This window comes from Novosphingobium tardum (assembly GCF_042652045.1).
Lineage (GTDB): Bacteria > Pseudomonadota > Alphaproteobacteria > Sphingomonadales > Sphingomonadaceae > Novosphingobium > Novosphingobium tardum.
Genome location: NZ_JBHSDR010000004.1, coordinates 1 through 115,343, shown reverse-complemented (window position 1 = coordinate 115,343; position 115,343 = coordinate 1). Strand labels below are relative to the sequence as shown.

General features: G+C 64.6%; 91 protein-coding genes (1 of these 91 running past the window's edge). 51 read left to right on the top strand and 40 right to left on the bottom strand.

Annotated elements, in window-relative coordinates; all coding sequences use genetic code 11:
• From atpD to ACFO0A_RS06795, 4 genes are all read right to left on the bottom strand, one after another.
• Window positions 1–821: the 5' portion of a F0F1 ATP synthase subunit beta gene (atpD, locus tag ACFO0A_RS06810; protein WP_379538257.1), read on the bottom strand. The gene continues 649 nt to the left of window position 1, outside the view; the window shows 821 of its 1,470 coding nt (coding positions 1–821); the start codon lies at window positions 819–821; its stop codon lies off the left edge, out of view.
• Window positions 822–852: 31 nt separating this feature from the next.
• Window positions 853–1,734, bottom strand: coding sequence for a F0F1 ATP synthase subunit gamma (locus ACFO0A_RS06805; RefSeq protein WP_379538256.1), 882 nt, complete (start codon window positions 1,732–1,734; stop codon window positions 853–855).
• Between the two features lie 71 nt (window positions 1,735–1,805).
• The gene (atpA, locus tag ACFO0A_RS06800; RefSeq protein WP_379538255.1) at window positions 1,806–3,335 is read right to left on the bottom strand and encodes a F0F1 ATP synthase subunit alpha; all 1,530 of its coding nucleotides are present in this window, start codon (window positions 3,333–3,335) and stop codon (window positions 1,806–1,808) included.
• A gap of 2 nt (window positions 3,336–3,337) precedes the next feature.
• A complete protein-coding gene (locus tag ACFO0A_RS06795) occupies window positions 3,338–3,910 on the bottom strand; it encodes a F0F1 ATP synthase subunit delta (RefSeq protein WP_379538254.1) in 573 nt (190 codons plus the stop codon).
• Window positions 3,911–4,131: 221 nt separating this feature from the next.
• Between ACFO0A_RS06795 and ACFO0A_RS06790 the strand changes: the two genes are divergently transcribed.
• A complete protein-coding gene (locus tag ACFO0A_RS06790) occupies window positions 4,132–4,809 on the top strand; it encodes a dienelactone hydrolase family protein (protein WP_379538253.1) in 678 nt (225 codons plus the stop codon).
• Here the strand turns inward: ACFO0A_RS06790 and ACFO0A_RS06785 are convergent, their stop codons facing one another.
• Entirely contained in the window at window positions 4,810–6,354 is a 1,545-nt protein-coding gene (locus ACFO0A_RS06785) for a S1C family serine protease (RefSeq protein WP_379538252.1), read from the bottom strand.
• A gap of 124 nt (window positions 6,355–6,478) precedes the next feature.
• Between ACFO0A_RS06785 and ACFO0A_RS06780 the strand changes: the two genes are divergently transcribed.
• Both ACFO0A_RS06780 and ACFO0A_RS06775 read left to right on the top strand, forming a co-directional pair.
• Window positions 6,479–7,504 carry a bifunctional transcriptional activator/DNA repair enzyme AdaA gene (locus ACFO0A_RS06780; protein ID WP_379538251.1) on the top strand — a complete coding sequence of 342 codons (1,026 nt, stop codon included), beginning with the start codon at window positions 6,479–6,481 and terminating at the stop codon, window positions 7,502–7,504.
• The gene (locus ACFO0A_RS06775; protein WP_379538250.1) at window positions 7,504–8,259 is read left to right on the top strand and encodes an isocitrate lyase/PEP mutase family protein; all 756 of its coding nucleotides are present in this window, start codon (window positions 7,504–7,506) and stop codon (window positions 8,257–8,259) included. Before ACFO0A_RS06780 ends, ACFO0A_RS06775 begins: the two co-directional genes overlap by 1 nt.
• 21 nt (window positions 8,260–8,280) lie before the next feature.
• On the opposite strand, the gene ACFO0A_RS06770 is transcribed toward ACFO0A_RS06775, so the two are convergent.
• Entirely contained in the window at window positions 8,281–10,446 is a 2,166-nt protein-coding gene (locus ACFO0A_RS06770; protein WP_379538249.1) for a primosomal protein N', read from the bottom strand.
• A gap of 146 nt (window positions 10,447–10,592) precedes the next feature.
• On the opposite strand from ACFO0A_RS06770, the gene fsa reads away from it, so the two are divergent.
• The 17 genes from fsa to ACFO0A_RS06685 all read left to right on the top strand — a co-directional run bounded on the left by fsa (window position 10,593) and on the right by ACFO0A_RS06685 (window position 48,751).
• Window positions 10,593–11,246, top strand: coding sequence for a fructose-6-phosphate aldolase (gene fsa, locus ACFO0A_RS06765; protein ID WP_379538248.1), 654 nt, complete (start codon window positions 10,593–10,595; stop codon window positions 11,244–11,246).
• Window positions 11,247–11,253: 7 nt separating this feature from the next.
• Window positions 11,254–13,074: a cobaltochelatase subunit CobT gene (cobT, locus tag ACFO0A_RS06760; RefSeq protein ID WP_379538247.1), complete on the top strand. Its 1,821-nt coding sequence runs from the start codon at window positions 11,254–11,256 to the stop codon at window positions 13,072–13,074.
• A complete protein-coding gene (locus ACFO0A_RS06755) occupies window positions 13,071–13,742 on the top strand; it encodes a nitroreductase (RefSeq protein WP_379538246.1) in 672 nt (223 codons plus the stop codon). The genes cobT and ACFO0A_RS06755 overlap by 4 nt, the downstream gene beginning before the upstream one ends.
• 159 nt (window positions 13,743–13,901) lie before the next feature.
• The gene (locus ACFO0A_RS06750) at window positions 13,902–17,123 is read left to right on the top strand and encodes a CHAT domain-containing protein (protein WP_379538245.1); all 3,222 of its coding nucleotides are present in this window, start codon (window positions 13,902–13,904) and stop codon (window positions 17,121–17,123) included.
• Window positions 17,120–19,162, top strand: a complete 2,043-nt coding sequence (locus tag ACFO0A_RS06745) for a CHASE2 domain-containing protein (protein ID WP_379538244.1) — start codon at window positions 17,120–17,122, stop codon at window positions 19,160–19,162. Before ACFO0A_RS06750 ends, ACFO0A_RS06745 begins: the two co-directional genes overlap by 4 nt.
• Window positions 19,149–19,940 (top strand): hypothetical protein, encoded by a 792-nt coding sequence (locus ACFO0A_RS06740; protein WP_379538243.1) that lies wholly within the window; start codon window positions 19,149–19,151, stop codon window positions 19,938–19,940. The genes ACFO0A_RS06745 and ACFO0A_RS06740 overlap by 14 nt, the downstream gene beginning before the upstream one ends.
• A gap of 23 nt (window positions 19,941–19,963) precedes the next feature.
• Window positions 19,964–20,731, top strand: a complete 768-nt coding sequence (locus tag ACFO0A_RS06735) for a hypothetical protein (protein ID WP_379538242.1) — start codon at window positions 19,964–19,966, stop codon at window positions 20,729–20,731.
• Between the two features lie 28 nt (window positions 20,732–20,759).
• Window positions 20,760–22,595: a ShlB/FhaC/HecB family hemolysin secretion/activation protein gene (locus tag ACFO0A_RS06730; protein ID WP_379538241.1), complete on the top strand. Its 1,836-nt coding sequence runs from the start codon at window positions 20,760–20,762 to the stop codon at window positions 22,593–22,595.
• A gap of 43 nt (window positions 22,596–22,638) precedes the next feature.
• On the top strand, window positions 22,639–32,598 hold the full coding sequence (locus ACFO0A_RS06725; RefSeq protein WP_379538240.1) for a hypothetical protein: 9,960 nt from the start codon (window positions 22,639–22,641) through the stop codon (window positions 32,596–32,598).
• Between the two features lie 56 nt (window positions 32,599–32,654).
• Window positions 32,655–34,100 carry a cysteine--tRNA ligase gene (gene cysS / locus ACFO0A_RS06720; RefSeq protein WP_379538239.1) on the top strand — a complete coding sequence of 482 codons (1,446 nt, stop codon included), beginning with the start codon at window positions 32,655–32,657 and terminating at the stop codon, window positions 34,098–34,100.
• Window positions 34,100–35,044: a D-2-hydroxyacid dehydrogenase gene (locus ACFO0A_RS06715; protein ID WP_379538238.1), complete on the top strand. Its 945-nt coding sequence runs from the start codon at window positions 34,100–34,102 to the stop codon at window positions 35,042–35,044. Before cysS ends, ACFO0A_RS06715 begins: the two co-directional genes overlap by 1 nt.
• 182 nt (window positions 35,045–35,226) lie before the next feature.
• Window positions 35,227–36,891, top strand: a complete 1,665-nt coding sequence (locus ACFO0A_RS06710) for an acetolactate synthase large subunit (protein WP_379538237.1) — start codon at window positions 35,227–35,229, stop codon at window positions 36,889–36,891.
• Window positions 36,892–36,986: 95 nt separating this feature from the next.
• Window positions 36,987–38,429, top strand: a complete 1,443-nt coding sequence (locus tag ACFO0A_RS06705; RefSeq protein ID WP_379538236.1) for an aldehyde dehydrogenase family protein — start codon at window positions 36,987–36,989, stop codon at window positions 38,427–38,429.
• 174 nt (window positions 38,430–38,603) lie between these two features.
• Window positions 38,604–40,040 (top strand): multiheme c-type cytochrome, encoded by a 1,437-nt coding sequence (locus tag ACFO0A_RS06700; RefSeq protein ID WP_379538235.1) that lies wholly within the window; start codon window positions 38,604–38,606, stop codon window positions 40,038–40,040.
• Window position 40,041: 1 nt separating this feature from the next.
• On the top strand, window positions 40,042–42,039 hold the full coding sequence (locus ACFO0A_RS06695) for a heme-binding protein (RefSeq protein ID WP_379538234.1): 1,998 nt from the start codon (window positions 40,042–40,044) through the stop codon (window positions 42,037–42,039).
• 308 nt (window positions 42,040–42,347) lie between these two features.
• Window positions 42,348–44,183 (top strand): hypothetical protein, encoded by a 1,836-nt coding sequence (locus ACFO0A_RS06690; protein ID WP_379538467.1) that lies wholly within the window; start codon window positions 42,348–42,350, stop codon window positions 44,181–44,183.
• Window positions 44,183–48,751 (top strand): LVIVD repeat-containing protein, encoded by a 4,569-nt coding sequence (locus ACFO0A_RS06685; RefSeq protein WP_379538233.1) that lies wholly within the window; start codon window positions 44,183–44,185, stop codon window positions 48,749–48,751. The genes ACFO0A_RS06690 and ACFO0A_RS06685 overlap by 1 nt, the downstream gene beginning before the upstream one ends.
• A 3-nt stretch (window positions 48,752–48,754) precedes the next feature.
• Here the strand turns inward: ACFO0A_RS06685 and ACFO0A_RS06680 are convergent, their stop codons facing one another.
• Entirely contained in the window at window positions 48,755–49,015 is a 261-nt protein-coding gene (locus ACFO0A_RS06680; RefSeq protein ID WP_379538232.1) for a hypothetical protein, read from the bottom strand.
• Window positions 49,016–49,106: 91 nt separating this feature from the next.
• On the bottom strand, window positions 49,107–49,295 hold the full coding sequence (locus ACFO0A_RS06675) for a hypothetical protein (protein ID WP_379538231.1): 189 nt from the start codon (window positions 49,293–49,295) through the stop codon (window positions 49,107–49,109).
• Window positions 49,296–49,413: 118 nt separating this feature from the next.
• On the opposite strand from ACFO0A_RS06675, the gene ACFO0A_RS06670 reads away from it, so the two are divergent.
• Window positions 49,414–50,064, top strand: coding sequence for a S24 family peptidase (locus tag ACFO0A_RS06670; RefSeq protein ID WP_379538230.1), 651 nt, complete (start codon window positions 49,414–49,416; stop codon window positions 50,062–50,064).
• A 108-nt stretch (window positions 50,065–50,172) separates the two neighbouring features.
• The gene (locus ACFO0A_RS06665) at window positions 50,173–50,814 is read left to right on the top strand and encodes an MBL fold metallo-hydrolase (protein WP_379538466.1); all 642 of its coding nucleotides are present in this window, start codon (window positions 50,173–50,175) and stop codon (window positions 50,812–50,814) included.
• An 18-nt stretch (window positions 50,815–50,832) separates the two neighbouring features.
• Here ACFO0A_RS06665 and ACFO0A_RS06660 read toward each other — a convergent pair whose 3' ends face one another.
• Window positions 50,833–51,225, bottom strand: a complete 393-nt coding sequence (locus ACFO0A_RS06660) for an MAPEG family protein (protein WP_379538229.1) — start codon at window positions 51,223–51,225, stop codon at window positions 50,833–50,835.
• A gap of 248 nt (window positions 51,226–51,473) precedes the next feature.
• On the opposite strand from ACFO0A_RS06660, the gene rpmF reads away from it, so the two are divergent.
• From rpmF to ACFO0A_RS06635, 5 genes are all read left to right on the top strand, one after another.
• On the top strand, window positions 51,474–51,653 hold the full coding sequence (rpmF, locus tag ACFO0A_RS06655) for a 50S ribosomal protein L32 (protein WP_124807977.1): 180 nt from the start codon (window positions 51,474–51,476) through the stop codon (window positions 51,651–51,653).
• A gap of 24 nt (window positions 51,654–51,677) precedes the next feature.
• Complete coding sequence (plsX, locus tag ACFO0A_RS06650; protein WP_379538228.1) at window positions 51,678–52,757, top strand: phosphate acyltransferase PlsX; 1,080 nt, start codon at window positions 51,678–51,680, stop codon at window positions 52,755–52,757.
• Entirely contained in the window at window positions 52,754–53,725 is a 972-nt protein-coding gene (locus tag ACFO0A_RS06645; RefSeq protein WP_379538227.1) for a beta-ketoacyl-ACP synthase III, read from the top strand. The genes plsX and ACFO0A_RS06645 overlap by 4 nt, the downstream gene beginning before the upstream one ends.
• A 143-nt stretch (window positions 53,726–53,868) precedes the next feature.
• Window positions 53,869–54,165: an integration host factor subunit alpha gene (locus ACFO0A_RS06640; RefSeq protein ID WP_379538465.1), complete on the top strand. Its 297-nt coding sequence runs from the start codon at window positions 53,869–53,871 to the stop codon at window positions 54,163–54,165.
• Complete coding sequence (locus ACFO0A_RS06635; protein ID WP_379538226.1) at window positions 54,162–54,602, top strand: MerR family transcriptional regulator; 441 nt, start codon at window positions 54,162–54,164, stop codon at window positions 54,600–54,602. Before ACFO0A_RS06640 ends, ACFO0A_RS06635 begins: the two co-directional genes overlap by 4 nt.
• Window positions 54,603–54,636: 34 nt before the next feature.
• Here the strand turns inward: ACFO0A_RS06635 and accC are convergent, their stop codons facing one another.
• The 5 genes from accC to ACFO0A_RS06610 form a co-directional block, all read right to left on the bottom strand.
• Window positions 54,637–55,998 (bottom strand): acetyl-CoA carboxylase biotin carboxylase subunit, encoded by a 1,362-nt coding sequence (gene accC / locus ACFO0A_RS06630; RefSeq protein ID WP_379538225.1) that lies wholly within the window; start codon window positions 55,996–55,998, stop codon window positions 54,637–54,639.
• 10 nt (window positions 55,999–56,008) lie between these two features.
• A complete protein-coding gene (gene accB, locus ACFO0A_RS06625; protein WP_379538464.1) occupies window positions 56,009–56,470 on the bottom strand; it encodes an acetyl-CoA carboxylase biotin carboxyl carrier protein in 462 nt (153 codons plus the stop codon).
• 136 nt (window positions 56,471–56,606) lie between these two features.
• Window positions 56,607–57,047, bottom strand: a complete 441-nt coding sequence (gene aroQ / locus ACFO0A_RS06620; protein ID WP_379538224.1) for a type II 3-dehydroquinate dehydratase — start codon at window positions 57,045–57,047, stop codon at window positions 56,607–56,609.
• Between the two features lie 125 nt (window positions 57,048–57,172).
• On the bottom strand, window positions 57,173–57,457 hold the full coding sequence (locus ACFO0A_RS06615) for a hypothetical protein (RefSeq protein ID WP_379538223.1): 285 nt from the start codon (window positions 57,455–57,457) through the stop codon (window positions 57,173–57,175).
• A 92-nt stretch (window positions 57,458–57,549) separates the two neighbouring features.
• On the bottom strand, window positions 57,550–57,963 hold the full coding sequence (locus tag ACFO0A_RS06610; RefSeq protein ID WP_379538222.1) for a holin family protein: 414 nt from the start codon (window positions 57,961–57,963) through the stop codon (window positions 57,550–57,552).
• Between the two features lie 170 nt (window positions 57,964–58,133).
• Between ACFO0A_RS06610 and ACFO0A_RS06605 the strand changes: the two genes are divergently transcribed.
• Both ACFO0A_RS06605 and ACFO0A_RS06600 read left to right on the top strand, forming a co-directional pair.
• The gene (locus tag ACFO0A_RS06605) at window positions 58,134–59,441 is read left to right on the top strand and encodes an MFS transporter (protein WP_379538221.1); all 1,308 of its coding nucleotides are present in this window, start codon (window positions 58,134–58,136) and stop codon (window positions 59,439–59,441) included.
• A 252-nt stretch (window positions 59,442–59,693) separates the two neighbouring features.
• Window positions 59,694–60,920, top strand: a complete 1,227-nt coding sequence (locus ACFO0A_RS06600; protein ID WP_379538220.1) for a tyrosine-type recombinase/integrase — start codon at window positions 59,694–59,696, stop codon at window positions 60,918–60,920.
• A 328-nt stretch (window positions 60,921–61,248) separates the two neighbouring features.
• On the opposite strand, the gene ACFO0A_RS06595 is transcribed toward ACFO0A_RS06600, so the two are convergent.
• The 3 genes from ACFO0A_RS06595 to cysD all read right to left on the bottom strand — a co-directional run bounded on the left by ACFO0A_RS06595 (window position 61,249) and on the right by cysD (window position 64,999).
• Window positions 61,249–61,983 carry a 3'(2'),5'-bisphosphate nucleotidase CysQ gene (locus ACFO0A_RS06595; protein ID WP_379538219.1) on the bottom strand — a complete coding sequence of 245 codons (735 nt, stop codon included), beginning with the start codon at window positions 61,981–61,983 and terminating at the stop codon, window positions 61,249–61,251.
• Window positions 61,984–62,052: 69 nt separating this feature from the next.
• The gene (gene cysN / locus ACFO0A_RS06590) at window positions 62,053–63,972 is read right to left on the bottom strand and encodes a sulfate adenylyltransferase subunit CysN (RefSeq protein WP_379538218.1); all 1,920 of its coding nucleotides are present in this window, start codon (window positions 63,970–63,972) and stop codon (window positions 62,053–62,055) included.
• Window positions 63,973–64,069: 97 nt separating this feature from the next.
• Complete coding sequence (gene cysD / locus ACFO0A_RS06585; RefSeq protein WP_379538217.1) at window positions 64,070–64,999, bottom strand: sulfate adenylyltransferase subunit CysD; 930 nt, start codon at window positions 64,997–64,999, stop codon at window positions 64,070–64,072.
• A gap of 87 nt (window positions 65,000–65,086) precedes the next feature.
• Between cysD and ACFO0A_RS06580 the strand changes: the two genes are divergently transcribed.
• The gene (locus ACFO0A_RS06580; protein ID WP_379538216.1) at window positions 65,087–66,079 is read left to right on the top strand and encodes a helix-turn-helix transcriptional regulator; all 993 of its coding nucleotides are present in this window, start codon (window positions 65,087–65,089) and stop codon (window positions 66,077–66,079) included.
• Window positions 66,080–66,294: 215 nt separating this feature from the next.
• Here the strand turns inward: ACFO0A_RS06580 and ACFO0A_RS06575 are convergent, their stop codons facing one another.
• Together ACFO0A_RS06575 and ACFO0A_RS06570 are read right to left on the bottom strand one after the other, a co-directional pair.
• A complete protein-coding gene (locus ACFO0A_RS06575; RefSeq protein WP_379538215.1) occupies window positions 66,295–67,920 on the bottom strand; it encodes a GMC family oxidoreductase in 1,626 nt (541 codons plus the stop codon).
• 170 nt (window positions 67,921–68,090) lie between these two features.
• On the bottom strand, window positions 68,091–69,143 hold the full coding sequence (locus tag ACFO0A_RS06570) for an SDR family NAD(P)-dependent oxidoreductase (RefSeq protein WP_379538214.1): 1,053 nt from the start codon (window positions 69,141–69,143) through the stop codon (window positions 68,091–68,093).
• 819 nt (window positions 69,144–69,962) lie between these two features.
• Between ACFO0A_RS06570 and ACFO0A_RS06565 the strand changes: the two genes are divergently transcribed.
• The 3 genes from ACFO0A_RS06565 to ACFO0A_RS06555 all read left to right on the top strand — a co-directional run bounded on the left by ACFO0A_RS06565 (window position 69,963) and on the right by ACFO0A_RS06555 (window position 71,786).
• Window positions 69,963–70,166, top strand: coding sequence for a hypothetical protein (locus tag ACFO0A_RS06565; RefSeq protein ID WP_379538213.1), 204 nt, complete (start codon window positions 69,963–69,965; stop codon window positions 70,164–70,166).
• Entirely contained in the window at window positions 70,163–70,582 is a 420-nt protein-coding gene (locus ACFO0A_RS06560) for a carboxymuconolactone decarboxylase family protein (protein WP_379538212.1), read from the top strand. The genes ACFO0A_RS06565 and ACFO0A_RS06560 overlap by 4 nt, the downstream gene beginning before the upstream one ends.
• 400 nt (window positions 70,583–70,982) lie before the next feature.
• Window positions 70,983–71,786, top strand: a complete 804-nt coding sequence (locus ACFO0A_RS06555; protein WP_379538211.1) for an enoyl-CoA hydratase/isomerase family protein — start codon at window positions 70,983–70,985, stop codon at window positions 71,784–71,786.
• 27 nt (window positions 71,787–71,813) lie between these two features.
• Here ACFO0A_RS06555 and ACFO0A_RS06550 read toward each other — a convergent pair whose 3' ends face one another.
• From ACFO0A_RS06550 to ACFO0A_RS06535, 4 genes are all read right to left on the bottom strand, one after another.
• The gene (locus ACFO0A_RS06550) at window positions 71,814–72,017 is read right to left on the bottom strand and encodes a hypothetical protein (RefSeq protein ID WP_379538210.1); all 204 of its coding nucleotides are present in this window, start codon (window positions 72,015–72,017) and stop codon (window positions 71,814–71,816) included.
• 52 nt (window positions 72,018–72,069) lie between these two features.
• Window positions 72,070–73,236: an oxidoreductase gene (locus ACFO0A_RS06545; RefSeq protein ID WP_379538463.1), complete on the bottom strand. Its 1,167-nt coding sequence runs from the start codon at window positions 73,234–73,236 to the stop codon at window positions 72,070–72,072.
• A gap of 434 nt (window positions 73,237–73,670) precedes the next feature.
• Entirely contained in the window at window positions 73,671–74,639 is a 969-nt protein-coding gene (locus tag ACFO0A_RS06540) for an NAD(P)H-dependent flavin oxidoreductase (RefSeq protein WP_379538209.1), read from the bottom strand.
• A 42-nt stretch (window positions 74,640–74,681) separates the two neighbouring features.
• The gene (locus ACFO0A_RS06535) at window positions 74,682–75,581 is read right to left on the bottom strand and encodes a crotonase/enoyl-CoA hydratase family protein (protein ID WP_379538208.1); all 900 of its coding nucleotides are present in this window, start codon (window positions 75,579–75,581) and stop codon (window positions 74,682–74,684) included.
• A 137-nt stretch (window positions 75,582–75,718) separates the two neighbouring features.
• Here ACFO0A_RS06535 and ACFO0A_RS06530 point away from each other — a divergent pair, with 137 nt between their 5' ends.
• From ACFO0A_RS06530 to ACFO0A_RS06520, 3 genes are all read left to right on the top strand, one after another.
• A complete protein-coding gene (locus tag ACFO0A_RS06530; RefSeq protein ID WP_379538207.1) occupies window positions 75,719–76,540 on the top strand; it encodes an SDR family NAD(P)-dependent oxidoreductase in 822 nt (273 codons plus the stop codon).
• Between the two features lie 10 nt (window positions 76,541–76,550).
• Complete coding sequence (locus ACFO0A_RS06525) at window positions 76,551–77,723, top strand: DUF1214 domain-containing protein (RefSeq protein WP_379538206.1); 1,173 nt, start codon at window positions 76,551–76,553, stop codon at window positions 77,721–77,723.
• A gap of 113 nt (window positions 77,724–77,836) precedes the next feature.
• Window positions 77,837–79,054 (top strand): amidohydrolase family protein, encoded by a 1,218-nt coding sequence (locus ACFO0A_RS06520; protein WP_379538205.1) that lies wholly within the window; start codon window positions 77,837–77,839, stop codon window positions 79,052–79,054.
• On the opposite strand, the gene ACFO0A_RS06515 is transcribed toward ACFO0A_RS06520, so the two are convergent.
• Window positions 79,041–79,211 (bottom strand): hypothetical protein, encoded by a 171-nt coding sequence (locus ACFO0A_RS06515; protein WP_379538204.1) that lies wholly within the window; start codon window positions 79,209–79,211, stop codon window positions 79,041–79,043. The genes ACFO0A_RS06520 and ACFO0A_RS06515 overlap by 14 nt on opposite strands.
• Before the next feature lie 48 nt (window positions 79,212–79,259).
• On the opposite strand from ACFO0A_RS06515, the gene ACFO0A_RS06510 reads away from it, so the two are divergent.
• The 4 genes from ACFO0A_RS06510 to ACFO0A_RS06495 all read left to right on the top strand — a co-directional run bounded on the left by ACFO0A_RS06510 (window position 79,260) and on the right by ACFO0A_RS06495 (window position 84,082).
• The gene (locus tag ACFO0A_RS06510) at window positions 79,260–80,552 is read left to right on the top strand and encodes a DUF1214 domain-containing protein (protein WP_379538203.1); all 1,293 of its coding nucleotides are present in this window, start codon (window positions 79,260–79,262) and stop codon (window positions 80,550–80,552) included.
• Complete coding sequence (locus tag ACFO0A_RS06505) at window positions 80,501–81,730, top strand: sulfotransferase (protein ID WP_379538202.1); 1,230 nt, start codon at window positions 80,501–80,503, stop codon at window positions 81,728–81,730. The genes ACFO0A_RS06510 and ACFO0A_RS06505 overlap by 52 nt, the downstream gene beginning before the upstream one ends.
• Window positions 81,731–81,765: 35 nt before the next feature.
• Complete coding sequence (locus ACFO0A_RS06500) at window positions 81,766–82,524, top strand: SDR family NAD(P)-dependent oxidoreductase (RefSeq protein WP_379538201.1); 759 nt, start codon at window positions 81,766–81,768, stop codon at window positions 82,522–82,524.
• Between the two features lie 130 nt (window positions 82,525–82,654).
• Window positions 82,655–84,082, top strand: coding sequence for an aromatic ring-hydroxylating oxygenase subunit alpha (locus ACFO0A_RS06495; RefSeq protein ID WP_379538200.1), 1,428 nt, complete (start codon window positions 82,655–82,657; stop codon window positions 84,080–84,082).
• 105 nt (window positions 84,083–84,187) lie between these two features.
• Here ACFO0A_RS06495 and ACFO0A_RS06490 read toward each other — a convergent pair whose 3' ends face one another.
• A complete protein-coding gene (locus ACFO0A_RS06490) occupies window positions 84,188–84,982 on the bottom strand; it encodes an enoyl-CoA hydratase/isomerase family protein (protein WP_379538199.1) in 795 nt (264 codons plus the stop codon).
• A 197-nt stretch (window positions 84,983–85,179) separates the two neighbouring features.
• On the opposite strand from ACFO0A_RS06490, the gene ACFO0A_RS06485 reads away from it, so the two are divergent.
• Complete coding sequence (locus ACFO0A_RS06485) at window positions 85,180–86,754, top strand: AMP-binding protein (protein ID WP_379538198.1); 1,575 nt, start codon at window positions 85,180–85,182, stop codon at window positions 86,752–86,754.
• 87 nt (window positions 86,755–86,841) lie between these two features.
• Here the strand turns inward: ACFO0A_RS06485 and ACFO0A_RS06480 are convergent, their stop codons facing one another.
• From ACFO0A_RS06480 to ACFO0A_RS06470, 3 genes are all read right to left on the bottom strand, one after another.
• Complete coding sequence (locus ACFO0A_RS06480; protein ID WP_379538197.1) at window positions 86,842–88,341, bottom strand: AMP-binding protein; 1,500 nt, start codon at window positions 88,339–88,341, stop codon at window positions 86,842–86,844.
• A 90-nt stretch (window positions 88,342–88,431) separates the two neighbouring features.
• Complete coding sequence (locus ACFO0A_RS06475) at window positions 88,432–89,241, bottom strand: SDR family NAD(P)-dependent oxidoreductase (RefSeq protein WP_379538196.1); 810 nt, start codon at window positions 89,239–89,241, stop codon at window positions 88,432–88,434.
• A gap of 275 nt (window positions 89,242–89,516) precedes the next feature.
• A complete protein-coding gene (locus ACFO0A_RS06470; protein ID WP_379538195.1) occupies window positions 89,517–90,320 on the bottom strand; it encodes an IclR family transcriptional regulator in 804 nt (267 codons plus the stop codon).
• Between the two features lie 79 nt (window positions 90,321–90,399).
• Between ACFO0A_RS06470 and ACFO0A_RS06465 the strand changes: the two genes are divergently transcribed.
• Complete coding sequence (locus ACFO0A_RS06465) at window positions 90,400–91,545, top strand: amidohydrolase family protein (RefSeq protein ID WP_379538194.1); 1,146 nt, start codon at window positions 90,400–90,402, stop codon at window positions 91,543–91,545.
• Between the two features lie 203 nt (window positions 91,546–91,748).
• On the opposite strand, the gene ACFO0A_RS06460 is transcribed toward ACFO0A_RS06465, so the two are convergent.
• Genes ACFO0A_RS06460 through ACFO0A_RS06445 form a run of 4 tightly spaced genes read right to left on the bottom strand, consistent with a single transcriptional unit; the run spans window position 91,749 to window position 95,666 of the window.
• Window positions 91,749–92,858: an acyl-CoA dehydrogenase family protein gene (locus tag ACFO0A_RS06460; protein ID WP_379538193.1), complete on the bottom strand. Its 1,110-nt coding sequence runs from the start codon at window positions 92,856–92,858 to the stop codon at window positions 91,749–91,751.
• 10 nt (window positions 92,859–92,868) lie between these two features.
• Entirely contained in the window at window positions 92,869–94,071 is a 1,203-nt protein-coding gene (locus ACFO0A_RS06455) for an acyl-CoA dehydrogenase family protein (RefSeq protein WP_379538192.1), read from the bottom strand.
• 45 nt (window positions 94,072–94,116) lie between these two features.
• Window positions 94,117–95,268 (bottom strand): acetyl-CoA acetyltransferase, encoded by a 1,152-nt coding sequence (locus ACFO0A_RS06450; RefSeq protein WP_379538191.1) that lies wholly within the window; start codon window positions 95,266–95,268, stop codon window positions 94,117–94,119.
• Window positions 95,265–95,666, bottom strand: coding sequence for a Zn-ribbon domain-containing OB-fold protein (locus tag ACFO0A_RS06445; RefSeq protein ID WP_379538190.1), 402 nt, complete (start codon window positions 95,664–95,666; stop codon window positions 95,265–95,267). Before ACFO0A_RS06445 ends, ACFO0A_RS06450 begins: the two co-directional genes overlap by 4 nt.
• A 164-nt stretch (window positions 95,667–95,830) precedes the next feature.
• Here ACFO0A_RS06445 and ACFO0A_RS06440 point away from each other — a divergent pair, with 164 nt between their 5' ends.
• Window positions 95,831–96,640 (top strand): SDR family NAD(P)-dependent oxidoreductase, encoded by an 810-nt coding sequence (locus tag ACFO0A_RS06440; RefSeq protein ID WP_379538189.1) that lies wholly within the window; start codon window positions 95,831–95,833, stop codon window positions 96,638–96,640.
• Between the two features lie 62 nt (window positions 96,641–96,702).
• On the opposite strand, the gene ACFO0A_RS06435 is transcribed toward ACFO0A_RS06440, so the two are convergent.
• Together ACFO0A_RS06435 and ACFO0A_RS06430 are read right to left on the bottom strand one after the other, a co-directional pair.
• Window positions 96,703–97,710 carry an alcohol dehydrogenase catalytic domain-containing protein gene (locus ACFO0A_RS06435; RefSeq protein WP_379538188.1) on the bottom strand — a complete coding sequence of 336 codons (1,008 nt, stop codon included), beginning with the start codon at window positions 97,708–97,710 and terminating at the stop codon, window positions 96,703–96,705.
• A 96-nt stretch (window positions 97,711–97,806) separates the two neighbouring features.
• A complete protein-coding gene (locus tag ACFO0A_RS06430) occupies window positions 97,807–98,817 on the bottom strand; it encodes a metal-dependent hydrolase (protein ID WP_379538187.1) in 1,011 nt (336 codons plus the stop codon).
• A gap of 25 nt (window positions 98,818–98,842) precedes the next feature.
• On the opposite strand from ACFO0A_RS06430, the gene ACFO0A_RS06425 reads away from it, so the two are divergent.
• Together ACFO0A_RS06425 and ACFO0A_RS06420 are read left to right on the top strand one after the other, a co-directional pair.
• The gene (locus ACFO0A_RS06425; protein ID WP_379538186.1) at window positions 98,843–99,949 is read left to right on the top strand and encodes an epoxide hydrolase family protein; all 1,107 of its coding nucleotides are present in this window, start codon (window positions 98,843–98,845) and stop codon (window positions 99,947–99,949) included.
• Window positions 99,950–99,969: 20 nt separating this feature from the next.
• The gene (locus tag ACFO0A_RS06420) at window positions 99,970–100,785 is read left to right on the top strand and encodes a GntR family transcriptional regulator (protein WP_379538462.1); all 816 of its coding nucleotides are present in this window, start codon (window positions 99,970–99,972) and stop codon (window positions 100,783–100,785) included.
• A 20-nt stretch (window positions 100,786–100,805) separates the two neighbouring features.
• Here the strand turns inward: ACFO0A_RS06420 and ACFO0A_RS06415 are convergent, their stop codons facing one another.
• Window positions 100,806–101,624 (bottom strand): crotonase/enoyl-CoA hydratase family protein, encoded by an 819-nt coding sequence (locus tag ACFO0A_RS06415; RefSeq protein WP_379538185.1) that lies wholly within the window; start codon window positions 101,622–101,624, stop codon window positions 100,806–100,808.
• A 177-nt stretch (window positions 101,625–101,801) separates the two neighbouring features.
• Between ACFO0A_RS06415 and ACFO0A_RS06410 the strand changes: the two genes are divergently transcribed.
• From ACFO0A_RS06410 to ACFO0A_RS06395, 4 genes are read left to right on the top strand one after another with little or no spacing between them, the layout of a single operon-like run.
• Window positions 101,802–102,599 carry an IclR family transcriptional regulator gene (locus ACFO0A_RS06410; protein ID WP_379538184.1) on the top strand — a complete coding sequence of 266 codons (798 nt, stop codon included), beginning with the start codon at window positions 101,802–101,804 and terminating at the stop codon, window positions 102,597–102,599.
• 37 nt (window positions 102,600–102,636) lie between these two features.
• Window positions 102,637–103,422, top strand: coding sequence for an enoyl-CoA hydratase (locus ACFO0A_RS06405; RefSeq protein ID WP_379538183.1), 786 nt, complete (start codon window positions 102,637–102,639; stop codon window positions 103,420–103,422).
• Between the two features lie 13 nt (window positions 103,423–103,435).
• Entirely contained in the window at window positions 103,436–104,593 is a 1,158-nt protein-coding gene (locus ACFO0A_RS06400) for an acyl-CoA dehydrogenase family protein (protein ID WP_379538182.1), read from the top strand.
• 5 nt (window positions 104,594–104,598) lie between these two features.
• Entirely contained in the window at window positions 104,599–105,696 is a 1,098-nt protein-coding gene (locus tag ACFO0A_RS06395; RefSeq protein ID WP_379538181.1) for an acyl-CoA dehydrogenase family protein, read from the top strand.
• A gap of 35 nt (window positions 105,697–105,731) precedes the next feature.
• Here the strand turns inward: ACFO0A_RS06395 and ACFO0A_RS06390 are convergent, their stop codons facing one another.
• From ACFO0A_RS06390 to ACFO0A_RS06370, 5 genes are all read right to left on the bottom strand, one after another.
• Entirely contained in the window at window positions 105,732–106,517 is a 786-nt protein-coding gene (locus tag ACFO0A_RS06390; protein ID WP_379538180.1) for an enoyl-CoA hydratase/isomerase family protein, read from the bottom strand.
• Between the two features lie 34 nt (window positions 106,518–106,551).
• Window positions 106,552–107,448, bottom strand: coding sequence for an NmrA family NAD(P)-binding protein (locus tag ACFO0A_RS06385; protein ID WP_379538179.1), 897 nt, complete (start codon window positions 107,446–107,448; stop codon window positions 106,552–106,554).
• A 44-nt stretch (window positions 107,449–107,492) separates the two neighbouring features.
• Window positions 107,493–108,407: an SDR family NAD(P)-dependent oxidoreductase gene (locus ACFO0A_RS06380; RefSeq protein WP_379538461.1), complete on the bottom strand. Its 915-nt coding sequence runs from the start codon at window positions 108,405–108,407 to the stop codon at window positions 107,493–107,495.
• Between the two features lie 128 nt (window positions 108,408–108,535).
• Window positions 108,536–110,191 (bottom strand): AMP-binding protein, encoded by a 1,656-nt coding sequence (locus tag ACFO0A_RS06375; protein ID WP_379538178.1) that lies wholly within the window; start codon window positions 110,189–110,191, stop codon window positions 108,536–108,538.
• Complete coding sequence (locus ACFO0A_RS06370; protein WP_379538177.1) at window positions 110,188–112,272, bottom strand: 3-hydroxyacyl-CoA dehydrogenase NAD-binding domain-containing protein; 2,085 nt, start codon at window positions 112,270–112,272, stop codon at window positions 110,188–110,190. The genes ACFO0A_RS06375 and ACFO0A_RS06370 overlap by 4 nt, the downstream gene beginning before the upstream one ends.
• A 204-nt stretch (window positions 112,273–112,476) precedes the next feature.
• On the opposite strand from ACFO0A_RS06370, the gene ACFO0A_RS06365 reads away from it, so the two are divergent.
• Entirely contained in the window at window positions 112,477–113,703 is a 1,227-nt protein-coding gene (locus tag ACFO0A_RS06365) for a CaiB/BaiF CoA transferase family protein (RefSeq protein ID WP_379538176.1), read from the top strand.
• A 192-nt stretch (window positions 113,704–113,895) separates the two neighbouring features.
• The gene (locus ACFO0A_RS06360) at window positions 113,896–115,086 is read left to right on the top strand and encodes a cytochrome P450 (protein ID WP_379538175.1); all 1,191 of its coding nucleotides are present in this window, start codon (window positions 113,896–113,898) and stop codon (window positions 115,084–115,086) included.
• The last annotated feature ends 257 nt before the right edge of the window (window positions 115,087–115,343 follow it).

The following is a 115,343-nucleotide window of genomic DNA, read 5'->3' as shown; positions in this document are numbered from 1 at the left end:
GTGAAGCGGAAGATGTTGTCGACGAAGAACAGCACGTCCTGGCCCTCCTCGTCGCGGAAGTATTCAGCCATCGTCAGGCCCGAAAGGGCGACGCGGGCACGCGCGCCCGGGGGCTCGTTCATCTGGCCGAACACCAGAGCCACCTTCGAACCGTCGGGGGTCGGGTTGCCGTCGGCGTCCTTGGCGATGACGCCGGCGTCGAGGAATTCGTGATAAAGGTCGTTACCTTCGCGGGTACGCTCACCAACGCCCGCGAAGACCGACACGCCGCCATGACCCTTGGCGATGTTGTTGATCAGTTCCTGAATCAGCACGGTCTTGCCGACGCCGGCACCGCCGAACAGGCCGATCTTGCCGCCGCGCGCATAGGGCGCGAGCAGGTCGATGACCTTGATGCCGGTGACGAGGATCGCCGCTTCGGTCGACTGGTCGACGAATTCGGGAGCCGGGGCATGGATCGGCGCGCTCTTCTGCGCATTGACCGGGCCGCGCTCGTCGATCGGCTCGCCGATCACGTTGAGGATGCGGCCAAGCGTCATCGGGCCGACCGGCACGGAAATCTGCGCGCCGGTGTCGCGAACATTCTGGCCGCGGGTCAGGCCGTCGGTCGAATCCATCGCGATCGTGCGAACGGTGTTCTCGCCGAGATGCTGGGCGACCTCGAGAACGAGGCGGTTGCCATTGTTCTCGGTTTCGAGCGCGTTCAGGATCGCCGGCAGCTCGCCCTCGAAGGCCACGTCGACGACGGCGCCGATGACTTGGCTGATCCGGCCCGAACCGGTGTTGTGAGTGGTGCTGTCGAGCACGGGTGCGGTGGCCATTTTGGTTTCCTTGCCTAGAATTCTTGCGATCTCAGAGCGCTTCCGCGCCCGCGATGATCTCGATGAGTTCGGTTGTGATCGCGGCCTGGCGGCTGCGGTTGTACTGAATGGTTAGCTTGCTGATCAATTCGCCGGCGTTGCGCGTGGCGTTGTCCATCGCGGTCATCGACGCACCCTGTTCCGACGCCATGTTCTCGAGCAGCGCGCCGAAGATCTGCGTGCGCAGGTAGCGTGGCAGAAGGGCGGCGAGGATTTCTTCCTCGTCGGGCTCGTATTCGACGACGGCGCCGCCGGTGGCCACTTCCGGCGCATTCTTGGGCGGGGGCACGGGAATGATCTGCTGTTCGGTGGGATCCTGCACCAGGGCGCTGCGGAACCTGGAATAGAACAGGTGAGCGACGTCGAACTTGCCCGCCTCGTACATTGCGACGAGTTCGTCGGCGATCTTCTCGGCTTCGGCATATCCGGCTTCGCGGACCGTCGTGGTGTCGAAGCTGGCGCTGACGCCGTTAGGGTACGCGCGCCGGATCGGGGCGCGGCCCTTGCGACCGACGAGGTAGAAGAGGACGGTCTTGCCCTCCTTCTGTAGTTCCGCCGCCCGTGCCAGCGCGGCGCGCACGATGTTGGAGTTGAACGCGCCGGCCAGGCCCTTGTCGCTGTTGGCGACGACGAGCAGGTGCGTCTGGTCCTTGCCGGTCCCGGCAAGGAGCTTGGGCGAGCTGTCGCTGACGACGATGCGGCTGCCGAGGCTGCCCATCACTTCGGCAAGCCGGCTGGCATAAGGGCGCGCGGCTTCCGCCGCGGCCTGCGCCTTGCGCAGCTTCGCGGCGGCGACCATCTGCTTGGCCTTAGTGATCTTCTGGGTCGACTTGACCGAGTTGATCCGCCCTTTGAGTTCCTTGAGGCTTGCCATTCCCTACTTCCGTGCTTCCCGGCCAAGGCCGGGATCCGCCGGCCCCGGAGCGAACCGGGGCTGGCGAAAGATTACGCGAACTGCTGGCCGAACGTGTCGAGCGCGGCCTTGAGCTTGGACTTGGGCTCGTCGCCCAACGCCTTACTGTCGCGGACCGCGGTCAGGATATCGGCGTGCTCGGAACGCATCCAACTGAGCATCTCGGCCTCGTATTCGGTCACCCGGTTGGTCGGGATCGCGTCGAGATAGCCGTTGGTGCCGGCGAAGATCGAAACCGTCTGCTCTTCGAACGGCAACGGCGAGAACTGCGGCTGCTTCAGCAGCTCGGTCAGCCGCGCACCGCGGTTGAGCAGCTTCTGCGTCGACGCGTCGAGATCCGAGCCGAACTGCGCGAAGGCCGCCATTTCGCGGTACTGCGCCAGCTCCAGCTTGATCGAGCCCGAGACCGATTTCATCGCCTTGGTCTGCGCGGCAGAACCGACGCGGCTGACCGAGAGGCCGACGTTGATCGCCGGGCGGACGCCCTGGTAGAACAGGCCGGTCTCGAGGAAGATCTGCCCGTCGGTGATCGAGATCACGTTGGTCGGAATGTAGGCCGAAACGTCGCCCGCCTGGGTTTCGATGATCGGCAGCGCGGTCAGCGAGCCGCCGCCATTGGCATCCGACATCTTGGCCGCGCGCTCGAGCAGGCGGCTGTGCAGGTAGAACACGTCGCCGGGATAGGCTTCGCGGCCCGGCGGGCGGCGCAGAAGCAGCGACATCTGGCGATAGGCAACGGCCTGCTTGGAAAGATCGTCATAAACGATCAGCGCGTGCATACCGTTGTCGCGGAAGTATTCGCCCATCGTCACGCCGGTGTAGGGCGCGAGATACTGAAGCGGGGCCGGCTCGGAAGCAGTGGCGGCCACAACGATGGAATATTCCATCGCGCCATTTTCCTCGAGCTGCCGGACGATTTGCGCGACGGTCGAGCGCTTCTGCCCGATCGCGACATAGATGCAGTAGAGCTTCTTCGACTCGTCGTCGCCGGCGTTCGCCTGCTTCTGGTTGATGAAGGTGTCGATCGCGACGGCGGTCTTGCCGGTCTGGCGGTCGCCAATGATGAGTTCGCGCTGGCCGCGGCCGACGGGGACGAGCGCGTCGATCGCCTTGAGGCCGGTCTGCACCGGTTCGGAGACCGACTGCCGCGGGATGATGCCGGGCGCCTTCACTTCGACGCGCTGACGCGATTCGGCGACGATCGGGCCCTTGCCGTCGATCGGGTTGCCGAGGCCGTCGACCACGCGGCCCAGCAGACCCTTGCCGACGGGAACGTCGACGATCGTGCCGGTGCGCTTGACCTGGTCGCCTTCCTTGATCTCGGCGTCCGAGCCGAAGATCACTACGCCGACGTTGTCGGATTCGAGGTTGAGCGCCATGCCCTTAACCCCGTTCGAGAACTCGACCATCTCGCCTGCCTGGACCTGGTCCAGGCCGTGGATGCGGGCGATACCGTCACCAACCGAGAGCACCGAGCCGACTTCCGAGACCTGAGCCTCGGTGCCAAAGCTGGCGATCTGGTCCTTGATGACCTTCGAAATTTCAGCGGCGCGGATTTTCATTTTCAGCCTTTCATCGCGTTCGCGAGAGAATTGAGTCTGGTGCGGATCGAGCTGTCGATCTGGCGGCTGCCGATCTGGACGACCAGTCCACCGAGGAGCTCGGGATCGACGCTCGCATCGATCTTTACGTCGCGGCCCTCGCGCTCCTTGAGCTTGGCGGCAAGCGCATCGATCTGACCGGCGTCGAGCGGATGGGCGCTGGTGACCTGGGCGGTAAGCTCGCCGCGTGCGGCGGCGGCGATCGTGGCGAAGGCGCGGATCATGTCAGGCAGCGAACCGAGCCGGCGGTTGGCAGCCAGGACGCCGAGGAAGTTGCGCGCCAGCGGGCCGGCACCGAGCAGCTGCGCCACTCCGTCCATCGCCCCGGCGGCGGCTTCGCGGCCGATTTCGGGATTGCGGATCAACGACGCGAGATCGTCCGATTCGCGCACCGCTTCACCCAGATTCTTGAGGTCGCTTTCGACCGTGTCGACCTGCCCGCGATCACGGGCAAGGTCGTAGAGGGCAGAAGCGTAGCGCCCTGCCAAGCTGGCCGTAATGCCGCCGGAATTCTCCACGCGCTGCAAGTCCTTCATCCGCGGATGGTCGAGGGCAGAATGCGGCGCACAAGAAATGGCGCTGCGGCCCGTCGTCGGGGGCGCGCCTAGCAAGCATCGTGCTGCATTGCAAGATCGTGGTGCGCCACGTTGCAGCCCCTTCCGCAAAGGTGCGGAAAGGAGTCTTGACCCGCCGCCCGTCTACCTGTCGAAAGGCGGAAAGGCATGCGGCTTCGTTCGCAGCATCAGGGAGTACTGCGATGGGCGAAATGATTCGGATGACGATGTCCGACGGAGCCGAGATCGGGGTTTATCATGCCGAACCCGATGGCAAGCGCCGCGGTGGCGTCGTCCTGCTGCAGGAGATTTTCGGGGTCACTGAACACATTCGCGAACTGGCGGACGAATATGCGGGGGAGGGCTACGAGGTCCTTTCGCCCGCGCTTTTCGACCGCGAGCACCCCGGGTTCGAATCAGGGTATTCGGGCGAGGATTTTGCCCGGGCGGTCCAGCTTGCGCGCGAGATCCACCCCTTTCAGCTCAGCGTGGACGATACGTTAAGTTGCATCGAAGCCCTCAAGAACGAAGGGCCGGTGTTCGTCGTCGGCTATTGCTACGGCGGCTCGATCGCCTGGCGAGTGGCGCAAATCAGCCCCGACATTGCCGCTGCATCAAGTTATTACGGCAGCCTGGTACCGACCCAATTCAAGGACGAGGCGCCGATCCGGCCGGTGATCGCCCATTTCGGCCGCTTCGATGCCGGGATCCCGATGGAAGGGGTCGAAGCCCTTATTGAGAAGGGCCATCCGATGGCGCAGGTCTATGTCTATGAGGCCGGGCACGGCTTCAATTCGGACCGGCGCAAGGACTACCACCCGGCCAGCGCCGAGCTGGCACTCGAACGCACGCTTGCCCTCTTCAAGGCCTGCGGGGGCTGATCAGCGGTCCGTGCCGGGCGCGGGCTGGCAATGATAGACCAGCCGCTCGTTCGGCGACGGCGGCAACAGGGCGCGGATCGCGGATTGGTTCGCGCCGAAGGCGCGAGCGGCGCTCTCGCCCACGCCGCACTTGGGCGGAGTGAACCCACTTCGCGCGGCCCGCGCCTTGGTCATCGCGTCGAGCGCCATGAGATAGCGTTCGACACGGTAGGTGCGGGTCTTGGGATCATAGGCGTTGAGCGAGATCGTCGCCTCGTCGTTCGGGACGAGGATCCGCGACCAGCCGTCGTTCGCAAGGCCATATTGAGTCCTCCCGTTGACGCAGCCATCCGCCGACCAGTCCAGCGCGACGTCGGCCACGTCCGAGACGGTCGCCCGGCTACGCTCGGGATCGAATATGCAGGTAAGCGCGCCAGCTCCCGGCGTCGGCTGCTCCACTCCGCCCGTGGCCGTTGGCGATGGAGCGGCGAGCGCTTCGGCCGCGCGCTCGTCGATGGAGGCCAGCGACGGGCGGCTCAGCCAAGCCAATCCAGCCCCGATCAGCAGTCCCGCTGCCACGGCGCCCGCGATGGTCGCGCTCCGACGATCCTCGCGTTGATGGTACAGCGCCGCAGTGCCGCCCGCCGCCAGCGCGAACATGGCTAGCAGCAGCGCGAGGGCCAACCCGTTGTCCCGCTCGTCCAGCACCGCGAACTCGGCCTCGCGTGTCGCCCTGCTGCGGTTCAACGCAAGTCGGTCGGCCTGCTGGCGAGCGATCGCGTCGGCCTGAAGTCGATCCGCCTGCTGGCGTTTGGTTTCGGCGGCATCGAGTTCGGCAATGCTGCGGCAGGGCATCCCGCTGACGCGCGGCTGCACACCGGCTTGGCGCAGGAACGTCGCCACTTCGCGCATGGAGACAGCGAAATAAAACTCGGAATCGGCGCCTTCGGACAATGTTCCGAAGCTGTTGACCCCGATCACGCGCCCGCAACTGTCGAGCAGAGGACCACCGCTGTTTCCGCTTCCGACCGGTGCGGTGTGAAGCAGCGTGTCGAATTCGCGCGAGGAGCGGCCCGCGGACATGTAGCCGCGTGTCTTCACGGCGGCCTGCGGCGCGACGATCTCCGCCAAACTCAGGCCCTGAGCCTGGTCCACGTTGCCGGGATAGCCCACCGCATAGACTTCGGCGCCGTCGGCCACTGCACCCTGAAACAAGGTGAGTGCTGGTATCGCGCCCTTGTCGGTGAGCTTGAGCAGGGCGAGGTCGTTGCGCGGCGAATAGGCAACGACCTTCGCCATATAGCCCGAGCTCCCTTCGCTCGGCACCACGCCCACGATCATCGTGTCGTCCTGCTGGAGCGGTGCAACGACATGAGCGTTGGTAACCACGAGATCCGGCGCAACCGCGAAGCCCGAACCATGACCCACGTATTGGACCGAGCCGCCGTCGTTCGACACCAGTACGACCCGCACGACGCCGCGCCCGGCTGCCGCGATATCCGACGGTTCCGCACGCGCGGGCCCGGCCAGGAGGAGAAGGATCAGCAGAAACGCGGCGCGAAGCATGGCCGGGGATGCTAGCGTCAACATCGGCCGGCGCAATCCGGCGAGACCACCGGTTCCCCGCTTAATTCGCTTTGACCGCAAGAATCGGGATGCGACTGCTTCGTGGTGGGCGTAACTCTGCGGCATGGAAAAGATCGACCCCGAATTCGCCTTCGCCGCATTCGACCGGCGCGACCGCAGCCTCGACGGCAAGTTCGTCGGAGCGGTCAAGACGACCGGCATCTATTGCAAGCCAAGCTGCCCGGCGCGCAGGCCCAGGCGCGAGAACGTGGAATTCTTCGCAAGTGGCGAACAGGCACGCGCCGCCGGTTATCGCGCCTGCTTGCGCTGCCGCCCGGACCAGGTTGGCCGCGACCGCACGGCGGTGGAACAGGCAGTGGCGCTGCTCGGAGGGGCAGATCCGCCGCGCCTTGACGATCTGGCCCGCGCGGTCGGCTATGCGCCGCATCATTTCCAGCGGCTGTTCAAGCGCGAGACCGGCCTCAGCCCGGCGCAATTCGCGCGCGAGCGGCGCATGGCCCGGGCGCGCGCCGCGCTCGAGGAAGGAGGCAACGTGACCGAAGCAATCTACGATGCAGGCTATGCGGCGCCGAGCCGCTTCTACGCGGACAGCTCAAAGGAACTGGCGATGGCTCCGACAGCATGGCGGAATGGCGGGGAAGGAGTGACGATTCATTGGGACGTCGCGCGGACCAGCCTTGGCCCGATGCTGCTCGCGGCGACAGCCAAGGGCATCTGCCGCCTGGCCTTCAACGAAGACGAGGATGAACTTCGCCGCCGTTTCCCGCGCGCCGAGCTGGTCCGTGGGGGCAAAGCCTTCGCCCCGCTGTTGGCAGCCGCGGTGGCCGCCTGCGACGATCCGGGCAATATGCCCGACCTGCCGCTCGACGTCGACGGCACGGCGTTCCAGCAGGCGGTGTGGCGCGAGTTGCGCCGAATCCCCCCGGGCGAGACGCGCAGCTATGCCGAGATTGCGGCGGCAGTAGGCAAACCCAATGCGGTGCGCGCCGCAGGGTCCGCGAACGGTGCCAACAACGTGGCCGTACTCATCCCCTGCCATCGGGTGATCCGTTCCGATGGCAATCTCGGCGGCTATGCCTATGGTCTGGAGATCAAACGCCAGCTTCTTGAGCGCGAGGGAGCCGCCTGATGAACAAGGTCGAAGAGTTCGCCGCCCTGCACGTTCCGGGCAAGCCGTTGCTTCTGGTGAACATCTGGGATGCAGGCAGCGCGAAGGTGGTCGCGGCTGCCGGCGCGCGCGCAATCGCCACCGGCAGTTACGGTGTAGCGGAAGCGCAGGGCCTGAAGGACGGCGAGGACTTCCCGCTGGACGCGGTGCTGTCTAACCTTGAGCGGATTTTGGCGGTGACCGACCTGCCGGTCACGATCGACCTCGAATCGGGCTACGGCGCGGATCCAGCCGCTGTCGGCCGGTCGGTAGGCATGGCGTTCGAAGCGGGCGCGGCGGGGATCAACATGGAAGACCGGCTGCCCGGTCGAAACGAACTGCTGCCTGTCGCCGAGCAAGCAGCCCGGCTGTCGGCAGCGGCCGGCACGGGCATCTTCGTCAATGCGCGCTGCGACGTCTTTCGCGGCCAGGATGTCGCCACCGCGCGCGACGCACTTGTGGCAGCGGTGCTGGAGCGGGCCCGAGCGTACGCGGATGCCGGGGCGCGGAGCTTGTTCGTGCCGTTCATGGCCGATCGCGCGGCGATTTCGGCGATCTGCGAGGGTTCGCCCCTGCCGGTCAACATCCTGCGCTCGAAGTCCGGGCCGACCCACCGTGAACTCGCCGAACTCGGCGTCGCCCGGATCAGTCATGGGCACCAGCCGTGGGCTGCGGCGATGGCCTATCTGGCAACCCAGGCCCGCAAGGTCTTCGCCGGGGAAGAACCGGACTACTGAACCGCGCCGCCGGCAGGTCCTTCAGACAAAGCTGTAGGGATCGATGTCGACCGCGACCCGGACGCCATTGGGAAAGCGCAAGGGTCCAAGCCATTCGCGGATGACCCGCTGCACCTCGGCGGAACGCCGGGCATTGATCAAAAGGCGGTAGCGAAACCGTCCGCGCAAAAGCGACAACGGGGCCGGCGCTGGTCCAAGGATCGCGACGTCGGGCAGATTGGGCGCCGCTCCGCCGATCGCGCGCGCTGCGTCGCGCGCCTCCGCCTCGTCCTCGCTCGACACGATGATCGCCGCCCACCGGCCGAAAGGCGGCGCGCCTGCTTCGCGCCGGGCCTCGGTTTCGGCGTCATAGAACGCATCGCGGTCTCCCGCGGCCAAGGCGGCGATCACCGGCGCTTCGGGATGGCGCGTCTGGATCAGAACTTCTCCCGGCTTGGTCCCGCGGCCGGCTCGGCCGGCGACCTGTGCAATCTGCTGGAAGCATCGCTCTCCTGCGCGCAAATCGCCGCCCTCGAGGCCGAGGTCGGCATCCACCACGCCGACAAGCGTCAGGTCGGGGAAGTGATAGCCCTTGGTGACCAGTTGCGTGCCGACGATAACGTCGATTGCGCCCGCTTCGGCCTCGGCGACGAACTGCGCCGCCTTTTCCGGGCTGGTAAGAGTGTCGGAGGTGACGACGGCAACGCGCGCGGTCGGCATGATTTCGGCAACCTCGTCGGCTATCCGTTCAACGCCCGGACCGCAGGCGACAAGGCAGTCCGGCTCGCCGCATTCCGGGCACTGCGCGGGCGGCGGAGTTTCATGTCCGCAGTGATGGCAGGCGAGGCGGGCGGAAAGACGGTGCTCGACCAGCCAGGCCGAGCAATTTGGACACTGGAAGCGGTAGCCGCAGTGGCGGCACAAGGTCAGCGGCGCATACCCGCGCCGGTTCAGGAACAGCAGCGATTGCTCTCCCTTTTCGAGGCGGTCCTTGAGCTTTTCGACGAGGGGCGGCGCCAACCACCGCCCTCGCTCGGGCGGGTCCTTCGTCAAGTCCAGCGTTTCGATGGCAGGAAGCTGGGCTCCGCCGAACCGCGCCGGTAGATCGAGCTTTTCGTAAACTCCCGCCTCGGCCATCTGCAGGCTCTCGATCGCGGGGGTCGCGCTGGCGAGGATCGCGGGCACGCCTTCGAACCGGGCGCGCATCACCGCGACGTCGCGCGCGTTATAGCGGACGCCGTCGTCCTGCTTGAACGAGACTTCGTGCGCTTCGTCGACGACGATCAGGCCTAGGCGGGCAAACGGCAGGAATAGCGCCGAACGCGCTCCGACGACGACTTGGGCCTCGCCGCGCCCGATCGCGCGCCATGCGCGGCGGCGCTCGGTCGACTTGAGCGATGAATGCCAGACCACCGGCGGCGCACCGAACCGGGCCGAAAAGCGCGCGAGGAAATTCTCGGTGAGGGCAATCTCGGGCAACAGGACGAGAACCTGCAGATCGGCTTCCAGCGCCGCTGCGATCGCTTCGAAATAGACCTCGGTCTTGCCCGATCCCGTCACGCCGTCGAGCAGGAACGGGTGAAAGCGGGAATCTTTCACACAGGCGACGAACCGCGCCGCGACTTGCGCTTGATGCTCGGTCAGCAGCGGCTGAAAATGATCGGCGTGTGCGCGCGGGTAGGGGCGGTCGATGTCGACGACGACAGGCTCGAGCATTCCCGCATTGACCATGCCGCGCAGCACGCCTTCTGAAACCCCGGCGATCTCGCCCAGCTCGCGGATAGTCGCCTGCTCGCCTTCCAGCAGATCGAGCGCCGCAGCCCGCTGCGGGGTCATACGCTCGGGAACCTGTCCGGTAAGGCGGTACTCCGTCAGTGTTCCGCCCCCGCGCAACGCCGCGCCGCTCGACAGAGCCATGCGGGCGACGGATGCGAGCGAGGCGCAGTAATAGTCCGCGGTCCACTCGATCAGCCGGCGCAGCGGAGCGGCCAGCGGCCGCACCGGCAGCACTTCCAGCAGCGGGCGGAGGCGGGCGTCGGGCACTTCGGCTGCGGGGAGACGATCCGCCTCCCACACGATCCCGACGATTTGCCGCGGTCCGAGGGGTGCAACGACCACGCTTCCCGGCTCGACATCCATCCCGGCGGGCACGCGATAGTCGAGCGGGCCGAGCGCGGCATTGAAGACGAGAAGGCGAACGCGGTTCATCGAAGAGGCCTATATGGGGGCTGCGCCGGAAACGCGACAGGGGCGGCGGCGGCAACCGATCCACTGCCAAAATCGGAGACTGACAGCGCCGGGAGCGCTCCCTATAGCAACTGGGAATCGCTTCCCGAACGAAAGCCACCGGGCCCATGAAATTCTTCGTCGATACCGCCGACACCGCCGAAATCCGCGATCTTGCCGAGAGCGGCCTGCTCGACGGCGTGACGACCAACCCGTCGCTGATCGCCAAGTCCGGGCGCGATTTCATCGAAGTGACGAAAGAGATTTGCGGACTGGTTTCCGGCCCGGTCAGCGCGGAAGTCGTCGCGCTCGATCACGAAGGGATGATGCGCGAGGCGGAAATCCTGCGGATGATCGCCGACAACGTGTGCATCAAGGTGCCGCTGACGGTTGATGGCCTGAAGACCTGCCGCAAGCTCACGCTTGATGGTACGATGGTGAACGTCACGCTGTGCTTCTCCGCCAACCAGGCGCTGCTTGCCGCCAAGGCGGGGGCGACTTTCATCTCGCCCTTCGTCGGTCGCCACGACGACAACGGCTTCGACGGCATGGCCCTGATCAGCGACATCCGCCTGATCTACGACAACTACGACTTCGCGACCGAGATACTCGTCGCCAGTGTGCGCCATCCGATCCACGTCCTGGAAAGCGCAAAGATCGGCGCTGATGTAATGACAGCTCCGCCTGCGGTCATCCGCCAGCTGTTCAAACACGCGCTGACCGACAAGGGGATCGAAGGGTTCCTGGCCGACTGGGCGAAGACCGGGCAGGCAATCGGCTGACGCTTGCATGGCTGACGATTCACCTCTCGACCGGTTCAAGTCCGTCCTTGCCGGAACGGCACGCGCCGTCGCGCACGAGCCCGAGGTCGAGGTGGCATGGACCGCCGACGCGCCGACCCAGTCGGGCCACAACTTCCGTGTGCCCATGCCGGGGCGCGGCTTGCCGGCGAGTCAGGTGGCCGAAGCCCGCGGGTTTGCCGACAGCTTCGCCCTGAGGCTACGGCACCACGACGCCGCGCTTCACGCTCGCTCCGCGCCGTCCGAGGCGCTGGCGAGGGCCTGCTTCGACGCGGTCGAAACCGTTCGGTACGAGGCGCTCGGCTCTGAGAAATACGCAGGGATGCGCGGTAATCTCGATGCGGCGCTGGCGATGCGGGTGATGAGCGACCCGATCGCGCGGGCGGCACGAGCCGACGAAGTTCCGCTGCAAGCGGCGCTGGCATTGCTCCTGCGCGAGGCGCTGACCGGTGAGCCGGTCCCGGATGTGGCCAGGGCAGGCACTGCGATGGTCCGCGGCTGGATCGAGGAGCGCGCCGGAGCCGACTTCGAGGAGCTGGCGCGAAACATCGAAAACCAGGCCGCGTTCCAGTCGACTGCGCTCGACATGCTCCAGCATCTCGAGCTGACCCGCAATCCCGACGACCTGCCTCCACCTGAGGACGAGGAGGACGAGGGCAAGGACGAGGATGACGACGGCGACGAGTCCGCCGAATCCGACGCCAAGGACCAGCCGTCGGAAGCCGCGGGCGAGAACGCGGAAGGCGACGACGAGGGCGAGGGCGAGGTCGAGCAGGAGGATAGCGAGGACGCCAGCGACGCTGACATGGCGGACGAGGGCGAGGAAGGGATGCTGCCCACGCGCCCAAACCGGCCCTGGACGGATCTCCCCGAAAGATTCGACTACAAGGCCTACACCACTGCCTACGACGAGGTCGTAGCTGCTCGCGATTTGTGTGACGAAGACGAACTGGGCCGGTTGCGAGCCTACCTCGACGCGCAGCTCAAGGGGCTTCAGGGAATCGTCACCCGACTGGCGAACCGCCTCCAGCGACGCCTGATGGCGCAGCAGAACCGCAGTTGGGACTTCGATCAGGAAGAAGGGATCCTCGATGCCGCCCGGCTGGCGCGCGTCGTCGTGACGCCCGGTCATTCACTGTCCTACAAGATCGAACGCGACGTCGAGTTCAAGGACACCGTCGTGACGCTGCTGATCGACAATTCGGGATCGATGCGGGGCCGCCCGATCTCGATCGCCGCGATCAGCGCCGACATCATGGCCCGCACCCTGGAGCGGTGCGGCGTGAAGACCGAAATCCTCGGCTTCACAACCCGCGCCTGGAAGGGCGGCCAAAGCCGCGAGTCCTGGCTTTCCGGAGGCAAGCCCGCGCAGCCGGGTCGGCTCAACGACCTGCGTCACATCATCTACAAGAAGGCGGACGAGCCGTGGCGGCACGCTCGCCGCAACCTCGGCCTGATGATGCGCGAAGGTCTCCTCAAGGAAAACATTGACGGCGAGGCGCTGCTTTGGGCCCATTCGCGCCTGCTTGCCCGCCCTGAGGACCGGCGCATCCTGATGGTCATCTCGGATGGCGCGCCGGTCGACGATTCGACGCTGTCGGTCAACAACGCGGGCTATCTCGAACAGCATTTGCGCAAGGTGATCGACTGGATCGAGCGGCAATCGCCCGTCCAACTCGTCGCGATCGGCATCGGCCATGACGTCACCCGCTATTACAGGCGCGCAGTCACGATCATGGACGTCGAACAACTGGGCGGCACCATGGTCGAGCAGCTCGCCGGGCTTTTCGAGGAAGAACAAACGCGATGAACGTTTCGGAAGCAGTTGCGACCAGGCGCTCCATACGCCGTTTCGTCGACCGGCCAGTCGACCCCGAGATATTGAAGCGCATTCTCCGCAAGGCACAGCGTGCGCCGTCGGGCGGCAATACCCAGCCGTGGCACGCCGAACTCCTCACCGGCGAACCGCTCCAGCAACTGTTCGCTGCCGTTGCCGAAGTGATCCCCCAGGGGCGCAAGGGCCATGCGCCCGAATACCACGTCTATCCGCCGGAGCTGTCGGGCGCCTACGAGCAGCGCCGGTTCGGCGTGGGCGAGGCGATGTACGCCGCGCTCGACATCGCCCGCGAAAACAAGACCGGCCGCCTGGCCCAATTCACCGACAATTTCCGTGCCTTCGGGGCGCCGGTGCTGATGCTGGTGCACACCCCCCGCTACATGGGTCCGCCGCAGTGGTCGGATATCGGAATGTGGATGCAGACGGTGATGCTGCTTCTGCGCGAAGAAGGACTGGATAGCTGCGCGCAGGAAGCGTGGGCGGTCTATTCACCGCAGGTCCGGGCGATTGCCGGCATTCCCGACGACCATATCTTCTTCTCGGGCATGGCGATCGGCTTCCGCGACCCCGATGCCGTGGTGAACAGCTTCGACGTGGCACGCGCTGATCTGGACGAAGTCGCGACATTCCACGGATTCTGAAGGTTAACGGGCCAAGCGAATAAAAAAAGCGTAAACCTGACACTTGGCCGCCGCTCTTCATGGGAGTAGGCTGCACCGGACTAGGAAGTTCTCGGGCCGCATTACGGATTAGTACGATGGCGGGACACGGCATGTGTTCCCGTCATGAGGGGACCGTTTATGCGAATCGCTTTTGACCGTCATGCGGCACGGCTGGCTGCGCGTCGGCTTGTCCGCGCGGGAATTGTTCGTTCAGGACTTTCTGGCCTTGCCGCCGCGCTTGCACTGGCAATCGCGCCGGACGCCGCGGCGCAGGAACTCCCGCTCTCGATTCGCGACAGCTTTCCCCTGGGGTCGGGCGGAAATGCGCTATGCCAGGTGCAAAGCAGGGTCACCGACGCCGCCATCGTCAGTCCTCTGGATCGGGCGTGGGCGGTCGTTTGCCGCGATTCGGCGCTGCCGGTTGGCTACGTGTTCGCGCTCCGCGGGGCGAATGGCCCTGCCGCGCTCAGCCAGCTCGACAGCCGGCTCGCCTCGCGCCGGGGCGACAAGGCGGATTGCGGAGGCGCTCGCAAGGTCGAGGCGTCGCTGATCCAAGGCGGCGAGGAACTGGCCTGCGAGTGGCGCGATCCTCAGCTTGGTTATTCGGTTGCGCACGTAACCCGCGGCAAGACCGTATGGTTCGTCGAAGGCTTTACCGCCTACAAGTCGGCGCTCGCGCTCGCGGTTCGCTCGCTCATGGCGGACAAGCTGCTGCCGGGCGAGATCATGGTGGCGACGACCTCGCTGGGCGACAGCGAGGCTTATGCGCGCATTCAGGCGCTCACGCTCGATCCGCAGACCGCGCTTGCGGAAGGGTATCATCGCAACAATTCCGGCGACTATGCCGATGCCGCCGCTTATTTCGAAACTTTGGAGCAGCGCCAGGCGGGCAAGGACGACCAGCCGATCGACCGTGGCGAATTTCTGATCAACGCAGCGCTACAGCGCTCCAACCTGTCCCAGTTTTCCGAGGCCGACCGCCTTTTCGCCGAAGCCGCCGCATTGCCCGCCGGAAACGCGGTGATCGAACGGCTGCGTCGCAACTACGAAGCGATTCACCTGCTGAACCAAGGCCGGTACCGCGAGGCTGTTGCTCGCCTGGCTCAGCCTTTGCGTGTCCAGAGCGCATTGGGATCCGACATTCTGCGCGAACGGCTCGAGGTAACGCCCCAGCTTGCGCGACGGGTCAACGCCAGCGATGCCGCAGGCAGCGCGCTCGGCCTGACCGACGACCTCAAGCTCAGCCCCGAAGAACGCGCGCTGATCCTCGACGCCCAGGCAGAGGCATTGAAGGGCAGTGCGCAGCGGCTAATGGGCGATCCGGTGTCTGCCCGGGCGAGCCTGCTCGACGCACTCAGTCGCGCCGTCGCGGTGCGTAATGGCCGGGTCGTCTCGATTGTCCGGTTGCGCGCACAGATCCTGACCGACGTCGCCACGATCGACGAGGCGGCGGGCGACTTCGCGGCCGCCGAACAGGAACTGCGTTCGGCGGCCCAGATCGTGGCCGTCCGCTATCCCGAGACGCGCAGCCTGGCCGCGATCCAGGCGCGGCTGGGGGCGTTCCTCGTCCGGCGCGGGCGCACCGATGAAGCCTTGGCGATCTATCGCGAGGTCATCGCTCGTTCGTTCGACCGCCGCGATGCCCTTTCCGGGCTAAGCAACCAGATGAACCCCTACTTCGACCTGCTGGTCGGTCGGATGGCCACCGATCCCAAGGCATCTGCGGAATTCTTCGCCGCCTCGCAAATCCTGGTCCGTCCAGGCGTCGCCGAAACGCAAGCGGTCCTTTCCCGCGAGCTTTCGGGGGGGAGCGACGATGCCTCGCGCCTTTTCCGCCAGTCTGTCAGCCTGACCCGCTCGATCGAACGCTCGCGGATGCAGTATGCCGCGATTTCGGGACTGGCTGATGCGGCTGCCCGCGCCGACGAGCTTGCCGCCCTCGACGGCCAGATCAAGACGCTCGAAGCGCAGCAGCAGGCAACGATTGTGGGCTTGAGCGCCTTCCCGCGGTATCGTGCCGTTGCCCAACATGGCCTGACCGAAGCCGAACTGCAGCAGGGCCTCAGGGCGAACGAGGCCTATGCGAAGGTCGCCGTGCTTGGCCAGTCCGTCTACGTCTATACCGCGACGCCGACGCACGCGACGGGCTACAGGGCCAACCTCAGCGCGAACGAGATGGAGCGGCTGGTCATGCAGCTTCGCGACAGCATCTCGCGCTACGATGGCGAGCAATACGTGACGGAGCCATTCAAGGTAGGTTTGGCCCGCCAGCTTTATGTCGCGCTGCTCGGACCCGCCAATGCCGATCTTCTCGCGGCGCACCACATCGTCTTCGAGCCCGACGGGGCGATGCTGAAGCTTCCGATCAACCTTCTGGTTGTCAACGACGACTCGGTCGCGCGCTACGATGCCGCCAACAAGAAGCCCAATGCGGACGCGTTCGACGATACGATGGTCGACTGGCTGGGGAAGGACCGGATCGTTTCGACCGCGGTCTCGGCCCGTTCGTTCATCGACGCGCGCAACCTGCCGCCGTCGAGCGCGAAGGAAGCATACCTTGGCCTCGGCAAGAACGCGACGATCAACGGCAGCGGCGGCAGTCTGGGCGTCCGCTCGGTCCGGGGTGACCAGAACCTCGGTTGCGACTGGCCGCTCGCGGCGTGGAACAACCCCATTTCTGACGCCGAGTTGATCGAGGCTCGCAGTCTTGTCGGCCCGCAGGGGAGCGACCTGATGGTCGGTCGCGCCTTTAGCGACACCGCGATCAAGGCGCGCACCGACCTCGACCAGTTCAGGATCCTCCATTTCGCGACGCATGGCCTGGTTACGCCACCCAGTCCCGACTGCCCGACGCGGCCCGCGCTGCTCACCTCGTTCGGCAGCGAGAAATCGGATGGCCTGCTCACCTTCAGCGAGATCTTCGACCTGCATCTCGATGCCGACATGGTCATCCTTTCGGCCTGCGACACGGCGGGTGAAGCGGATGTAGTGACGACGCGCGCGGCGGGCATCGCCAGCGGCGGCGGCAGTGCGCTCGACGGGCTGGTGCGCTCGTTCATCGGAGCCGGGGGGCGGGCGGTGCTTGCCAGCCACTGGCCTGCGCCTGACGATTTCGATGCGACCGGCAGGCTGATTACCGGGCTGTTCTCGGCGGGGCCCGGGGTCGCGACCGGCGATGCCCTGCTCGCCGCGCAGCAGCAGCTCATGCGCGATCCGCAGACTTCGCACCCGTATTACTGGGCCGGTTTCGCAGTTATCGGCGATGGCGCACGGCCGCTGCTGCGCCCGTCGGCGCCGATGACGACGGCCGCAATGAGCAAGTCTGTTCACGCTACCCTCGCGAGCGCCGCGCACCAATGATCGAACGTCGCCGAACACCCCGAAAGCAGTCGGTAGAGCTCGAGCGCGTCGCGCGCCGCGGGCTGTCGCAGCTTGGGTGGGAACGCGTTGCGATCGCGGTGCTGCTTGTGTTCATCTCGCTCGTCATCGCACGCGCGAGTTGGCAGCTCCCGCTGCTGCGCGACGCCGAAAACGCGCTTTACGACGTGCGCGCGGCAAACTTTGCTCCGGGCGTCGACACCGACAAGCGTGTCGTTCTTGTCGTCTATACCGCCGACACCAATCGCGCGACGGGCCAGATCTCGCCCGTCGATCGCACGATCCTCGCCCGCGCATTGCAGCAGATCGACACGATGGGCTCGCGCGGGGTTGGGATCGATATCCTGTTCGATTCACCGCAGGACGACGATCCGCTGCTGCAGTCTTCGCTACACGCGATGAAGACGCCGACGTTCCTTGCCTTCGCCGATGCGCGAACCAACAAGAGCGCGATAACCTACGAGCAGGAGCGCGACTTGCGCGCCTATATCGCTGCTGCGCGCAGCAAGACCGTGCAGCCCGCCAGCATCCTTCTCGAAACCGATTCGGACGGCGTCGCCCGGCGCTGGCCGCACCAGTATCAGGGATTGCCGACCCTGCTTTCGGTGGCGCTGACGCAAAATACCGCAGATGCGGACCGCAGGTTTGCGACCTTCACCGGCCCGATCCGTTACCGGGTCCCGCTTTCGTCCGACCGACCGGTGTTCGATAAAATCCCGATCGACCTTCTTGCCGACCCGGCCACCGCGCCCTTGGTCGCCGACACGATCCGTGGTCGCTATGTCCTGATCGGCGGCGACTTCTCCGATTTCGACCAGTTCGACACGCCGTTTACCCGCACCGGGGATCCGGTGACCGGCGCGACGCGCACGATCGGTGTCGAGATTCATGCGAGCATGCTCGCACAACTGCTCGATCACGCGATCCCCCGCACGTTTCCAGGCTGGGCCAAGTGGGCGGCCGCCGCGGTCGTGGTCGCATGCGGCGCGGGCACGGCCCTGATCATGAGTAACGGCGCCGTGGTCGGGCTGGCCGTGCTGTTGCAGTTCACCGTGTTCCTGTCGCTGCCGTTCCTGCTGGAGCGGTGGGGCGTCGACACGCTGGGCCTTGCTTCGATGGGCTGGATCGTCGGTTGGCTGCTCGCCTTCACCGCGACGAGCGGCGCAATGCGCGTAATCGGCGCCAAGCAGCGTGAATTCGCGCAAGGCGCGCTCGGCAAATACCTGCCGCGTTCGGTGGCGTCGGAAATCCTTCGCAACCCGGACCGCCTCTCGCTCCATGGGGAGAAGCGCGAGATTTTCTGCGTTTTCTCCGATCTCGAAGGCTTCACGAAGCTCAGCCACGCGATCGCGCCTGAGATGGTGGCGCAGCTTCTGAATTCCTACCTCGACCGGTTGAGTGCGATCGTGCTCGAACATGGGGGCACGCTCGACAAGTTTGTTGGCGATGCGGTGGTCGCCTTCTGGGGCGCACCGATTTCCTATCCCGATGACGGCACCCGAGCGATCCGCGCGGCTTGGGCGATGCACGAGGCGGGCGAGGAATTTCGCCGGTCGGCGCCCGAAGGCGTGCCGCCGATCGGCAAGACCAGGGTCGGCGTCCACTTCGGCCCGGCGATCGTAGGCAATTTCGGCGGAGAAGGGCGCATTCAATACACCGCGCTCGGCGATGCGATGAACACTGCTTCCCGCCTCGAGGCCGCCAACAAGGCGCTCGACACGAGCGTGCTGGTCAGCCGCGAAGCTATGGAGCGTTCGGGGCTGGACTGGTTCCGGCCGATGGGACGCGTGACCTTGCGAGGGCGTTCGACGCCGGTCGACGTTTTCGAGACCGTACCGTCCACCGAGCCCGTCGGGCGCGCGGCGGTGGCAGAGCTGGTCCTCGCCCACGACGCAGGCGACATCACCCTTGTGAAGCGTCTCACAGACAAATTGGCAGCGATGGGACAGGACCCGGCCCTGGGCAACCTGCTCGAACGACTGCAGCAAACGCATAAAGGAGAAAGCTATGTTCTGGGCTGACACGAGGCCGACGCATCGGCCGGCCGCCCGCACGCTGATCGCCGCCATCGCCGGCGTCGCCGCGCTTGCGGGGGCTGATCTGGCACAGGCGCAGGCGGTGGTCGTCCGCTCTACCGGTCCGTCCGCCGCGCAGTATCCCCAGGGCCGCAAGTTGCCGGCCAGCGCCAAGGTTACGCTGAAGGCAGGCGACCGGCTGACGGTCATCGACAAGGCCGGCTCGCGGGTACTCGCGGGGCCGGGCAACTTCGTCATGGACAGCACGGTGTCCCGCGACCAGCAGGGGGCCAGCCGGGTCGCCGGCTTGATGACCGGCACTGCCGCTCCTCGCACCCGTACCGGGGCTGTGCGCGGAGCTCCCAGCGCGGCGCGCGCCGCCGCTGCGCCGACCGCGCCCGACAGCATCTGGTACGTCGACGTCAGCAAGGGCGGAACCTATTGCGTCTCGAATCCGACCTCGTTGGTGCTGTGGCGCCCGAACCGGGCAGAGGATGCGTCGGCCAAGCTGACCGGGGCGAGCGGCAAGCCCGTTCCCGTGACATGGAAGAGGGGCAGCCCGCTGCGCCAATGGCCGACTGCGGAACTGCCGTTGACCGATGGCGGGGTCTACACATTCGCCGATCCGGTCGGTCCGACGGTCAAGATAGTGACCAAGTTCGTCTCGAATGTGCCGGCCGACGAGCTGGGGATCGCCGGGCTGTTGGCCGACAAGGGCTGCCACGCCCAGCTCGATGTGCTGGCCAACGCGCTGAGCGGCGGCGCGCCTGGCGGCATGCGGTGATCCATCGCCCGGCCCTTGGCATTATGGCATCGGTCCTAGCGACCGCCGGCGCCGCGCTGCCGCAGGTGGCAGCGGCGCAGGCGGTCGTGGTCCGCGCCACCGGGCCTTCGGCTGCCGCCTACCCGGTGGGGCGGAAACTTGCCGCCGGGGCGACGGTTAAGCTTGAAAAGGACGACGCGGTAACCGTGCTCGATCAGGCGGGCACGCGGATCATGAAAGGCAAGGGCAGCTTCACGATCGACAGCCGCGTGATGCGCGACCGAAGCACGATGATGTTGCTTTCGCGTTCGCTCAACAATCCGCAGACGGTGCGCGCGGGCGCGGTGCGGGGGCTTCCGATGGGAGACAGCGGCGAACCTGCCGCGCCGACTGTCTGGCTGGCCGACATCGACCGGGGCGGCAAGGTCTGCGTGCCCCAGGGGAGCGATCTCTACCTTTGGCGCACCAACAGCGACGCGCGACGCTTCACCTGGTTCAGCGAGGCCGACGGCGGCGGGATGGTGAGGCTGCAGTGGCCGCGTCGCACCGCGGGGATCGCCTGGCCGGCAGCAGTGGTACCACCGATCTCGGGCCGCAGCTATCGCAGCACCGACGATGCCGTGCCCGGGACGGAGCCGGGCAAGGGCGTGGAATTCGAAGTGGTGACGTTGGCGCCGGATTCGGTGCCGGAAGATCCCGACGCGCTGGCCAGCCTGCTTATTGAGCGAGGCTGCCTCGCGCAGGTCGATCTGCTGGCGTCAAATCTCGAACGGCGCGCCGCAGCGACCGCGATCGAAGGGCCTGCGCACTAGTTCGCAACGAGGGGAAGACGGGGTGAAAATGGGGCAAGCACGCGAAGCCAGGAAAAACGGCCGCCGGGTATTGGCGGGCCTGGCGGGAACGCCGGCGCTGCTGCTGTTCTCCGTTCCGGCCCTGGCCCAGGCCACGCCCCCTCCGACACCGCCGCCCGGTACTGTCACCGCCCCCACACGCGAAGAGATCGAGCGCGGCGTGATCGAAGGTGCCCTGCGCGAAAATCGCAATCCGGTCGAGATCGCGGGCGATGAAGTTCAACGTGCGCCTTGCCCGCTCGCCAGCCCTGACTTCGCCGGGATCAAGCTAACGCTTCGGTCGGTGACATTCGCCGGCGCCGACCAGGTTCCGGGCGTCGACCTGTCGGGGAGCTACCGCGAATTCGTTGGCCGCGAGATGCCCGTCGCGGTGATCTGCGAAATCCGCGATCGCGCTGCAACGACGCTTCGCCAGGCGGGCTATCTCGCCGCGGTACAGGTTCCTCCCCAGACCATCGAGAGCGGGGACGTGAAGCTCGACCTTCTTCTCGCGCGAATGACCAAGGTGCAGATCAAGGGCGACGCAGGCGCATCGGAAGGGCTGCTGCTCCGCTACGTCGAGAAGCTGAAGCAGGACCCGGTATTCAATACCAACCGGGCCGAGCGTTACCTGCTGCTGGCGCGGGACATTCCCGGTCTCGATGTGCGGCTGGCGCTTCGCCCTGTCGATGGCGCGCCGGGCGAGGTGGTCGGCGAAGTCACGGTTCAACGCACGCCGTTCTATGCCGATTTCACCGTCCAGAACCTCGGTAGCAAGGCCATCGGGCGGTGGAGCGGACTGGCGCGCGCTCAAGCTACCGGGCTGACCGGGCTGGGTGACGCAACCACCGTCAGCGTCTTTTCGACCTCCGATTTCGATGAACAGATCGTCCTCCAGGCCGGCCACGAGATGCGTGTGGGCAGCGAGGGCCTGACCCTGCGCGGCGATTTTACTTACGGCTGGACCCGGCCTTCACTGACCAGCGGACCGCCGATCGAATCCCGCACGCTGGTGGCCAGCGGCGAGGCGGCCTACCCTTTCGTGCGCGCGCAGACCCGCAATGTCACCGGCGCGGTCGGCTTCGACCTGATCGACCAGAACGTCGACTTTGGCGGGATAGCGCTCAACCAGGATCACTTGCGGGTCGCGTTCGCCCGGCTGGACATGAACGGTATCAGCCCGCAGAGCCTTTCCGGGCGCGACGGATTCACGCCGCTCGAACCTCACTGGTCCTGGCTCATGAGCGTCGAGGCGCGGCAGGGCATCGACGTGTTCGGCGCAACGCGCGATTGCAGCGGCGCGCCCGCAGGCTGTTTCGCCACGGGCGAGCCGACGCCCAGCAGGATCGAAGGCGATCCGACCGCCTTCGTGCTGCGCGCCGCCGGCCAGTTCGATTATCGCCCTGTCCGGTCGGTCACGCTCTCGCTGGCTCCGCGCATCCAGTATTCGCCAGATGCGCTGCTTTCGTACGAGGAATTTTCGGGCGGCAACTACACCATCGGACGCGGTTACGATCCGGGCTCGATTCTTGGCGACACCGGCGTCGGTTTCCGCAGCGAGGTCCGCGTCGGTTCGCTCTTGCCGAAGACTGCCGGAGGCACCGCGCTTCAGCCCTACGCATTTTTCGATGCTGCCTGGGTCTGGAACAAGGACAGCGCGTTCGACGGCCTCGATCCCCAGAAGCTCTATTCGGCCGGCGCCGGGGTGCGTGCCAGCATCCGCGATTCCGCGCGGCTGGATGCGCTGGTCGCTGTGCCGCTGCGCGACACCCTTACCCAGAACGTCAAGGGCGACGTCCGCTTGCTCCTGAATCTTACACTCCAGCTCGCTCCGTGGCGCTGGTAAGCGATTGTGTTGACTGTAGTTTGTACGATGGAAGGCATTTGACATGACGGGCATCGACAGCACTCGGCCCAACTCAGCACCAGCCACCCGCACACCGGCGCGGTTGCTGGCGGGAGTATCGCTTTCCGCGGCTGCGCTCTCCCTGGCGCTTGGCCCGCAACCGGCGCAGGCGCAGGCCGTCAATGGCACGCCGACGGTGGTTTTCGGCGCGGATGCGCCGACCCGCAGCGCCGCGCAGGATTCGTTCAATGTCACCGCCAACGACGCGCTGATCGACTGGGACGTCACCGACCCGTCGGTATTCCTCAATGCCAACACGTCGCTCAATTTCGCGCGCGATGGCGGCGCCTATTCGGTTCTCAACCGGGTCGTCTCGTCGCCTTCGTTGACCAGCACCCTGGCGATCAATGGCGCGGTAAACGCCAGCGGCGGGAAGATATTCTTCTATAACCCCGGCGGCTGGGTGGTCGGTGGAGGCGCCGTCTTCGACGTCGGTTCGCTCCTCCTCACCGCAAGCCCAGTACTCATCGACGACAAAGCTGCGGACGGACAGAAGTTCACCAACGCTGCCGGCACGATTAGCCTGGGTCAGGCGACCGTTCCGGGAGCATCGATCACCGTCAACCAGGGCGCGTTGCTTTCCACTCTGGCACAGGACAGCTACATCGCGCTCGTCGCGCCGCGCGTGGTTCAGGGCGGCACGGTCAGCAGCGGTGGCTCGGTCGCCTATGTCGGGGCCGAAGCCGCCGACCTGACGATGAACAACGGCCTGTTCGACATCAATGTCACGGTGGGCACCACCGATCAGAACGGCGTCGTCCACACCGGCACGACCACCAGTTCGGTGGCCGACACCGCTCCTCACGGTCAGTATCTCGTCGCGGTTCCCAAGAACGATGCGCTGACGATGCTGGTATCCGGCAATCTCGGATACAACGCGGCATCGAGTGCCGGCCTCGTCGACGGGCGGATCGTGCTGTCGTCCGGGCATTCGGTCGTCGGCGGGCAGCCGGATGCGACGACACCGGTGCCGGGCGGAAACATTGCGATCAGCAATGCCGTGTTCAACGGAGACACGCGCGCAGTCGCGAGTGATTCCATCGCCCTTACGGTCAAGGATCCCTCCCAGTCGGTCACTACGGTTGGCAATCTCTCGCTCGAGGCGGGCAACGCCGTCGGGATATCAGTGGACGGCACCGAATCTTCGCTCACCGTAACCGGCAATCTCGGCGTCACGGCCACGAACGGGCCGAAGGGCGGAAAGATCGACGCGACGATCTCCAACGGGGGCAATCTCTTCGTCGGCGGAACCTTCGACGCGCACGCAGATGGTTTCGGCCGGCTCGCGCTGGATCCCGAAACCCAGAATCTCGATCCCGCGGTGCTTGGCGAAGATGCCAGCGGCGGATCGGTGGCGGTGACCATCGACAAGGCCACCGCCAACATTGGCGGGAACGTCTCGATGAGCGCGGATGCGCGCGGCGGGATCGGCGGGCTCGGCGCGGGCGCAGCTGATGCGGGCTCGGTCAGCCTGGTATCGCGCGGCGATGGACCGACCCTGTCGTTCTCGCCGACGGCCACGTTGTCGCTCAGCGCGAACGCCGACAGGGCCAACTACCAGGGACAGCAGTTCTATTTCCCAGACAATGGCGCCGCCAGCCAGGCTGGATCGGTAACGCTCGACATTTCGGGCGGAGCGTCGTTCGGGTCCGCCCAGCTCTCAGCCTTTTCCGCTGCCTCGTTCGGCAATGACGTTAATCCACACAATGCCGACGCGGGTATCATCGATGCCGCATTCCGCAACGGCACCTACAACATTGGCGTCATCTCGAGCTCGACGGCTGCCTATGCCGAAAACGGCGGTGCGGCAAAGGGCGGTACCCAGTCCCTTACGGTCGACAACGCGACCCTCACGCTCGCAAACTACCTCGATTCCAGTAGCTATTTGCAAGGTTCGAGCGACGGCACCGGCCTGATCTCGGTCAGCAGCATCAATGGCGGACTGCTGGATTCGCCCTCGATCTACCTGAGTTCCTACGCGAACTCGCCGGGAAGCGGCGTCTCGAAGCCTTCGGGCATCGCAATCACGGCCGATGGCGGAGCGATCAGCACGGGGTATCTTTCGGCCTATTCCTCTGGCCGCGGCAGCTTCGACGCTCCCGATGCCAAGGGCGGCGCGATCGACGTCAACATCAGCAACGGCGGGTCGCTGTTCGGCGGCAGCATTTATCTCCAATCGACTGGCTTCGGCTCTTTCGGCCAGGATGGTGGCGTCGGCACTGGCGGCGACATCACCGTCAACATCGGCGACGGCAGTTTCACCACCGGCGGTTATCTCTCGATCGGCGCCGAAGGCTATGCCGGAAGTCCGAGTGCGCCAGGCGGCCTCAACGGACTTGGCCAGGGCGGCAAGATCACCATCTCGCTGACCGACCCGGCAGCCAAGTTCGCGTCCGATTACGTCAGCATCTACGCGCCCGGCTATGGCGGCTCCGGTGGCGGGGAAGTGGCCGTCGAGGCGCTGACGACCCTGCCGGGCGCAGGGGGAGACGGCACCGGCGGCACCGTCTCGTTCAACGCGAATGCAGGAACCGTCACCGCGTCGCAGATGTATCTCTCTGCGCTCGGCCAGGGCGGCGACGGCTTCAACACTTCCGACAACCTCGCCTCGGGTGTCGGCGGCAAGGGCGGAACCGGCACCGGCGGAACCGTGACCTTCACCCAGAGCGGTGGCAGCGCTTCGATCGCAACGCTCGATTTGCAGAGCGACGGCTATGGCGGCGCGGGCGCGGACAGCTTTGGCCCGGACGATGCGCCGGCCGGCGACGGTGGCGACGGGAAGGGCGGCACCGCCAGCGTATCGCTGACCGGCGGAACGCTCGCGGCGAATACGGTCAACGTGATCGCAAACGGCAATTACGGCTCATATTTCGGCTATAGCGGAAACGGTGGGCGGGTGTTTACAGGCCCGCCGACGCAAGCAGGGCAGGGCGGCAACGGAGAGGGCGGAACGGCCTCGCTGACGATCGACGGCGGCATTCTTGCCGACCTCGTCGATACGGCTGATTCGAGCGGCTTTAACACCGCGCTTTCCGTGGTGGTTGATGCCGATGCCTATGGCGGTAACGGCGGAGATACCTACGGCTCCGTCGATGGACCTGTCCTGGGTCGCGGCAATGGCGGATCTGCCAAGGGCGGAAGCGCCACCTTCGCCCTGATCTCCGGATCGGCCGACGCGAGCAATATTTCGGTCAGCGCCGATGGGTACGGGGGCCTTGGCGGTATCGACGCGAACGAACTCGGCGCGAGCGCGAGTACGGCCGGCAACGGCGGCGCGGGTGCGGGGGGGGCCGCCCAGCTTACCATCGGCACCGACTTCGCCGCGATGACGACCGATGGTTCCAGCCGTTCGATCAGCGTGAGCGCCGAAGGTTCAGGCGCTTCGGGTGCCGATGGACTGATCGGCGGTCTGGGCGGCGATGCCAGCGGAGGAAGCGCGGCAATCGACGTCACGGGCGGCAAGGTCGCGCTCAACGACGTGTTCCTTTCCGTTTATGCGGGAGCGGGCCGCGGCGGGGCCAGCGGAGCGGACAACACAGGCGCAGTAGGCGGATCGGCCAATGCCGGCACCGCTTCAGTGTCCGTCGCTAACGGAGCGGTGCTGACGCTGACCGGAAGCCAGATCAACGCCGGTGCGACCGGCGGCAGCGGCGGCCGCGGCGGAAGCGGCGATGGCGTTGCCGACATTTCGGGCAAGGGCGGAAGCGGTGGCAGCGCGACCGGCGGCACCGCCATCATTGGCGCGCAATCCGGTGGCACGCTCACCCTCGTTCCCGGCGAGGGATCGTTGCAGCTCAGCGTCGATGGAATCGGCGGTTCGGGCGGCGATGGCGGCAGCAGCGTGCTGTTCGGCGGCACTACCTTCGGCGATGGAGGCGACGGCGCCGCCGGGACAGGCGGTGCGATCACTTTCGCAGCGGACGGCGGCACGATCAACGCGGGCTCCGCCTCGTTCAGCGCGGTGGGTTATGGCGGCTACGGCGGCGCCCGGCCTTCGTTCGACACCAGCGCGACCGACGCTTCCAACGGCGGCAGTGGCGGTGCGGGGACTGGCGGTGCGATCACGCTCGGCAGTTCGCTGGCCGGCGGTGCGCTCAACTTTAATCGGCTCTCGGCAGATGCGAGCGGCTACGGCGGGATCGGCGCGGGCGGCAGCGGGTTCGATGCGACAACCCTGACCGGCGCGTCAGGCGGAGCGGGCGGCACGGGGACGGGCGGACGCGTCACCTTGTCGAGCGCCAGCGGCGCCAGCACGATCGTCAACAACGATCTCACCTTGCTGATGATCGCTTATGGTTATGGTGGCGGCGCTGGTGCCGGGGCGACAGGCGGGGTCGACATCGAGACCGGGGCCGGCGGCGCTGGAGGCACTGGCGGAGCCGGCGGGTCCGGCTTTGGCGGCGACATCTCGATCACCGCGCCGGGCGGGCTGGTGCGCACAAACAACGCGTCGCTCTATGGCAATGGATATGCCGCGGGTGGCGGCCTGGGCGGCAGCGGCGGCGTGGGCCAGACTACCGGGGCAGCGGGCACCAGCGGCACGGCCGGATCGGCGCAGGGCGGAAACGTGCTGATCAGCGCCAGCCCGGCAGCCGGCTTCCAGGGCGGTCTCGATCTTGGCGAAGTCTCGATCGACGTCACCAGCGCGGTCAGCGACCAGAGCATCTTCACGCGCGGGCCCGCGGGCTCGGTGACGATCAGCGACACGGTGGACGAAAACAACGGCGGGGTGAAATTCGTCTCGCTTCTCGTCGATGCGACCGATCCGGGGACCGGCGTGCCGCTGGTCTCGATCTCGAGCATCGACCAGCCGATTCGCATCGCCAACGACGCCAACGTGCAGAGCGGCGGCGACATTCTGGTGACCGCAACGGGCACCGGCGGCCTCGCGGTTGGCGGGATGCTGGCCTTGACCGCCGATCGCGACATCGCAATCCGCAGCATCGCCGGCGGCCTGGTGTCCGCCAGCGACATCTTCCTGTCGAGCGGACGGGCAACTTCCGTATCCAGCGAGAATTGCTCCGATCCGCTGTGCCTGACCGTCGCGGCTACCGGGGCGTTGTCGGTCAATGCCGGAACGAGCTTCGATCTTGTTGGCCCCGCGCAGATCAGGGGCGTCGGCAGCATCGATGTGCGTGGCGAAACGGAGATCACCGGCGGCGCTGGCAGCGGCTACATTTCCGACGGCGACATCGTGCTGACATCGGGCGGGGACGTTACCGTTCGCAACGCTTCGGGCCGATTCCTCGACTTCGAGGCGGGACAGCATTTCGTCTTCGTCCCGCAGACCGAATCCTTCTCGGTCGTTTTCGACGGTGGGACCCTGACCCTTGGAGAGGCGGCCGGTGGTGGCACCATCGCCGCGAGCGACGGACTTCTCGGCCTTGCCGGGAACGACATCGTTGTGACCCCCGGTGCTTCGCTGTCGACAGGCTTCGGCCTGCAACTGACTGCGGGTGACGATATCCTCATCGGCCCGGCCGCAGCGCTCGCCGCGAACCTTTTGGCGGGGGCGCTGCCGCAGGCGCTTTCGCTCGATGCCGGCGGACTGGTCACGCAGACCCCGCCAGCAATCGGTGACATCGCCAGCCTGATAGTGGGCAACCGCGCAAGGATCGATGGCGGTTCCGGCCCGGTCCAGATCGTCGCGAACGCGATTGATGCGCGCGGCGCCACATTCGCCGGGGGCGATTTCCTGGCCGACGTTCGCAACGCGCCCGCGCCCGGCGCGACGCAAGGCGACGACGGCGGGCAGCTTTCGGCCGCATGTCTTGAAGGCGATATCTGCATCGGTTCGGCCCTGTTCAGCGGGTCCGTCCAGATCGGGCAGGGCAAGAGCGTGCCGGTCCACTTCACCGGCCTGGGCAACATCACGGGCACCAGCATCGCCATCACCGCACGTGACGGCCTTATCTATGGCCTGGCGGCCACGCCGGTCAGCCTTTCCGCAACGGGGCCGGTCACGCTCGTGTCGCAGGCGGGCGATGTCTCGCTCGTCGGCAATGCGCTGGTGAGCGGCGGCACCGTCGACATCTCAGCAGCGGGATCCGTCGTCGGCAACGGTAGGATTGTGTCCTCCGGCGATGTCGGAATCAGCGTCGGTGCGAACATCACGGCGGACTCCATCACCGCGGGCCGCCAGTTGACCTCATTCGGCCAGACCGGCGGCATCCTCGAACCCGTGTTCGCCGTGCCGGGCAACTTCACGGTGAACTCGCTGCGCCTCGGCGCCGATGGCGTAATCGCTGGGGGCGGCGACATAGTGGTCGGCTTTGCCGATTTCGCCGGCAGCAACCTCGACTTCACGGCACAGGGCCTCGTTTCGCTCGGCTCGACCGGCTCGATCGGAAACCTGGCGCTGACCGGCGACCGGGCGAGCTTCGGTACGATCGGAGCCTCCGGCAACATCCAGATCAAGGCCACGAACGCGATTGCCGGCACCTCGGCCACCGCGGGGGGATCGCTTCTGTTCACCGGCGCCACGATCGACGCCGCGTCGCTCCAGTCGGGCACCGGTATGACGCTGGCCAGCGGCGGCGCGACGACGCTCGGGTCTGCGACTGCCGGAACCACGCTTTCCATCAATGCCGGGTCGATCATTGCCGGGTCGCTGCGGTCGGGCGCCAATATGACGTTGTCCAGCGCGGGCGCGGTTGCGCTCGGGTCGGCCACATCGGGTGCTGGGCTTGCCATCCAGGCCGGCCCACTGAGCTTCGCGTCGCTGACTTCGACTGGCAATACCTCGGTGAACGCGACAAGCGTTGCGGGTGGAGACGTTGCTGCGGGCGGCAGTGTTCAGGTGACTGCCGCCAATGCACTTGTGCTCGGCACGGTCACGAGCGGCGCTGCTCTCGGCCTCCAGGGCGCCAGCATCGCGGCCGGTGCGCTGCATTCGACCGGTCCGGCCACTATACTCAGCCCGGGCGCGGTGTCGCTCACGACGGTCGACGCGGGTACGAACCTTACGGTCGGGGCCGGCGCACTTCGCTTCGACAGGTTGGGATCGGGCCAAGCGACCGCAATCGACGCCGCGAGCGTCGCGGGCGGCGATATCGCCGCAGGCTCATCGCTTCGCGTCACCTCGCCAGGTGGAATCACGCTTGGCACGGCGACAGCCGGAACTACGCTAGCTCTCGACGGGGCGACGATCGCTGCCACTTCCTTGCGTTCGGGCGGCGCCATGTCGCTGACAAGCAGTGGTGCCACTTCCCTGGGCACGGCCAATTCCGGCGCCGGTTTGACGATCACATCGGGCGCGCTCGACTTCACCTCGCTGACCTCGACCGGCAATACGCAGATCACCTCGGCAAGCGTTGCGGGGGGCGATATCGCAGCCGGGGGCAACCTTCAGGTAACCGCGACCAACGCCCTGCAACTGGGCGCCGCGACTGCCGGAGGAACACTCGCGCTGCAGGGCACGACCATCGCGGCTTCTGCGTTGCGCTCGACGGGGGCAATGTCGCTCACGAGCGGCGGATCGACAACGCTGGGCACGGCCAATTCGGGCGCCGACCTGACGATCGCGTCCGGCCCCTTCAGCTTCGCCTCGCTGACCTCGACGGGCAACACGAAGGTGGATTCGTCCAGCGTGTCGGGCGGCGACATCGCGGCCGGAGGCAACGTCCAGGTCACCGCGACGAACGGCCTCCAGGTCGGCGCGGCAACTGCCGGCGGCGCACTGTCGCTGCAGGGCGCAACAATCACGGCCGGCCCGCTGCGATCGGCGGGCGCCACCGCGCTATCCAGCACCGGCGCTGCCGCTCTCGGCATGGTCGATGCGGGGACCGGCCTGACAATCACGTCGGGCGACCTTTCGTTTACCCGGCTCGCCTCGGGTCAGGAGGCGACGATCGATGCGGCGAACGTAGCTGGCGGTGACGTTGCCGCCGGGACCTCGCTTCGCATCACGACCCCGGGCACTCTGAGCCTGGGGACGGCGACCGCAGGCACGACGCTCGCGCTCGACGGAGCGTCAATAGCAGCGACCACGCTACAATCGGGCGGAGCGATGACCCTCGCCAGCAGTGGCGCGACCACGCTGGGCAGCGCTACATCGGGAGCGGGGCTGACGGTGAATGCCGGTTCGCTTGGCTTTGCCGCCCTTCGCGGCGCGGGCGACGTCGCGATCACCGCCGGATCGGTCAGCGGCGGCGACGTCACCTCGACCGGCGGCTCGGTTAACCTCGCTTCCACCGGACCCGCTACCGTGGGAACGGTGAGCGCGGCAAATGACGTTACCGCACGCGCCACGACCCTCGCGTTCGGCGCGATCAACGCCGGCCTTTCGACCGTGATCGACGTCACTACGCTGAACGGAACGGCGATAACGACCGGTCAGGACCTGACCATCCGCAGCTTCAATAGCCTGTCGTTCGGCAGCCTTGCCGCAGGACGCAACCTGTCGCTCAATGCGTCGTCCGGGGCGATCACGATCTCTACCGATCTCGACGCAGGCGGGTTGATCTCGCTTATCGCCGACGCGATCCTGGTGAAGGCTAGCGGGCCGTTGAACGTCAACACTGCGATTGCGGACAACGGGGATATCGGCATCGTCACCGACGGCGCCCTGCAAGTCGGGCTCGCCCAGGCGATAGGCGATATCAGCCTTCGCTCGACCGCGGGATCCTTGACCTTGGGAACCGCACGCGCCGGATATTCGCCGGCCACGCCCGCAGCGATCAATGAGGGCGGGACCAGCCAGGGCACGCCCGGGCCGGGCGATATCACGCTGGCCGCCGCGACGTCCGCGACGCTGCTCGATACCGTCGATGCGAAGGGGCGGCTCGACCTGACCGCCGCCACGATCGATCAGCGAGGCCTCGCGGTCGGCAAGGTCATCGCGTACGGCTCGGGCGACATTGCGCTCGGTGCCAACGCCCTCCTGGGACAGAGCAGCTACACTTCCGCGATCACGCTCTCGAACACCGGCACCGCCGGCGCGGTGCTCGGCACGACCTCGAGCACGGCGGCGGGCTATCGGCTCGATAGCGCCGAGTTTGGGCGCATCCATTCGGGCGGCGACTTTACCGTCAACGGCGGATCCTCGCTCACCGTGGGCACTCTCGGCGCGGTCGCCAGCGGGGGCACTACCGACGGTGCGATCGGGGCGACCGGCACGCTGGCACTGCGCACCACGGGCAGCGCGAATATCGGCGGAGCGCTGTCGCTGGCGAACGCGGGCGGCAATACGCTCGTCGTGTCGGCCGGCAGCGACATCGTGATCGATGGGGCGACGGGCTCCATCGCGCTTGCCGAAGGCTCCGGCCATGGCGGGACACTCCAGCTTGGCGCCGCCCGGGTGATTGCGGCCAGCTCGGCGGCGCTCCCGTCGATCGGATCGCTCACCGGAAGCGCGCTCGACGCGCGTCTCGCCACGGTCGATACCGGGCTGGCGGGCCGGACCCTGCTCGATGCTGGCAACATGGCCGTGACGATCAGCGGCGGCTTCTACGTGCAGAACACGGGGGGCATGACCTTCGATACCCGGCGTGGCTTTGCCGCAGATGCGCTGTCGATCAAGACGGGCTCGACCCCGGCAGACATCGTGATCAACGGCACCATCGCGGGGCAGGGCGGACTCACTGCCCTGCGTGCCACGAGCATCACGGGGACCTATACCGACTTCTCGACCATCAACGGTTGCCGGATCGCGGCCAATTCCTGCGGAACCATCACTTTCGATCCGCTGCGCGAGTTGCTTGACGAGGAAATCTTCACGGACGGAGCGTTGGGCGAGATCGGGGTGAACCTGCTTCTTGGCCGGCTCATCACGATCAACCGCGTTGCGCCCCCAGGCTTCGAAACGGTAATCGACGAGCCGGTGACAGGGGCGGGCAACGAAGATCTGCTCAGCGGGTCTGGCAGCAGCGACGACAACTGTCCGGCTGACGATCGCACCAAGTGCGACAAGCCGCCCAGCGATGGTGCCAAACCGGGTTCATAAGGAACGGTCGACGAGCGCTTGACCGGGGCGGAGGCGGCAGGCCAAGAGCGGGCGGCATGTCCGTTCCGCCTTCCCCGCTTCCCGCGCCGCTGCGCCTGTTCAACAGCCTCACGCGCGAGGCCGAGAAGTTCTCTCCCGTCCACGCGGGAGAGGCGCGGGTCTATTCATGCGGACCGACGGTCTACAACTTCCCTCACATCGGAAACATGCGCGCCTACGTCTTCGCCGACGTGCTCGGCCGGACGCTGAGCGCGAAGGGCTACAAGCTCACCCACGTGATCAACATCACCGATGTCGGCCATCTGACTGACGACGCCGATGCGGGTGAGGACAAGCTGGAGAAGAGTGCGCGCGAGCGGGCCCAGTCGATCTGGGAAATCGCACGTTTCTACACCGAAGCCTATTGGGCCGACGTGAAGGCGCTAAACATTCGCCAGCCCGCGCACTGGTCGATCGCGACCGACTATGTTCCGGCGATGATCGAGTTCGCGCGCTCGATCGCACAGGAGCACTGCTACGAACTGCCCGGCGGCCTCTATTTCGATACGTCGACCGTTCCCGAATACGGCCGGCTGGCGCGCAGCGCGACCGATGAGGGCGAGGGCCGCATCGACGCCGTGGAAGGCAAGCGACACGCGGCGGACTTCGCGATCTGGCGCAAGACGCCGGCGGGGGAGAGCCGCCAGATGGAATGGGATTCGCCCTGGGGCCGCGGCGCGCCAGGGTGGCACCTGGAATGCTCGGTGATGGCGCATGCGCTGCTCGGCTTCCCGTTCGATATCCACACCGGCGGCATTGATCATCGTGAGATCCACCATCCCAACGAGATCGCGCAGAATCAGGCGTTCTGTCATTCCGACGCAAGCGGCGCGAAGATCTGGATGCACAACAATTTCCTGGTCGAGCGATCGGGAAAAATGTCGAAATCGAGCGGCGAGTTTCTTCGCCTGCCGCTTCTGGTTGCGAAGGGCTACCATCCTTTAGCGTACCGGCTCATGTGCCTGCAGGCGCACTATCGCAGCGAACTGGAGTTCTCGTGGGATGGCCTCGGTGCCGCGCTCGTGCGCCTCAAGCGGCTGGTGATGGCGGTCGAACCGCTTCACGGCGAAGGCCCGGCCCAGGTGCAGGATCCCAGGCTTGCCGGCCTGCTGCACCAGTTTGATGTTGCAATCAGCGACGATCTTAACACGCCGATGGCGCTGACCGTGCTCGACGAAGTCGTTGCGCTCAAGAAGGTCGACGGTGCGCAGAAGGCCGCGGCAATCGGCATAATGGACGCCGTCCTGGGTTTCGGCCTGAGCGACATGAAGCGGACCGATCTTCGCATCCGCCCCTCCGATGCTCGGATCGAGCCGGAGGCTGTCACGGCCGCTCTGGACGAGCGGATCGCGGCACGCGCGGCGAAGGACTTTGCCCGGTCGGACGCGATACGGGACGAACTCGCGGCGGCGGGAGTCGCCGTGATGGATGGTGACCCGCTGGGATGGGACTGGAAGCTCTGATGAACAAGACCGTTGCCGTACTGTCAGCCATGTCCCGCTCGCTGCTCGAGCCGCGCCTGCCTGAATGGGTTTCGCCGAGGTGGTTCACCTCGACCGAGGAGCTGTTCGAGCATGCGCCGGACGCCGAGATCGGCTGGTTCGACCTCTACAAGACGCAAGACATGGCCCAGGCCATGAAGCTGGCGACGGGCCTGAAGTGGCTGAATTCGGTTTATGCCGGGCTCGACGGCTTTCCCCTGGACCTGTTGCGCGAGCGGGGAACCGTAGTCACGAACGGCGCGGGTATCAACGCCATCACCATCGCCGAATATGTCGTGATGGGGATGCTGACGATCGCGAAGGGCTACCGCGAGGTCGTCCATGCGCAGGACCGGCACGAATGGCTTATGGATTCGCCCGGCAAGGTCGAACTGGCCGGGAGCCGTGCGCTCCTTCTCGGCTACGGTGCGATCGGCCAGCGGGTCGAGCAGCACTTGCGCGGGTTCGATGTCGAGGTGACGGCGGTGCGCCGCACGCCCGGGCCGCAAACGCTCGGCCCGAACGAGTGGCGTGCCCGGCTGGGTGAGTTCGACTGGGTGATCCTTGCAGTCCCTGCAACCGCAGATACCGAGAGAATGATCGGCGCCGAGGAACTGGCCGCGATGAAGACCACCGCCGCGATCGTGAACGTGGCCCGTGGCACGGTGATCGACCAGGAGGCGCTCGTCGCCGCGTTGACCGAGAAGCGCATCGGCGCTGCGTTCCTCGATGTCACCACGCCCGAACCGCTGCCCGCCGATCACGCGCTCTGGTCGCTGCCAAACGCGCACATCACCATGCACCTTTCGGGCCGCGCCCAGGATCGGATGTTCCAGCGCGCAGTCGATCGTTTCGTCAAGAATCTCGCCCGTTTTCAGGCCGGCGAGACCTTGCAGCCTAAGGTCGATCTGACGGCTGGCTACTGACCCGATCGCCCCGCGCCACAGTGGGGGTGACTCGGCCAGCGCCATTTGTTACCCACCTCCATCGGGCGGTTAGGCGGGGCCATCAACGACACGTCGCCGGCAGGGTCGCGCACATATTCAAGCAGGACAATTGCGCCTTTGGCCGCGCAACAAAGTCCGGCGACGATCAGGGGGCGTGAAACATGGCTGATTCCGGTGCGGGCAAAAAGGCATCCGATCTCTTTATCGAATGCCTCGAGGAAGAAGGTTGCGAATACATCTTCGGCGTGCCGGGCGAAGAGAACCTGGACTTCCTGGATTCGCTGTCCCGCTCCAAGAAGATCAAGCTGATCCTCACGCGCCATGAGCAGGGCGCCGGCTTCATGGCGGCGACATACGGACGGCACACCGGCAAGACCGGGGTGTGCCTCGCAACACTAGGGCCGGGCGCCACCAACTTCGTGACCGCCGCGGCCTACGCCCAGCTTGGCGGGATGCCGATGCTGATGATCACTGGCCAGAAGCCGATCAAGAAATCGAAGCAGGGCCGTTTCCAGATCCTCGACGTGGTCGCGATGATGGGTCCGATCACCAAATACGCGCACCAGATGGCGTCGTCCGACAACATCCCGAGCCGTGTGCGGGAGGCGTTCCGCCTGGCCGAGGAAGAAAAGCCCGGCGCCACGCACATCGAGCTGCCCGAGGATATCGCCGACGAGCATACCGATGCGCGGCCCCTGAAGCGCAGCATCTCGCGCCGCCCCAGCGCCGACCCCAAGGCGGTGAGGATGGCGGTGCAGGCGCTTGAAAAGGCAAAGAAGCCGATCCTCGTCATCGGTGCCGGCGCCAACCGCACGATGACCGGGCGGATGCTGCTCCAGTTCGTCGAGAAGACCGGGATTCCGTTTCTCACCACCCAGCTCGGCAAGGGCGTGGTCGATGAACGGCATCCCAAGTTCCTCGGCTGCGCGGCGCTCTCGGCCGGGGACTTCGTTCATCGCGCGGTGCAGGATTCGGACTGCATCGTGAACATCGGCCACGACGTTATCGAGAAGCCGCCGTTCTTCATGGCGCCCGACGGGCCGACAGTGATCCACCTTTCGACCCGCAGCGCAGAGGTCGATCCGGTCTATTTCCCGCATATCGAGGTGATCGGCGATATCGCCAACGCGATCTGGCAGATGAAGGAAGATATCGTTCCGTCAGGCTCGTGGAACTTCGACAAGATGATCGGCTACCGCAAGGCGGAGGTCGAGCATACTGCCGGTCTCGCGAAGGATGAGCGTTTCCCGATCTTTCCGCCGCACCTCGTCCAGGAGGTGCGTGCTGTAATGCCGGATGACGGGATCATCTGCCTCGACAACGGGGTCTACAAGATCTGGTTCGCCCGGGGTTATACCGCATACAGGCCGAACACCGTGCTGCTCGACAACGCCTTGGCGACGATGGGCGCGGGGCTGCCCTCCGCGATGATGAGCTCGATGGTCTATCCCGATCGCAAGGTCATGGCGATCTGCGGCGATGGCGGCTTCATGATGAACAGCCAGGAGATGGAGACGGCGGTCCGGCTGAAGCTCAACATCACGGTCCTTATCCTGCGTGACGACAGCTACGGCATGATCCGCTGGAAGCAGGCCAATATGGGGTTCGACGACTTCGGCCTGACTTACGGCAACCCGGATTTCGTGAAGTACGCGGAAAGCTACGGCGCGATCGGCCACCGCGTGGAGAGCGCGGCGCATCTCAAGGAACTGCTCCAGCATTGCCTCGACACGCCCGGCGTCCACCTGATCGATTGCCCGGTCGATTATTCCGAGAACGACCAGATCCTGAACAAGGATATCAAGGACTTGTCGAAGGCGCTGTGAATATGCGAGCCCCGGCTCCGGCCGGGGCAAAGGGCGGCAGGCAGAGCATGAGCATGCGGAAGCCCCCGGTTCCGGCTTGCGCCGGAAATCAGGAGATGACGATGGTGAAGCTCAAGGACGTTTACCCGCTCTACCTCAACAACAAGGCGGCGCAGCCGAACACCGACCTCATGGTCACCGACAAGTTCACGGGCGAGGTGGCATTCCGCACCGCCCTCGCCACGCCCGACGTGATCGACGAGGCGATTGCCGGCGCGGTTCGCGCGGCCGAGCCGATGGCGAAGCTCGCAAGCTACGAGAAGCAGGGCGTCCTAGACCACTGCGTGACGCGCTTTCGCGAGCGCTTCGACGAACTGGCCTATGCGCTGTGCGTCGAGGCCGGCAAGCCCATCAAGGACAGCGAGGGCGAGGTTACCCGCCTGATCGACACCTTCCGGATCGCCGCGGAAGAAGCCACGCGCAACTACGGCGAAGTCCAGCCGCTGGATATTTCAGAGCGCGCAAAGGGCTACATGGGAATGTGGAAGCGCGTGCCGATCGGCCCGTGCAGCTTCATCAGCCCGTTCAACTTTCCCCTGAACCTCGCCGCGCACAAGATCGCCCCGGCAATTGCGATGGGCTGCCCCTTCGTGATGAAGCCTGCCAGTCTTACTCCGCTCGGGGCAATCATCATGGGCGAGGTACTGGCCGAATGCGACGTGCTGCCCGAGGGTGCGTTTTCGATCCTTCCGGCCAGCCGTGACGGCGCTGACCTTTTCACTACGGACGAGCGGCTGAAACTGCTGTCGTTCACCGGCTCACCGGCCGTGGGCTGGGAGCTGAAGGCAAAGGCGGGCAAGAAGAAGGTCGTTCTCGAACTCGGCGGCAACGCGGCGGTGATCGTCGACAAGGACGCGGACCTCGATCATGCGCTCGAGCGGATCGTGTTCGGCGGGTACTACCAGTCCGGGCAAAGCTGCATTCACGTGCAGCGAGTGATCATCCATGCCGCCGTGTACGACCGCTTTCGCGACATGCTGGGAGCAAGGGTCAAGACTCTCGTCTCGGGAGACCCCAAGCAGCGCGACACGTTCATCGGCCCAATGATCTCGGAAAAGGAGGCCTCGCGCCTCAAGGGCTGGGTCGATGCCGCCGTTGCCGGCGGCGCGACATTGCTGGCGGGCGGCGGCTGCCGTGGCAACATGCTCGACGCGACACTGCTCGAAAACGTTTCGCGCGAAAGCGATCTTTATCGCGAGGAAGCGTTCGGTCCGGCGGTCATCCTCTCGAAGTTCACTGACTGGCACGAGGCGCTGGACGAGGTGAACGACAGCAAGTTCGGCCTCCAGGCGGGCATCTTTACGCGCGATCTACACCAGGTGCTGGATGCCTGGGACGGCCTCGACGTGGGCGGCGTGGTGGTCAACGACGTGTCGTCGTACCGCGTCGACAACATGCCTTACGGCGGGGTCAAGGATTCGGGGTTGGGCCGCGAAGGGGTGCGCTTTGCGATGGAAGACATGAGCGAGATCAGGAACCTGGTTATCCGGCGGATTTGAAGCGGCGGGCATTGGTGCGTTCAGGTAACGATCCGATGCGAAATCGGTCGAGCCGAATTCGCCACTTGAACAGGCGCTCAAGGTCCGCTTTAACGTGCCGCAGGGTCGCATCGCTGGAACGACCGTAAAGGTTCGGCCAGGCTCAATTGTCATAGCCGGCAGGAACGAGGGGCGATGCTGGGGACTATCGACTTTTCAGTGCAGCTGCGTGCACTTCGACGCCTGGTCGGCTCCCTGCCACGTGCCGGACTGCTGGCTCTTGCCGCGTGCATCGCCATGGCCGGCGCCGCGATTGCCGCCGCGCTCCTCATCGCGCCAGCGCCGCTCAGTGCCCAGCAGGGCGGTGCCTCGCCGGAAATCCGCCGTACGCACATGGGGGTCGCCAGCTGCGCGGGGTCGACTTGCCACGGGCATTCGGTCGCGGATGGCACGCCCGTCCGTCAAGACGAAGTTCTGCGCTGGCAGGAAGAATCATCGCCCACCGGCGCGCATAGCCGTGCCTATCGCGTGATCCGCGAGCAGCGTGGCCAATCCATCATCCGCCGCATGGGGCTCGACGATGCGGGCGTGCGGCGCGAATGTCTCGGCTGTCACGTCGCGCCCGGCGCGGCGAAGCTCGCCGATGGCGTGGACTGCGAAGGTTGTCACGGGACGTCCGGCGGATGGCTGTCGACGCACTATACTGTCGGCGCCAGTCATGCGCGCAACGTCTCGCAGGGGATGACCGATCTCGTGAATCCCCGGGTCCGCGCGAACGTGTGCCTCGACTGCCATCTCAGCGGCGACGGGCAGGGCCAGTTCATCGCGCACCGGATCATGGCCGCCGGCCACCCGCGCGTTTCGTTCGAACTCGACCTGTTCTCGGCCCTTCAGGCGCACCACAACGAAGACGCGGACTATGTTCAGCGCAAGGGTGGCAAGACCAACTCGATGCGCATGTGGTCGGTCGGCCAGGCGGAGGCGGTCAAGCGCAGCCTGACCCTGTTCATGCAGCCCGCGCTCGCAAACGAGGGACTGTTTCCCGAATTCACCTTCTACGATTGCCACAGCTGCCATCGCCGCATCTACGACAGCGACCAGGCCCAGGTTTCGGCGTTGCCCAACCCCGGTCGTCCGATCCCGGCGGGGATGCCGCCCTACAACGACGAGAACATGATCATGCTGCTGGCCGCGGCAAAGGTCGCAGCGCCCGATCTCGCGGCGCAGTTCGACGCGCGGAGCAAGGCGTTCCATGCGGCGATGACGCGGGGCCGGTCCGAAACCGTTCAGGCCGCGGGCGCGCTTCGCCAGTCGGCCGATGCGCTGTCCGACCGCTTCGCCGGCACGACTTTCAGCCGGGCGCAGACTTTTGCGATGATGGAAACCATCGCGAGCGAGGCAATCTCGGCGCGCCTCACCGATTACGAAGGAGCGGTGCAGTCGGTGATGGCCGTGGACACCCTGCTCAACGGGATGGTCAACCAGGGGATGGTCTCGACCGCCGCGGCCGCCGGCCTGCGTGCGCAGATCAACCAGGCCTATGCCGCGGTGCGCGAACCGAACGGGTTCCAGCCGGTCGCCTTCCGCCGCGCTCTCGGAGGCGCAGTCAGCAGCATCCGGAGCCTGCGTTGAGATGAATGCCAAGGTTGCCTTTCGCCAATCCACTGCGTTTGTCGCAGCGCTCTCGCTAGCCCTGGCCGGCTGCGGAGGCGGGGGCGGATCGGGCAATTCGGTAGGCTCTCCCGCGCCGACGCCGACGCCGAGCGCGAGCCCCACCGGCGGCCTGTTCGTCGCTCCCGCGCAGGAAGCGCTCAGCGTCGCCGATGTTCAGAAGGTGATCGCGCAAGCAGTGGGCGAAGCCCAGGCACGCAACCTGCCGTCGATCATCGCGGTGGTCGATCGCGTGGGCAACGTGCTGGCGGTGTTCAGGATGAACGGCGCCAAGGCAACGATGCTGACGAGCAGCTACATCTCGAAGACCGGTACGTTCAACAATCCGCCGATCGATGCGCAGGGGCTGGAAGTCCAGGCGACGATGGGCGCCATTTCCAAGGCGATTACCGGCGCCTACCTGTCGAGCGGGGGCAACGCGTTCTCGAGCCGCACGGCGAGCCAGATCGTGCAGCAGCATTTTCCACCGGCGCCGATCACGCCCGGCCTCGAATCGGGTCCACTGTTCGGCGTGCAGTTCAGCCAGCTTCCCTGTTCCGACCTTTCGGCACGGTATCTGAGCGGCGGAGGCGCCGCGGCGTTGATCGGTCCGAAGCGCGCGCCCCTCGGGCTCGCGGCGGATCCGGGCGGTTTCCCGCTTTACAAGAACGGCGTGATCGTCGGCGGAGTGGGCGTGATGGGTGACGGCGACTACGCCTTCGACCCCAACATCCTCGATACCGACAACGATGCCGAGGAGTTCATTGCGCTCGCCGGCATCCAGGGCTTCGCCCCGCCCGAAGAGATACTGGCCGACAGGATCACGGTAGACGGGACGTCGTTGCGCTTTTCCGACGCTCGGATTGGCGGTCTTTCCGCGTTGAAGAGCGATTTCGCGGCCGCAAACGGCACGGCCGGCACCCTGATCCCGGTCAATGGCTATACTGCGGGCGCCATCTTGGCGGGCACGCCCTATGGGACCGAGGCATCGGGTATCCGGGCTTCGACGCCGGCGGAATTCAGCAACCGCGATGCCTTCATCCTAACCGACGGGGCAGGGCACAATCGTTTCCCCATCCGCGGCGGCACCGATGGCGGCGCGATCGCCGCGGCGCCCCTGAGTGCGACCGAAGTACGCGCGGTGCTGGAAGAGGCCTTCACTATCATGAGCCGGGCGCGCGCGCAGATCCGTCGCCCGCTCGACAGCCGGGCGCAGGTTTCGATCAGCGTCGTCGACACCTACGGCGCTCCGCTTGGACTCGTTCGCGGGCCTGACGCGCCCATCTTCGGAACGGACGTCTCGTTGCAGAAGGCCCGTACGGCTGCCTTCTTTTCGGGCAAGGCGGCGGCACAGCAACTCACCGACGACCCTGACGGCGAGGTGGCGGAATTTGTCCAGCGGGTTCGCACCTTCCTTGGCGATCCGAATGCGCTGACCGGCACCAAGGCGTTTGCCGACCGGTCGGGCGGAAACCTCTCGCGCCCGTATTTCCCCGATGGCGAGGTAGGACGCCCCAACGGCCCGCTTTCGCGCCCGATCGACGATTTCAATCCTTTCGCAACCGGGCTCCAGATTGCCCTGGTGAAGTCCAACCTGCTCCAGCACGCGCTGTTCGTGCAGGGGGTGGGCTTCGGCGATACCGCGGCGCAGTGCACCAATGTGCCGGCGACGCCGACCGGGCAAAAGCGGCTTGCCAATGGCATCCAGATCTTCCCCGGATCGGTCCCAATCTACCGCGGCGATGTGCTGGTGGGCGCAATCGGCGTTTCGGGCGACGGCATCGACCAAGACGACATGATCAGCTTCCTGGGCACGAACAATGGCGGCGCTCGCGTCGGCAGCATCGGTAATGCGCCCAAGGCGATCCGTGCCGACACCATCGTCGTGAACGTCGGCGACGGCGTGCGCCTGCGCTACGTGAACTGCCCGTTCGCCCCATTTCTCGACACGTCGACTCAGAACGCCTGCGAGGGACTGTGATCGACCCGATGGCCACCATCCTTGTCCCGTTGCTCGGCCTGGCCGGCCACGCGGGCGATGGCGCGGCCAGTCAGCCGCAGGTCGAATCCTTGCTGGGTCGTGCGGGCGCTTCGGGCGAGCTGGCGAACATGCAGCCCGGCCGCGGCCAGGACCTCCCCGCCGTGCTTTTCGCGTCGGTCACGCACAACCAGGGCAACGCGCTGGTCGCGCCTTTTCTGGGCCTGATCGCGGCGCAGGCCGCTGGCGATGCACAAACGGCGGCCGATCCGGCGCCGGCCGATGCGTCGCCGGTCAATACTCGTGCCGACATGCCGGCGACCCCGGCGGTTGTTGCCGATGACGTGCTGATCGAAGGCCGGCGCCGTCCCGGCTTCCAGAAGGACCTGCCCGACCGGATCGAGCAGATGAACACCGGCGCGGTTCGGCCGCCGCCACCCGAGGCATTTTACGAAAAGTACGAGGGCGAGGGCCAGATCGGTCCGCTCGGCCTCGATGTGGGCGTTCCCGATCGCTGGCGCATCATGTCTTCGCTCTGCCCGCAGGGCGGCGACCGCTCGCTTTACAAGCTTTATCCCAAGCTTTCGAACGTCTGCCATTCCACGCTGGACCCATTCCATCACAACGTTCTCAAGGGGGACCAGCCGCTTTCGAAGAGCCAGCGCCCCGGGTTCCTGAAGGGCGACGACTGGTTCTTCATCGTCAACGCGATCTCCGACACGGTGGTCGAGCCGCGCAGCTTCCCCATCCCCGTTGGTAACCAGACGACCGAGCTGCCCAACGAGATCGACACCTTCGGTCGTTCGCACAGCCTCGTGCTTGCGCAGACCTTCATCACGGGGGTTTCGCTGCTGAAGGGGATGACCGCCTACAAGCCACCCGAGGTCGAGTACCGGCTGACCCTGGCGACGCAGGTCAATTATGTGAACGTGCCCGAGCGGCGCGTGCTCAACGTCAAGCCGTCGAAGGAAAGCCAGCGCTACGATAGCTTCGTCGGCGTGCAAGAAGCGTTCGTCGACTATCACCTCGGCATGTTCGACAACGGCCGGTTCGACTTCTTCAGCCTTCGCGCTGGAATTCAGCCGATCCAGGCCGACTTCCGTGGGTTCCTGTTTCAGGACGAGCAACTCGGCATCCGGCTCTTCGGCAATCGCGACAACAACCGCTGGCAGTTCAACCTCGCCGCATTCTGGCGACTGGAAAAGGACACCAATTCGGGCCTCAATTCGGTGGTCGACACGCCGCGGCGCGATTGGGTGTTCATGGCCAACGCCTATCGCCAGGACTTCCCACTCGTCGGGCTGACGAGCCAGCTTTCGGTCACCTACAACATGAACCGCGAGGCCAATCGGGTTCAGGTGGATGACAACGGCTTTCCCGTGCGACCCGCTCTGCTGGGCAACCTGCGCGGGCGCGAATACGACGTCGTTTATGTCGGCTACGCCGCGGACGGGCGGGCGGGCCGTATCAATCTGACCGGTCAGCTTTATGGCGCGTTCGGCGAAGACCGGAACAGCTTCTTCACCAGCGAAGCGGCAAAGATCCGCGCCTATTTCGCGGCGGCAGAGGCAAGTTACGACGTCGACTGGCTGCGCTTTCGCCTGTCGGGACTTTACGCCAGCGGCGACAAGGACCCTTACGACCATACCGAGGGTGGTTTCGACGCCATCTTCGAAAACCCGATCTTTGCCGGCGCCGATACCAGCTACTGGATCCGTCAAGTTATTCCGTTCGCGGGTGGCGGGCGCGCCGTGGGCCTGAATGGCCGCAACGGCATCCTCAATTCGCTGCGCAGCTCGAAGGAGCAGGGCCAGTCGAACTTCAACAATCCGGGGACGATCCTGGTCGGAGCAGGTGCCGATGCCGACCTGACCCCGACGTTTCGGCTTTCGGGCAATCTCAACCACTTGTGGTTCGACAATACGAAGACACTTCAGGTTCTGCGCAACGAGGGCTCGATCCCCCGGTCGATCGGTTGGGACGCATCGCTCGCCGCGATCTGGCGGCCGCGCGCGTCGCAGAACATGGTCGGCCGGCTGTCGGCGGCGGTCTTCCAGCCGAGCAGCGGCTTTGACGACCTGTTCGACCAGGCGGGCAGGGACAAGCGGTTCTACTCGATCCTCGCCAACGTGATCCTGGCTTTCTGATGCACGCTGAAATCAACACTCCGCGCTCCGACATTCGGCCTCTCGCGCTGCTTTGGCTGCTGATTGCGGCGATCGCGCTACTGCTGCCGGCCACGGTCTATGCCTCTGGCAAGGAAACGCCACAGAAGGTGGCCTTCGAGCGCGCTCCCTCTGCGCCGCGCGGCCAGCCTGGCGAGACGGCGGACGAGCAATGGGCTTTCGTCGATGCAAAGAACGTCGGCTGCGTAAGCTGCCATACCGCGTCCGATCACAAGACTATGCACGCCAGCACCGCGGTCGTGTTGGGCTGCACCGACTGCCACGGCGGCAACGGCAAGGTGATGGCCGACAGCCGCTGGCCGCGCGACGGGCTGGAATACATGGGTGCGCTCAAGGAAGCGCACGTTCTGCCGAAGTATCCCATCGCGTGGGGCTGGCCCTCGTCTGCCAATCCCAAGCGCTCGTACGCACTTCTATCGCGTGAGAGCCCCGAATTCGTTCGCTTCGTCAATCCTTCCGACTACCGCGTGGCACGCGAGGCATGCGGCGCGTGCCACATGTCGATCATCGAGGCGTCGGAACGCTCGCTGATGTCCACCGGCGCGATGTTGTGGGGCGGTGCGGCGTACAACAACGGAATCGTGCCGTTCAAAAACTACATGTTCGGCGAAAGCTTCACCCGCGAGGGCGAGCCTGCGTTGATCAAGTCCGCCTCGACCCAGCTCGGGCCCGATGGAAAGCCGATGTTCGGCACCGTGACGTCGGCCGAAAAGGCGCGCGGCGCGCTGCCGATCATGTACCCGCTGCCCTATTGGCACACGATCCCGCCGGGCGACGTGTTCCGGGTGTTCGAGGACGGTGGGCGGAACATAACCCCCCAGTTCCCCGAGATTGGCCTGCCGAACATCGGCGGTATCATCCAGCGCCTGGAAGAACCGGGCCGACCCGATCTCAAGCAGTCGAACCGCGGCATGGCGACCGGCCTTCGCGTCGCGATTCCTGTTCTGAATATCCACAAGACGCGCCTCAACGATCCGTTCCTGTGGCAAATGGGCACGAACGACCAGCCGGGCGATTACCGTTCTTCGGGCTGCGCGAGTTGCCACGTGATCTACGCCAACGATCGCGAGCCACGCCATTCGCTCAACTATGCTCGTTGCGGTCGTGACGGGCAGACGATCACGGCCGACCCGACGATCAATTCGCTGCGCGAAGGCCAGCATCGGACCGGCAAGTATGGCGATTACGACGCCTCGCTCCACGGCCACGAGAGCCTGCTGCGCGGCACCGTCCTCGGTACGAAGCATGGTGGAAGCGAGCACGGCGGCGAGAATCCCTCAGGCAGTTACCGGGGCGGCGACGCGACGGACGCCACCACGCTGGCCGACCAGGAAGCCGATTGCCGCAAGGCCTTGGCCGGACCGGAGACGCTCAGCTTCTTCTCGTCCGCCGAGGGTCCCGCGCCGCACGGAACCGCTCCAGAACATGCGATGAGCGCCGCGGACGCCCACGCGACCGCTGGCCTCGATGCTGCGGGCCACGCGGCCGAAGGGCCCGTGCCACTTCAGCAGCGCGAGCGCGGGCATCCGCTGGTCCACGCCTTCACCCGCGCCATCCCGACGGCGCAGTGCATGAATTGCCACATGCACCAGCCCAACATCTTCCTGAACAGCTTCCTCGGCTACACGATGTGGGACTACGAATCCGATGCCCCCGCGATGTGGCCCGGGCCGGAAAACCGAGCGCCCAAGCCGCCCGGAATGTCGGACGAGGAATATCAGAAGGTTTTCAAGCAGCAGTTCCACCCCGGCATCGCCGAGGCGCGCGAGGCGCTTGACCGCAATCCCGAGGCGGCAGGCACTCACGGACTGTGGCGCGACACCGAGTTCCTGCGCAACGTCTACGACCTCAACCCCGAGAACAAGGATACCCAGTTCGCCGACTACCACGGTCATGGCTGGAACTTCCGGGCGATCTTGAAGCGGGACCGCAGGGGCAACCTGCTCGACAAGGACGGCGACATGTCGACTTACGGTACCGACACCGCTCACATCGTCTCGCCCGACGATCCGGAGAAGTGGCGCAAGGCTGGGGAGGGCAAGTTCGTCGAGGCTGGGGTCAACCCGGGTAAGTCGGTTCACATGATGGATATCCATGCCGAGCTCGGCATGCAGTGCGCCGACTGTCATTTCGCCCAGGACAGCCACGGCAACGGCCTGATCTATGGCGAGGTCGCGAACGCGGTCGAGATCGGGTGCAAGGACTGCCATGGCACGCCTGACGCCTATCCCACATTGATGACGTCGAACCTGGCCGCTCCGCCCGAGGGCACGAACCTGTCGCTGCTCCGCAACCCTGACGGCAACCGCCGCTTCGAATGGTTCCAGGAGCCCAAGACGGGACGCCGCGTGCTGGTCCAGCGATCGATCATCGACCCCGACAAGTCCTGGCGCGTCAGCCTCGTGAAGGATGCCGTCGACGCCCGATTCGAAGGGATGGTCGACGACCTGGGCAAGCCGATCTTCAATCCCAAGGCGGCACGGGCCAAGCTCATGGCCAAGTCGGCCGCGGCGGACGGCACGTTCAAGTTCGGCACCGGCATCCCGAAGGCGGAACGGGCGCACAAGGACGACGACATGGCGTGCTTCACATGCCACCTGTCGTGGACGACAAGCTGCGCGGGCTGCCACCTTCCGATCGAGGCCAACTGGAAGTCTGCCACGCACGCGTACGAGGAAGACTACACCCGCAACTACGCGAGCTATAACCCACAGGTCGCGCGCGACGACATGTTCCAGCTCGGCAAGCACATGACGACCAAGGTCAGCGGCTCCGACCCGGGCAAGGCGATCACCGCGCCGATCCGGTCCACCTCTGCGCTCATTCTGTCATCGACCAACATCAACCGCGAGCGGATCTACGTTCAGCAGCCGCCGATCTCGGCGATCGGCTATTCCAGTCAGGCGTTCGCGCCGCACTTCCCGCACACGGTGCGGCTGAAGGAAACCAAGCAGTGCACCGACTGCCACCTTTCGGCTGCGGACGATAACAACGCGATCATGGCGCAGCTGCTGCTGCTCGGCACGAACTACGTCAACTTCGTTGGCATGAATGCGTTCTTCGGCCTGCAGGGCGGGTTCGAGGCGGTTCGCGTGACCGAGTGGGACGAGCCGCAGGCGGTGATCGGCAGCTATCTGCATCGCTACGCCTATCCCGATTTCTATCGGCAGCACGTCGAGAACAACAAGCGCGAGCTCAAGAACTGGACTCGCGGCAAGATCTTCGGCGCCAAGCTTTCGGGCGAGACGACCGGTCGCGAGACGTTCCTCAACACCGTGCAGGGCACCAAGGACGCGGTCCGCTGCCTGCAGATGCGGGGCGAATACATGTTCGTCGCCGAAGGGAAGGGCGGCTTCCGCGCCTATGATATCGCCAGCGTGGGCAACAAGGGCTTCTCCGAACGAATCATAAGCGCGCCGTTCTCCAAGCTCGGCCAGGACACGCATATCGACACGCCGGACGCGACCTGCATGGCGCTGCCGACCAACCAGGCGATCGCGCCGACCCGCAACACGACCGAGCTGCGCGAGGCGAACCAGGAACAGCCGTTCTCGCCGATCTACCACTATGCCTTTGTTACGGACGCAAAGGACGGCCTGATTGCGGTCAATGTCGACACCCTTGCCGACGGCGAATTCCGCAATAACTTCTTCCACCGGGCGCTCACCTTCAATCCCGATGGCGTACTGAACGGCGCACGGCACATCACGATCGCCGGCGACTTTGCCTACATCGTCACTCCCAGTTCGCTCGTCACGGTGCATCTGACAAAGCCGTGGAGTCCGTCGAATCCATGCGAGGTAAGCGAGGAAAAAGGCGGTGAGACCTGCCTCGAACCCCAAGTCACGTCGGTCGTGCCGCTCGATGACCCGCGCGCGACGGCGGTCCAGTTCCGCTATCTGTGGGCGACGACGGCGCATGGCCTCGAACTGCTCGACATAACCGAGCTGGCGCAGCCGCGCCCGGTCCCGCAGGCCACGGTTGCGCTGGCGGATGCGCGCCGGGTCTATCTTTCGCGCACGTTCGCCTATGTCGCAGCCAAGCAGCAGGGTCTTGTCATCGTCGACATCACGCGACCGCAGACGCCTTCGATCTACCAGGCCTATACGGCGGACGGCGCGCTCAACGATGCCGAGGACGTCGTCGTCGGGTCGACCAATGCAAGCCTGTTCGCCTATGTCGCCGACGGGCGAAACGGCATGAAGGTAATCCAGCTCACCTCACCCTCGAGCCAGCCGAACTTCTACGGGTTCTCGCCCGATCCGAAGCCCGAGCTGATTTCCTGGGCACATACCCCGACTCCGGCGATCGCCTTGTCCAAGGGGCTCGACCGCGACCGGGGCGTCGACGAAACGGGTGGGCAGATCGCGGTGTTCGGTCGCCTCGGCTCGCGGCCGTTCAACCGGACCGAAATGGAGCAGCTGTTCCTCAACGAACGCCGCGTGCCCTACAAGGTCACCAATGCAGTCGACATGGCGATGTGGGTCGGTGCCAAGGCTCCGCCGCTGCTGGCGAAATCCCGCCGCTGACGCTCAGCTTTCCTCGAGCAGCAGGATTTCGATCCCCACGCGGAGGGTAGGCACCGGCAGCAGCGTGCTTTCGGCTTCGATAACGGCTGCATCCGCTACAAGGTGACCGGGAATCGCGAACTCTTGTTCGCTGAGCCGAGCGATCAGCAAATCGCCCGCCGCAACCGCCTCGATCCCGGCGAACTGCAGGACCATGGAATGACGCGCTCCCGAAAAGGTGACGCTCGCCCACGGCGTTTCGCAATGGCTTTCGAAAACTGCCATGCCCGCGCTCAGGCTATCGATCTGGGCTCGCAGCCGTCCGCCGGGCCCGCGCATCGAGGGGGCGGCGAGGGCAGGGCGAGGAAGGACAGGATCAAGCAGCACCGCGCGAATCTCCAAACGTGTTCATGAAATGTTCCAGACGTGCCGTCATTGCACTACGGGGCTCGCGGCCATTGCGAAGGTCGCCGACGATCCGGGGATCTCTCACCGCCAGCCGGCCGAACTTTGTTTCCGGCAGGCCCGTAGCGGCGAGGAACTTCTCGATTCGGCGGATCAGCATTCGGCGCGCTCCCTGGGTATTCTGCCGCCCTGAATGACGACGATTCGAATAGGAATAATCCTTCTTCCTCGGTGAAATCCTACTTGTCTAGGAAAAATCCTTCAGCTAGGAAGATGCCGTGGAATCGACCGATCCTCGCGCACGTCTGCTGGCCCTCGTTGCCGAACAGGGCGTCACCTTGTCGGGAATGTCCGCCCTGCTAGGGCGCAATACCACTTATCTTCAGCAGTTTGTTCGCAAGGGATCGCCCCGCAAGCTGGAAGAGAACGACCGTCGTACGCTGGCGCAGTTCTTCGGCGTGGACGAGGCCGAGCTAGGCGGTAGCGACGATTCGAGGGGTCAATTCGCGGGTCAGCGGCGGGCCAGCGCCGATTGGGTCGACATTCCGCGCCTTCCGCTGGGAGCCTCGGCCGGCCCCGGTTCCCTTGCGGCTGACGCGTTGCCGATCGGCCATCTCCGCTTTTCCAGCCGTTGGCTCAAGCGCCACGGTCTCGATCCCGCGCAGCTCAGCGTGATCGAGGTGGAGGGCGATTCCATGGACCCCACCTTGCGCGATGGAGACGAGATCCTTGTCGATCGTGCGCCGCGCACATTGCACAGCGGCGTCCATGTCATCCGCCTCGACGACGTGTTGCTGGTCAAGAGGGTGGAGCGCGCCGGCGAACAGGTGCGCCTCATCAGCGATAATCGCGCTTACCCCGACGCCGAGCGGTCATTGCATGATGTTGAAATCGTCGGTCGCGTGGTCTGGAAGGGCGGGCGGCTCTAACGCCGATTGGGCGGCCGAAAGGCTGGCCACCAGCCTCCGGCGCTTGCAATTGGATCGGCTCCAGACCACATCGAATCGATGGATCAAGCCGATAAAGACGCGCCGCCGATGCGGGTGGCGATCATCCCCGTGACGCCCTTTCAGCAGAACTGCACGCTGGTGTGGTGCACCAAAACCATGCGCGCGGCGCTGATCGATCCGGGCGGCGACCTCGACAAGCTGAAGCTGGCCGTCGAAAGGGCCGGGGTGACGCTGGAGAAGATTCTCGTCACGCACGGGCATCTCGACCATTGCGGCCAGGCCGGGGTTCTTGCCAAGGAACTGGGCCTTCCGATCGAAGGTCCTCAGGAAGCGGATCGCTTCTGGATCTCGAAGCTGGACAACGACAGCCGCAATTTCGGGATGCCGGGCCAGTCGTTCGAGCCCGACCGCTGGCTCAACGACGGCGAAAAGGTCACGATCGGCAAGCTGTCACTCGACGTCATTCATTGCCCCGGCCACACGCCGGGCCACGTCGTCTTCTTCCACCAGCCTTCGCGCTTCGCGATCGTTGGCGATGTCCTTTTCGCCGGGTCGATCGGCCGCACCGATTTCCCGATGGGCAACCACCAGGACCTGATCGACGCGATCACCAAGAAGCTGTGGCCGCTGGGCGAGGACGTGACCTTCGTCCCCGGCCATGGTCCGACCAGCACCTTCGGCCGTGAACGCAAGACCAACCAGTTCGTCAGCGACTACGCGCTGGCCTGAACCGGTTGGTCTGCCCGGTCACATGACCTGGGCGACGATCAGTACCGCCACGATGGCAAGGCCAAGCTGGGTAAGCATGGTGATCAGCGTGCCGGCCGAACGTCCCCAGCCCATGCTTCCGCCGTCCATCCCGATGCCGTGCGCAACCCGGCCGAGAACGAACAGCGCGGCCACCGGAAGCAACCAGACGCCTCCCTTGCCCGCCAGTTCGATGCCGGCGACCATCAGCAGCACCAGCGGGACGTTTTCCGCGAAGTTGAGCTGGGCGCGCATCCGCCGGCCCAGCAGTTCGTGACCGCCGTCGCCGACGCTGATCTTTTCCGACGTCCTCAGGCGCCCGATCCGGATGCTCAGCCATATGTTGATGACGATGGCGGCCGCGAGCGCGGTCAGCGTGGTTGGCAGCAGCATTATTGATTCCCCCATTAGCGCATCCGACCGTTCGCCGGATCGCGGATGGCAAGCTCGATAGCCGGGCGCGGCTTGCAAAGCACGGCAAAATGCGTATAGGCGCGCCTTCGCTCGCGGTGCCTTTTTCCCGAACACTCGCAATCCAGCGCGCCGTATATCGGATCGCGCGGGGCTTGTGCCGGTTCGGGGTTGGGCCTATCGCGCCATGATCACTGCTTTTACGCCAGACTTCAGGAACAGGTGCCGCAATGGCTGTCCCCAAGAGAAAAACCTCGCCGTCCCGCCGGGGCATGCGCCGCAGCCATGATGCGCTCAAGGCCGAAGCGTTCCATGAATGCTCCAACTGTGGCGAGCTGAAGCGTCCGCACATGCTGTGCAACGCCTGCGGCCACTACAACGGCCGCGAAGTCATCGCCGTCGGGCTTTAAGCCCGTCACCTTCAGGAGCACCCGATGACCTTGCCGCGGATCGCCGTCGACGCGATGGGCGGTGACGAGGGTGTGCAGGTGATGATCGACGGCGCCGCGCTTGCGCGCCGGCGCCACGATCGCTTCAACTTCCTGCTGGTCGGCGATCAGCCGCGGATCGAAGCGGCGCTCGTCGCGCATCCGAATCTTCGCGCCGCGTCGGAAATCCTCCATGCCGAGGACGTCGTCTCCGGCGAGGAAAAGCCGACGCAGGCATTGCGCCGCGCCAAGACCACTTCGATGGGCCTTGCGATCGAGGCGGTGAAGCGCGGCGATGCCGGGGCCGCCGTCAGCGCGGGCAACACTGGCGCGCTGATGGCGATGGCCAAGATGGCGCTGCGCACGATGCCCGGGATCGACAGGCCGGCGCTGGCCGCGCTGCTCCCCACGCTGGGCGACAACGATCTCGTCATGCTCGATCTTGGCGCCAACACGGATTGCGATGCCCGCAACCTGGTCCAGTTCGCGATCATGGGCGCGGCTTATTCGCGCATCGTGACCGGGCTCGAGAGCCCCCGCGTGCGCCTGCTCAACATCGGGACCGAAGAAATGAAGGGGACCGGTGCGCTGCGCGAGGCGGCGGCCGAGCTCAAGGCGGCGGATAAGAGCCTGGCCCTGTCCTTCGACGGGTTCACCGAGGCCGACAAGATCAGCCGCGGCGACGTTGATGTGGTGGTGACCGACGGCTTTTCAGGCAACATTGCACTCAAGGCTGTAGAGGGCGCGGCGAGGTTCGTCGCCGATCTGCTGAAGCGCAGTTTCGCCAGCTCACTGCGCTCGAAGGTCGGTTTCCTCATCTCGCGCCCCGCCACCGAGCTGCTGAAGCACCATCTCGATCCGAACAATCACAACGGCGCGGTCTTCCTTGGCCTCAATGGCGTCGTCGTAAAAAGCCACGGCAGCGCCAATGCCGCCGGGGTGGCCAATGCGGTGGCGGTGACCGCTCGCCTGCTGGAGGAAAACCTGACCGAACGGATTACAGCCGACCTTGCCAAGGTGGGTGCCGAAGTCATTCGCAAGCCGGCCCGGGCGCGCGCCGCCGCTGCAGCCGAAGCCGGCCAATGACCCTGCGCTCGGTAATCAAGGGCAGCGGATCCGCGCTGCCGGCACGGGCCGTTTCCAACGCCGAACTGGCGCAGACGGTCGACACGAGCGAGGAATGGATCGTCGAGCGGACCGGGATCCGCAACCGGTACATCGCCGGTGAGGGGGAAACCACCTCGACCCTTGCCACCGACGCGGCGCGCAAGGCGCTGGAAGCGGCGGGGATCGGTCCGGGCGCAGTCGAACTGATCATTCTCGCCACCGCGACTCCGGACCAGACCTTTCCCGCCAGCGCCACCCAGGTGCAGCATGCCCTGGGCTGCCACGGCGGAATCGCGTTTGATGTAGCAGCGGTGTGTTCAGGCTTTCTCTATGCCCTGTCGGTCGCGGACTCGATGCTGCGCACTGGAATGGCGCGCAACGCAGTCGTGATAGGGGCAGAAACCTTCAGCCGGATCCTTGACTGGGAAGACCGCACCACATGCGTCCTGTTCGGAGACGGCGCCGGCGCGATCGTGCTCGAGGCGCAGGACGTGACCGAGGCGGACGGTCCCGGGATCATTGCCACCCGGCTCCATGCCGATGGCCAGCACAACGAGCTGCTGTTTGTGGACGGCGGTCCTTCAACGACCGGCACGGTGGGCAAGTTGCGCATGAAGGGCCGCGAGGTTTTCCGGCACGCCGTGGTGAACCTGGCAGAAGTATTGGGCGAAGTGCTTGATTCGGCAGGAATGACTGCAGCCGATATCGATTGGGTCGTTCCGCATCAGGCCAATGCGAGGATCCTCGACGCCACGGCGCGCAAGCTTTCCCTGCCGCCGGAGAAAGTGATCGTGACGGTAGATCAACACGCCAACACCTCGGCCGCATCGGTTCCGCTCGCTTATGACGTCGCCGTTCGGGACGGCCGGATCAAGCCCGGCGACCTCGTGATGTTCGAAGCGATGGGCGGCGGATTCACCTGGGGCGCCTGCCTCGCCCGGGTCTAGCCCGGGGCACGAGGACAAACTTGCCGACGGCAGAATTTGGTTTCGAATGAAATTCCCATTTTGCGCCAACGCATTGCATTGCGCTGACGGGATTTTCGGTTATGTTCCGACTCGGTCGGGTCGATGAAGGGGGAGACGAGGACATGCGTTCCGTCGGTACACTGACACGTGCTGATCTGGCCGAAGCCATCAACCGCCGCGTAGGACTTTCGCGCGCCGACGCGCTCGGAATGGTCGAAGGCGTTTTGCGCCATATGTGCCAGGCGCTCTCCGATGGCGAGAATGTGAAGATTTCCGGATTCGGAACTTTCCTCTTGCGCGACAAGGCGGAACGCATCGGGCGCAATCCCAAGACCGGCGTCGAAGTTCCCATCACGCCCCGCCGTGTCATGACCTTCCGTGCAAGCCAGATGCTCAAGGATCGCATCGGAGCTTCATGACCACTCAGGTGCCCCTGGACTTTGCTGACGGCAAGGATCCGCAAGCCTTCCGCACAATCGGCGAAGTGGCTCAGGCGTTCGGGCTGCGCCAGCATGTCCTGCGATACTGGGAAGAACAGTTTCCCATGCTGCGCCCGCTGAAGCGGGCCGGGGGACGTCGCTACTACCGGCCTGAGGACGTCCACCTCGTCGCGGAAATCAGCCGGCTGCTCTATAAGGAAGGCTTCACGATCCGCGGCGCGAGGCAGGCGCTCGGCGGCAAGAAGCCAAGTGCTGCGACCGCTGGCGATGGCGCCGCGCCTGCCGTGCCTGTGGCATCGGCCGCGTCCCCCGAGCCCGCGCCCGCGAGCGACAAGGCACCGGATTCCGCCGCCGTATCGCTGGCCAAGCTGCGCGACCTTCGCGACGGACTGGCCCAAGCCCTCGGCGAGGGCTGACGAGCGATGCAACAAGTGCGGCCGATGTGCGCCCTTAAGCCGAGGGTTCGGCCCCGCCAGCCGCGAGCCACTCCTCCAGCCATTTGATCGAGTAGTTCCCGTCAAGGATGTCCGGCTGCGTCAGAAGCTTCTGGTGCAGCGGGATCGAGGTCTTCACTCCCGCAATCACCATTTCTTCGAGAGCGCGACGCAGGCGCATGATGCAGCCCTCGCGGGTCCGGCCGTAGACGATCAGCTTCGCGATCATTGAATCGTAGTAGGGCGGGATGCGGTAGCCTGCGTAAAGCCCGCTATCGACGCGAACGTGCATGCCGCCGGCCGCGTGGTAGTTGGTTACGAGTCCAGGCGAGGGGACAAACGTGAAGGGGTCCTCCGCGTTGATCCGGCACTCGATCGCGTGGCCCTTGAACTCGACGTCTTCCTGCGCGACCGAAAGCGGCTTGCCGTCGGCGATGCGGATTTGCTCGCGAACGAGATCGACGCCGGTGATCGCTTCGGTCACCGGGTGCTCGACCTGAAGACGAGTGTTCATCTCGATGAAGTAGAACTCGCCGCCTTCCCAGAGGAACTCGATGGTCCCGGCGCCGCGATAGCCCATGTCGGCCATCGCCTTGGCGCAGATGCCGCCCATGCGCGCGCGCTCGTCGGCCGAGATGACGGGTGAGGGCGCCTCTTCGAGAACCTTCTGGTGGCGGCGCTGCAATGAGCAGTCGCGCTCACCCAGATGGATCGCATTGCCGTTGCCGTCGCCGAATATCTGGAACTCGATGTGGCGCGGGTTGCCGAGGTACTTTTCGAGATAGACGGTCGCATCGCCGAATGCCGCCTTCGCTTCCGAGCCGGCCTGCTGCATCAGCGTTTCGAGATCGTCCGGGCTTTCACAGACCTTCATCCCGCGCCCGCCGCCGCCGGACGCGGCCTTGATGATGACGGGGTAGCCGATCTCTTCGGCGATCCGCGCTGCTTCAGCGACATCGCTGATCGCGCCGTCCGATCCGGGAACGAGCGGAAGGCCCAGCGCGCCGGCGGTGCGCTTGGCCTGCACCTTGTCGCCCATCGTGCGGATATGCTCGGGCTTGGGACCGATCCAGGTGATGCCGTGCGCCTCGACGATCTCGGCAAACTGGGCGTTCTCGGAAAGGAAGCCGTATCCCGGGTGGATCGCGTCGGCCTGTGCGATTTCGGCCGCAGAGATGATCGCCGCTACGTTGAGATAGCTGTCGCGCGCAGAGGGCGGGCCGATGCAGACGGCATGATCCGCGAGGCGGACATGCATCGCATCGGAATCGGCAGTCGAATGGACTGCCACCGTCTTGATGCCCATTTCATGCGCGGCGCGGTGAATGCGAAGCGCGATCTCGCCGCGGTTGGCGATCAGCAGGCGGGTTATCGGCATCGTGAAAGGCTCAGGCGATGACGACCAGCGGCTGGTCGTATTCGACCGGCTGGGCGTTTTCGACGAGGATCGCCTTGACCGTTCCCGAGGCGGGCGCGGAAATGGCGTTCATGACCTTCATTGCCTCGACAATGAGAAGCGTGTCGCCTTCCTTCACTGTCTGGCCGACGCTGACGAACGGGGGGCTGCCCGGCTCGGCGGAAAGATAGACGGTGCCGACCATCGGCGACTTGATTGCATTGGCGTCAACCGCGGGAGCGGCCTCGGCCGCCGGGGCGGGAGCGGGTGCCGCAGCGGGCGCCGGTGCGGCGGCCGCGGGAGCCGCGGCCAGGAACTGGGCCGCAGCGGGGGCTGCGGAGACGGCGCGCGAAACGCGGATCTTGCGATCCCCGTCCTCGACCTCGATCTCGGTCAGGCCGGTCTCGCCCAGAAGTTCGGCCAGTTCGCGCACGAGTGCGCTGTCGATGGCCATGGCGCCGCCGTTGGCGGAGCCGGTAGTCTTGTCGTCATTGCGGGACTGCTTGTCGTCGCCCATTGGTTCCTCGCGAAACTATCGCCACAGGCGGTCGCTATGGGCGGGGCGGTGCGGGCTGGCAAGGGCTCGCGGGTTATTTCCCCGCCAATCCTGCGGCGGCCTGAAGCGCGACGAGATAGCTGTCTGCGCCGAAGCCGGCGACAGTGCCCTTCGCGGCCATGCCGACGTAACTATGGTGGCGGAATGCCTCGCGCGCGGCGGGGTTGGACAAATGAACCTCGATCACCGGAACCGCGATCGCCTTGATCGCATCGTGAATCGCGACGCTGGTGTGGCTGAAGGCGCCGGCATTCAGCAGCACGGCAACAGCCCCGGTCGCCTGAGCTTCGTGGAGCCAATCCACCAGGTGTCCTTCATGATTCGACTGACGCATGTCGATCTCAAGGCCCAGCTCGCGGCCACGGTCCTCAAGCCGGCCGGCGATGTCGTCCAGCGTGTCATGGCCGTAAATCTCGGGCTCGCGCGAACCGAGCAGGTTAAGGTTGGGGCCGTTGAGGACAAAGATGCGTGACATCGGCGCGGACCTTCATGGCAAGTCGCTGGAACCCAGCCTGATAGCGCGCCACGCGGTCCACGCAAGCAATGGCGGGCTGCGAGCCGGTTCGTCGTGCGCCGGTCGCGGCGGCGCCAGCAAACGGCTTACGTTTCGACCTGCTCGGGCGTGGTCGCCTCGTCATCGGTCGGCTCATCGGGCGCCACCTCGTCGTCGGGCGCCGGTTCTTCCTCGACAACCATCGGCGCGCTGCCGCTGTTGGCGACCTTGGCGGCCCGTTCAGCTGCGGCCTGCGCCTTTTCGGCCCGCATCGCCGCGTTGTTGGCCTCGGCCACCTTGCTCTGCAATTCAGCGTCCGCCGAGCGCGATCCGCAGCCCGCTAGGGCCAGGCTTCCGGCAATCAGCGCAAGCAGCGGGCGCCGCATGGACATTGTCGATCGGGTCACGTGAAAGTTCCTTGTTTCGCGCACTGGACTAACAGCAAACACTTACCGAAAACTAACCATGCGGCGTCCGGGGGAAATCAGCGGTCCACGCCCGCGACTTTGCCCCACTGGCGGGCCACGGTGTATCCCAGGTAACCGGTGCCGAAGAGGGCATAGAGAGGTTCGGGCAGCCCGTTGAGATAGTCGTTCATTCCGTGGGCGATGGTGCGCGCGGACGCGGGCTCGAACGCGGCGAGGATTCCCATCGGGAGTGCCCACAGGATCATCGCGTACATCACGTAGAGGAAGCTCGGGCGGGCGCGGCTTGTCCAGGGATCGCTGGATTGCGCCTCGGCGACGATGGCGGAAAGGCGCGCCTGGATCGTGGCGAGTTCCTGCGTGCCTTCCAGCCGGAGCAGCTCGAGCTTAGCTTGCTCGCGCGCGGCCTTGTCCGGGATCACCTTGTCGATGATGGCGGCGAGCGGGCCGACCACGGCATCGAATATGGGCATGTCAGTTTCCTCCGTATTTCCAGAACAAGGAGTGAACCATATCGGTTCGTTGTAGGAAATTGAAATCTGCAAGCGGAGCCTCCGTGGGCGCAATTGACAACCCGTGGAGCAGAGCGCAGCCTTCAGCCCGGATCGCATCGGGGTGGGCACGAAACAGGGGAGACCCGGCGATGCGCGAAGCCGTGAGCGAGACGGGCCGTTCGGCGATGCGCAAGGCGCTGTGGCGAATCGTGCCACTGGTCGCGCTGGCCTACCTGTGTGCCTACACCGACCGCGTCAACGTGGGCTTCGCCGCCGCTCAGATGAACGCCGACCTGGGCTTCAGTGCAACGGTTTACGGCCTCGGCGGCGGCCTGTTCTTCCTTGGATATGCGCTGTTCGAAGTGCCTTCGAACCTGGCTGCGGTACGTTACGGCTCGCGGACCTGGCTGGCACGGATCATGGTGTCCTGGGGCCTGCTTTCGGCGGCGATGATGTTCGTCGCCACGCCGTGGCAGTTCTACACCGTGCGCTTCTTGCTCGGTGTCGCCGAGGCGGGCTTTTATCCAGGCGTCATCTTCTATTTTTCGCACTGGTTTCCGCCATGCCATCGTGGCCGCGCCGTCAGCCGGTTCTATGTCGCCAGCCCGCTTTCCTCGGTCTTGCTCGGCGCGGTTTCGGGCTGGTTGCTGGCTCTCGACGGCACCGCTGACCTGCAGGGTTGGCAGTGGCTGTTTCTCGTCCAGGGACTTCCGTCGGTACTCGTCGGGGTACTCGTCTGGCGGCTGCTACCCGAACGGCCCGCCGCCGCAACGTGGCTGAGCGAAGACGAAAATGCCTGGATCGCGGGCGAACTGGCGCGCGAGCAGGCACACATCGGTCAACCGACCCACGACGGCATCACGGCGGCATTGCGCAACCCGCGCGTACTTCAAGTTGGCATGCTCGGCGCGCTCCTGATCGGGTCGATAACGACACTGATCCTCAACGCTCCGCTCATCCTTTCATCCGCTACGGGACTGAACACGGGAGCGGTGGGTTGGATCATAAGCGGGGGAGGGCTCATTGGCGCCGCTATCATCATCTGGGCCGGAAACACTGCGGATCGCCGCAACTCCAGGTTTCCCGACTCGCTGGTCTACAGCGTGCTGCTGACGGTCGCATTCATCGTGCTGGCGCTCTCGCCCTCGGCGATTGTCGCGATCGGGGCGTACCTGCTCTTCGCGACGGCCTGCTTCACCGTCCCCATGCTGACTTCGTCCGGCTGGGCGGAACTGCTTTCGGCGCGCGAACTGGCGGTCGGCGCGGCGGCCATCAATACGCTGTCGCAGATCGGGGCGTTCGTGACGCCTTTCGCCTGGGGCGTGCTGAAGGATGCCACCGGCGATTTTCGCGCGGGCCTGTTGCTGCTGGCGGCGCTCGCGCTGGGGCTGAACCTGATGCTGTGGCAGTTGTGCCGGCAGCTCCGCAGCCGCCCTGAACTGGCACTGGCCGCCTGATCCGCAAAGCTCGAAGAATTGGTCGGGACGAGAGGATTCGAACCTCCGACCCCCACACCCCCAGTCGCATTGTCTTAATCCAAGAAAATGAGATATGTGACTGAAAAATAATGATAAAGTAAGTCGCGATTTCCTTCTCTGAGAAGAGATTGCTTGCGAGAGTGGTGCATTTGTTCTTACTATGTTCACTGTCGTTTCGGCGTTTTGCACCACCAGTGCACCACCAGAATCTTATCTCAGAAGGCTCCGAGCATGCGCGTCGCACTTACACGAGACTTCGTAAAAAAGCTCGAGGCCACGGGCAAGCCTGAGGATTATCGGGACACCCGGCTCAAGGGGCTGGTGCTAAGGGTTCTGCCGAGCGGAGTGAAATCCTGGTATTGCGAATATGCACGAGGAAAGCGCGTTTGGCTTGGTCGGGCCGATGCGGTGGGGTACTCGGAGGCGACCCAGGCGGCGCAGACCATTCTGTCGGACTTCTATCGCGGAATCGACCCTGTTGAGGCACGTCAGACACCGGTTGAGATCCCAACGCTGAAAGGGTTTCTCGACGGTGACTACGGAACTTGGGCCAAGGCTAACCATCGCGCTTCGGCCCAGAATCTTGCTCGCCTGAAGACCGCGTTTAAGGAATTCTTGGGCCGCAAACTGGACCAATTGACGGTGCTCGATCTGGAACGCTGGCGCGGAGAGCAGGTCGAAAAGGGACTGAGTCATGAAACCATCAATCGCGACATTTCGTCGATAAAGGCCTGCCTGAACCGCGCGGTTGACTGGGAAGTCTTAGATCGCAACCCCCTCGCCAAGGTCAAGAAGGCGCGGACCGATGACCGCATCAAGGTCCGCTACCTGACAGAAGATGAAGAGGGTCGACTTCGTGCTGCGCTGGATAACCGGGAGGAGCGTCGCAGGTCTTCTCGGGAGTCAGCCAACGCTTGGCGGAAGGCGAGGGGAAGCGAACTACTGCCAGACCTCCGCGATCAAGCGTTTACGGATCACCTCAAGCCACTCGTACTGCTGTCGCTGAACACCGGGGCCAGGCGAGGTGAGCTGTTTGATCTCAGTTGGGACAATGTGAACCTGAAGCGACGCGTTCTGACGATCACCGGGACTACCGCCAAATCGAAGCGTACGCGACACATTCCACTGAACAAGGAAGCCACTGCAGTCCTTACGTTGTGGCAAATGCAGTCGGAAGAGGAAGACGGCCTCTTGTTCCGGAACTCCGACGGGAATCGCTTCGACCGGGTAAACTCATCCTGGCGTCGGCTTTTGAAGGACGCGCAGGTCACTGGCTTCCGGTGGCACGATATGCGCCATCATTTCGCTTCGAGATTGGTCATGGGCGGAGTCGATTTGAACACGGTTCGGGAGCTCTTGGGCCATAGCGAGTACGAGATGACGCTTCGGTATGCCCACCTAGCTCCCGAGCATAAGATGAAGGCAGTTGAGGTGCTCGATAAAAGGCGTGCCGGGTGAGATTCACAGATACCGCTACCAGAAACCTATTGCCGGTAAATAAACTACCGCTGTCAGACTGCTGGGAGCCGCAAAGATCTACGAGTTTGATCAATATGTCTATGCGATGATCCAAACAAGGCTCAAAGCGGATCACAAATTATGGCACATTTGGAGGCGGGCAAGACAGAACCAAATCGCGAGATCTAGCGTAGTGCTGCTGCACCCGAAAAGCTCGATCAATCCGTAAGATGCGTATCCATAAGGCGGAATGCATTCAGATTTTGGAGCGGAGTATTTCCACAGGATCAAGGCATCACAGTGCTATTGGGCTTCCTCGGTTCAAATCTCAGCCGGTAATGCGCGCTACTTCATCAAGCAATTTGCGAGCATGCTCCTTCCGGCAGATCAGCAGGTCAGGCATGTAGGTATCGGCCTGGTTGTAGACGAGCGCTGTGCCGTCGGCGCGACTGACGTGGAGCCCGTGCGCAGCGGCAACCGCCACCGGGGCGCACGAGTCCCATTCGTATTGGCCGCCGGTGTGGAGGTAGATCTCGGCTTCGCCGCGCACCACCGCCATTGCTTTGGCCCCGGCCGAGCCCATCGCGACGAGCTCGGCGCCGACCGCTTCGGCCACTGCGACCGCCTCGCGCGCAGGGCGCGTGCGGCTGACGAGCATGCGCGGGGTTGCTGCGGCGGGGGGCAGCGTCGCCGGCTGGTCCGAACGCAGCACCACGCCCAGGCCCGGCAGCGCCACCGCGCCCACCGTCGCGACGCCATCCACCGCCAGCGCGACGTGGACCGCCCAGTCGGTGCGCTCCTCGCCATATTCGCGCGTGCCGTCGACCGGGTCGACGATCCAAACGCGGCTCTGGCCCAGCCGCGCTTCGTTATCCTTCTCCTCCTCGGACAGGAGCCCGTCCTCGGGCCGCTGCGCGCGAAGCGCGTGGCACAGGAACTGGTTGGCGGTCTGGTCGCCCGCCTTGCCCAGCGCCTTGTCGGAGAACACGCCGCTGGCGCGCACCTCGATCAAGAGGCGGCCGGCAACTTCGGCGAGGTGCGCGGCGAGTTCGGCGTCGGTCATGTTTGATCCCTCACGTATCTTCCTGTCATCCTGAAACAAGTTCAGGATGACGAACCCTGGAAGGGGTCGTCACTTCAACGGCATCAATTGGCGGATGATGTACTCCGCCGCTTCTTCCGCGGTCATCTCGCTGGTGTTCACCCTGATCTCGGGCGAGAGCGGCGGCTCGTAGGGGCTGTCGATCCCGGTGAAGTTCTTGAGCTGCCCGGCGCGCGCCTTCTTGTAGAGGCCCTTCACGTCGCGCGCCTCGGCCACCTCGAGCGGGGTGTCGACGTGAATCTCGACGAACTCGCCCTCGGGCAGCATCTTGCGTACCATCTCGCGCTCGGCGCGGAATGGGCTGATGAACGCGGTGAGCACGATCAGGCCGGCATCGCACATCAGCTTGGCCACTTCGCCCACGCGACGGATATTCTCGATGCGGTCGGCCTCGGTGAACCCCAGGTCCTTGTTGAGCCCGTGGCGGACGTTGTCGCCGTCGAGCAGGAAGGTGTGGCGGTTCATGATGTTGAGCCGCTTTTCCACCTCGTTGGCGATCGTCGACTTGCCCGCGCCCGAAAGCCCGGTGAACCACAGCACGCGCGGCGTCTGGTTCTTGAGCCCGGCGTGGTCGGCGCGGGTCACGTCGCTCGGCTGCCAGTGGACATTCTGCGCCCGGCGCAGGCTGAAGTGGATCATCCCCGCGGCCACGGTGGCGTTGGTCAGCTTGTCGATCAGGATGAAGCCGCCGAGCGTCCGGTTCTCGGCATAAGGCTCGAAAACCAGGGGCTTGTCGGTGGCGATCTCGGCCACGCCGATCGCATTCAAGTCGAGCGTCTTGGCCGCGAGGTGCTCCATCGTATTGACGTTGACGACGTACTTGGGCGCCTGGACCGTGGCCGAGACGGTCTGCGTCGCGAGCTTGAGCCAGTAGGCGCGGCCCGGGATCATCGCGTCGTCGGCCATCCACACCAGCGTCGCCTCGAACTGGTCGGCGGCCTGGGGCGGATGGTCGGCCGCGGCGATGACGTTGCCGCGCGAGCAGTCGATCTCGTCGGCGAAGGTGAGCGTGACCGACTGGCCGGCCACGGCCTTGTCGAGATCACCATCCAGTGTCACGATGCGGGTGACCGTGCTGGTCTTGCCCGAAGGCAGCACCCGCACCGCGTCGCCCGGCTTGACGATGCCGCCGGCAACCAGGCCGGCGAACCCGCGAAAGTCGAGGTCGGGCCGGTTGACCCACTGGACCGGCAGGCGGAACGGCTTGTCGGCATCGACCGATGACAGCACCTCGACCGTCTCGAGATGGTCGACCAGCGTCGGCCCGTCATACCAGGGCGTGCTCGCCGAGCGCGTGGTGATGTTGTCGCCCTTGAAGCCCGAGATCGGCATCGCGGTGAACGCCTCGATCCCGATGCTTTTCGCAAAGGCGGCATAATCGGCCACGATCGCGTCGTACCGCGCCTGGTCGTAGCCGATCAGGTCCATCTTGTTGACCGCGAGCACCACGTTGCGGATGCCGATCAGGTGGCACAAGTAGCTGTGCCGCCGCGTCTGGACGAGCACGCCCTTGCGCGCGTCGACCAGGATCACCGCAAGGTCGGCGGTGCTGGCGCCGGTGACCATGTTGCGGGTGTACTGCTCGTGACCGGGGCAATCGGCGACGATGAACTTGCGCTTCTCGGTGTTGAAGAAGCGGTAGGCGACGTCGATCGTGATGCCCTGCTCACGCTCGGCCGCCAGGCCGTCGACCAGCAGCGCGAAGTCGATCTCCTGGCCTTGCGTGCCGACTTTCTTGCTGTCCGCCTGGAGCGCATCGAGTTGGTCCTCGAAGATCATCTTCGAATCGTAGAGCAGCCGCCCGATCAGCGTGGACTTGCCGTCATCGACCGACCCGCAGGTGATGAAGCGCAGCATCGTCTTGTGCTGGTGCTGGTCCAGGTAGGCGTCGATGTCCTCGGCGATGAGGGCTTCGGTCTGGTAGACGGGTTCGGTGGTGGTGTCGGTCATTGCGATCTCCGATCCCCCGCGAAGGCGGGGGTCTCAGGCCGGAAAGGATGCGGCTGGCGGCACGAGGTCCCCGCCTGCGCAGGGACACGGGTGAGGCCTAGAAATACCCCTGCTGCTTCTTCACTTCCATGCCGGCGCCCCCGGCGTCCTTGTCGATCACCCGGCCCTGCCGCTCGCTGGTGGTGGTGAGCAGCGTTTCCTGGATCACCTCGGGCAGTGTGCTCGCGGTGCTCTCGACCGCGCCGGTCAGCGGGAAGCAGCCGAGCGTGCGGAAGCGGATCGAGCGGTTGGTGATCTCCGGACGATAGCCGAGCACTTTCTCGAGCCGCTCGATGTCGTCCGCCATGAACAGGCCGCCTTCCCACTCGAACGTCGGGCGCTCGGCGGCGAAGTAGAGCGGCACGATCGGCACATCGTTGAGGTGGATGTACTGCCAGATATCGAGCTCGGTCCAGTTCGAGATCGGGAACACGCGGATCGATTCGCCCTTGTTCTTGCGGGCGTTGTAGAGGTTCCACAGCTCGGGCCGCTGGTTCTTCGGGTCCCAGCCGTGGCTGGCGGTGCGGAAGCTGAAGATGCGCTCCTTGGCGCGGCTCTTCTCCTCGTCGCGCCGCGCGCCGCCGAAGGCCGCGTCGAAATTCCACTTGTCGAGCGCCTGCTTCAACCCTTCGGTCTTCCACATGTCGGTGTGGAGCGGGCCGTGGTCGAACGGGTTGATCCCGCGCTCGGCCGCCTCGGGGTTGTGATAGACCAGCAGTTCCATGCCGCTGTCGCGCGCCATCCGGTCGCGCAGCTCGTACATCGCCTTGAACTTCCAAGTGGTGTCGACATGCAGCAGCGGGAACGGCGGCGGCGCCGGATAGAACGCCTTGCGCGCCAGGTGCAGCATCACCGCGCTGTCCTTGCCGACCGAATAGAGCATCACCGGCCGCTCGGCCTCGGCCACGACCTCGCGCATGATATGGATCGCCTCGGCCTCGAGCCGCTGCAAGTGCGTCAGCACCGATCGATCCGCCTTCTCGCTCATTGCTATCGTCTCCCCCGGCTCATGCGGTGAAACTGCTCATGCCGAGTCGTGCTTGACCCTGTATTTCCCATATGGGAGCTAGATCCGATGGTTCTGTTTTCCGGCGATCGACGCGAGCTTCTTCTGCCGCTGCAGACCGGCGTGCATGAAGACCCGGCCTTTACCCGGTTTCTCGCTCGCCTGCGCGCGCGGACCGGGGCGCAGCGCGTGGTTCTGTTCGCCGGACCGCCCGCCGGCACGGAAGCCCTGCTCGCCGAGCAGGCAGCAGAGCACTCGCTCGCCCCGCTAAGCGCCGCACAGCTCGACGAAGCGATCGCACTGCCGATCAATGCCTTGCGGCCCGGCCGGGTCTACGCCCTCGCCGAACTTCCGCTCGACAGTGATTCTGAGCAGGTAGAGCGCCGCGCCGAACTGGGAATCGCCCACGCTCGCCTGCTCCGCGTCGCGCCTCGTGACGATCTCAACGGCTGGCTGTTGCTGTTCCACGCGAACCAGGAGTTCGCCGCCGCGGACAGCGCGCTGCTTTCCGCGATCGCCCCGCACCTTGCGGCCGCTCTCGAGACGCGCGCGCGGATTGACGAACTCACCCTGCGCACCCGGATCGCCGAAGACGCGCTCGCCCGGCTCGGCATTGCGCAGGCTGCGCTTGGCGTTGATGGCCGGCCGATCGTGGCAGATGCCGTGATGCGACTGCCGCGGATGCCGCTGGCCGAGGCAACATCCGCCAGAGAACCGCGACTTGTCGGACTAGGCGGAGACGCGCTGCTGCTCCGCCCTTTCGCGACTGCCGGATGTCCGCTCGCCCCGTGCGCCACCATTGCAGCGACCCGTACTCCACGCCGTAACAACCACGCCGCCGCCAGGGCGCTACTTGCCCGCCTCCACGGCCTCTCCCCGCGCGAGGCTGCCCTTGCCGATGCGCTTTCACGCGGCGAGCCGTTGGTTGCGGCCGGCGTTGCGCTTGGCCTCACGCCCGAGACGACGCGCAACTATTCCAAGCGGATCTACGCCAAGACGGGTACAACTGGCCAAGCGGATCTCGTCCAGATGGTGCTCAATGGACTCGCGTTGCTTGCATAACCGTAGCGCTATGATCGAGGACACCCCCTGATCGGGTCCTCTGAATTTCGACACCATCGATCACGCCCAAAGCGATTCGTCACTGAGCTGTTGGCGGCGCTACCGACCTACCGAACGGTTCCACCCTGCGCTGACGTCAGCATAGCTCATCGGACCGTTCAGGTCGTTGCTGCGCACCGCGGCACGCCCTCGGGGCCGATCGCAGCAGCGCTGTGTCAGACGGTTTTTTTACTTTCGGTGCGACGGTCCTCGCGGATCAGTTCTGCCGCGCGCATCGCCATGCCCATCGTGGGCGCATTGGTGTTGCCGGCGACCATTTCCGGGAACACCGAGCAATCGATCACGCGCAGCCTGTCGATCCCGCGCAGCCGCAACCGGCCATCAAGTGGGGCGGAGTTGTCGCGGCCCATCCGCACCGTCGCGGTCGCATGGTAGCCGGCGCCGCCGAAGCGGTGGAACAGGTCGAGGATCTCATCGTCGCTCTTCGCGGCGGCGGTGAACGATGTCTCCCCGGTCACGAAGGGCTGGATCGGCGGTTGGGCCATCAGCTGGCGCACGAAGCGGAACTGGCCCACGACTGCCCGCCGGTCGTACTCGTCGGCGAGGAAGTTGGGATCGATCGCCAGCATCGCGGCGGGATCGGGACTGGTCACCAGCACGTGCCCCTCGCTGCGCGGACGCAGGGTCATCGCGTAGACCTGCATCCCCGGCTCGCTCTCCATCGCGAGGCCCTTCGAAGGGTCGAGGCTGTAGGGCGCGAACATGAGCTGGCTGTCGGGCCGCTCGCTCTCGGGCAGCACCTTCACGAAGGCGGCCGCTTCCGAAGATCCGTAGCTCATCGTGTTGTTTCGACCGGCGACATGGCGCGCCACGTTCGCCAGGAGGCGGGCACCAGTGAACTGGTTGTTCGAACTGTCGCGCATGTTGCGAAGTCGCCAGTTCATCATCACCAGCGTGTGCTCGCGCATGTGGTGACCCACGCCCGGACAGTCGAGCGCGACGGGGATCCCGGCCGACCTCAGGTCTTCCGCTCCGCCGATGCCGGAAAGCTGAAGGATGCGCGGCGAGCCGAGCGCGCCGGCCGAGAGGATCACTTCGCCCGCGCAACGGTATTCCACCGGCGTTCCGTCATCCCGAACCCCGGCGATACCTACCGCGCGCCGATCCTCGATCAGCACGCGATCGGTGCGGATGCCGGTTTCAACCCGGAGGTTGGGTCGCTGGCGGGCGCGCCTGAGGAAACCCTTGGCTGCCGAAACGCGCTGTCCCTTCGCGTCGATGTTCCACTGCAGCGGGCCGATGCCTTCCTGGCGCGGATCGGAATGGTCGGCCTTGACCGGCAGCCCCATCGCCCGCCCGGCCTCGAGCCAGGCCTTGAGCAGCGGGGAGGGGGCAGGGTGGGACTTGATCGGAATCGGTCCACCCGTGCCGCGATCCTCGCTCGCGCCGGAAGCGTGATCCTCGATTGAGTTGAAGATGCGCCGCATGTGCTGCCACGACCACTGGTCACCTGCCAGTTCAGCCAGCCGGTCATAGTCTGCCGCGACGCCGCGGTTCCAGACCATGCCGTTCACCCCGCTCGACCCGCCGAGCATCTTGCCGCGCACCCAGACTTCCTGACCGGCACCGTCCTCTCGTGTGCGGACGGTAGGAAAGAAGTGGGCTGTAGTGGGGTCCGACAGCGTCTTCCCGAAGCCCTTGGGCATGTTGATCACGAACGTGTCGCCCGACCGGCCTTCCTCCACCAACATGACGTTGCAACTGGGGTCCGCCGAGAGTTGGTCGGCCAGGACACAGCCGGCTGATCCGGCACCCACGATGATATAGTCGAAGTCTTCCATGGCTGATTGTCTGTGGAGCATGCTTTGCAATGGCAAGCGCAATCGCGCGTACTATTGGTTCACCCAAAGTTGGATCACGCCTGCGATCCCTTGCCGCCCACGTGCGCGGTTCCAGGAGCAGGACTTTCTTCTATTTGCGGCCTGGGGCCGCCAGATCGCCTCGTGGACCTTCAAGCTCCACTTGGCGTGGATGGACCCCGACCAGCTTGCAATATTGTTGGCTCCTGCGCGAGACGCGCATCCGGTCGAGCCAGCACGCCGTGCTTGCGCGCGACGTCCGCGACCGACGTAAATTCGTCATAAGGGGTCATCGGTTCACTGTAGGCGCCGAGTTCGCCAATCTGACCGAAGTGATCGGCAATATCCTCAACACTGGGCGGCTCTATCCCTGCGGGAGCAAACCAGCCTTCTGCTGCACAGATACCGACGCGAGCATAGCGGCCGCTGTTCGACGAATATACTCCGTGCGTGGCGGTACAGGCTTCGCTCACCAGATAGAGCGCTAGCGGTGTGTTAAACTCGGGCATCAGGCGCCCCTCACTTGCCGAGAAATCCGCGCTTTGAACGGAACGTGCGAATTCGGGTATCTCCATGAATCCCGGCGCCATTTCGCCCTGCAGCCGCGAAGACGCGGTCGGCAGTATGACGTTCGACTGGATGCCGTAAGCCGATCCTTCGAGTGCGATAACGTTTGACAGCCCGAGCATCGCGCCCTTGCCAGCAGCATAATTCGCCTGCCAAGCATGGCCGAACATGGCCGATGCGGAGCCCGTGAACAACATGCGGCCGTAGCCGCGCGCGCGCATGGCTCGATAGGCGGGCTGACCCACGTAGAATGCGGACTTCAGGTGAACGTCTAGAATGGAGTCGATCTGCTCGTCTGTCAGATCCTCAAAGCGATTATTGCGCAGGAAGCCGGCATTGCTGATCAGGATGTCAATTTGCCCCCATGTGTCGAGCGCGGTTTGGACGATCGCAGCGCCGCCAGCGCGGCTCGCCACGCTGTCCGTATTGGCGACTGCTTCGCCGCCGGCAGCGCGGATATCTTGAACCACGAGATTGGCTGCGGTGGCTGATGAGCCGCTGCCTGACGCACTGCCGCCAAGGTCGTTGACGACGACCCGGGCACCGCGCCGGGCTAGTTCCAGTGCATAGGTACGGCCCAAACCATTTCCAGCGCCGGTCACCACCGCGACTCGGCCTTCGAAGCTTATCTTCGTCATCCCTGCCTCTTCCCGTTCACTTTGTCGTTCACGAGAGCGCTAGGGCTGCCAGGCACACTGTAAAGCCGCGACGTTGCGCGATCACAGGCTCGATGGCTTTCCCGTCTTGCTGTCCGCCCTAGAGTTTGCGGAACATCCTTCCTGTCAACCGTGCGAAGGTCTCAAGGCCGTCCACGTCGAGCATCAACCGCTAGAAATGATGAGCGAGCGGCGTGTGGCGTCAAAAAATTGTCGAGTACCCTTACTAGGGAGGCTACAGTGCAACTGCGGGTATTCGGACGAGTTGGGCGGGACGGTTCGCGGTCAGCTTCGTCTTGCAGGCGCCTCGAATTCCCAATGGCGGTGGCGCAGCCAGAAACCGCAGCGCATGGCGAGTCTGCCCCCAAAGCACTCAGGGGTCCGTCAGCGACTGGGTCATCTCGTACATCATGTTGCCGAAAGACTCCGGACTTGTTCTGCCTCGTGTCGCTCTGCCGGTCTCTAGCCATGAAGCGGCTGACGCTTGAACCCTCACCGAACAGCGGGGCGGCCAGCTGCAAATCGATCGACGCAAATGTGCGGTGGACCATGTCATCGAATTACCGGGGCGAGTTACCCCATGCGATCGTCTGCCGTAGGCCATGAACCTCGTCTCGATCGCCGAACCGTAGGGGGCTGCGAGCGCCTTATGCCAGTCACTGGACTGCGCTGATCGGCAGCGCGATTAGTTGGGCACGCTGGTGTAATTCATCTGCAAGTTTCCTGTAGACGGATGCTCCGGCATCTTACCGAAAAGGTTTGGCAATTCCGGACGGCGCCGCGAAGGGAGAAGCACACGGCATGGGTTTCGAGTCTAGGAAACTGCGGGCAAGCATTACGACTGGTAACGCCGCCAAAACGCTGAATTCGGTCGGTACTTGGGTGCGCGCAGAACGTGATCGGAAAGCCAGAACGATTCGCTTTTATCAGGCGAACATCTGCTTTGCGCGCCGGGTTCGGCCGGAAGATGAAAACAGGCGGGCCGAACAAGTGGGGGAGCAATGACCGATCTGACCGAGCGAGGGCTGGAGCTATTTGCCGAACTTATGGGGCCGGAGGCGGCCGATGCTATGAGGGCGAGCATGGAGGAGACGGGCTTCGGGGCACCCATTGCCAAGCTCGCTGCGGATGTTGCCTTTGGCAACGTCTGGGCCCGCGACGGCCTTGAGCGCAAGCAGCGCAGCCTCGTAGTGATCGGCATTCTCATCGCGCAAAGGCAGAGCCAGGAGCTCAAAAACCACATCCGCATCGGCCTAAATAACGGGCTTACCGCCCGCGAAATCCAAGAGGCGACGATCCAAGCGATTCCCTATGTGGGGTTCCCCGCAGTCGCCTCCGCGACCAGCGCGATTGTCGAGGTCCTGCGAGAGCGGAACCTCGACGACGGAGCGACGACGCCCGAAGATCGCGGCCTCTTGTGAGCCAGAGGGGGCCAAGAAGCTTGTGCTGTACAGGTTGCTCCGGTGTCCCGGTGCCTGGATCGCCATTGCGCTCGGTTTTGATGGCAGCATGGCTGTCCCAAGGTGTATCCGACTTACTCCAACTATCTGAAACCGTGAGATCCGAAGCGGGCATGATGCGTCTGCTCGATCATGCCCGCTTCGGCAAAACTATCTGTCAGATACCTCTGTTTGGCTTTGAACACATCCCCAGACCGCCGCACAGGGCACAGGCTACCGCTTGGCACAGGGTGCCCCTGCCGGAGTCGTATTGCCCATGCGATGGATCACCACGTGCGCGAGGTCTGATATTGTCCGACGGAAGCGTAGAGATAAACCGGTTGACCGTGCATCTAGCTTTGCAGCCCGTCGGAGACCGAGTATGACTGTCAGTGCAGAAGGCGAAGGTCTCAGGATTGAGATTGAGAGCGGGGTCGCGACGCTCACGCTCGACATGCCTTCAACCCGCAATGCCTTCGGCAGCGAGATTGCAGAAGAGTTCACAAAATTCTTCAAGGACGCGAACACCCGCCAAGACGTGCGATCCATCCTGATCCGGAGCACCGGCGATCGCGACTTCTGTCTTGGCGGGGCTGCCAGCAGAAATCCCACTGAGCCCCCGCGGACCACGATCGATTATCGCTTCGTGTCGACGCCCCACATTGAGATGTTCAAGGCCATGTGGGAGCTAGAACGCCCTGTGGTCAGCCAAGTACAGGGCACGGTCGCCGGCGTTGGCTGGCTGCTGGCATTACTAGCGGATATGGTCGTCGCGGCCAAGGGAAGCCGCTGGACTCATGTTTTCGTCAGGCGCGGAATGATTCCGCACGCGGGCGACTCGTTTTACTTGCCTCGCATCATCCCGCTGCACCGGCTCAATGAGATTGCTCTGCTCGGGGACACTGTCACGGCGGATACGCTCAGCGAATGGGGCCTGATCAATCGCTTGGTCGCCCGCGAGCAGCTTGAAGAGACTGCGATAAGTCTCGCGCGGCGGCTAGCCGAGCAGCCGACGCGCGGGCTTGGCCTTGCGAAGCGACATTATCGTCGTTCGCTCGAAGCGGACTGGGCCACGATGCTACGGGAAGAAATGGCTGGACAGGCCCTGCTAACCACCTCCGCAGATCGCAACGAAATCATCGCCGCTTCGGCTGAATGTCGCAAACCACTGCTGACCGGAGACTGAGAAAGAGGCACACCTTTCAGTTCGCTCTTAATGCTGGTCAGACCCACCCAATGCCGCGAACTTTCGCTGACTTGTTGGGTTTCGCCTAACCGGGCCGCGATTTCCAGCGATCCCGGCACCGTTGCCGAACTGGGTGAGCGCCTCGTGCGCCAACGGGCAGCAGACCGTCTTCGCCACCGAAGTGAGCAAAGCCTCCCTGTCCCACTGCAAGATCATACGCAAGTCGATCACTTTGGCCGAGTTCGCGATCGACGAGCCACCTCTTCCGGCTTTCCCAAGGCGGCTAGGTCAGGACTGACACCGACGCCGGATCGAAGGCGGGAAGGGCTTCGCCGTTGCGGAGTTTGCGGACCCAGTTAGGGTCCTGAAGGATCGCCCGTCCGACCGACACAATGTCAAACTCGCCTGCCTCGAACCGGCGCAATGCCAGCCCAAGGTTGTTCGTCGGTTCGGCAACGACATCGTCGGATTCGTATTTGCCCGAGCGCAAGCCGATGCCGCCGACGGCGCCGGTCAGCTTGCCCGTCAGCTTCTTGGCCCAGCCGGCCAGTGAAAGCGGCCCGTGTTCGGGGAACGCGGGCGTATCGAAATAACGCACACTGGCGTCGAACAGGTCGACGCCAGCATCAGCGATCGGGCCAAGGATCGCTTCGAGTTCCTGCGGCGTGTCTGCAAGGCGCGCCCGAAAGTCCTGTTGCTTCCATTGGGAGAAACGAAAAATGAGTGGGCGATCCTCGCCGATCGCAACACGGCAAGCCCGGACCACCTCCACGGCGAAGCGGGTACGTTCGGTTGCGCTACCGCCCCACGGCGGCGCGCGGCGATTGGTCTCGGACCAGAGAAAGGAGTCTATGAGGTAGCCATGGGCACCGTGCAGTGCGAGTCCGTCAAAGCCAGCTTCCACCGACGCCTGCGCGGCCTCGCCGAATCCCGCAACCACGTCGGCGATGTCTTCGTCGGTGGGAACCGGCATCGGCGCGGCGGAGATGATTTGGGCTTGCTTAAGGTAATACCCAGCGGCTTTCGCAGGATCGCCGTATCGACCAGATGGTGAGAACGCCGGAGCCTGGCCGTTGGGCAGCCGCATCGGTCCCTGGTGCCAGAGCTGCGGTATGATGTGTCCACCGGCCGCGTGTACGTCTTCAACCACTCGAGCCCATGCCACCACCTTATCTTCGCCGTCGAACAGTGGCAGGTTGCTTTCGCCAAGACCGGTATCGCCTACTGCCGCTGGGTGTGCAGTGCCGATCGCCTCAGTAACGAGCAGTCCGGCGCCGCCCTCCGCACGGCGGCGGTAATATCCGGATACGTCCGGCCCGGGTAGGTTGTCAGGGCAGAAGCCCCGCGTCATCGGCGCCATGACAAGTCGGTTGGCGATCGTCAGTCCGCGAATCGTAAGCGGCGTAAACAGGGGCTCGAGTTCCGCGGGAGAGGGAGAGGCGATCTGCATGTCCAAGCTGAGTCTCCGCTGCCAAGATTTGCGAGGTTGTACGGCCGATCTGCTCGCGGCTCCGCCGGCCTGCCGTCGAGACTTCTGCAACAGATGGGGTGGCCAAATCTTTGCCCAACTGCTTGATTGATGGTTGCGATTTGCTGGGACTCCGGTCGTCGAGAGCCGCTCTCGCTTGTCGCTTTGGTAATCAGAAATTTTCTGGCTGAAATTGCCCCACTGGCGTGAAGCAATGTAGCCGGATGCTTGAACGCGAAAGCTCACCTCAGAAACGCGACTGCACTTACGTGCGCATACCTCTCCGCCTACCCCCCAATTCCCATGGCGGCCTCCCCGGACCGGCACAAATCGAGGCTCAATCCCCGGGCGTCTGATGATTTTGCAGGCTGAGGACGACGTCGGCGGAAAGCCACTTTATCGCTCGCCCGAGCTGCTCAGCTTGCCAGTCGGGCACGTACCGCTTGGGCTTGTCGCATGATGTTGGCAACGAGCTCAGCGCAAGTCGGAATGTCGTGGATCAAGGCCTGGCTTTGGCCGCTAGTCCAGACTCCTCCATCGAGATCGCCGTCGCGAAGCACGTTTTCTCGACCACGGGCGCCCGCCATGAGTTCCTTCACATCCTCGAACGGGCGGGTTGGGTCTCGCTGGATCGAGGCGACCTGTTCGGAGATTGCGTTGCGGGCGACGCGCGCCGTGTTACGCAGGCTTCGGCCCACCAGCACGGTGTCGAGCTCGGTGTTGTCGACAATCTTCTGCTTCACGTTGGGGTGGATCTTGGCTTCCTGCGTCGCACAGAACCGCGTTCCCATATTGACTGCATCGGCGCCCAAGGCGAGCGCCGCCACCAGGCTGCGTCCGTCCGCCATGCCGCCCGAGGCGATGATTGGGGTATTAGGCAGGGCATCGACTGTTGCGGGCAAAAGCACCACCAGGCCAACGTCGTCCTCGCCGGGATGGCCGGCGCATTCGAAACCATCGATGCTGATGATGTCCACGCCCTTGCGCACGGCGGAGACCGCGTGGCGCACGCTCGTGCACTTGTGGATGACTTTGACGCCGGTCTCCTTGAACCGAGGCAAGTGATCGGTCGGCGCGCGGCCGGCGGTTTCGACGATCTTGACCCCGCTATCGATGATCGCCTCGCGGTAGTCATCATAGGGGATCGGGTTGATCGAAGGCAGCAGCGTCAGGTTAACGCCGAATGGCTTGTCGGTCAGCGACCTCGTCTTCTCGATCTCGGCAAGCAGTGCATCGCCAGACGGGAACATGTGCGCGGTGATAAAGCCCAGCGCACCGGCATTGGAAACCGCCGCAACCAGTTCGCCGTAACCGACCCCGGTCATGCCGCCCATCAGGATCGGCGTCTCGATCCCGAACATCTCCGTAATCTTCGTCCTGATCATATCACATCACCTCTGTTGCGCGATTGGCCGGAACAACTGGTGCTATTTTCGAACCCGCACGAATCCATCACCGAATGGCTCGTCACGGTTCTTGAGCGCTTCTTTCAGGCCGTGTTCCGCCATGTCCGACTTGAACCGAGTTCGGCGAGGGCCGCTCGCGAGGTGCGCGCGCGCGTCCATCTCCGCCGCAAGCCGCTGGATCGTATTCGCACCCATCTGTTCCAGGGCCAGGTTGACGATCCGCTTTTGCGCCGCGAGCAGTTCCTGATCGACCGCCGCAATCCGGCGGGCCAGCGCATCCACCGCGGCGTCCAGCTCCTCTGCCGGCCAGGATTCAAGCGCGAGCCCGACCTTGACCGCATCGGCGCCACTCATCTTGTCTCCGGTGAAGAGCATGCGCTTCGCCCACTGCGGTCCGCAGTGGTAGATCCACATGTGCGCCGGAGGTGACCCATTGGCGCGTGTAGCAGGGAAGCCGAACCGGGCATCGTCCGCCACGATTACCAGGTCACAGGAGAGGGCGATGTCGGTGCCGCCGGCGAGGCAGTTGCCGTGAACTTTGGCAATCACCGGTTTGTGGATGGCCGGGATAACCAGCGCATGCTCCTGCGTACGTTCCATCGAAAAGCAGTCGTCGTCAAAGCGCTGGCCCGCCTTTCGATACTGGTAGTTGCCGATCTCGGTCTTCTCGCCGCGACCCTCATAAGCCTGATCGAGATCATACCCGGCGCAGAAGTCTTTGCCGGCGCCACACAGCACAATGGCGTTCACGTCCATCCGATCGTCAGCCTCGAGCAGCGCCTCGCGCATTTCGCGCAGCATCGGTGCATTCAGCGAATTGCGCTTCTCCGGGCGATTGAAGGTGATCGTCGCGACGGCGTCGTCGACATCGAATAGCAGGTACTGCGGTTCGTAGAGCCACTTGCCGCGATAGTCCGTCATGGGATCTCCTCTCCCCCCATTACAGGGGAACTATCGCTGACTTTGCCTCGCCCTTCGAGCCGAGGAAAGCGCTCGTCGGGCTGATCGCATGCTTGATTTCATCGTCCCCGTGCGGGGACTGTGCGCGATGGCATGGCATGGGAGCATTTGGAACGGCTTCTAGGAGGGCCCTCGTGAACAGGCTCGAAGGCAAGGTCGCGATCGTTATGGGCGCCACGCGCGCGGGCAACATGGGCCAGGCGATCGCGCGGCGGTTCCTGGAGGAGGGCGCAAAGGTGGTCGTTTCCGGACGATCCGCCCAGGGACTCGAGGCATTCGCCGCGCAAACCGGCGCGACGGCAATGCCTGCTGATGTTGCGGATCGTGCGGCGGCGTTCGGGCTTTTTGACGAGGCACAGCGGGTCTTCGGCCAGGTCGACATCGCCGTCAACGCCGCGGCAACCGGCCAGTACGGTCCCTTCGAGGCGATGACCGAGGCCGAGATCGATCAAATGCTCGCGATCATATTCAAGGGTGGCATCTGGTTCATGCAGGCCGCGATAGGTGCGCTGCGGGTGGCTGGCGGAGGGGCGATCGTAAATGTGTCATCAGCGGTCGCGGACATCATGTTTGAGAACCATGTAGCATACATGGGCGCCAAGGCCGGACTAAACCACATGACTCGCGCGGTTGCCAATGAGTTCGGTAAAGACGGTATACGCGCCAACATCCTGTCGCCCGGTCTCACCGAGACTCCGATGCTGAACGGAAATTTCACACCGGCGATGATTGCCGCTTTTGCTCGAGAATATCCCTTGGGGCGGATCACAACCGTCGAGGACGTGGCAAATGCCGCGCTGTTCATGGCCGGCGACGAATGCTTCATGACCGGCCAGACGTTCCACGTCACCGGTGGCTTGACCCTGCGGCGCAATCCCACCGCCGCAGAAATCCTGGCCGCGGCAACTGGCCAGAGCTGAAGGAGCGAAAGTGGAAAATTGGAGCGACTACGTTGACCTGCTCAAGCCGGCGGGTGACATATTCGGCAGCGGCACCGCACCAGTTGACGAAGCGCTGCGCGCGACCCTGTACCGGCAATTCGCAATGAACCTTTCGCAGGGCTACATGCTGATTTGCCAAACGGATCCACGCTATCCCGAGTGGGTGCCGTTCGAGAACTCGACCTTCCTCCTTCAGCCAAATCCCGACGCGGTTTACTACTACACTGCGGTGGACGGAGCGGGCACCTATCGCGTCACGGGTGAGCGCGGCAATTCGCCGGTCGCCGGCTTTGCAGTGGGCAATCGCATCATCGGCATGTCCGAAGCCTTCGGCAAGGGTTTCGGGAATTACGACCTCGACGACCTGACGATCGCAGCCGATGGCTCATTCGAGGTGCTGTTCAGCGCCGAACGGCCAGCAGGCTGGAGCGGCGACTGGCTGCGGCTCGATCCGGAGGCGGACTTCATCATGGTGAGGCAGTTCTCGTACGACTGGGGCCGCGAGACCGACCTGCGCCTCGCGATCGAGCGTCTCGACCCGCAACCGGCCAAGCCGCCTGTCAGCCCCGAGGAACTCGATCGGCAACTGCGGCAGTTGTTCGGGACCTATGTCCGGCGCCTCTCCCAGATCGGCATCGGCGCCGTGAAGGCGGCGCACGACAAGGGATTGGTAAACGCCTGCGGACTGACAACCTTCCAGGATCTCGGCAACGGTCAGGACTGGCCACAGGCATATTACGAGGCGGTCTTCGACATCGGCCCGGATGAAGCGCTCGTGCTGGAGACCGATCTGCCCGAAACCCGGCCTTACTGGAACATCCAGGTGATTGATGGCCTGTGGAATCAGATGGAGGTGCTTTACCGTCAAACCAGCCTCAACGGCCATACCGCGCGGATCGACAGCGACGGCCGCTTCCGCGCCGTGCTTGCGCACGAGGACCCGGGCTATGTCAACTGGCTTGACACCTGCGGGCGCGGCTACGGGATGATGATAGGGCGCTGGTATCGCTGCAGCAGTCTTCCCACGCCGCAAATCAAGCGGATGAAGCTGGCGGAAGTCGCTGGCTACCTGGGTGGCCGCAGCGCGCTGATCACGCCGGAGGAGCGGTCTGTCGCTATGCGCGATCGCCTGATCGGTGCACAGCTTCGCCGACGTTGGTAGCACTCGAACGTGCGATCGCGTCTGCGATCACTGAGTGCTTCGGACCACAATTTCTCCCTCCTCGATCCCAGCAGGCGTATCAGTCTGAGTTACTTACACCACCGGAGGCAATAATGGCGACCGCACCCAACGTTCAGCCCACCAAGGTCTACAGCGGTCCGATCTTCGATTGCGACAGCCACATCCACGAGCGCAACTACGACTTCATGCGCAAGTACCTGCCGGCTGAGCTTCATGCCCAATGGTTGCCGGCGCGCAAGGTCGGGCCGGACGGGCGTTTCGGGCTGCATATCGGCGATCGCATGGTCGAGAACGCAGAGGCGAACGCGCAGGGACTGGTGCCGCCGCCCGGGCGGCTCAAGGAGTGGCTGCAGGCCATGAAGGATGGCAAGTCCAACGTCGAGGGCTGGTCGCAGCCGACCGAGGACATGATGGCTCCGGCCGAGCGACTGAAGAAACTCGACGAATTCGGCGTCGAGGGATGCATCCTCTTCGTCGGCGAGTTCGTCTCGACTTTCGGCTACTATCCGCAGGACGCAACCGGAAATGCGGTTCTCCACGCATACAACGAGTACGTGAACGCAGAGTGGGGCTTCGCCTACGAGAACCGCATCTTCACCACCGGCCTTCTCAGCCTGTGGGACCTCGACAGCTCAATCGCCGAGGCGAAGTGGCTGGTCGAGAAGGGCGTGCGCGTGGTTTGCATGCCGATGGGGCCGGCGGGGGGCAAGTCACCGGCGGACCCGTACTTTGATCCGGTATGGAAGATCCTCGACGATGCCCAAGTGGCGGTGACCTTCCACGTCTCCGAGGCCAACTTCATGCACCCGCTGATCCGCGAATTCGGCGAAACGCCGCTTCAGTCGCGCCGGACCGGTCAAACGGCGTGGCAGTGGATGTTTTGCTATTCCGAGCTGCCGGTGCAAATCACCCTGGCCAATATTATCTACCACAACTTTTTCGCGCGATTCCCCAACATTCGCATCGCCAGCGTGGAGAACGGCGCAAACTGGGTCCCCGGCTTCCTCGAGAAGATGGACAAGATGCGCGGAATGGCGAAGAACGGCTACTGGCCGTGCGGACAACTTGCAGAACGTCCGAGCAGGATTTTCAAGCGGCACTGCTTCGCCGTCGCCTACCCGGAGGACGACGTGAAGGGGATCGTCGACAAGATCGGTACCTCGGAATGCATCCTGATGGGTTCGGACTATCCGCACGCGGAAGGTGTGCCCGAACCGCGCGACTTTTATACCGAGGCGCTGACCGAGCTTCCCGATGCGGATGCGCGTGCGATCATGTACGATAACGGCAAGCGGTTCATGCGCGTCTGAACGCGAGGTCGGCGGGCAGTGCAGCTTGAGGTTTGTCCGCGGCGCACAGCACATCGTCACCAGATGCCCGGTCGATAGGTCCGCGCAAGGCGGGTTGCTGGATCAGCCCTGCGATCGTCGTCTCCGCAAGCTCGCCATCACGCGACTGGCTGCTCATATCCGTGTTGGACCGCATCTCAGGCGACCGGCTGGAGGCGTAACGCAGATGTCCGTCATTCCCGAATGGATCGAGACAGACGACTATTTCCTTTCGTCTCGCAACCCGATCGCCACTGCAGACCAGCTTGACCTCCAGCGCACCGCCCTGCGGTTACTGGCAAGAGACGACGTGAAGGCAGCGATCCGCCAGGCGCGGTTTCTGTGGGCGACCGTGTCGGAGACTGCCAGTGACCAGGCGGAAGAGCTGCTCGACGACTTCATCCAGGAATATGCCCTCAACTACGTCCAGAAGGCCTGCAACAGCGACCCCGAGCATCCGCGCGTATTCCAGAACTGGATGATTGCGCACGACTGGTTCGGCATTTCGATGCCCTCCGCGCGGATCGGCGGGGACAATCCGGACAATGGCTATCGCCTCATTCCCGTCGAGCATGGCGGCTCCTACCGGATCGATGGTCAAAGGCTGGGGCAGGGCCCGGCTGACGTGACCTGGACGATCGTCGCCAACTCCGGCACCTCGATCACGCTGGCGAGCCTCGACAACGAGGACCTGGTGCTGTGTTCGGACGGACGCTTCACCTTGACTGTGGATGACCAGCCGGCGAATGGCCGGCCCAACCATCTCCAGACCCAACGCGACGCGCTTTTCCTCTTCGTTCGCGATGCGCTCGGCGACTGGGACCGCGAGCGGCCCAATGCCCTGCGGGTCACCCGGCTGAACCCGACCGGGCGGCCGCCGATCGACGAGGACGAGATGGCATACCGCGCGATCAAGTGGATGCTGGCCGACGTGCCGCTCTACCACTGGTTCACGATGCTCACGCATGGCAAGCCGGTCAACCGGCTGATCCCCCCGGTCGCATCGGGCGGTGTCGGCGGGCTTCCATCGCAGTTCGGCTGCTATGGCACGCTGCGCATCGCGGACGACGAGGCCTACGTCATCACCGTCAACGGCGGCAACGCCGCCTTTCGCGACATTGTGGTGCATGACTGGTGGCATCGGAGTATTGCTCCGCACCGCTCGACCGGATCGCTCAACAATGCGCAGATCTCAGCCGATGAGGACGGCAACTACACCTTTGTGATCGGGCCGACCGATCCGGGCATCCACAACTGGCTCGACACCGGCGGGCTCAACGAGACGATCTTGCTGCACCGCTGGCAGGGCGTGCCGCGCGTGACGTCCGCGAGCGATCTGCCACGTCTGCTGCGCGAGCAACTCGTCAAGCTCGACGACATCGCCGCCGTGACCCGCGGAGCGAAGAAGGTCACACCTGCCGAGCGGCAATGTCAGATCGCCGCACGCCGGTCGAGCTGGGCCGGGCGGCTCGCGGTCTGACCGCGATGGGCAACACCGCGAGGCTTCTCGATCCCTGTTCGATCATCGCTTCGGCCGAGATTGCCTCGGGCACGGCCGGGCTGGTCGACGAGGGATTGCGCGGCCGTCTCGCTCGCTTGGTGGAGGGTTTGCGCGGTGGCGCCGAATTCACGCCCGACCAGGCTGCCGCCACGCGGCGCCAGCTCGTCAGGCTGCTGGCGCGGCGGCTCGCCATCGCCCACGACGTAGCGCGTCATCCAGAGATCCTCGAAGAGGTAATCGCCGACCCGATGTTCGTGATCGGCTTTCCACGCACTGGCACATCAATCCAGCAGGCGCTGCTCGCGGCCGATCCGGCCAACCGCGGCGTTGTCGCATGGCAGGTACATGAACCGTCGCCGCCGCCCGGGGAGCAGCCGGTGACGGAGATCCGCAAGGCCGCCGCGGCACGCGTAGTCGATCACTTCTGCGAGAGATGTCCCGGTCTCCTGACGCTCCACCCCTATTGGGACGGCGGTGCGGAGACGCTGGTGGAGGACGAGGAAATTCTCACACTCGCCCTGTTCGACAATTACCCGGTCGTGTTGTGCGACGCGCCGAGCCTCGCGATCCGCACCGGAGAACCTGATTTCACCCAAGCCTACGAGTTTTTGCGCCTGTTCCTCCAGCACCAGCAGTGGCGCCGCCCGCGCCGGCGCTGGGTGCTCAAGGGCATCGAGCACCAGCGGCACTTGCCCGAGCTCTTCCGCGCCTTTCCGGATGCGCGCTGCCTCTTTCCGCACCGCGAGCCGGGTGCGTTTCTGCCGTCAAGCCTTGCGATCGCGGCGGTTGTCTATGATGCTATTACCGATGGCGCGCTCGACCGGCAGACGCTCGCCGCCGGTTACCTCGCGGATTTCAAGCAGCGGATCGACGCGGTCATGGCCGATCCGTGCATGGATGATCCGCGCGTCACCCACTTGCGGTTCGACCGCTTCACTGCCGATCCGATCGCGGCTCTGCGCGATTGCTATGTCGCGTGGGGTTTCGCGTGGACCGCCGAGGGCGAGAAGGCGATGCGGGCATGGCTGGACGATCCGGGGAACGCCTCCGATCGCTACGGCCGGCACCACTACACGTTCGAGCCCTTCGGCGTGAACTGGGCTGAACTGGGGCCGCCCTTCGAAAGCTACCGCGCGCGTTTCCTGGGCGCGGACTGACCGTCAACGACCGCACCGAGCAGGGAGCAGGATTTATGAGTCAACTGGCAGGCAAGGTTGCCATCATAACCGGCGGCGGGCAGGGGGTCGGACTTGGGATAGCGCAGGCCTTTGCCGATGCCGGCGCCGCGATCGTGCTGACAGGCCGCACGCCCGAGAAGCTCCAAGGGGTCGTCGCCGACCTCGAGGCACGCGGCGCGAGAGTGGCGATCCATCCCGCCGATACCCGCTCGCGCGCCGACGCGAACAAGGTCGTCGCGTTCGCTGCCGGGACGTTCGGCGGCATCGATATCCTCGTCAACAACGCGCAGACGACCTTCGCTGGACTGATGCTGTCGGACTACACGGACGAGCAGATCGCTACGACGGTCGAATCCGGACTTTATGGCTCGATCTACCACATGCAGGCCGTGCGCCCGCATATGGTGGCGCGAGGCGGGGGTTCGATCATCAACTTGGGATCGCGTCAGGGGATCATCGCGCCGGCGGGCTACTCCATCTACGGTGCCAGCAAGGAAGCCATCCGTGGTCTGAGCCGCGCCGCCGCACGCGAATGGGGTCCGGACGGCATTCGCGTTAACGTGATCAACCCTTCGGCAATGTCACCCGCCGCGCTCAGGTGGCTGGAGGAATTCCCGGAGGAGGCTTCCAAGAACCTCGCCGAGGTGTCACTGCGGCGCTGGGGCGATGCCGAGAAGGATATCGGGCCGGTCGCTGTGTTCCTCGCCAGCGACGAGAGTCGCTATGTGTCCGGCCAGACGATCAACGTCGATGGGGGCATGGTCATGCTCTAAGTTGCCAGATTTCTTGCCGCCGACCCAGGTGACAATCGTGGACACGATATTCCGGCGGATGCGGGCATCTTACGGTGACAACGCCGGTGCTGAACGCCAATCCTAGTCGGAAGCCCGGAGACCCCATCAAATGCCATCGCTGACCGACCAGATCCACACCCGCGTGCCCCATGCCGTGACCCGGCCCGACCGTATCCCGGCGGCACGTTACTATGATCCGGAATTCTTCGAGCTCGAGAAGAAGCACCTCTGGCCGAAGGTCTGGCAGATGGCCTGCCGTCTCGACGAGATTCAGCGCCCGGGCGACTACGTGCTTTACGAGAACCTCGATCAGTCGATCATCGTGATGCGGGTCGACGAGAACACCATCAAGGCGTTCCACAACCACTGCCGGCACCGCGGGGTTCAACTCGTCACGCGCAGCGGGCACAGTTCGGGCGGGTTCATCTGTCCGTTCCACGGCTGGCGCTGGAACCGCGGCGGCGAGAACACTTTCGTGTTCACGCCGGAGGGCTACGCACCCGACAACCTCTGCGCCGACGAGCTCAACCTTGTGCCGGTACGCTGCGAGGTGTGGGCGCACTGCGCGTTCATCAACCTCGACCAGGACGCGGCGCCGCTGCGCGCCTCGCTTGGACACTTTGCCGAGCGGATGGAACTGTGGAACCCCGAGGAGCTGCGGGTCGAGTGGTGGAAGGCTGCTCGCATCCCGTGCAACTGGAAGCTGGCGATGGAGGCGTTCCAGGAAGGCTACCACGTGGCGACCACGCATCCCCAGCTCCTGCCACCCGGGGTTACCAATCGCGCCGGCGACGCGTTTTACGGCCGTATTCCGGAGGAGTACGTCACCCGCCAGATGTGGACCACGATGGGTCCGGCGATGAAGACGGACTTCAATGCCCGCGAGTTCGCGGAGATGAACATCCATTTCATGAAGGAGCTCAACAAAGGCATGGCGGGGATGACCCACATGCAAGAAATCGAGGTCGCCGAGACGCTTGTCGGCATGGACCTGCCGCCCAATCCCATGGAGGCGGGAGCCGTGTGGAACCGCGCGGTCAACGATGCGGTCATGGAGCACTACGACCGGATGGGAGCCAACCCGCCCGATCTCAACGATCTCGATGCGCGGGGCCTTGCCAGTGGGGTCAACTTCGCTTTCCCGCACTACTTCCTGCTGCCCACTTACGGCAGCGCGAGCTCGTATCGCATCCGCCCCTTGGGGCCGGAGGAATGCCTGTTCGAGCTTTGGTCGCTAACGCGCTACCCTGCTGGCGCGGATCGCCCTCGTCCGGTCGAACCGACGCCGGTGCCGAGCAACGATCCGTCGTGGCCGCCGATCCCGGCACAGGACTACTCGAACCTTCCGCGCCAGCAGAAGGGCCTCCATGCCGGGTTCGAGTTTATGCGGCTTGCGGCGGAGTTCGAGGGGCTGATCAGCAATTACCAGCGGCTGATCGACGGCTACCTGGCGGAACTGCCAAGAGAAGCACTGCTGGCGGCTGTGCAGCAGGTTTCCGGCCCTATCGACGTACCGGTGCGCGACCTGGGATTCTGAAGGGCAATCTGTCGGTCCAGTGAGAGCGTGATCGCGGACGCGCCGGGTAACTTCCCCACCGCTGTCGATGTGGGGCGAAGCGGGCGTCGGAGGGGGCCTGCGCGCTCATCGTCCCGTAAACCGTGGTGGTCGCTTTTCGACGAAAGCCATGACCGCTTCCCGGTGGTCGTCAGACAGGGCCGAGATAGCTTCGAAGAACACATTTGCGTCGACCATGCCCTCGAAGTGGCGGCGCAGCGGCAAGTTGATTGCCTGTTTGGTAAGGTTGATCGCAACGGTCGCGCCTGCTGCGAGCCGCTCGGCCATGCCAAAGGCCACGGAGTCCAATTCCGACATCGGAACGGCGCGGTTGATAAGCCCTATCGCAGCGGCGTCGCTTGCCAAGATCGGATCCCCGGTCAGCAGGAACTCACGGGCGCGCATGTACCCGATCAACTGTGGCCAGATGAGGGCACCACCATCGCCGGCAGCATAACCGACTGAAACATGCGGATCGGCGATCCGCGCGGTCTCGACTGCATAGCACAGGTCCGAGAAAAGCGCGATCGTCGCGCCAAGTCCGATGGCGTGGCCATTGAGCCGCGTGATCAGCGGCCTCTCAAGCCTGAGCAGGGAATTGATTAGCCGGCGGGCCTCGACGAATCCATCGAGCGTGCGACGCGCATCGTCGAGCAGGTCCCGCATGTGCTCGATGTCGCCGCCAGCCGAGAAGGCCCGCTCCCCGGCACCCGTCAGAACGATCACCTTGGTCTCACGGTCATGGTTTGCGTCATCCAGCACTCGGCGCAGCTCGTCGTGCATCGGATCGCTGAATGCGTTGGTGGGAGGATTGTCGAGCGTGAGAAGCAGGATGCCATTGGTCCGACGCTCCACGCGCAGGTTCTTGCAATAGTCGTACATCGGTTTCCTCTCCCGTAATATCGCCTGTTATGGCGCCAGACGCGCGACGATGGCCAGCAGCGCCCGCGCCGATATCGCTCATGCGCTGTTCCGATCGATCTGCCTGGCTTCCATCGCCCTTTTGATCAGCCGCCGCCATTCGTTGACTGCAAACCGCTCCTCGGCGACGCGTTCGGTCCCGGCTCATTGGAACCAGCATGACCGACCAGGCGATCTATCGACGCTTCCAGAATTCGGCGCGCATCCATGCCGACCGTACCGCCATCCGCAGCAATGCGGGCGACCTGACCTACGCCGGGCTCGAGGCTGCCAGCCGCGCGGTCGGGCGAGGGTTGATGGCGCTGGGCATCTTACGCGGCGACCGGGTGGCGATCTGGGGCGTCAACAGTGCGTCATGGGCTGTTGCCGCGCTGGGCATCCAGGCCGCTGGCGCCACGCTGGTCCCGATCGGCACGCGGCTGCGGGGGCGCGAAGCCGAAGGCATCCTTCGGGATTCGGGCGCACGTGTGCTGCTTTGCGACCGGCGGTTCGGGGACTTCGACTATGTCGAGGCCATCCTCGCCCGGGAGGTCCCCCCGCTGGAGCGCATCGTCGTTCTCGATGGACCGGGTGACGGAGATGAAAGCGCGCACGTGATCGGGCTCGACACGCTGCGGGCAATAGCAACGCAGACCGAGGATGCCGCACTCGACGCCCGTATCACGCAGGCGACAGGCGATGACATCGTCGACATTATCTTCACCTCCGGCACCACCGGCAAACCCAAGGGCGTGCCGATGACGAGCGCGCAGAGCCTGATCGCCTGCGAGGCGCAACGCGACGAACTAACCCGTTTCACGCCAGACGACGTCTTCGCGGTAACCTACCCTTTTGCTCACAATGCCGGCTATCGTGCAGGTTGGCAGGTCTCAGTGCTTTACGGCGTGCGCATAGTGCCGGTGAGCACCTTCGACCCGGGCGACCTGCTGCGGCTGATCGAACGCGAGAAGGTGACCTTCCTGCCAACGGCGCCGCCGGTCGCCCAGGGCATCATCGACCATCCTGACCGGCCGTATACCGACCTTTCGAGCGTGCGCATCGTCGCGACCGGCGGTACCACCATCCCTGTCCGACAAGTTGATGAACTTCGCGCCGCGTTCGGCCCGGGCACGCAGGTTCAGACCGGATATGGCCTGACCGAGACCGCCGGCTCGGTCACCTCGACCATGCCCGATGATCCATCCGAGGTTGTCGCGAAGACAGTCGGGCGGGCGCTTTCGATGCTCGAGGTAAAGATTGTCGGACCCGACCATTCCGAGCTGCCGGTAGGCGCGGTCGGCGAGATAGCGGTACGCGGACCGCAGGTCCTCAAGGGCTACTACAACAACCCAGAGGCTACCGCCGCAGCCTTTACCGCCGACGGCTTCTTCCTGACCGGTGACGCCGGTTCGGTCGATTCGCAGGGCAATTATTCGATCACCGACCGGATCAAGGACATGTACCTTGTCGGCGGGTTCAATTGCTATCCGGCAGAGATCGAGGGGATGATGCAGGGCATTCCCGGTGTCGGCAAAGTCGCAGTGATCGGCGTTGACGATGCACGGCTCGGCCAGGTCGGCCGTGCATTTATCGTGAGGGAGCCCGGTAGCGCGCTGACGGAGGAACAGGTGATCTCTTGGTGCCGGAATGAAATGGCGAACTACAAGGTGCCGCGCTCGGTCCGGTTCCTCGATGCGCTACCACTGAACGCAACGGGTAAAGTGGCCAAAGTCGAACTCAGGGCCATGGACTGAGGCCGCCGCACTGATCCCAAGCATCTGCGTTACCAATCAAGCCTAGTACCAGGTTGGTCTCGAAGACGTGCGAACGTTGCAGCCCATTCATGGCTTTGGGCCGAGAGCAGGAGGCTGCGGCATTTCGGAACTTGAATGGCGGTCGATCCGTTCAGCGCGCAAGGCGGCCCGGCGGACCTTTCCAGCATCGTCGCGCACGCGTTCGTAGGTAAATTCGACCGAACGTGGCCGCTTGAACGGCGCTAGCCGCTCCAGCCCTGTAGCGAGAAATGGCAGCGCGCGGTGGGGCTCGGGCACCTCGACGTGCTGCGCCAGTTCGATAATCGCGTGGACGCAATTACCCAGATCCGGGTCGGGGAGTCCGATAACTGCTGCGCAGAGCACCCCGGGGACCTGCTCGAGTGCGGCCTCAACCTCTGCCGGCCAGACGTTGACGCCGCCCACCAGTATCATGTCGGTGCGCCGGTCCGCGATGAAGAGATAGCCATCTGCATCAAGCCAACCCATGTCGCCCAGACCGTCGAGGTCGCCTCGAATGCGGCTTTCAGCTCCGATGTACTGGTAACTGGTGCCTACCCCGGCTGCTCGACGGAACAGAATTTCTCCAATCTCTCCCGGCGGCAGCGGGGTTCCGTCCGGTCCGACAATGACGATTGTATCGCCGGGATTGGCACGACCTACGGAACCTGGATGGTCGAGCCATTCCGCGCCGTTGATCAGGGTGGAGCCTAGTCGCTCGGTTGATCCGTAGACCTCCCATAGCGTCGCGGGTTCGACCTTGGAGAGCCACCAGCGCTTCACGTCTTCGGGACATGGGGCGGAGGAGTGCATGATGAAGCGAAATGAGGAAAGGTCGGCCGCGGAGGTGATCGCAGGATCGAGCCGGGCGATCCTGCTCATCATCGTAGGCACCAATGTCGCTACTGTGGCGCGGTGACGTTCTGCCAGCCGCAACCATTCGATTGGCTCGAAACGCTCCATGCAGATCACATGGCTGCCCTCGGCAAGGGCCACAATGGCGAAGGCGAAGGGCGCCGCATGGTAGAGCGGCCCTGCGCTCAGCACTGTGCTCAACGGTGGGCGATAGAGATTGACCTTGTCGGGGCCCCACCCGGAATCACGAGGGTCGACAATCAGTTTCGGCCGCCCCGTGCTTCCGCCGCTTGCCAGGATCTTCCCCGGCGTCGATAGGGCAGGGGGAAGGGGTCGGTCATCCAATCCGCCCGGAAGCGGCGCATCGATATTGAAGAGAGAGGCGGCGCGCGCTGGAATTTGGGATGTCCCGATGACCAACCGTGGTTCAGCGAGCGCCAGCACGTCACGAAACTCGCTTGGCGTCAGACGATAGGAGACCGCGCACGGGGTCGCGCCGAGCTTCCAGATCGCGAACAATGCAAGAGCGTGATCGGGCCGGTTGGGCATGGAAACCACCACGCGGTCACCGCTGGACACACCCCGCAGCGCGAGGGCTCTGGCGAGGATGTTTGCTCGGGAATCAAACTGTCCGAACGACAGCGTTTCGCCGGCAAATGTGAAGGCCGGTGCCTCCGGCCGGAGTGCCGCATGGGCGCTGAGCAGCATGCCCATAGGTGCGCCAGGACGTGGCAGCCCATCGCCGTCGAGCCAGTCCGCTGCCACGCATTGCTGATATTCCATCGAACGAAGCCAACCGTATCTTTAGCGTAATGCGTTTTGGCCGCCGTCAACCGGCATGACCATTCCGGTAATCATTGCCGCTTCCGTCGAGCATAGGAACATCACCGCCGAAGCAATTTCGTCCGGACTGGCAGGGCGCTTCAAGATCTGGTCACCGGCAAGTTCAACCTGTTGCTCTGGAGTAAACATCTCCGAGACAATCTTTGTCGCCACCAAGCCTGGCGCAACACAGTTCACACGTATGCCGTAGGGCCCGTAGGCTCGGGCGGCATGTGCCGTCATCTGGATGACTCCGGCTTTTGCCCCGGCATAGATGATGTCCGCGGCCGGAGTAGTGCTGATGCCGGCCATCGAAGCGGTGTTGACTATGGCACCGTGCCCATGCGCCCGCATCGCTGGCAATTCATGGCGAAGGCCGAGGAAAACTGACTTGAGCGAAAGATCACTGACGAACTGGTAATCGTCCTCGGTCAGTTCCTCCAGCGGCTTGCCAACGCCGCAGCCCACATTGTTGTGCGCGAAGTCGAGCGAGCCGAACCGTTCTAGCGTCGCGTGAACGAGATTTTCCACCGAGGCACCGTCGGCAGCATTGCAGAGAATCGCTTCCGCCGTTCCGCCGGCGTCATGGATCAATTGCACCGTTTCCTGGGCACCGGCCATGTCGATATCGGCGACCATCACTTTCGCACCGCGTCCAGCGAAGGCCATGGCCGATGCTCGGCCGATCCCCGCTCCGGCGCCAGTCACGAGAGCGGTCCTGCCGGCAAAGGAGGGGTCAACCATCGTCGCTTCCTCCTCTTCAGCGATCGGGGGCATCGCCACTTCTTGCATCGATCCACAGACAGGCGGTCCGTGGTTCTCCGGGCAGTGTCCGGCAGCTTTCGAGCCGCTGCTTGTCGCGACGCGGATCGCTAATCGCGTCCTGGCTCAGGCACGATATCCGGATCCTCGATATCGCGGGGGTGATCGATCGAACCGCCTGGCTTGATGTGGAGGCAGGTGCGCATGGCTCGTCAGAAATACCGCTGTCGTCCCAAGGCTATTCGACATCTCTGTCAGGTGCGGATCACCAATTGCCCCGCCGGCCCGCGCCGCCGCGGACCGCTCTACCCGAGCGCACCGATCACAGCGGCCGCCGGCTGCAGCAGCGTGCGGATGCGAACGAGCTCCTCGCCCACCGGGCGCAGGGCATTGACGGTCCACGTGGTGCTGAGGCCACTACAACTGAGGCCCCAGTACCGCGGCACCGTCCCTCCCTCGACCAGCGGGACCGAGGCGGCGGCATATTGTCCGTCGAACATGTCGGTCAGCACGATGTATCCGTGTTGCGCAAAATGGGCTGCAGCCCTCTCGATCCGCTCTTGGCGGCGGGGCCAGGAAGCCGGATCGCGTTCGGCAATCGCCTGAAGCGCGCGGGCGCGATCCTCGTCGGGGAGCACGGCGAGCACTGCCAGGCCGGCGGACGAGGAGGCCGGCGAGGCGCGCCAGCCGACCGGCTGGCCCGGCACCACGAAGCTGCCCATGGTCTGGTCGATCGAGAGCATCTCGTTGCCGCTGTAGAGGCTGAGCGCGACAGTGGTCCCGACCCGGGTAGTCAGCTGCTCCATGTAGGGGCGCACCAGCGCCCGTAGATCCTGCCCCTGCGCCGCCGCATAGCCGAGAGTGAGGGCAGGCGCGCCTACGCGAAGCGCCGAGCTGCCCGGTACCTTCACCAGGAAGCCCTTGTCGATCAGAGTGCTGCAGAGCCGCCAAGTGGTCGGCTGGCTGAGCCCTACCAGCCGCGCCAGTTCGGAGACGGTGAACTGGGCGCCCGGCCGGTCGAAACACTGCAGGATCGCCAGTCCGCGCGCAAGCGCGGTCACTCCGCCGTCGCGGCGTGAAGCCGACTCGGTTGACTTGACAATGCTCAAGGGTGTATCTCAATCATCAGACGAATATATTATTCGCAGTGTGAATAAGTCAAGCACTCAGTTGGCGAGGAGAACCGTGATGGATGGGTACCAGGCGACATTTACCCAGGATACGCCGATCGAGGCGGTGGACTGGCCGATGAACCGTGAGGTGCAGGACAGCGGCTGGCGTCCGCCGGCAGGCACGCGGATCATCTCGGTCGACGATCACGGGATGGAAGAGGAAGGCCTCTGGGAGAAGCGCATGTCGGGCGCCGACAAGGACCGCGCGCCGCGCCTGTGGCAGGACAAGGCCGACAACCGCTGGCACATGACAGTGGATGGCATGAGCTATGACGTGCCCGGTATCGAGGGGCTGATCGGGGAAGGGCGTCCCGGGTTCTGGGACGCGAAGGAGCGCCTCAGGGACATGGATGCCGAGGGGATCGACGTCTCTCTCTTCTTCCACAGCCGCGCCATGTCGCTGGTGCGGATGGAGGACAAGGCGTTCTTCACCCGCTGCATGGACGCCTACAACGAGTGGCTCGGCGAGCTCTGCGCGGCCAATGCGCAGCGGCTGGTCGGCGTCGGCATCCTGCCCACCATCTACAACCCCGCAGATACCGCGGCCTACATCGAGAAGTTCAAGGGCTGGGGCCTCAAGGCGCTCGAAATTCCGTCGGCGCCCAAGAACGTGCCCTACAACGCCTCGGCGATGGAGCCGATGTGGGAGGCAATCGCGGACAGCGGTATTCCGGTCATGTTCCACGTCGGCGCCTATCTCGAATTCCGCGGCAAAGGCGCGACCGGCGCCAACCTCACCAAGAATCTCGGGCCCTATCGCCCGCTGTGGTCGCTGCTCGCGTTCTCGGGTATTCTCGAGCGCCATCCCAATCTCAAGGTAGTCTTCTGCGAGGGTGGCTTCGGTTGGGTGCCGTGGACGCTGCAGGACGCTGACCGGATCTATCAGGTCTATGAGACCGAGATGAAACCCAAGCTCCAGGAGTTGCCGAGCTACTATTTCCGGCGCCAGTGCTATTCCGCGATCATGACCGACGATGTCGGCTTGAAGCTCGCGGGGGAATACAACCTGACCGACAACCTGCTGTGGTCTTGCGACTATCCGCATGGGGAGAGCGTGTTCGGTGACTCTCGCAATGAGATCCGGAAGATTTTCGACGTGCTCGGCGAGGAGCGCGGCAAGGACGTGGTGGGCCGCAACGCGGCGAAGCTCTGGAATCTCTGAACGATCCACGCAAGCACGGCGCGAGGCCCGGTCCGGGGATCCAGGACCGGGCCTCGGCGTGTGCGGAGACGACACGGCCTCGGTCGGGAAGGTTTGCAGGTCTCTTTGGCCCCGGCGCGGTGTTCGGTACTCGCGGCCGGTCAGAGGCAGCCCACGGCTGTGGATTCCACAGGGCAGAGCGCGCTAGCGAGCGGACGGCGCCGTCAAGTCGCGGCGAGCCGCGCCATGTGAAAGTCGATGTCGCCACTCAGCTTTTCGAGCGTCAGCAGGTAGCGGTAGTGGTGACCGACTTCGTATTCGTCGGTCAGTCCATAGCCGCCGTGGAGCTGGATGCCCTGTCGCGAGACGAGCTGACCGGCTTCCCCGATCGTGATCGCGGCAAGCGAGATCGCCCGGCTTCGCTCAGCCGCGGGCCGGTCAGAGTGCGCGATGGCTTGGTAGAGTGCCGAGCGCGACTGGTGAGCCGCCACGAACATGTCGGCCATGATGTGCTGCAGTGCCTGGAAATTCCCGATCGGTTGGCCGAACTGGTGACGTTCCTGGAGGTAGGCCGAGCAGATGCGCAGCACTTCCTCCATCGAGCCGACGGCCTGCGCCAGGCGCGCAAGCCGACCATGATCGAGTGCCGCTCCAAGCAGTGCCTCGGCCGTGGCGCCGGTAGCCAGCACCGCATCCGCCCCCAGGCGCACATTCTCGAACCGAAGGTCGGCAGCGCGGCTGCCGTCCAGCAGCGGATAGGCGTCCGCGCTGGCGCCGAAACTGTCCGCGGGCACCAGCACTAGCGCGAGCCCGCGCCCTGGAGTCTCTGCCGAGACGACGAGGTGCGTCGCCACCGGCGCATCGACTGCGAAGAACTTCTGGCCATCCAGAACGTAGTCATCGCCATCGGGGGTCAGCGTCACGCGGCGGGGCGAAACCTCGGCGTAACGCTCGCCGGGCTCGCCATGAACCAGCGCGATCCGGGCCGTTCCACCGATTACTTGCTCGATGATGGCGGTGCGTGGTTCCTCCGCTGCGGCGAGCAGGTATGCCCCTTGCACGGCTGTGCCGACGAACGGCTGGGAGACGCACTTGCTGCCGAAGGCAGCGGCAAGCACCGCGACATCGGCCGAACTACCGCCCAGTCCGCCCGACTCCTCCGGAACAGCAAGCGCCAGCCAGCCCAGTTCGGCAAAGGTGGCCCAGGCGTTCTCGTCGAATCCGCTGCCGCTATCGCGCAGGGCGCGGCGGTGCTCGAGCGTGAAACGCTCGGCGATGTAGCGCTCGGCGCTGTCGAGCAGCATGCGCTGCAGGTCGGAAGTGTTGAAGTCCATGGCAGGTCTTTCAGAGGCCGAAGGCGACTTTGGCGATGATGTTCTTCTGGATCTGCAGAGATCCGCCGTAGATTGTGGCCGCACGCAGGACCAGCGCGCGTTGGGTCGCGTATTCGCTCTCTTCCGGCCACAACGGACTGCGCGCCGGCCGCTTGTGAACCTCGTGGGGATAAAGCCGGATCGATTGAACGCCCTGCAGGTCGACGTGCAGTTCGCTGATCGCCTGCTGGAGCCGCGATCCCGCTACCTTGAGCACCGAAGCTGCTGCTGCTTCGGGGTACTGGAACGGCTCGTCGGCAAGGGCGCGCAACACCGACCATTCGAGCGCGGACACTTCGGCTTCGAGGCGGGCGAGGCGACCCTGGAAGCGCGGGTGCCTGTCGAGGGTGACACCGTCGAGCGAAAGGCTGCCTGCCATCGCCTTCGCCAGCGCGAATTCCTTCTTGTTGAAGTAGATGAACGAGCTGGTGGTACGCTCATGGTCGAGCAGGAACTTGGCGTAGGTCCAACCCGCGCCTTCCTCGCCTACGAGGTTGCTGGCGGGCACTTCCACGTTATCGAGGAAAACTTCACATAGGTCCGACTCCCCGTTGATCTGCGGAATGCGTCGGATGGTAACGCCGGGGCTCTTCATGTCGATGAGGAGAAATGAGATCCCCCGCTGCGGTTTGACGGTCGAATCGGTGCGGACAAGAAAGAAGCCCCAGTCCGAGGCCCATGCGGAGCTCGTCCAGATCTTCTGCCCCGTGACGACATAGACATCGCCCTTGCGCACCGCCGCCGTGCGCAGGTTGGCCAGGTCGGAGCCGTTGCCAGGTTCCGAAAATCCTTGCGCCCAGTAGAAGTCGCCATTGCGGATAGCGGGGAGGAAGCGGGCCTTCTGCTCCTCGGACCCGAACGTGTAGATGACCGGTCCCACCATGTGCGTGCCACCCCAACATGAGTCGGGGGTGAAAGAGCGGATCATCTCGTCCTGGAAGACAAAGAGCTGCAATGGGGTCCACCCGCACCCGCCATGCTCGACCGGCCAGTGCGGTACCGTCCAACCGCGTCTCGCGAGGATACGTGTCCACTGGAGGACATCGATCGGATCGGACTGAAGACCACCGAACCGCCGCTGGCGGTCTCTTAAGTCCTTCGGGAGATCCTCGGCAATGGCACTGCGGACCATTTGCCTGAACTCCTCGAGGCCCTCGTCAAACCGGAAATCCATGACTCGCTCGTCCCCTTTCGACCTTCAACAGTCGATCATTTGCCTTTAGTCTACCGCCAGGATCGCCATCGCCTGCGCCGAGAGCACGCCGCCGTTGCCCTGTGCGATCGCGGTCCGCGCACCTTGTACCTGGCGGGCTCCCGCCTCGCCCCTCAGCTGGCGCACCGCCTCCACGATGGTGAACAGGCCGTACATCCCCGGATGCGTGCAGGAGAGCCCGCCGCCGTTAGTGTTGACGGGCAATCTTCCGCCCGGTGCGATTGCCCCGCCTTCCACGAACCGGCCGCCTTCGCCTTTCAGGCAGAACCCGAGGTCTTCGAGGAACATGATCGTGTTGATCGTGAACGCGTCATAGAGTTCGACGACGTCGATTTCCTGCGGACCGATCCCGGCAGCGGAATAAGCGCGGGCGCCGCATTCGACCAGCGCTGTGCGGGTCAGGTCGGGCATCGCTGAAACGAAGGAATGCGTCGTCGAGCTGGCCGCGGCGAGCACCTTGACCGGCTTCTTCGCCAGATCGCTCGCCCGGTCTGACCGTGTCAGGACCACTGCCGCCGCGCCGTCGGTCACCAGGCAGCAGTCAAGCACCGACAGAGGATCGGAGACCATGCGCGATGCGCGATAGTCGTCCAGGGTCATCGGGTCGCGCTTGACTGCTTCAGGGTTAAGCATTGCCCAAGCTCGTGCCGCAACCGCCACTTCGCCAAGCTGATCCTTGGCGGTGCCGAAGTCGTGCATGTGCCGGGCTGCTGCGAGAGCATAGCCGCTGACGGGAAGGAGAGGCTTGTAGCGTGCCTCGTAGGGCCACGGTCGGGACGCGTTCGACAGCTTGCCGGTCGCTGAGGCCTGGTTGGATCCGAACGCGACCAACGCGCAATCGATCAGGCCGGCATCGAGCAGCCAGGCGGCGCGTTCCAGATAGCTCTGAAACACGTTGCCGCCGGTGCGACTGTTGTCGAGAACACGCGGTTGAATTCCGAGATACTGCGCAAAACTCAAAGCGCCGCCAAACGTGTCGACATTGTTCGTGTAGAAGAGCCCATCGACATCGGCGAAGGTCAACCCCGCTTCCCGTAGCGCGTCGCGCGCCGCGATCGCTGCCATATCGTGCGGCTCGTAGCCCGGTGCCCGGTCCGTTCCGAATGTGCCGACGCCGACGATCGCGGTCTTTCCCCGGGGAAACATCTCGCCGCTCATGCCGCCGCTGCCCCTTCCTGGGTCGCATCGGGCACGAAGACCAGCAGGGGGCCGTCTTCCGCTTCGATGATCCGGGCGCGTACCGCCATGCCGATGCGCACTTCGGCTGGATCAATGTCCTCGACGCGGCTCATCATCCGCGGTCCCTCGGCGAGATCGACCAGGGTGACATTGACGTTCGGCTCCGGAGGGCGCTTGCGCACCACCGTCGTGGAATAGACAATCCCGCGCCCCGAAGCTTCGACCCACTCCAGGTCTTCACCGGTGCCAGGCGCCACCACGCGGGGAAAGAACACGTGCGTGCCAGACTGCGTCCCCCGCTGGATCATGAAGCGGCCCTCGGTGAGGAACGCCGAGAATTGCTCGTCCGGTCCTGCTTTTGGATCGGTATCCGTCATCTTCCTGACCCGCCTGTCGCTACGCCGCCAATGCGCAAGTGCTGCGCTGCCGCATTGTAGATCGAAGGAGCGGTCGACGCGCGCTGGCGCATGCGATGATCGCGCTACCGATATCTCGGACCGGCGGCTTGCCCGGTGGCGTCGCGATCTCGACCCTGGGATGCATGGATACGAAGAGCACAGCTTGTGGGCGTTTTGCGGGCACGCTGTTTGACCTTTCCGGCCGCAGAGCCCTGGTGACCGGCGCCAGCCGCGGGATCGGCCGTGCGATAGCATACCGGCTTGCCCAGCACGGGGCTGATGTGGTGATCTGCGCCCGCAAGTCAGATGCACTTGCCGCGGTTGCCAATGTCATCAATGACGCCGGTTCTGGACGCGCGGTCGCGGTTCCAGCGAATATCAGCCGGCCTGGCGAACTCGAGGAACTGGCCAGCGAAGCGCAAGCGGCCTTCGGGGGAATCGATATACTCGTCGCCAATGCCGGGCTGCACATCCACAACGGGCCGAGCGCGACAATGAACGACGCCGTGCTCCAGAAGACAATCGACGGCAACTTCGGTGCGCTGCACCGGCTGAGCCAGCATTTGCTTCCGGGCATGAGCGCGCGCGGTTGGGGGCGGATCATCAATATCGGTACTATCGCCGCGCACTTTGGCAGCGGGGTCTATCATAGCTATACGCTGAGCAAGGCCCTTGCCATGCAATACGTGCGCAACATCGCGGTGGAGCATGGCGCGGCCGGCATTCGCGCCAACACCGTCTCGCCGGGGCTCGTGCGGACCGACATGGCCGGAGCGATTCTCGACAACCCGGAGGAACTCGCCAAGGAACTGGCCCGCTCGACCGTGGGGCGCGTGGGCGAGCCGGACGAAATCGCCGGTGTTGTCGTCATGCTGGCCAGCGAAGCCGGTGGCTATGTCAACGGCCAGACCATCGCGGTCGATGGGGGGCAGACGATCCGCTACGTCGTATAGGCGCGGATCGGCCGCAAGACCGGCCCACTGAAACGCCAGGGGTATTCCCCCGGGCTGGTCCATCAGGCCCAGGGATCGACATGAACCTTGGTCTCGCCGTTCTCGCCGCGCAACCGATCGATCATGTCCGGCAGGGCATCGAGCCCGATGTTGCTGGTGATCATTTGCCGCGGTTCGACATGGCCGGCGTCCATGGTGTCCACCGCGTAGCGAAATTCTGGGACCGTCCAAGCCATCGAGAAGGCGAGCTTGACCTGCTTGAACGTGCTGACACCGGGGATCACCGGGTCGGGCGCCATGCAGAACCCGAGGGAAATGACATGGCCGTTCGGCCTCACGAGGTTGATCGACTGCTGGAGCAGTCCGACTGCGCCTGCCGCTTCGAAGACGTAGTCCGGCATCCCGCCAAGTGCTTCGCCGATCCGCTCGGCCTCGCCTTCACCTGTCAGCACATAGTCGTACGCACCTAGCGCAAGCGCCATATCGCGCCGCCGCTCGGAACGTGACGCAGCGACCACCCGGCCGGCGCCGAGCCGTCGTGCCCAGAAAGTGGCGGCAAGTCCGACCGCACCGGCGCCGAGCACGAGTACTTTGGCGCCGAGCGGCAATTGGGCAAGGCGCACGCCATGCAAGCCAACCGCGAGCGGCTCTATCAGTGCGCCATCATTGAGGCTCAGGGCAGCGGGCAGCTTCACCGCGGTGCGCTCTGCGATGCGCATGTATTCAGCATAGCCGCCGGCATAGGGTGCCATGTTCGGGCACATCACCACCTGGCCCGCGCGGCACAAGTCGCAATGGCCGCAGCCAGCAGCGGGCAGAGCTGTCACCCGGTCTCCGACCCTGAGCTGCTCGACGCCTTTTCCGACAGCAACGACTTCGCCCGAGAACTCGTGTCCAAGGACGGTGTCGCACGGGAAGTCGTAGCCTCTTCCCGAGGTCATGTTGAGATCGGTGCCGCAGATGCCACACCGACCGACCCGGATAACGGCCTCGCCTTCGCCAGGGGTGGGGTCGGGGCGTTCCTCGACAACCCAGGGCTTACCGGCTTCCTTGAATACTGCGGCCCGCATCTGAACTCTCCCGGATAAATATGTTTGGACAAGACCTAAGTGCCGTCCTGCTTTACGCCATCCCCGGATGGGGAGTGGGTGTGGCGGGGGCGACTCTCAAGCCAAAGCAGGCTGTCTCACGGCGTGGCGCGACCGATCGCCACCAGGCTCAAAGCGTCGAAGGTATTCGGTGAGGCCGCGTGGCGTGCGTTTGCGCGACGGATTATACCAGGGCAGAAAGTTCGCCAGCAGTGGCAGCGCGGTGCGCAGCAGGAAACGGCGGAAGCGCTTCTCGTCCTGGGCGAAGGCGGCGCGTTCGTCCGCCATCATGCCGGCGCGGTCGGTTTCGGCGAGATATTCGTACATCCGCTCCATGTAGCCCTGGTTCAGGTGGCGCACAGCGAACAGGAACCCGTAGACGCGGTAGAAGTACCCATTCCAGATCGCGTTCCACCATCCGCGGCCATAGATCGCGTGGTAGATCTCGAAACAAACGTGGCGATGTTCGAATTCCTCGGCCATGTGCCACTTCCAAAGGTCGGCAAGGTCCGGATCGGCTCCTTCGAGCCAGGTCGCGCTTTTCTCGAACCAGACCCAGCCGGCCACCGCGCCAAGTGACTCGAAGCCGTCGGCATAGGCGAGCAGGAACTTGAGGGAGCGGTTCTGGAGCAATTGCTCGAGATCGTCCTCGAGCTCCTTCTCGATGTCTGCAAGGCCCGGATAGCCTTGCGCGACCAGGGCCCTGTTGAACAGGCGATGCTGGCGAAAATGCTGCGATTCCTGCCCGATGAAATCATCCATGTCCTTGAGCAGACGCGTTTCCGACACGGGGATCAATGGCCGAGCCCGTTGCAGGATACGGATCAGCCATGGTTCGATCGGGGTCGGGATGAACGAGGTGGCGTTGCGGTGGTGGGAAAACGCACGGCTCGGCGCCCAGTGGGCTCGCACCCTGGAGTAGTCGATATTGGGATAGCGGACCGTGAGTGCCACCAGACCCTTCTCCTCTTCCGGGCGCTTGGCGTGACAACTAGGTAAGTAGGCCGCGGCTGACCAAGCGCGGGCCGGCTTCATCGCAACAGCGATGGGCGGGCTGGCTGTCTCGCCGGTACAGATCTCCCGATCCATGGCGCAACCAGGAGATAACGCGAAGATGAGCCTGCGCCCTTTCCGCATAGACGTCGCCCAGCCGGTTCTCGACCGCATCGCGATGCGTGTTGCGGACGCCCGAATCGGCTATGCGCCTGCCGAGGGAGGTCCATGGGACTACGGCATGGACCGCGGTTACCTTGCCGAACTCGTCGCCTACTGGCGCGACGCGTACGACTGGCGGGCCGAGGAGGTGAAGCTTAACCGCTGGCCGCAGTTCATGGCGACGGTCGACGGCGTCGACATCCATTTCTACCACATCCCGGGGGACGGTACGCGCGCGCTGCCGATCATTCTGACCCACGGCTGGCCGGGCTCGGTCGTCGAGTTCCAGGCCGCGATTCCGCTGCTTCTGGCCGCGGGATATACGCTCGTGATCCCCTCGTTGCCGGGATACGGCTGGTCGGGCCGGCCGGCTCGGCCGATCGGGCCGGCCTCCGTCGCCGTGCTATGGCGCAAGCTGATGGTGGACGTGCTGGGCTATTCCCGTTTCCTGGCCCAGGGTGGCGACTGGGGCAGCGCCGTCACGCACCAGCTTGGCGCAGCGCACGCCGACGTGGTTGCCGCGATCCATGTCAATTTCTTTATGGGGCCACCGCCGGGATCGAGCCAAGATGCCGAGCTTGCAGAATACTGGCGCAGCGTCGGCAAACTGATGGAAGCCGAAAGTGGCTACCACCATGAGCAACGGACCAAGCCGCAGACGATCGGCCTGGCGCTGCACGACAATCCGGTCGGCTGGGCTGCCTGGGTGGTCGAGAAGTTCCAGCGCTGGGGCGACACGAGGGGCGTGATCGAGAGCCGCTTCAACAAGGACCAACTCATCACGAACCTGATGAGCTATCTCGTCACGGACAACGTGATCTCTTCCCTGTGGATGTACTACGCGAGCGACCTTGAAGCGCGCCACCCCGGCCCTGTCGCCCTGCCCTGCGGTTTGGCGCACTTCCCTGGCGAATTCTACCCGATGCCGAGCCGGCGCCTCGCCGAGAAGGCGTACAACGTGCAACATTGGAGCAAGCTGCCGGCTGGCGGGCACTTCGCCGCGATGGAAGAGCCAGCAGCCTTTGCGATGGACGTGATCGCGTTCTTTGACGAATTCGGCGGCTGACCGAGCGGATCGCACAGGTGATGCAGTATCCTGATCGCTTTGCGCTGGCTTGGTCCACGTATATGGTTTCAAGAATGAATAACCTGTCTGCATCCAAGCTCGAGGTTGGACCAGTCCCGCTCTACCATCAGTTGGAGCAGGATCTTAAGGCGCGTATTGCCTCGGGCGAGTATGCTGCGGGCTCCATGCTGCCCACCGAAGAGCAGATCGGGCAAACCTACGGTGTCAGCCGGATTACGGTTCGCCGGGCGTTGGAAACACTTGATGTTCAGGGGCTGATCCGCCGGAGGCGCGGTGTCGGTTCGTTCGTGGCAAGTCGAAATTCCCCCGTCCATGCCGTGCACCTGACGGGCTCGCTCGATGCCTTTCTGCTGACGGCGACCGAGCTCGAGCCGATCTTCGTATCACTCGACGAACGGTTCGCGCCCGAGGATGTCCTGGCGGAATTTGGACTAGAGTCCGGCGGCACATTGCTTCGCCTTGAGGTCGTAAGCAGGACGCGGGAAGGCCCGACCGCGCACTCGGAGTTTTTCTTCACGCCCGCACTTATCGGCAAGTTTGCGGCGGATGATATTGTTGGCAGTGAGCCCATTGTACGCATCGTCGAGCGAAAGCTGGGCGTCCGGCTTGGACGTGCCAGCCAGACCATCACGCCAGATAAGGCGATAGGGCGAACTGCGGACTTCCTGGGCATCCCTGAAGGAACACCGGTGCTGCACGCCCAGCGCAACTATTACACGACCACTGGCGACCTCGTGGAAATCGCGCGTCAGCGCTATCATCCCGAGCGGTACCGGTACGAGGTCGAACTCAAGGCCGGCCTCCACAGCGTCTGAGTGGAGACCATCCCAGCGCTTCAGTCTCCGCGGAATACTGGTTCGCGTTTCTCAAGGAACGCGTCGAGTGCCTGTGAATGGTCCTCCGTTTCGTGTGCAAGGGCCTGGTAGGCGGCGGAGAGTTCGAGGATTTCCGACATTCGCTGCGTCTGCGCCTCGCGCAACAGCCGCTTTGTCAGCCGAAGTGCGCGCGCGGGGTTGGCTGCGATCCGATGTGCTAACTCCAACGCCTCCGGCAGCAACCGCTCGTCCGGCACGACCGTATCGACCAGACCGAATCCCAGTGCATCATATGCACTGTAGCGATCGCCAGTGAGGAACATTCGCGCCGCCGTGGAATAACCTACGACCCGCTGTAGCGACCAAGCGCCGCCATCGCCGGGCACGATGCCGACCTTAATGAAGCTCGCCGAGAATTTCGCGCCCTCGGCGGCAAGGCGTATGTCACACAGGCAGGCGAGATCGCAGCCCAACCCGACGGCGTGGCCGTTGACTGCGGCAATCAGGGGCACCTCACAAGCCATGAACGCTTGCGTGATTCGCTGCACCCCACGGCGATAGTTGTGCCGAGTCGAATCGGGCTGCTCGAGCGGGCCGATACCGTTGCGTTCCTTCATTGCCTTGAGGTTGCCGCCGGCGGAGAAGGCCCGCCCCGCGCCAGTAAGGATAGCTGCCGAGATCGAGCGGTCATCAATCAGGGACTCAATCGCTTCCACGAGATCAAGGCAGTCGCGATGCGTGCCGATCGCATTAAGCGAATCGGGCCGGTTCAGGGTGAGCAACGCGACGCGGCCGCGGCGCTCGATCGTTACGAAAGGGGGCACCGCATTGCTCCTCATGGCAGCCTGAAAGTGGCGCAATCCTAAGCTTTCGAGCCGTGCTGGCGAGGCTTGGGCCGCAAGATCGCGGATGCGAAGCTTTCTCTTGCAAAGAGGATGCTTGTCAGCATATCATGACATCATAACATGGCATGACAAGTTGCAGGCAACGTCATGTTCGGCAAGGGAGAGTGGACGATGGCCACCGTCATGCGCGAAAAAAAGATCAAGTCCGCCGACCGGGTCCTGGAGATCTTCGAGATGTTCTCGGGCGAAAGGAAATCGGTCACTGTGATGGACGTCGCCCGTGCGCTGAATGTACCTCAGTCGAGTACTTCGGAACTCCTTGGCTCGCTTGTGCGCCGGGGCTACCTCTATCGCGACCGGACAGCGCGTACCTTCCGGCCTACCGCACGCGTCGCACTTCTTGGCGCGTGGGTTCAGCCCGACTTGTTTCGCCACGGCCGACTCCTGCCGATGATGGACAGCCTACAAGAGGAAACGGGGGAAGCGGTTGTTCTGGCCTCTTTGATCGGAGTGGATGTGAAGCACGTCCATGTTGTGGGCGAGGGACTTCCAGACGGGCTCGGTTCGGGCACTGAGCATCACCCGCTGCATTCGCCGTTCGGCGTGGCGCTGCTCTCTATGATGTATCGAGAGAATGTGCGCAAACTGGTGCATCGACTCAATGCAGAGTGCGATCCTGCCCTGCACATGCGCTACAGCCAACTTGAGCCACAGTTAAACACGACCAGCCGCCAAGGCTACGCCACCGGTGAACTCGGCGATGGTCGCGCCTCCGTCGCTGTCTTGCTTCCGGAGCGCCCAGGCGAGGAGCAACTGGCGATCGGAATTGCCGGCCCAATCGATCGCATCGCGGCGAATAGCGGTCAGCTGGTACAGACACTGCGCGGCGCGATCGCCCAGTGCTTCGCGCCTCATTCCGGACCCGACCTTCGGCAGGTCGAGCGGCCCGCGCTGGCGGCCATGCACTGAGCGGGTTCAGGCGCATTTCCAGACCGAAAGGGCTTTCGTGACGCAGTATATTCTCACGCGCAAGGACGGCGCGATTGGCCACATCGTGTTCAACAAGCCCGAGAAGATGAACGCCATCTGCCTCGAAATGTGGAAGGGCATGGGCGACGCGATGGCGGCGTTCGAGGCTGACGACGATGTGCGCGTGGTGGTGTTCTCCGGTGCGGGCGGCAAGGCCTTCGTCGCCGGCGCGGATGTCGGAAAATACGAAGACGAGCGCGGCGACAAGGATTCGCAGGAGCGCTACGCGAAGACCGGAGAGGACGCGCTCCAGGCGATCTACCGCTCGAAGAAGGTGACCGTCGCGGCGATCGACGGATACTGCATCGGCGGCGGCGTCTCCGTCGCGCTGGTGTGCGACCTTCGCTACTGTTCGGCCCAGTCCAGCTTCGGGCAGCCGGCTATGAACATCGGCATCGGTTATCGCTATTCGTCGTTGCGTCGCATGGTCGATATCATCGGCTATGGCGCGTCGAAGGACATGCTGCTGGGCGGGCTGCGCTTCGACGCGCAGGAGGCCTTTACCAAGGGTCTCGTCGGCCGTGTGCTGCCGAACGAGGAGTTCCAGCCGTGGATCGACAAGACGGTCCGCAACATATCGGTCGGCGCGCCACTCACGGCCGAGGACATCAAGTTCACGCTGTGGACCTATGCGCAGGACGAAGCCAAGCGCGACACGGATCGTTGCGAGGAGCTGTTCCAGATCTGCTACGCTTCGGACGACTACAAGGAAGGCATTCGTGCCTTCGCCGAGAAGCGCAAGCCGGTCTTCACCGGCAAGTAGTTCGGAGTCGACGATGGACCTGCGGTTCACCGCGGAGGAGGAAGCGTTCCGCCGCGAGGTGCGGGCCTTCATCCGCGACAATCTCGATCCCGTCACGCATCGCAAGATGATCGAGGGCCGGATTCCGGAAAAGGCCGAAATCGTTGCCTGGCAGCGCACGCTCAACGCGCGCGGCTGGGCAACCCCATCTTGGCCTCAAAGCCACGGCGGCCCTGGGTTTACGCCGGTTCAGCGCTACATCTTCCTCGACGAGCTTCACCAGGCGCCAGCCCCCGAGCCGGTCTCGTTCAATGTCTCGATGATCGGTCCTGTGCTGATCCGCTACGGCACGCCCGGGCAGCAGGCACGTTTCCTCGCCGCCACAGCCAACCTGGATATCTGGTGGGCGCAGGGCTTTTCCGAGCCGGGCGCTGGATCCGATCTTGCTGCCTTGCGGACTTCCGCCAGGCGCGATGGCGATCACTTTGTCGTCAGCGGACACAAGATCTGGCAGGGCATGGCGCACCACGCTGACTGGATGTTCACGCTCGTGCGCACCGACCCGCAGGCGCCGAAAAAGCAGATGGGCATCTCGTTCCTGCTGATCGACCTGCGGCTGCCCGGCATAACGATCCGCCCGATCATCACCCTCGACGAGCGCCACGAGGTGAACGAGGTATTCCTCGACGAGGTCCGCGTCCCCGCCGACTGCCTGGTCGGCGCGGAGAACGCCGGCTGGGACGTGGCCAAGTTCCTGCTTTCGAACGAGCGCACCGGGATTGCGCGCATCGGGATGACCAAGCACCTGATCCGGCGGATCAAGCGGCTGGCGGGCGACAATCGCTCCGTGCTCACCAAGGCCGCGGCCATAGAAGCCGAGCTCAAGATCCTCGAGATCACGCAGCTTCGCATTCTCGACGGGCAGCGCCGCTCCGATGCCGCCGATCCACGCTCGTCGATCCTCAAGCTCAAAGGCGTCGAACTGCGCCAGGCTGCGTCGGAGCTGCTGCTGGCCGTTGCCGGACCTGCGGCACTCGAGGTGCGACATGACGACGCGCCATTTGGTGACGAAGACACCGAATGGATCGGCACGATCTTGCCCAACTACGGCATCCTGCGCGCCGCCTCGATCTATGGCGGCTCCAGCGAGGTCCAGAAGGGCATCCTTGCCAAAACGCAACTGGGGCTCTGACCGCGATGGACCTCGAGCTTTCCGACGACCAGCGAATGCTTCAGGACAGCGTCCAGCGGCTGGTCGCCGAGCACTACGACCTTGACGCACGACGCGCCGCCATGCGCGAACCGCGCGGTTGGTCGCCCGCGATGTGGAGCGCAATCACGGACCTGGGCCTGACCATGCTGCCGTTCCTGCATGAGCAGGGTGGTCTGGGCCTGGGGGGCGTCGAAACGATGATCGTGGGGGAAGCGTTCGGCCGTGGCCTTGTCGTCGAACCGTACCTGCCCTCGATCGTGCTTGCCGGCACTGCGATCCGGGAATGCGCGACGCCGGCTCAGACAGAGCGATGGCTACCAGGGCTGATGTCCGGGGGGATGATCGCGACTTTTGCGGATTGCGGCTCAGTTGCGGCCCGGCAGGAAGGCCATGACTGGCTGCTCGATGGCGAGGCCCGGATGGTTCTCGGTGGCGATAGCGCGAACTTGCTGCTGATCCCTGCCGGGGTTCATCTCTTCGCCGTTCCTGCATTGGCGGGCGGAGTGGAACGCCGCGGCTATCGACTGCACGGCGGCGGCACCGCGGCGGACCTCCGGCTATCCTCGGTGCGGGTCCCTGACACTGACCGGCTCGCCGGAAACGGCAGCACGAGCCGTGCCATCGAGGCCGGAATCGCTTGGCTTGCCGCCGAGGCGACGGGCGCTATGCAGGCCGCGCTCGACCTCACGGTCGACTACCTCAAAACCCGCGAACAGTTCGGCAAGACCATCGGCACGAACCAGGCCTTGCAACACCGCGCGGCCGAGATGTTGGTCGAAGCGGAACAGGCGCGCTCGGCGGCAATGTATGCCGCCCTGCTAGCCGATGAGCCGGACGAACACATCCGCGCTACCGGGCATGCTGCGGTGAAGGCGGTGATCGGAAAAGCTGGCCGGTTCGTGGCCCATAACGCGGTGCAACTCCACGGTGGGATTGGCGTCAGCGAGGAGCACGCAATCAGCCACTACTTCCGGCGGCTCACCGCGATCGGAATGATTCTGGGCGATTCCGAGAGCCAGCTTGGCCGGCTTGCGGCGCTCGGCGGCTTTACCGGCGCATCGCCGCACTTCGCCGCTGCCTGAGGCGTCCCAACGCAGTCAAGTTGTGAAGTGGCGGCTCATCTGTTGCGATTTTGCGCGTCGATCATGGATTGCACGATGCGTCCGTGATCGGGCCCTTGCGTCTGTACGAACTGCAGATCCATCTGCGCCTGCAGCACCGTGTCGACCATGCTCTTGGCATACATGTTGAAGAGCTTCTTGGAGCCGGCCAGCGCAGTCCGCGGGTGTCTGACGATACGCTCGGCCATCGCAAGCGCTTCGTTCAGTTGCTCGCCTGCAGGCACGACCTTGTTGGCGAGGCCGCAAGCCACCGCGTCCGCTGCCAGCAGGCGATCCCCGGTGAAAGCGAGTTCCTTCGCCTTGTGTAGCGAAGCCAGAAACGGCCAGGTGACAGAGATTCCGTCGCCGATCACCAGCCCGACATTGACGTGGGGCTCGATGATGAAGGCGTTTTCGGCCATGATGACGATGTCCGACAGCGCCAGCAATGTGGCGCCGAAGCCGACGGCAGCGCCATTCACCGCAGCGATTACCGGGACGGGAACGTCAAGCATGGCTGTGATAAAGTCCCGCCCGTTGGCGATCGTTTCGCGCGCGACCGCCGGATCCTTCGCGGTGGCCACGAAGTGCTGGAAATCGCCGCCGGCGCTGAACGCCTTGCCCGCGCCCGTCAGAATTACAGCGCGGACCGTCTCGTCCAGTGCGAGTTCGCGTGCAATGCGGGTCAGCCTGAACAGCAGCGCGGTCGAGGCGGGATTGCGATCATCCGGCCGGTTCAGGGTAAGGATCCGGATCGCGCCGCGATCCTCGATCAGCAGGTCATCGCCGGCGGGCCCGGTCATCCTCAGGTCGCTCCCTGCTTCAATACCATGAATTTTAGACGGTTATGACGAAGTCGTCGCGGTGCCGCTGCGCCCATGCACCGAAGGTCTCGAGTTTGATGCCGAATGACGCGGCTCGTGCGAGATCCACCTTGTAGCCTTCGACGCTGGCCCATTGCTGGCTGCTGACCAGCCCAGCGTGGTGCCCGGCATCAATCGCTTCCACCTCGGTCAAGTAGCGGGCCCGCACAGGCTTACCCGTTGCGTCGGCGATTACGGCGGCCACGGAATCCATATCGAGTGCCTCGGCAGCGAGATCGATGTCCTGCCGGTCGAACCGGGACGGATTCATGAATGCGGCGGCGGCGAAGCGTCCGACATCCGCGGCGCTGACCAGATCGAGCGGCACGCCCTTGGTCATTGCAGTGCCCAGGCAACCGCTGGCGAGCAGCGGGAACATCCACGCCGCCTTGGGGGGGATGAAATTCTCCATCATGAACGCCGGCTTCAGCACCACCCAGTGGTCAAAGCCGGCGGCGCGAACCAGGCTGTTCACGGCGGACTTGCTGTTCCAGTACCCCTTCGTCCAGCGCCCTTCGAGCCACCCTGCGAAGCTCGTCTGGTCCCCTGCGCGTGCAACCGAGGTGTGAACAAAGTGAGCCACACCGGCGCGCTGCGCAGCCTCGACCAGGTTTCGACCGGTTCTGACTTCGGAGTCGGGGTCACCGGGCAGGGGCGGCAGTTGCATCGAGAAGACGCCGAAAGCACCTTCGAGCGCCTTGTCGAGCTGGGCCGTATCCTCGAAGTCACCAGCCTGGAGCGCCACGCCGCGCTCCGCGAGACTGCGCGCAGCGGCCGAAGCGGGATCGCGCACCAGAGCTCGGACGGATATTCCAGCAGCCTGCAGCGCGTCGACGGTCGCACCGCCTTGCATGCCGGTGGCGCCGGTCACGAGAATGGGGCCGGTAACGGGCAAGGAGTTCTCCTCTTGGTGCATCAGCCGGCGAGCGGCGCGTCGGCGAACAGAAGGCCGGTGGATTCGAGCGCAGTGGCTGGCACCGCGTAGCCGGCCCGGTCGGCTATTTCGCTGAAGTGATCACGGATGTCCTCGATCGCGTGGCCCTGCTGCTTCCAGCCTTGGGTCAACCCGGTGAAGATCTCGGCCACGTGCCCCATGCCCGAGTTGAACACCCGGCCAGTGGGTTGGCAGTCACGATGGGCGAGATAGCCGACGAGCGGTGCGACATACTCCGGCCGGGCATTGGCGGCGAACCAGTCGTTGAATGCCTGGTTATCGGAAAAGCCTTCGAAAAGGCGCGAGATCGCCAGCGGGCAAACCGCGTTCACCTTGATGCCGAGCGGCTCGCCATCGATGGCAAGGCAGCGAAGCATTCCGATCACCCCGCCCTTCGCTGCGCCATAGGTTGCATTGGCGGGAATGCCGAAGACTCCTCCGGCCGAAGACATCAGGATCACCCTTCCTTCGCCGCTCCTGGCCAGATGCGGCCATGCCGCGCCCACCAGCAACCCCACGCCGGAGACCATGAGATCGTGCAGGCGATCGAACGTTGCGGCGTCGAGCAGGTCAGGGGTGCCGCCGTACACGATCGTGCCCGCATTGCAGACGAGCACGTCGATTGCGCCGAAGGTTGCTATCGCATGATCGACTAGCGCCCTGATCCCAGCCGGGGTCGAAACGTCGTTGAAGTCTGGTTCCGCGATGAAGCCTTCTGCACGGATCGACCAGACCACCTCGTTTGCGGGCTGCTGCGACGGCATGGTTCCGTCGATCGCGCTGCCGAGATCGTTGACGATGACCCGCGCGCCTCGGCGCGCAAGGAGCAGCGCCTGCTCAGGCCCGAGTCCGCGTCCTGCGCCGGTGACGACCGCGACCTTGCCATCGAAGCGCATGTCCACTGTGATTCTCCCTGCGTCCATGGTCGGCGGCGCTTGAAAAGCAGACTTATGAGCCGACTCGGCGCCCGGGAAAGGCCGGGTGCGCTCTGATCATGTTTGCGATCAGAGGAACGAGTTGACGATCAGGAAGCAGTGCCAAGAAGAGCTGCCCGCTCCCTCAGCTCGACGCGGCGAACCTTGCCGAGCGGTGTGCGTGGCAGCACGTCGATCGTCACAAACTTTCGCGGCACCTTGAAATTGGCCATGTTCGCGCGGGCCCAGGCGGTGAGAGCGGCCTCGTCCGGTTCGCTGCCCGATGTTGGTACTACGAAGGCCATCGCGACCTCTCCCAGGCGGTGATCCGGCATGCCGACCACGGCCACGTCCGCCACACCCGGTGCACCGCGCAGCATCGTTTCGACTTCGGCCGGATAGACATTGAAGCCGCCTACGATCACGATGTCCTTTAGCCGGTCGACGATCCGCAGGTAGCCGCGCTGGTCGAGCACGCCGACGTCGCCCGTATGCAGCCAACCGTCTGCATCGATGGCCTCGGCAGTGGCTTCGGGGTCTTCGAAATAGCCCCGCATGACGCTGAAACCCCGGAAGCAGACCTCGCCCGGCTCACCAGGAGGCAAGGATGCTCCATCGGGGCCGACAAGGCGCATCTCGAAACCGGGAAACGGCCGTCCGACGGTCGTCGCCAGTGTTTCAGCACTGTCGCCCACGCGGCAACTCGTCCCCATTGCGGTGTTCTCGGTGAGTCCGTAGCTCGTCAGCAGCACTTCAAGACCCAGCACCTCGCGACAAGCCTGCATTAACGCGACGGGCAAGCTGGCCGACCCGGTCGTACCGATCCTGAGGGAGGAAATGTCGTGGCCGCTCGGTCGGTCCACGAGGGTCTGGAAGAGGGCAGGGGGGCCGGGCAGCACGGTGATCTGTTCGCGCTCGATCAATGATCCAAGATCCTCGGCGTCGAGTTGAGCGACCGGAAAAGCCGTCATCCCGTCCACGAGGCAGGCAACCCAGCCCGCGCGGTAACCGTAACTGTGGAAGAACGGGTTCACGATGACCATCCGGTCACCGGGTCGGGTGCGGTTAACGAAGTTGTAGCTGCGCAAGACCGCAAGCGCCTGCCGATGACAGAACATCGCGCCCTTGGGTTTGCCCGTGGTGCCTGAGGTGTAGAGAATGTCGCAAAGGCTGTCGGGCCGGATCGCCGCGATCCGTCCATCGAGAGCAGCTTCGCTCACGGTATCGGCGCGGGCCACGAAGTCGGCGAGAGGTACGGGATCGAGCAGGACGATCTCACGCAAATGGCGCAGTCCGCTTATCGGCTGCCCTGCGGTCGGCCCGCCACGCGCCTCGGCGAGCAGGTCGACAAACCGTATGCCAAGGAAGCCGCCCACCGTGCAGAGCATCGTGGCCCGGCTGCGTTCGAGGATATACGCGGCTTCGGCGCCCTTGAACCGGGTGTTGAGCGGGACGAGTACGCCACCCGCCAATTGCAGGCCAAGCGCGGCCAATACCCACTCGATGCTGTTCGGCGCCCAGATGGCGACGCGGTCCCCCGATTGAATCCCCGCCGCAATAAAGGCGCGCGCCATGCGGCGCGCTGCGGCTTCGGTTTCGGCAAATGTCAGGCATCGCCCGTCCTCGCCGACGAGGAACAGGCGATCACCGTGCAGCCGTGCGGATTCAGCGAGTTGCTCAGGGATGGTCGGCGGACCGTCGAGCGGGTCGAACCGGGTCTCGTCCCAGTCGATCGCCGCGCCAGCAGCCATCCCGTCGTTGCTCACGCTGCGTTCCAGCCCTTGCCTTCCCTTGCCAGCCGCTCGAGCAGCTTGCCCGGAGCCCAGCGCGGACCGTTCCGTTCAGCGGCTTCCAGCGCCATCTGGTAGATCCGGTCCAGCCCGTATTGCTCGCCCCAGAACATCGGGCCGCCGCGGTGGACAGGAAAGCCGTAGCCGTTAACCCAGGCCACGTCGATATCGCTCGCCCGAATGGCGGTGCCGTCCTCGATCTCCTTGGCGCCTTCGTTCACCAGCGGCGCGAAGAGGCGCGCCTCGACCTCGTCGTCCGTGAATTCGCGGCGCGTGATCCCGAACTCCTTCGAGACACTTTCGATGATCGCGATCGCTTCGGGATCGGAGAATTTTTCGCGGCCCTCGTAGCGGTAGAAGCCCTTCGCGGTCTTCTGTCCGTAGCGGCCGGCCTCGACCAGCCGCTCTACAATCGGTGACACGCGCTCACCCGCCGGGATGCTCGCGGCGCGGCCCTTCCGCGATACAACAGCCATGTCCATGCCGGCCATGTCGCGCATCGACATTGGCCCCATTGCCATGCCGAACCGCGTGGCCACGCGGTCGATCTGCTCGGGCGTAGCGCCCTGCTCGAGCAGGAATTCCGCCTCGCCGGTGTAGTACTGCAGCATGCGGTTGCCGATGAAGCCGTCCGCATTGCGGGCGAGCACCGGCACCTTGCCGATCACCTTGCCCATCTCCATGACGGTGATGATCGTCTCGTCCGATGTCGTCGCGCTCCGCACGTTCTCGAGCAGCTTCATGACGTTGGCGGGCGAGAAGAAGTGGCAGCCGACCACGTCACCGGGACGGCTCGTCGCGCTCGCGATCTCGTCGATCGAGAGGTAGCTGGTGTTGCTGGCGAGCACCGCACCCGGCTTCATCAGCCCATCAAGACGCGAGAAGATTTCCTTCTTGACGTCCATCCGTTCGAGCGCCGCCTCGATGACGATGTCGCATGGCGCGAGGTCGTCGTAGGCAAGCGTGGGGGTGATCAGCGCCAGCGCGCGGTCCATCCTCTCCTGGCTGATCGAGCCGCGCGAGACCGAGATGCCATAGTTCTTGCGCACCACGTCCAGTCCGCGATCGAGCGCGGCCTGGTCAAGGTCCAGCAGGGTGACCGGAATGCCCGCATTGGCGAAGGTCATGGCGATGCCTCCGCCCATCGTGCCGGCGCCAATGATCGCGCAGGACTGGATCGACCTGGGCTTCACGTCGGCCGGGATGCCGGGGATCTTGCGCGCCTGCCGCTCGGCGAAGAAGTAGTGCATCAGCGCGGCGCGCTGGTCGCTGGCGAAGAGCTCCTGGAAGCGCTCCTTCTCGTACGCGAGCCCCTCGGCGGCGGAACGGGTGCAGGCGGCCTCGATGCAGTCGATTATGGTCATCGGCGCGATCTTGCCGCGCGCCTTGGCACCGACCTTCTTGCGTGCGGTGGCGAAAACGGCAGCGTCAATGTCGGTCACCTTGTCGTCGCGTTCGATCACCGGGACGAAGCCGCGGCCATCGGCCAGTGCTTCGCGTGCGAAGGCAACGGCACCGCTGCGCAAATCGTCGACGATCGCGTCGATCACGCCGAGCGCCAGCGCCTGCTGCGCAGCGATGTGTTTGCCCGAAGTGATCAGGTCGATCCCCACCTCTACGCCGGTAAGCCGCGGGAGCCGCTGGGTGCCCCCGGCGCCGGGCAGGAGGCCGAGATTGACTTCGGGCAGTCCGACCTTGGCGGTGGGCACGGCGACGCGCGCGTGGCAAGTCAGCGCAAGTTCCAGCCCCCCGCCGAGCGCGGTGCCGTGGATTGCCGCGACGGTTAGCTTGGGGAAGCCTTCCAGCTCGCCCTGGATGTCCTGCAGGCTCGGCTTCACCTGGCTTTTCTCGGTCCCGAACTCGGTAATGTCGGCGCCCGCGATAAATGTCTTGCCCGCGCCCAGGATCACCACGGCACGCACCGCCGAATCGCTTCGGGCCCGCTCGAGCGCCTCACCGAGCCCGGTGCGGACCGCAGCGCTCAGAGCATTGACCGGCGGGTAGTCGACCGCCAGCACCGCCACTTCGCCGTCGACCTCGTAACCTACCGTGCTCATCGCCGTCTCCGTTAATGGCCGCACCGGCGTCGCCGGTTTGCTGGCATATACGGCTGCTTTGGCAAGAGGGGAGCATGAAGGCGAGTGTACCCCGCGTGCTTGCCGGACATATCGCTGTTACGATGTGCCGGACGGCAGGATTGTCCTCGCCCGGCAAAGGCGGTGAATGCAGGGGCAGGGAATAGGGTGACAGGGGCTGGATCGATGCCATCGGAAGCATTGCAGGGTATCCGGGTCCTCGATCTGAGCCGCATCCTCGCTGCGCCATACTGCGCGCAGCTCCTGGCCGATCTCGGCGCCGACGTGATCAAGGTGGAGCGTCCCGGCGCTGGCGACGACAGCCGCTCCTATGGTCCGCCGTTTCTCAAGGATGCAGACGGAAACGCTACCCGGGATGCCGGCTTCTACCTGAGCTGCAATCGCAACAAGCGTGGCATCACCGTTGATCACGCCAAGCCGGAGGGCGCGGCGCTGCTACGCGATCTGGCAGCGAAGTGCGACGTGGTGATCGAGAATTTCCGCACGGGGGTGCTCGCCAAGTACGGCCTCGATTACGCGAGCCTTAAGTCCATCAACCCACGACTGGTCTATTGCTCGATCACCGGCTTCGGGCAGGACGGTCCCTACGCGGCCCGCCCTGGCTATGACGGCGTGTTCCAGGCAATGTGCGGGATGATGAGTGTCTCGGGCCTGCCCGAAGGGGTGCCCGGCGGCGGACCGATGAAGGTCGGCGTGTCGATGGTCGACATCCTCACCGGGCTTTACGCGAGCAACGCCATCCTTGCCGCACTGCGCTACCGGGACCGCACGGGCGAGGGTCAGTTCATCGACATGGCCCTGCTCGACTGCGGTCTCGCATCGCTCTCGCACTACGTGCAGAACTACCTGATATCGGGAGTTGTACCGGAGCGGCGCGGCAACGGCGGCTTCGGCGGCATTCCCTCGCAAACCTTCCGTTGTGCCGATCGAGACATCTTCATCGTCGCCAGCACCAACAAGCAGTTCGGCTCGCTGATGACCGTACTGGGCGAGCCGGCGGTGGCGGCTGACCCCCGCTTCGACCAGGTGCAGCATCGCATTGAGAACCGCGACGCGCTCCTTTCCATTCTCGACCGCCTGTTTGCCACCCGGCCCGCCGCCGAATGGCTCGCCGCTCTCGAAGCCGCCGACGTGCCGGCCAGCCTCGTCAACGACATGGCAATGGTGTTCGAGAACCCGCAGGTGCGACATCGTGCCATGCTCGACCACGTCGAACACGCCGCTGCGGGTACTGTGCCTGTCCTCCGGAACCCGATCCGCATGTCGGCCACGCCGATCGGCGCCGCAACCGCACCGCCTACGCTCGGCCAGGATAACGACGCAGTGCTTCGCGACGTGCTCGGCTACGATCAAGCGGCGATCGAGAGGCTTCGCGCGACTAAGGTGCTCTGACAGGTTGTCGCCTTGTCAAGGTCGGGCCGCGGTGACCACCAAACGGTCTGCGGGCCTACAAAGGGTCAAAAAAGGTTTCTTTCACTTTCGATCAGTCCGGGTCAGGGCAGAAGTCGAAAAAATATGCGATAAATCGCGCAAACGCCTAGTCTAAGAAAATTCCTTCACGCTTTATTACGCTAAAGAGACCCCATGCATACGGTCGACCCGAACGCCCCTGAATCGCTTGCCGACCGCCCGGCGTTTCATAATCAACTACGCAAATTCGGTATTGCCGCCGCCGCTGATGGTGGATTTTATTATGCAGCTGGCTTCGATATCGTAAAGGAAGTTCTGGAAAATCACGCGCACTTTTCTAAAGAATGGGGCAGTCAGCTCGCACCCATGGAGCGCGGTATTGCGTTGAACCAGGATCCGCCCGATTTTCACGCATTCAGGCGGCTCTACAACGCCTACATGTCGCCCGCCGGAGTCAAGCGCTGGGCCGGGGACTGCGCGCGCATTGCAAATGAGGCGATCGACGCGTTCGAGGCGCTCGGCTCAGGCGACCTTCAGCATCTGTTTGGCAAGCCCGTGCCGGCAAAGGTCGCAGCACGGGCGATTGGCTTTCCGGAGGAGCCGGTCGAGATGTACCGGCGTTGGACCGATTCATTCCTCGACGCAATGATCCGCGATCCTGAAGAGCAGCAACGCGTCATCGCCGAAATGTATGCCTTCTTTGATGAGCAGTTCGAACTCAAGCGACGGAAGTTGCGCGATGCCGGTATCGAGGAGCCTGGACCAACTCATGTCGGCACTGTTCTCGACGACAGCCTCACGTCGGTCCTCATGACCACGCACTATCACGGACGTTACCTCACCGACGACGAACTGCGTCGGACCATCCGCGGCTTCTTCGTCGGTGGCGTGGACACGACCGGCGCGCTCATGCTCAACACACTGCATCGCCTCCTCGAACAACCCCCACTTTGGGAGCAGGTAAAGGCTGATCCCGCGCTGATCGATGTAGCCATCGAGGAATCGCTGCGTCTCGAGCCGCCTGCAATGGGGATGTTCCGCGGCACCCCGTGTCAGGTCAACATTGCAGGCGAGACAATTCCTGAAGGCTCCCGGGTGCTGTTCTCGGTTCTCAGTGCCAACCGCGATCCAGCCCATTTCGGCGATCCTGACGAGTTTCGGCTCGATCGAAAGGGAGAGCGACATATCGCATTCGGCAGCGGCCCGCATTTCTGTCCCGGCGCCTGGACCGCCCGGATGGAGGCAAGGATTGCTCTGAAAATATTGATCGAGAGGCTGCCGGGTCTGCGCTTGACGGCGCCGGTGCAATACTTCGACGCAATCAATTTTTGGATCGTGCGGCATTTTCCCGCTGCGTGGGACTGACCGGCATTTGGCGAGCATTGGTTCGAGCATCGACTGTTCGGAACGCATGATGGGCTAACAGTTCTTTGGCCCCGTAATCTGCAGCTGCGCGGTCTACGCGCAAAGGCCAACAGCCTGAGGCGGTTCCTCAACCTAACCGGGCCGATGGCTGTCGCTTACGGGACTTTGGGCGCCTTCGCACGCGTGCTGGCTCTGTTGCAAAGATTGGCGGCAGTCAGAGGTAGGCTGTCGCTCTGCGCCGATCAGGCGGCTGCTGC

Excerpts from the sequence above, each read along its gene's own strand:
- ACFO0A_RS06805 (WP_379538256.1), bottom strand. The coding sequence starts at position 1,734 with ATGGCAAGCCTCAAGGAACTCAAAGGGCGGATCAACTCGGTCAAGTCG.
- atpA (WP_379538255.1), bottom strand. The coding sequence starts at position 3,335 with ATGAAAATCCGCGCCGCTGAAATTTCGAAGGTCATCAAGGACCAGATC.
- ACFO0A_RS06795 (WP_379538254.1), bottom strand. The coding sequence starts at position 3,910 with ATGAAGGACTTGCAGCGCGTGGAGAATTCCGGCGGCATTACGGCCAGC.
- ACFO0A_RS06790 (WP_379538253.1), top strand. The coding sequence starts at position 4,132 with ATGGGCGAAATGATTCGGATGACGATGTCCGACGGAGCCGAGATCGGG.
- ACFO0A_RS06785 (WP_379538252.1), bottom strand. The coding sequence starts at position 6,354 with ATGCTTCGCGCCGCGTTTCTGCTGATCCTTCTCCTCCTGGCCGGGCCC.
- ACFO0A_RS06780 (WP_379538251.1), top strand. The coding sequence starts at position 6,479 with ATGGAAAAGATCGACCCCGAATTCGCCTTCGCCGCATTCGACCGGCGC.
- ACFO0A_RS06775 (WP_379538250.1), top strand. The coding sequence starts at position 7,504 with ATGAACAAGGTCGAAGAGTTCGCCGCCCTGCACGTTCCGGGCAAGCCG.
- ACFO0A_RS06770 (WP_379538249.1), bottom strand. The coding sequence starts at position 10,446 with ATGAACCGCGTTCGCCTTCTCGTCTTCAATGCCGCGCTCGGCCCGCTC.
- fsa (WP_379538248.1), top strand. The coding sequence starts at position 10,593 with ATGAAATTCTTCGTCGATACCGCCGACACCGCCGAAATCCGCGATCTT.
- cobT (WP_379538247.1), top strand. The coding sequence starts at position 11,254 with ATGGCTGACGATTCACCTCTCGACCGGTTCAAGTCCGTCCTTGCCGGA.
- ACFO0A_RS06755 (WP_379538246.1), top strand. The coding sequence starts at position 13,071 with ATGAACGTTTCGGAAGCAGTTGCGACCAGGCGCTCCATACGCCGTTTC.
- ACFO0A_RS06750 (WP_379538245.1), top strand. The coding sequence starts at position 13,902 with ATGCGAATCGCTTTTGACCGTCATGCGGCACGGCTGGCTGCGCGTCGG.
- ACFO0A_RS06745 (WP_379538244.1), top strand. The coding sequence starts at position 17,120 with ATGATCGAACGTCGCCGAACACCCCGAAAGCAGTCGGTAGAGCTCGAG.
- ACFO0A_RS06740 (WP_379538243.1), top strand. The coding sequence starts at position 19,149 with ATGTTCTGGGCTGACACGAGGCCGACGCATCGGCCGGCCGCCCGCACG.
- ACFO0A_RS06735 (WP_379538242.1), top strand. The coding sequence starts at position 19,964 with ATGGCATCGGTCCTAGCGACCGCCGGCGCCGCGCTGCCGCAGGTGGCA.
- ACFO0A_RS06730 (WP_379538241.1), top strand. The coding sequence starts at position 20,760 with ATGGGGCAAGCACGCGAAGCCAGGAAAAACGGCCGCCGGGTATTGGCG.
- ACFO0A_RS06725 (WP_379538240.1), top strand. The coding sequence starts at position 22,639 with ATGACGGGCATCGACAGCACTCGGCCCAACTCAGCACCAGCCACCCGC.
- cysS (WP_379538239.1), top strand. The coding sequence starts at position 32,655 with ATGTCCGTTCCGCCTTCCCCGCTTCCCGCGCCGCTGCGCCTGTTCAAC.
- ACFO0A_RS06715 (WP_379538238.1), top strand. The coding sequence starts at position 34,100 with ATGAACAAGACCGTTGCCGTACTGTCAGCCATGTCCCGCTCGCTGCTC.
- ACFO0A_RS06710 (WP_379538237.1), top strand. The coding sequence starts at position 35,227 with ATGGCTGATTCCGGTGCGGGCAAAAAGGCATCCGATCTCTTTATCGAA.
- ACFO0A_RS06705 (WP_379538236.1), top strand. The coding sequence starts at position 36,987 with ATGACGATGGTGAAGCTCAAGGACGTTTACCCGCTCTACCTCAACAAC.
- ACFO0A_RS06700 (WP_379538235.1), top strand. The coding sequence starts at position 38,604 with ATGCTGGGGACTATCGACTTTTCAGTGCAGCTGCGTGCACTTCGACGC.
- ACFO0A_RS06695 (WP_379538234.1), top strand. The coding sequence starts at position 40,042 with ATGAATGCCAAGGTTGCCTTTCGCCAATCCACTGCGTTTGTCGCAGCG.
- ACFO0A_RS06690 (WP_379538467.1), top strand. The coding sequence starts at position 42,348 with ATGCCGGCGACCCCGGCGGTTGTTGCCGATGACGTGCTGATCGAAGGC.
- ACFO0A_RS06685 (WP_379538233.1), top strand. The coding sequence starts at position 44,183 with ATGCACGCTGAAATCAACACTCCGCGCTCCGACATTCGGCCTCTCGCG.
- ACFO0A_RS06680 (WP_379538232.1), bottom strand. The coding sequence starts at position 49,015 with ATGGCAGTTTTCGAAAGCCATTGCGAAACGCCGTGGGCGAGCGTCACC.
- ACFO0A_RS06675 (WP_379538231.1), bottom strand. The coding sequence starts at position 49,295 with ATGCTGATCCGCCGAATCGAGAAGTTCCTCGCCGCTACGGGCCTGCCG.
- ACFO0A_RS06665 (WP_379538466.1), top strand. The coding sequence starts at position 50,173 with ATGCGGGTGGCGATCATCCCCGTGACGCCCTTTCAGCAGAACTGCACG.
- ACFO0A_RS06660 (WP_379538229.1), bottom strand. The coding sequence starts at position 51,225 with ATGCTGCTGCCAACCACGCTGACCGCGCTCGCGGCCGCCATCGTCATC.
- rpmF (WP_124807977.1), top strand. The coding sequence starts at position 51,474 with ATGGCTGTCCCCAAGAGAAAAACCTCGCCGTCCCGCCGGGGCATGCGC.
- plsX (WP_379538228.1), top strand. The coding sequence starts at position 51,678 with ATGACCTTGCCGCGGATCGCCGTCGACGCGATGGGCGGTGACGAGGGT.
- ACFO0A_RS06645 (WP_379538227.1), top strand. The coding sequence starts at position 52,754 with ATGACCCTGCGCTCGGTAATCAAGGGCAGCGGATCCGCGCTGCCGGCA.
- ACFO0A_RS06640 (WP_379538465.1), top strand. The coding sequence starts at position 53,869 with ATGCGTTCCGTCGGTACACTGACACGTGCTGATCTGGCCGAAGCCATC.
- ACFO0A_RS06635 (WP_379538226.1), top strand. The coding sequence starts at position 54,162 with ATGACCACTCAGGTGCCCCTGGACTTTGCTGACGGCAAGGATCCGCAA.
- accC (WP_379538225.1), bottom strand. The coding sequence starts at position 55,998 with ATGCCGATAACCCGCCTGCTGATCGCCAACCGCGGCGAGATCGCGCTT.
- accB (WP_379538464.1), bottom strand. The coding sequence starts at position 56,470 with ATGGCCATCGACAGCGCACTCGTGCGCGAACTGGCCGAACTTCTGGGC.
- aroQ (WP_379538224.1), bottom strand. The coding sequence starts at position 57,047 with ATGTCACGCATCTTTGTCCTCAACGGCCCCAACCTTAACCTGCTCGGT.
- ACFO0A_RS06615 (WP_379538223.1), bottom strand. The coding sequence starts at position 57,457 with ATGTCCATGCGGCGCCCGCTGCTTGCGCTGATTGCCGGAAGCCTGGCC.
- ACFO0A_RS06610 (WP_379538222.1), bottom strand. The coding sequence starts at position 57,963 with ATGCCCATATTCGATGCCGTGGTCGGCCCGCTCGCCGCCATCATCGAC.
- ACFO0A_RS06605 (WP_379538221.1), top strand. The coding sequence starts at position 58,134 with ATGCGCGAAGCCGTGAGCGAGACGGGCCGTTCGGCGATGCGCAAGGCG.
- ACFO0A_RS06600 (WP_379538220.1), top strand. The coding sequence starts at position 59,694 with ATGCGCGTCGCACTTACACGAGACTTCGTAAAAAAGCTCGAGGCCACG.
- ACFO0A_RS06595 (WP_379538219.1), bottom strand. The coding sequence starts at position 61,983 with ATGACCGACGCCGAACTCGCCGCGCACCTCGCCGAAGTTGCCGGCCGC.
- cysN (WP_379538218.1), bottom strand. The coding sequence starts at position 63,972 with ATGACCGACACCACCACCGAACCCGTCTACCAGACCGAAGCCCTCATC.
- cysD (WP_379538217.1), bottom strand. The coding sequence starts at position 64,999 with ATGAGCGAGAAGGCGGATCGATCGGTGCTGACGCACTTGCAGCGGCTC.
- ACFO0A_RS06580 (WP_379538216.1), top strand. The coding sequence starts at position 65,087 with ATGGTTCTGTTTTCCGGCGATCGACGCGAGCTTCTTCTGCCGCTGCAG.
- ACFO0A_RS06575 (WP_379538215.1), bottom strand. The coding sequence starts at position 67,920 with ATGGAAGACTTCGACTATATCATCGTGGGTGCCGGATCAGCCGGCTGT.
- ACFO0A_RS06570 (WP_379538214.1), bottom strand. The coding sequence starts at position 69,143 with ATGACGAAGATAAGCTTCGAAGGCCGAGTCGCGGTGGTGACCGGCGCT.
- ACFO0A_RS06565 (WP_379538213.1), top strand. The coding sequence starts at position 69,963 with ATGGGTTTCGAGTCTAGGAAACTGCGGGCAAGCATTACGACTGGTAAC.
- ACFO0A_RS06560 (WP_379538212.1), top strand. The coding sequence starts at position 70,163 with ATGACCGATCTGACCGAGCGAGGGCTGGAGCTATTTGCCGAACTTATG.
- ACFO0A_RS06555 (WP_379538211.1), top strand. The coding sequence starts at position 70,983 with ATGACTGTCAGTGCAGAAGGCGAAGGTCTCAGGATTGAGATTGAGAGC.
- ACFO0A_RS06545 (WP_379538463.1), bottom strand. The coding sequence starts at position 73,236 with ATGCAGATCGCCTCTCCCTCTCCCGCGGAACTCGAGCCCCTGTTTACG.
- ACFO0A_RS06540 (WP_379538209.1), bottom strand. The coding sequence starts at position 74,639 with ATGATCAGGACGAAGATTACGGAGATGTTCGGGATCGAGACGCCGATC.
- ACFO0A_RS06535 (WP_379538208.1), bottom strand. The coding sequence starts at position 75,581 with ATGACGGACTATCGCGGCAAGTGGCTCTACGAACCGCAGTACCTGCTA.
- ACFO0A_RS06530 (WP_379538207.1), top strand. The coding sequence starts at position 75,719 with ATGGGAGCATTTGGAACGGCTTCTAGGAGGGCCCTCGTGAACAGGCTC.
- ACFO0A_RS06520 (WP_379538205.1), top strand. The coding sequence starts at position 77,837 with ATGGCGACCGCACCCAACGTTCAGCCCACCAAGGTCTACAGCGGTCCG.
- ACFO0A_RS06515 (WP_379538204.1), bottom strand. The coding sequence starts at position 79,211 with ATGAGCAGCCAGTCGCGTGATGGCGAGCTTGCGGAGACGACGATCGCA.
- ACFO0A_RS06510 (WP_379538203.1), top strand. The coding sequence starts at position 79,260 with ATGTCCGTCATTCCCGAATGGATCGAGACAGACGACTATTTCCTTTCG.
- ACFO0A_RS06505 (WP_379538202.1), top strand. The coding sequence starts at position 80,501 with ATGTCAGATCGCCGCACGCCGGTCGAGCTGGGCCGGGCGGCTCGCGGT.
- ACFO0A_RS06500 (WP_379538201.1), top strand. The coding sequence starts at position 81,766 with ATGAGTCAACTGGCAGGCAAGGTTGCCATCATAACCGGCGGCGGGCAG.
- ACFO0A_RS06495 (WP_379538200.1), top strand. The coding sequence starts at position 82,655 with ATGCCATCGCTGACCGACCAGATCCACACCCGCGTGCCCCATGCCGTG.
- ACFO0A_RS06490 (WP_379538199.1), bottom strand. The coding sequence starts at position 84,982 with ATGTACGACTATTGCAAGAACCTGCGCGTGGAGCGTCGGACCAATGGC.
- ACFO0A_RS06485 (WP_379538198.1), top strand. The coding sequence starts at position 85,180 with ATGACCGACCAGGCGATCTATCGACGCTTCCAGAATTCGGCGCGCATC.
- ACFO0A_RS06480 (WP_379538197.1), bottom strand. The coding sequence starts at position 88,341 with ATGGGCATGCTGCTCAGCGCCCATGCGGCACTCCGGCCGGAGGCACCG.
- ACFO0A_RS06475 (WP_379538196.1), bottom strand. The coding sequence starts at position 89,241 with ATGCAAGAAGTGGCGATGCCCCCGATCGCTGAAGAGGAGGAAGCGACG.
- ACFO0A_RS06465 (WP_379538194.1), top strand. The coding sequence starts at position 90,400 with ATGGATGGGTACCAGGCGACATTTACCCAGGATACGCCGATCGAGGCG.
- ACFO0A_RS06460 (WP_379538193.1), bottom strand. The coding sequence starts at position 92,858 with ATGGACTTCAACACTTCCGACCTGCAGCGCATGCTGCTCGACAGCGCC.
- ACFO0A_RS06455 (WP_379538192.1), bottom strand. The coding sequence starts at position 94,071 with ATGGATTTCCGGTTTGACGAGGGCCTCGAGGAGTTCAGGCAAATGGTC.
- ACFO0A_RS06450 (WP_379538191.1), bottom strand. The coding sequence starts at position 95,268 with ATGAGCGGCGAGATGTTTCCCCGGGGAAAGACCGCGATCGTCGGCGTC.
- ACFO0A_RS06445 (WP_379538190.1), bottom strand. The coding sequence starts at position 95,666 with ATGACGGATACCGATCCAAAAGCAGGACCGGACGAGCAATTCTCGGCG.
- ACFO0A_RS06440 (WP_379538189.1), top strand. The coding sequence starts at position 95,831 with ATGGATACGAAGAGCACAGCTTGTGGGCGTTTTGCGGGCACGCTGTTT.
- ACFO0A_RS06435 (WP_379538188.1), bottom strand. The coding sequence starts at position 97,710 with ATGCGGGCCGCAGTATTCAAGGAAGCCGGTAAGCCCTGGGTTGTCGAG.
- ACFO0A_RS06430 (WP_379538187.1), bottom strand. The coding sequence starts at position 98,817 with ATGGATCGGGAGATCTGTACCGGCGAGACAGCCAGCCCGCCCATCGCT.
- ACFO0A_RS06425 (WP_379538186.1), top strand. The coding sequence starts at position 98,843 with ATGAGCCTGCGCCCTTTCCGCATAGACGTCGCCCAGCCGGTTCTCGAC.
- ACFO0A_RS06420 (WP_379538462.1), top strand. The coding sequence starts at position 99,970 with ATGCAGTATCCTGATCGCTTTGCGCTGGCTTGGTCCACGTATATGGTT.
- ACFO0A_RS06415 (WP_379538185.1), bottom strand. The coding sequence starts at position 101,624 with ATGAGGAGCAATGCGGTGCCCCCTTTCGTAACGATCGAGCGCCGCGGC.
- ACFO0A_RS06410 (WP_379538184.1), top strand. The coding sequence starts at position 101,802 with ATGGCCACCGTCATGCGCGAAAAAAAGATCAAGTCCGCCGACCGGGTC.
- ACFO0A_RS06400 (WP_379538182.1), top strand. The coding sequence starts at position 103,436 with ATGGACCTGCGGTTCACCGCGGAGGAGGAAGCGTTCCGCCGCGAGGTG.
- ACFO0A_RS06395 (WP_379538181.1), top strand. The coding sequence starts at position 104,599 with ATGGACCTCGAGCTTTCCGACGACCAGCGAATGCTTCAGGACAGCGTC.
- ACFO0A_RS06390 (WP_379538180.1), bottom strand. The coding sequence starts at position 106,517 with ATGACCGGGCCCGCCGGCGATGACCTGCTGATCGAGGATCGCGGCGCG.
- ACFO0A_RS06380 (WP_379538461.1), bottom strand. The coding sequence starts at position 108,407 with ATGCGCTTCGATGGCAAGGTCGCGGTCGTCACCGGCGCAGGACGCGGA.
- ACFO0A_RS06370 (WP_379538177.1), bottom strand. The coding sequence starts at position 112,272 with ATGAGCACGGTAGGTTACGAGGTCGACGGCGAAGTGGCGGTGCTGGCG.
- ACFO0A_RS06365 (WP_379538176.1), top strand. The coding sequence starts at position 112,477 with ATGCCATCGGAAGCATTGCAGGGTATCCGGGTCCTCGATCTGAGCCGC.
- ACFO0A_RS06360 (WP_379538175.1), top strand. The coding sequence starts at position 113,896 with ATGCATACGGTCGACCCGAACGCCCCTGAATCGCTTGCCGACCGCCCG.